The sequence below is a fragment of the Kitasatospora sp. CB01950 genome, from assembly GCF_001905465.1.
Classification (GTDB): domain Bacteria; phylum Actinomycetota; class Actinomycetes; order Streptomycetales; family Streptomycetaceae; genus Kitasatospora.
In genome coordinates, this window is the sequence record NZ_LISX01000007.1 from 72891 (window position 1) to 183289 (window position 110399).

Below are 110399 nucleotides of genomic sequence, written 5' to 3' on the forward strand. Positions count from 1 at the left end.
GTCGTGTCGGGTGACGGACGCGGGCCGACCGCCGAGCCATCCCGCCCGGAGGGCAACGCCACCCCTGCGCGGAGCGACAAGCGGCCGGAGGCTGGCCCCGCGAACCTGCGGCTGCCCGGCGCAGCCCGTGTCGTGTCGGGTGACGGACGCGTGCCGACCGAGCCATCCCGCCCGGAGGAGGTGCCGGGGGGTCATGGGGTGATCTCTTCGATGGTGGAGGTGCCGGTGGTGGGGTGGGGGCCGTAGCGGTGCCAGGTCTCCTGGAGGCGGATGCGGCCGTCGGGGGTGAGGGAGGGGGTGTTGCGGGTGTGGCCGCAGACGACTTCACCGGTGGTGAGGACGAAGGTGTAGCCCATGGCGAGGGTGCCGTCGGGCTGGCGGGTGCCGGCGGTCCAGCCGCGGCGGATGGCGCCGCCGGTGATCTCGCCCCAGACGAGGTCGTCCTGCTGGTGGTAGACGGCGACGGTGCGGCGGTCGCCGTCGGGGGCGTGGAAGCGACGGCCGTCGTAGTCGAGGTGGCGGGGGTTCATGCCTGCCACCAGATGGCGTAGTAGGCGAAGTCGGTGGAGTGCGGGTTGGCGACGGCGTGGTCGGTGTCGGCGGGGAGGAGGACGAGGTCGCCGGCGGCGACGGGGTGGCGGCCGCCGTCGGGGGTGTGGATCTCGCCGCGGCCGCTGATGCAGATGAAGAGTTCGCGTTCGGTGTGCTGGTGGGTGTCGGTGAGGTCGCCGGGGCGCAGCACGCACCAGGCGCCGTGGAAGGGGGTGGTGAGGTCGTTCCAGGGGTGGAGGAGTTTGAGGTCGAGGCCGTGGGCGCGTTCGAGGTGGGCGGGTTCCTGGCGGCGGACGACCAGGCCGGGCGGCGGGGCGGTTTCGGGCATGCGGGGGCTCCGATGCGGGAGTGGATGCGGGAGAGGGAGGGGTCAGCGGGCGGCGGCGGTCTGGCCGAGGCCGGAGTCGCGGGCGAGGACCAGGGCCTGGGCGCGGTCGGCGACGCCGAGTTTGCCGAGGATGCCGGAGATCCGGTTGCTGACGGTTTTGGAGGCGAGGGCGAGTTCGCGGGCGATCGCGGTGTTGGAGCGGCCGGCGGCGAGGTGTTCGAGCACTTCCCGTTCGCGGTCGCTGAGTTGGGGGAACGGGTAGCTGCGGGCGCGCTGGCCGGCGCCGATGAGGGTGCCGAGGCGGGCGGCGATGCTGCGGTCGAGGATCGCTTCGCCGGCGCCGACGGCGAGGATGCCGCGGATGATCTGTTCGGCGGTGGCGCGTTTGACGAGGTAGCCGCGGGCGCCGGCATGGAAGGCGGCGGCGACGGCCTTGTCGTCGTCGAGGGTGCTGAACACCAGGACGCCGGTGTCGGGGGTGAGGCGCACGATCTGGCTGATCATTCGCATGCCGGCGGTGTCGTCCATCTGCGGGTCGAGGACGAGGACGTCGGGCCGGTGCCGGGAGGTGGCGGCGAGGACTTCGCCGGTGGTGCCGGCCTCGCCGACCACCGCCGCTCCGCCGGAGGCCTCGACCATCGAGCGGACGCCCTGCCGGAGGGCGGGCTGCACGTCGGCGAGCAGCACGGTCGGTAAAAAGGTGTTCCCGTGCTGGTTCATCGTTCCCTCGCGGCGTGTGGGGTGCGGCGGCGGTGCGGCGCTGCCGTCGATGATCACCGGCAGTGATGATGTCGCCGCTTCAGCATGGTCTGATCATTTCGCCAGCTCAAGTGCGATATGTCATACAGGAGTTGGAAGATGTGAGGATTCCCCGGCGGTTTCCCGCGCGGCCCGCATGATCTCCTCGCGGCCGCGCCAGTGCGACCAGAACGCACCGGTGTAGCCGAGGCCGCCGAGGCTGGTGAGGAACGGGTTGTCGGCGTAGTTGTTGTCGTGCTCGCTCATGCCCTCGACGGTGGGCAGCATCACCCGGTGGTGGTCGGCCGGGTCGATCAGCGCCCACAGGTCGTGGACGGCGCCGTGCCAGCGTTCGGCGGGGTCGGCGGCGCGGGCGGGGTCGGGCAGCAGGTCGGGCGAGAAGTAGCAGACGAGGCGGAAGTTGCCGTTCTCGTCGAACATGAACTGCCGTTCGTACTCGGCCGGGGAGGCGCACATCCGCAGCGGTTTGAGGACGATCGGGCCGTCGGCGGTGTTGGACTGGAGGCCGGGGGCGGTGCGCACGCCGGCGCACTGTTCGGCCAGGTCGATGCCCATCGGGGTGTAGGGGAACAGGCGCAGGCCGAGCGAGAAGCCGGTGACGGTGGCGTCGAGGGCCATGAAGGCGTCCACGCAGGCGCGTACGGTCTCGGGGGTCTCCCCCGGCATGCCGAACAGGGCTTCGACCATGGTGAGGATGCCGCGTTCGTGGCAGAGCCGCACCAGCCGTTCGGTGTCGGCGAAGGTGTAGTAGGTGCCGCCCTTCTCGGTGACCTTCCAGCCGCTGAGCACCTCGGGCCGGATGTGGTCGCTGCCGACGTTGACGCCGCGGCAGCCGGCGGCGGCCAGCAGGTCGGCGAACTCCTCGTCGAACGGGCTGGGTTGGCAGTAGACCCACAGGCGCAGCAGGTTCAGCGGGTTGTCGGGGTCGGCGTGCCGGCGGCGGACGATCTCCCGCAGCAGGTTCTTGGCGTGCGCGATCGACAGGTTGAACTCGCTGTCGGTGGTGTGCTGGTCGAGGATGCCCTGCGCGGCGAGCGACTCCATCTCGTCGACCACGGAGGCGAGTTCGCGCTGCCCGTAGCGGGTGCCCTTGGCGTCGGGTTCGACGCAGTGCGCGCAGCGGTAGGCGCAGCCGTTCTTGGTGAGGATGGAGCCGAGGCCGCCGCGCCGGTAGTACTCGAGGTTGTCGACCCGGTGCGGGACGCCGGAGCGTCGCCGGTACACCGAGAGCTGGTCGACCTGCCACACCCGGGGTTCGAACTGGCCGGTGGGGTCGGCCTGTTGGGTCTCGCCGTGGCGGACCGTCAGGAATGCGGGCGGGGTCCGGACGGCGCCGTGCTCGGTGTTGCGGATCAGGCCGGGGATGGCGGAGGTGTCGCGTCCCTCGGCGATGGCGGCGGCGAGTTCGCAGAGGATCTTCTCGCCGGGGCCCTTCACGCCGTAGTCGATGCCGAAGTACTCGACCAGGGCGAACGGCATGGTGGAGAAGCCGATGCCGCCGCCGACAACGGGCGCGTCGGTGAGCCGGCGGATCTCGGTGATGATCTCCCGGTGTTCGCCGACGAACGGGCGCTGCTCGAAGGCGTAGACGGTGTCGGTGTTGCGGACGGTGACGCCGACCAGCAGCGGGGTGTGCTGCGCGAAGTACTCGTGCAGGCAGGTCTTCCATTCGTCGCGGCGGAAGGTCAGGTCGAGTACCTCGACCTCGAAGCCGGCGTCCTCCAGTGCGGTGGTGAGCACGTCGAGGGCGTACGGGGCGATCGGTGGGTGCACTTTGTTCGGGTTGACCAGGAGGACGGGTCTGCTCATCGGTTTCTCCGCTGCGTCGTTGGGGCCGGTCAGACCAGGCCGAGGCTGATGCCGAACTCGGGGGTGCCGCCCAGCAGGTACGCGCCGGCGGACTGCAGGATGCGGTCCTGGGCGACCAGGTGCTGGGCCATCACGGTGGTGTCGCGCAGCCAGCGGTCCATCGGCGAGCTGCGGTTGATCGCCCAGGTCTGCAGCAGGTCGTAGGTGCGGGCGACGATGGTCCGGGAGTTGCGGAAGGCGTGCAGCCAGGACAGCGGGGACGCGGCTCGCTCGGTGGGCGTCAGGTCGTCGAGCGTGCCGCCGGCCGCGAGCACCTCCCACTGGCGCCGCATCGCGCCGTACACACCTTCCCGGGTGGCGTTGAACTCGGCTTCCAGCCGGGCGAGTTCGGTCTGCACCCGCCAGCTCTCGGCCCAACTGCGGCCCGCCATCCGGTCGTACCGGGTGGCGGCGATCTCCCGGGCGTGGTCGAGCGCGGCCCGGGCCACACCGAGCGGGACCCCGCACATGGCGCGGGTGAAGGAGTCCGGCTGGGCGAGCGGGCCGGGGCGGCCCTGCGGGGTGGCGAAGGTGTAGGTGTGCTCCTCGGGGACGAACACCCCGTCCATCGTGTAGTCGCAACTGCCGCTGCCGCACAGGCCGGTGGTGTCCCAGTTGTCGATCACCTCGACCTGGTCGCGGGGCACCAGGAACTGCCGGGAGTCGTGGGCGTGCTTGCTGCCGGGCGCGGCCCAGGGCTCGCCGCCGTCGTAGAGGAACGCGCCGGAGGTCACCCAGTCGGCGTGCTTGACGCCGGAGCCGAACGACCAGCGGCCGCTGAGCCGGAAGCCGCCGGGGACGCGTTCGGCGCGGCCGGAGGGCTGGAGCAGGCCGGCCACCACCAGGTCGAGGCGCGGGAAGACCTCCTTGGCGACCTGCTGGTCGAGGAAGTTGGCGTAGATGCCGGTGTTGGCGCCGATCACGGCGCACCAGGCGGCGGAGGCGTCGCCGTGCGCCAGCGCCTCGACCACCTCGGTCTGCTCCATCGAGGTGAGGCCGGGGCCGCCCCACTCGGGGCCGAAGCACATGCCGAACACGCCGGTGCCGCGCAGCAGTTCGACCACCTCGGCGGGCAGTGTGCGGTTGGCCTCGATCTCCGGGGCGCGCTCCCGCAGCACCGGCGCCAACTCGCGGGCGCGGTGCAGGATTTCCGATGTCATCGGGTCACTTCTCCTTACCGGGGGTGGTCAGCGGTCGAGGCCGAGGCTGATTCGGAACATCGGCGGCCGGCCGAGCAGGTAGGCGCCGACGGACTCCAGCACGGCGTCCTGCGCGGTGAGGTTCTGGCACATCACGGCGGTGTCGCGCAGCCAGCGGTCCATCGGCGAGGAGCGGTTGATCGACCAGGTCTGCAGCAGGTCGTAGAGCCGGTTGACGACGGCCCGCGAGGCGCGGAAGGCGTGCAGCCAGGACAGCGGGGACGCGGCTCGCTCGGTGGGCGTCAGGTCGTCGAGCGTGCCGCCGGCGGCCAGCACCTCCCACTGGCGGCGCATCGCGCCGTACACGCCCTCCCGGGCGGCGTTGAACTCGGCTTCCAGCCGGGCGAGTTCGGTCTGCACCCGCCAGCTCTCGGCCCAACTGCGGCCCGCCATCCGGTCGTACCGGGTGGCGGCGATCTCCCGGGCGTGGTCGAGCGCGGCCCGGGCCACACCGAGCGGGACCCCGCAGAGGGCGCGCATGAAGGAGTCCGGCTGGGCGAGCGGGCTCGGGGTGCCGCGGACCTCCCAGAACGTGAAGGTGTGCTCCTCGGGGACGAACACGTCGGTCATCGTGTAGTCGCAACTGCCCGTCCCGCACAGGCCGGTGGTGTCCCAGTTCTCGACCACCTCGACGGCGGAGCGGGGCACCAGGAACTGCCGGGAGTCGTGCGCGTGCGGGCTGCCCGGCTCGGCCCAGGGCTCGCCGTTCTCGAACAGGAACGCGCCGGAGGTCACCCAGTCGCTGTGCTTGATGCCGGAGCCGAACGACCAGCGGCCGCTGAGCCGGAAGCCTCCGGGGACGCGCTCGGCCCGGCCGGCGGGGGCGAGCACCCCCGCGGTGACCAGGTCCAGGCTCGGGTAGACATCCTTCACCACGGACCGGTGCAGGAAGTTGCCGAGCAGCCCGCTGTTGGCGCCGATGACGCCGCACCAGGCGGCGGAGGCGTCGCCGTACGCCAACGCCTCGACGACGGCCAGCTGTTCGGGCGAGGTCAGTTCGGGGCCGCCCCACTCGCGGGCGAAGCACATCCGGAACACGCCGGTGCCGCGCAGCAGTTCGACCACGTCGGCGGGCAGCGTGCGGTTGGCCTCGATCTCCGGGGCCTTCGCGCGCAGCACGGGGGCGACCTGCCGGGCGCGCCGCAGGATCTCGGCCGCGTCCTGGGGCGGACCCGCCCACTCCACGGCGCTCACCGGTCCACGTCCAGCAGGCCCGCGGGCATCGCGAACGGGGCCTCGGGGTCGGCCGGTTCGACCGGGGAGACGGCCAGGTCGACCAGGGCGGCGGCGTCGATCAGGCGCTGCTCGCAGACTGCGACGGTGTCGGCCTCGCAGATCACGAAGGAGTGCCGGGCCAGGTAGCCGCCGGGCGGCAGCCGCAGCACGGTGCCGGGCGGGGCCATCGGGGCGGCGTGCACCAGGCCGGGGCTGTCGGCGGGCTTCGGGAGCGTCAACTCCTCCAGGCGGCAGTCCTGTTCGGGGTAGCCGAAGCGGATGCCGGCGACTGCGGAGCGGGTCGGGGCGATGTCGGGGCGACGGCCGACGGCGACGTCGAACAGCACCTCGCCGGGTTCGATGCCGGTGGCGATCCGGCCGAGCAGCGGGATCAGGTCGCCGCCGAGCCGACCGTTGACCTCGACGATCAGCGGGCCGCGGTCGGTGAGCCGCAGCTCGGTGTGGGTGATGCCGTCCTCCACGCCGAGCGCCCGGTGCGCGTCGGCGAGCACGGCCAGCAACCGCGGGTCGGAGAGCAGCGGGTCGGCGGCGTCGACGATGTGGCCGACCTCCTCGAAGTACGGCTCGTCACTGCTGTACTTGCGGGCCAGGAACAGCGGCAGGTACTCGCCCTTGTGGACGGCGCCGTCGACGCTGATCTCCGGGCCGCCCGCGTACTCCTCGACGATCACACTGGCCCGGTACGGCCCGGGGTCGACCTGGCTGGCGGCGAGCGCGGTGGCGAAGGCCGCGTCGAGTTCGGCGGCGTCCCCGGCGAACACCACGCCGATGCTGGCGCCCATCGCACGCGGCTTGAGCACCACGGGGTAGCCGATCCGCTCGGCGGCGGCCCGGGCCTCCGCCAGGTCCGCGGTGAGCGCGAAGCCGGGCTGGCGCTGGCCGGCGGCGGTGAGCACGCTGCGGGTGCGCTCCTTGTCGCGGACGCCGCGCACGCCGCGCTCGGACAGGCCGGGGACGCCGAGTTCGGCGGCCAGCAGTCCGGCGTCCAGCACCAGCGGCTCGTCCCAGCAGAGCAGGCCGACGATGTGCTTGCGGGCGGCGATCCCCCGCACGGTGGCGTTCATGGTGGCGGTGTCGAAGACGTCGGCGACCACGATCTCGTCGAAGTACTCACGCTGCCAGGTCGGCCGCAGGTTGTTGACCAGCAGCAGTTCCAGTCCGGCGGCGCGGGCACGGCGGCTCATCGGGCCGACCAGATACTCGCGGTACTCCTTCAGTCCGCTGCCGATCACCAGCAGCGTGCCGGGTTCGGCCGCGTTTTCCTGATGTTCCGTCATGAGTCCTCCTCTGCATGGGAGTCGATGTCGAACCGGACCAGCGCGGCCGCCTCGTCGGCGAGCCGGCGGGCCTCGGCGGGGGTGTCGGCGAGGGTGGTGACGATGCCGACCCGGTCCCAGGAGCTGCGCAGTCCGGCGGTGCGGTGGCCGGGAGAGATGCCGACCACGGCGAGTTGCACGCCCTCGGCGGCGGCGGCCTCGTCCAGGCCGTGCACGGCAGTGACGGTGCCGGGCCGGTCGGGGGCCAGGAAGCGGGCGGCGGTGGCCCGTTCGGCCTTCGCGGGCAGCGGGCCGGGGTCCTCGCCGCTCATCAGCGCGAAGTAGGCGCGGGTGAGGTCGACGGGGTAGGCGGCCTCGATCAGGTCGGTGATCGAGTCGCCGGGGAGCCGTCCGGCGCACTCCACCAGCACCGGGACGCCGCCCTCGACGATCCACTCGCAGTGCAGCACCCCGTCGCCGAACCCGACCGCGGCGGCCAGTCGTTCGGTCTCGAAGGCCAGCAACTCGTGTCCTTCCAACGGGAGTTCGGCAGGGACGGTGTGCCCGGACTCGATCGGGTGCGGGCCGGGGTAGAGCACCTTGCCGGTGGTGTTGGCGAACACCGGCCGGCCGCCGGAGACCAACATCTCCACGCTGAACTCCGGCCCGGCGACGAAGCGTTCGGCCAGCATGGACGGCACGATCGGCCGGTCCGGGACGAACGGGCCCTCGTCCTGCACCAGGCACTGCGCCCAGGCCTGCTCGACCTCCTCGGGGCGGTGGATCACCCGGGTGCCGACCGAGGCCTGCCGGTTGGCGGGCTTGAGCACCGCCGGGCCGGGGTGCCGGACCAGGAAGTCGGCCAGCTCGGCGGCGCTGCCGACCGGCTCACTGGGCGGGTTGGCGATCCCGGCAGCGGCCGCGACGGTACGCAACTGGTGCTTGTCTCGCAGCAGTTGGGCCGCCCCCAGACCGGCGCCGGGCAGTCCGTAGCGCTCCGCGAGCCGGGCCGCGAACGGCACCGCGTACTCGACGGCGGGGATCACCGCGACCGGGTCGAGCCCCGGACGGGCGGCGAAGAAGGCGTCCGCCCGGCCCGGCAGGTGGTACTCCCACTCGATCAACTCGCGGGCGAACGGCACCTGTTGCAGTGCCTCGGCGAGGTGCCGCTTGCGGGCGACGTCCGGTTCCTCGACGTAGATCACCGAGTCGGCGCCCTGGAAGGCCGCGATGCCGGGCACCGCGAACGCCACGTAGCCGACGATCAACACCGGCCGCTCGACGGCGGGTTGGCTGCTCATGCCGTCTCCTCCGCGAGCTCCTGCGGGGCGGCGGTCCGCTGGGCGCGGTGCCGGATGCCGAGCACCGCGAGGACGCCCGCCAGGCCGTTGACCACGGCCATCAGCACCCAGAACCCGGCGTGCAGATGGGTCCAGGCCCAGACGCCGAACAGCGGGCCGACGGCCGAAGCCAGACCGGCAGCGGCCTGCATGGTGGCCAGGTAGCGGGCCTTCGACTCGCCCGGGAAGGTGGCCGGGTGGGCGAACATGCTGGGCCCGGCGATCATCAGGCCGCTGACCGCGAGCACCGCGCCGAACAGCACGAACGCCCCGGAGTGCACGGCCAGCCCGTACGCGGCGAGGCCGATCGAGTTGACCAGGTGGCCGACGCCGACGGCCAGGTAGGTGGGGATCCGGGTGATGTACGCGGTGATCTTCAGCTCGCAGGTGATCAGCACCAGCGAGGAGGCGGTGAGCACCGCGCTGTACAGCCAGGTCGGGTAGTGGTCGTGGACGATCTCCAGCGGCAGCGAGATCGAGGACTGCACGTAGGCGACCGTCCCGAGCATCACCGCGGCCAGGTACGCCAGGTAGGCCCGGTCCCGCAGCATCGCCGCGTACGCCGCCCGGCCGGTGGCGCGCCGCTCGGCGGGCTCCTGCGGGGCGGACTCCGGGACGGCGTGCCGGGGCAGCAGCCAGTAGGCGAGCAGCGCGTAGACCAGGGTGGTCGCGCCGTCCAGCCAGAACAGCAGGTCCCAGTCGAACAGGATCACGGCGGCCGCGATCAGCGGGGCGAGCGCCGCCCCGGTGTTCAGCGCGATCCGCATCATGGAGAACGCCATCACCTGGTGGCGCTCCGGCATCAAGTCGCTGAGCAGCACCGAGGCGGCGGGCCGGTACGCCTGGGCGAACAGGCCGGCCAGGGCGACGGCGATCAGCAGCGGCGCCAGCAGCCCGGGCCGGGCCAGCAGCGGCAACACGGCGACCAGCGGCGCGGAGCCGACCATGGCGACGAGGATCGCGGTGCGCGACCCGAGCCGGTGGGTGATCTCCCCGCCGAGCACGGTGCCGAACACGGTGCCCAGGCTGTACGCGCCGAGGGCGAAACCGGCGGTGCCGTCGGACATTCCGCGGTGCGTCAGGTACAGCACCAGAAAGGTCTGGACGAACGCGCCGAGCTGGTTGACCAGCACGCCGCCGAGCAGGTACCGGACGGTGGTCGGGGTGGCTCTGAGCGTGTCGAGGACGCCGATCGGTGGTTGTTCGTCGGTCATGTCGCCTCCTTCACTTCCGTGGCGATGGTCATGCCGCCTCCCGGACAGCGGCGGCGATGCGTTCGGCGACCAGCGGTGCGGTGGAGAACCCGCTGCCGCCGCAGGCGGCGCGGGTCCACAGGCCCGGGGAGACCCGGGTGAGCAGCGGGCCGCCGGTGGCGGTGTCCGCGGTGTAGTGGCAGACCCGGACTCCGGCCACGGGGTGGCGTTCCAGGTCGGGCAGGATGCCTTCGGCGGCCAGCCGGTCCAGGTGGGGCCGCTGGTCCTCGCCGCTGCTGTCGGTGTCCGCGACGGGGCGGCACACCGTGTCGGAGCTGAGTTTGAGCAGGGTGCCGGCGCCGGGCGGCAGCACCCAGCCGCGGCCTTCGCGGCCGAGGCCGCCGGCGGCGGGCGCGTCGTCCCAGCGGTCGTCCCCGGCGGGGCGGCGCAGGTAGAGCATGGTCTGCCGGTACAGGGTGACGGGGCTGTCGGCGAGCCGGCGCGTCCAGGGGCCGCCGGCCAGCAGGGCGAGGTCGCCGCGGAGCACCTCGCCGGTGTCCAGCACGATCCGGCCGGAGCCGGTGAACACCGAGCGGACGGTGCTGTGCGGGCGCAGCGCCACGCCGGGCCGGGCGGCGAGCCAGCGGGCGGCGGCGTGCAGCACCCGGTCGGCGAGCAGGACGCCGCCGGTGCGTTCGCGGACCCCGACGGTGCCGGGCGGCAGACCCAGCGGCGGGAGTTCGGGGCCGTCCGGCAGGTCGACGGGGACGCCGGCCTTGTCGGCCTCGACGAACAGCTCGTCGAGGCGGTCGGCGGGGTGCGCGGTGAGGACGCCGACCCGGCGGTAGAGCGGGGTGCCGAGCAGGGTCTCCAGGTCCTCCCAGTGGCGGTGCGCGGCGAGTCGGCGGGCGGTGCCGTCGGGGTCGCCGGGCAGCAGGGTGCGGATGGCGCGGTGCTGGTCGTGCGAGGTGGCGTCGGGGTTGGGCAGCGGGCCGCGTTCCAGGACGGTGACCCGGTGCCCGGCGCGGGCGCAGGCGACGGCGGTGAGCAGCCCGGTGACGCCTGCGCCGACCACCACCACGTGGGCGGCGGAGCTCACCGTCCGCCGCCGCGCAGGTGGGCGCCGAGCCGGGGCAGCGGGCGGGGCAGGACGGTGGTGGCGGCCGGTTCGGCGGGGATGGCGGTGTCGGGCAGGGCCTCGGCGGCGAGGTCGACGAGGAGCGGGGCGGCGCAGCGCAGGAACAGGTCGAGTTCGTGCCAGAAGTCGCCGGCGTCGGCGTCGGTGACCTCCCAGCGGTCGAGTCGGCCGAGCTGTTCGGTGAGGGTGAAGGCGGCGGCGCTGAGGCTGAAGCGGCGCGGGCGCAGGGCGGCGGCGAAGCGTTCGGCGATCAGCGCGGCGGCGTGCCGGGAGCGGGCGCTGACGGGCAGCGGGCCGCGGTCGAGGTGGGCCTCGGCCTTGGCGGCGACGCGGTTCCACGGTTCGACGAGGCGCTGTCCGCAGACCCGGTCCATGGCGGCGCGGGTGAAGTTGGTGCGCTGGAAGTCGGGTCCGGTGGCGGCCAGGTAGTAGCGGACCAGGTCGCGGGGGACTTCGGCGGTGAGCTGGCGGCCGGTGACGACGTGGCCGCGGCTGGTGGAGAACTTGTCGCTGTCGAGTTCGTAGAACTCGTTGGTGACGAAGTGCGCGGGCAGCGCGAGTCCGCCGAGGGCGAGCAGCATGGCGGTGCCGGCCAGGGCGAACGCGAAGCTGGCGTCGGAGCCGAAGAAGTACACGATCTCCGGTCCGGCCTCGACGGCCCAGTGCCGTTCCTCGTCGCCGGGGACCTCTCCTCTGGCCTCGGCGGCCAGCGCGATGGCGTGCAGGCTCCACGCGACGGTCTCGGTGTCGGAGTACAGCACCTGCCCGGGGGTCTCCGGGAAGGGCGCGGGGATGCCCCAGTCGATGGGCAGGGTGATCGGGTAGTCGGGGAGCCTGCGGGCCATCAACTCCTCGACGAGCTGGGCGAGTCGGGGTCGCATGGTGGGGGCGAGCCGGGCGAAGTAGGAGGCCAGCGCGGCCCGGTGCTCCTCCAGGGGCAGCACCAGGACATCCTTCTCGCGCAGTTCGACGGCGAGTTCGGGGTGCCGGGTGGAGCGCGGGTCGAGCAGGTCGCCGGAGGCGATCCAGTGGCCGCAGTTCTCGCAGAGTCCGGCGCAGCCCTCGGCCAGGCAGACCGGGCAGCCGCCGCGCACGTAGGCGTCGGTGAGGTACTCGCCGGTGTCCGGCAGGTACGGGAACTTCACCTTGCGGAGCCTCAAGTGGCCTTCGCCGTGCAGCCGTTCGAAGAAGGTGCGGACGGTCTTCAGGTACCGCTCGTCGAAGCGGACGAAGCCGTCGGGGACGATGCCGGCGGCGGCGAGGGTGGCCTCGACCTGTTCGGCGGCGCGCAGCCGGAGTTCCTCGGGCTGTTCGCCGAGGCGGCGGGCGGTGGTGACGATGTAGTTCTGGGTGAAGTGCACGCCGGTGCCGAACAGGGTGTCGCGGGCGGTGGCGCGGGCGTAGCGGGCGCACACGTCGGCGGAGAGGAACGGTCCGGCGAGGTGGCCCAGGTGCAGGTCGCCGTTGGCGGTGGGGCCGGGGGCGATCACCAGCAGGGCGGCCATCAGCGGGCTCCCGCCGGGGCGAGGCCGTGGCGGGTCAGCAGGTCGCCGGTGATGTCGCGGGCGCGGTGCGCGAGCACGCTGATCAGCGAGTCGGCGATGCCGTGGGTGGCCTCGTTGACGCCCTGGAGGTACAGCGCGGCTTCGGCGCCGGCGCCCAGGTCGACCCGGTAGTCGCGGCTGACGGCGACCTCGGACAGTCCGGCCTTCTCGGTCAACTCCCGCACCAGGGTGGGCATCCGGCCGTCGTAGCCGGTGCCGAGCAGCACCAGGTCGCAGCGGTGCTCGACGGTCTTGCCGGTGCGCCGGTCGCACAGGTCGAGGACCACCTCGCCGTCCTCCTCGCGGGCGGCGACGACCTCGGTCATCGGCCGGACCTCGGCGCGGCCGGTGCCGATCATCTTCTCCCGGTACAGCACCATGTACAGCTCGTCGAGGAACGGCGGGGCGAGGCCCGCGTAGTTGGTGAGCCGCATCTCGTCGAGCACCTGGGCACGCATCTCGGCCGGGGCGTCGTAGAACTCGTCGACGAAGGACGGGTAGAACAGCTCGTTGACGAACTTGCTGGTCTGGTAGTTCTGCAGGCCGATGGAGCGGACCAGCATGGTGACGGTGGAGTTCGGCAGGTTCTCGTACAGCGCCATGAACATCTCGGCGGCGCTCTGCGCCCCGCCGATCACCACGGTGCGCAGCGGCGTGTCCTTGTCGACGGCGTTGATCCGGCTGCGGAACCGGGCGCTGTGGATGACCCGCTCGGCGGGCAGGTCGGCGAAGACCTCCGGGATGTGCATGTCGCGGCCGGCGCCGACCACCAGGTCACGGCAGCGGATGGTGTCGCCGTCGGCGAGGGTGACCTGCCAGCCGATCAGGCGGCCGTCGGCGTCGTAGCGCGGTTCGGTGGCGGTGGCCTTCGCGTCGTAGCGGATCCGCACCTTCTCCAGCGAGGCTGCCACCCACTGCAGGTAGTCGGAGAACTCCCAGCGGTGCGGGTGGAAGGTCCCGAGGTTGATGAACTGGTCCAAACGGTCGTGCTGGTGCAGGAAGTTGAGGAACGAGAACCGGCTGCGCGGGTCGCGCAGCGTCACCAGGTCCTTCAGGAAGGACACCTGGCTGCGGGCCCACGGCATCAGCAGGTCGCGCTGCCACTTGATGTCCGGGGCCTGCTCCAACAGCAGTGTGCCTTCGGCCAGTTCGGCCGATCCGCTCTCCTCGATCGCGGCCGCGAGGGCCAGGTTCGCCGGGCCGGCGCCGATCGCCAGTACGCCCACTTCAAGGTCAGCCATGCTCTCCCCCAACTAGGGTCTCTCCGGGGCCTGTTGTCGCGCCGAGAAACCTAGGGAGTCCGCGTTCCCGCCAGGTAGGGACGAGTTCCCGGCGGCGGGGGAATTTCCGGACACGGAGTGCTCCGGCAGGCCGGGCGCGCCCCGATCGTCAGAGCATCCGCTGCGCCGTAGCCGCGCGGGCCAGCAGGTCGGCGGCGTCGGCGTGCCGGCCGCGGGCGGCGAGGATGCGGGCGCGGTACTCCATGGCGTAGGCCCTCTCCTCCGGATCTTGCCGGATCAGCGCGCGTCTCCCCCAGTCCTTGCGGGCCGGGAGGTGCCCCCATTTCGCGCCCGGCTGGGAGTGCCGGCGAACCGTCCTCGTACTGGGTGTACTTGGATGGTTTGCCGGTGCTTCCAGCCGGGATGATCCGGCGGCGCGCGCCCGGCAAGATCCGGAGGAGAGGGCCGAGGCGTCGCCGAGCTGCTCGGCCCGCAGGAAGGCCTGCACGGCGCGGTCGAGGTCGCCGCCGTCGCGGAATGCCACGCCGAGCGCGGTGATCGGGAACGCCTCGTCCTGGGCCAGGATCACCGGTGCCCAGCGCTCCACCCCGGCGGCGTCGCCGCGCTCCAGGGCCTGCTTGACCAGGCCCAGCATGGCGTCCGGGTCGCCCAGTTCGGCGACCTGCTCCCAGATCACCTGCGCCCGGTTCGCATCCCCGGCGATCGCGTGCTGCATGCCCAGGTTGAAGCCGGACACCGGGTTCCCGGCCGCCCAGGACCGCTCCCACCAGTGCAGCGCCCCGGCCCGGTCGCCGCGCATGCTCAACGTCGCGGCCAGGTTCCCCATCGCGATGTCGTCGCCGCGCTCCGCCTCGGCCCGCAGCTCGGCGACCTCCTCCTCGGACGGCACGCCGGGCGTTCCGGCCGGCACCCGCACCGACACCACGTCCTCCCCCGGCTGCTGCCCCTTCCTGCGGAACCAACGACCCATCAGTGACCAACCCCAGCCTGACGTGCACACGAACGATACGAACGCGGCGATGATGCCAGCCGCCTCCCCGCCACTCGCGCGCGGGTCTGCCGGTTCCGTTCGGGGTCGGGGCGGGCATGGCTGAGGGCGACGCCGGTGTGGTGTTCGGGACGAGTGGTGTTCGGGACGAGAGGGGACGGGTGTGGGGACCGACTGGGTGCGGAGTGCGGTGCTGTACCAGATCTACCCGCAGAGCTTCGCGGACGGGAACGGGGACGGGACCGGGGACTTTGCGGGGCTGACGGAGCGGCTGGAGTACCTGCAGTGGCTGGGGGTGGACGCGGTGTGGCTGAACCCGTGTTTCGTCTCGCCGTTCGGGGACGCGGGCTACGACGTGGCGGACTACCTGGCCGTCGCGCCTCGCTACGGCGCGCCGGAGGACCTGGCGAAGTTCACGGACGCGGCCCGCCGCGCCGGCATCCGGGTGCTGCTCGACCTGGTGGCCGGCCACACCTCCGACCGGCATCCGTGGTTCGTCCGCTCGGCGTCCGACCCGGGCGACCACCGGTACGTGTGGGCGGACCGCCCCGCGCCCGGGTTCGTGGCCTCGCCGGGCAGCCGGCCGGGTTGGTACAAGCCGAACTTCTTCGACTTCCAGCCCGCCCTCAACTTCGGCTACGCGCAGCAGAGTTCGGCCGAGCCGTGGCGCCAGCCGGTGGACGCCGAGGGCCCGCGGGCCAACCGCGCGGCGCTGCGGGAGATCATGGCGCACTGGTTCGGCCTGGGTGTCGCCGGCTTCCGGGTGGACATGGCGTCCTCGCTGGTCAAGGACGACCCGGGCTTCGTCGAGACCGGCCGGCTGTGGCGGGAGACCCGCGCCTGGATGGACGCCCACCACCCCGACAACGTCATCCTCGCCGAGTGGGGCGACCCGGCGCGCTCGGTGCCGATGGGCTTCCACGGCGACTTCTTTCTCCAGTTCGGCGGCCCCGACGACGGCGCCCCGCTGCGCTCGCTGTGGGACAACGGCGCGGGCACGGTGCACGAGCACTGGCCGCAGCAGCCCTGCTACTTCGACGCGGACGGTCTCGGCTCGATGGACCCGTTCGTCACCGAGTGGCAGCGCGCCGCGCAGGCCATGGACGGCCGGGGAATCGCCTCGCTGCCGACCGCCAACCACGACTACTCCCGGCTGGCGACCGGCCCGCGCACCCGTGAGCAGCTGGCGGCGGCGTTCACCTTCCAGCTGACCTGGCCGACCGTCCCGGCGATCTACTACGGCGACGAGATCGGGATGCGCTTCGTCCCGGGTCTGCCGGACACCGAGGGCAGCGTGCTGGGCCCGCACTACAACCGGGCCGGCTGCCGCACCCCGATGCAGTGGGACGCGACGCCGGACGCCGGGTTCTCCTCCGCGCCCGCCGAACGCTTCTACCTGCCGCTCGACCCCGCGCCCGACCGTCCGGACGTCGCCTCCCAGCGCGCCGACCGGGCCTCCCTGCTGCACCAGGTACGGCAGTTGATCGCACTGCGCCGCGCCCACCCGGCGCTCGGGCCCGACTCCTCGGTCGAACTCCTGCACACCGGCTACCCGTTGGCGTACCTGCGCGACGGCCGGTACCTGGTGGTGGTCAACCCGCGCCGCACACCCGCCCACCTGCCGGTGGAGCGCGAGCTGCCGGGGCGGCCGCTGTTCGGGCGGGGCGTGTCGCTGACCCACTCGGCGCTGCACGCGGACGGCTTCTCGTACGCGGTCTACGGAATCTGACCTATCGACATTTCACTTGCGTCGCAGAGCAACTCGGCCGCCGCCGTGCGCAGGTGGAGCACGGCGCGGCCGGTGCGGCGGCGGGCGCCGAGGCCGGCGTCGTGAGGGCATGCAGGGCGTGCAGGGTGCGAGACGGTGGGCGCGGACAGGCCGGTGCGGGCGGCGAGTTCGGTGGCGGTGGCGGGGGCGTCGAGTTCGGCGAGCAGCCGGGCTGTTCCGGTCTCCGGGTCTCGCGCCTGCTGGAGAACGTCCGGCCGTCCCGTGCGGTGGCCGCAGGATCCGCCCCGAACGCGCTCGCCTTCGCCGGGTTCGCGGTGCTGCCCGGCGCGCCCGGCTGGGCGGTCGGCGCCGGACCGGTCGCCGCCATGCCGGTGTACAACCTCGCCGAGACCGTCGCCGTGCCCGGCCGCGAGGAGTTGAGCGTCGCCCTCGCCCACCCGGCGCGCCGTGGACGGTACCTGGCCGTCGATCAACTCTCCTGGAGCATCGGCCACGCCGTCGCCCCCGGCCTGCTGACCGCGCTGCTCGACCACGGCCCGGCCTGGCCCTGGCTGTTCCTGTTCGCCGTCTCGCTCGCTGCCGTACCCGCGCCGCTCCGCCTGGAGCGCCCCGCCGGCCGGTTTTCCGACATTCCGTCGGAAAACGGGACGCTCTCCAGGGGCTAGCATGCCATCAGGGTGACGCACGACAGCGGGAGTTGACGATGGTCGAACTGGTGGTGGGGTCGCGGGCGAGCCAGCTGGCGCGGGCCCAGGTCCGGGAGTTCCTCGCGCCGGTCCGGGAGCGCTTCCCCGACCTGGTGATCCGCCACCGGGCGATCCTGGAGGACGGCGACCTCGACCGGAAGGCCGCCCTGCGCGAGGTCTCCGAACGCGGCGGCGGCTCGGCGTTCTCCACCAACCAGGTCGCGGCGCTGCTGGGCCGCGAGGTGGACGTCGTCGTGCACTCGCTCAAGGACCTGCCCACCGAGAACCCCGACGGCCTGGTCCTGCTCCCGCCGCCGCCCCGAGAGGACGTCCGCGACGCCCTCTGCGGCTCGACCCTGGCCGCACTGCCGACCGGCGCCCGGGTCGGCACCTCCGCCGCCCGCCGGATCGCCCAACTGCTGCACGTCCGCCCCGACCTGCGCCCCGAACGCATCCGCGGCAACGTCCCCACCAGGCTCGCCCGCCTGAAGGCCCTGGATGCGGTCGTGGTGGCCGCCGCCGGACTGCGCCGCCTCGGCCGCACCGAGGAGATCGCCGAACTCCTCCCCGTCGCCCTGTTCCCGCCCAGCCCCGGTCAGGGCGCGCTCGGCATCCAGATCCGCGAGGACAACGCCCTGGCCCGTGAACTCCTCTACGGGACCGGAGACTTGACCACCGACGCCGAGGTGCGCGCGGAACGCGCCATGCTCGCCGAACTCCACGGGGGCTGCTCCGTCCCCGTCGGCGCGCACGCCACCACCGCCTGCGGCGTCCTCACCCTCCACGCCCAGGTCACCTCCACCGACGGCACCCGCCAGATCGAGGCCCGGCTGTCCGGCACCCCCGCCGAACCCGAGAAGCTCGGCGTCGCGGTGGCCGGCCTGCTCCTCGACCGGGACGCCGAATCCCTCCTGGCGGAGGCCCGCGGCTACGCCCACGCCTGACGGCTCTCCGACCCACGCCTGACGACTCTCCGACCCGCGCTCGACGGCTGTCCAACCCCCGCCGGACGGTCGAAACGCCGGGTCGGAATCCCGCCAGCGGCACTCCTCCGCGTCGACAAGTATCCATCGCATGAACCGACTTGAAGGAAACGTCGCCCTGGTGACCGGCGGCAGCCGCGGTATCGGTGCGGCCGTCGCGCTCCGCCTGGCCGAGGAGGGCGCGGACGTCGCCCTGACCTACCGCGAGGGCGAGGCGCCCGCACAGAAGATCGTCGAGCAGATCGAGGGCATGGGCCGCCGGGCCCTCGCCGTCCGGGCCGACAGCGCGGACTCCGCCGCGCTGAACGCCGCCGTGGAACGGACCGTCGAGACGTTCGGCCGGCTCGACGTCCTGGTGAACAACGCCGGCGTGTTCCTGGTCGGCCCGCTGGAGCAGATCGGCCGCACCGAGATCGACACCACGCTGGCCGTCAACATCCGCGCCCCGTACGAGCTCGCGCAGGCCGCGGCCCGGCACATGACCGGCGGCGGCCGGATCATCAGCATCGGCAGCAACATCGCCGAGCGGGCCCCGTTCCCGGGCCTCGCGCTGTACTCGATGAGCAAGACCGCGCTGGTCGGCCTCACCAAGGGCCTGGCCCGCGAACTCGGTCCGCGCGACATCACCGTCAACCTCGTCCACCCCGGCCCCACCGACACCGACGCCAACCCCGCCGACGGCCCGAACGCCGCCGCCATCGCCGGACTGACTGCGCTCGGCCGGTACGCCGAACCGGCCGAAATCGCCGCCACCGTCGCCCACTTGGCGAGCCCCGAGGCCCGGTACGTGACCGGCTCGGTGATCTCCGTCGACGGCGGCTTCTCCGCCTGACGGCGTGCGCCGCCCCCGACCGGCCATCGGGGGCGGCGCACCCCGCCGGGCCCGTGCGGTGACGACCGGACGACCTCGTCGCCCGCGCCCCGCGTGTCGCCCGTGTCACCCGTGTCACCCGATGAGCGCCTCGGTGATCTGCCGGGTGGTCTGGGCGGCGACCCGCGGGTTGACGGCCGCGTAGTGGGTGTACGCGTTCAGGCCGGTGGTCAGGGCCCAGCCGCGACCGCGTGTCCAGGTGGCGTCGTCCACCCCGAGCGCGGCCCGGAACGCGGCCCGGCTCCCGGCCGACATCAGCGTGAAGGCGATGGTCAGGTCACAGGCCGGGTCGCCGACGCCGAGCCCGCCGAAGTCGATGACGGCGCCGATCCGGCCGCCGAGCGTCAACAGGTTCCCGGTGTGAAAGTCCCCGTGGAACCACACCGGCGGCCGCCCCCACCCCGGTGCGCCCAGCGCCGCGTCCCACAACTCCGTCATGGCGACGCCGTCGAACACCTCGTCCAGCGCCGAGATGGCACTGCGCGTCTCCGCGTCCCGCTCCGCCAGCGTCTCGCCCCCGGCGCCCGCAGCACCCTCGTGCCCCGTGTACGAGCACCCCTGGAGCGCCCCGAGGAACTCCGCCAGCCGCACCGCCTCCCCGGTCGACGCCCCCACCCCCTCGACGGTGGCCACCTCCCCGGCCAGCCACCGGCTCACCCCCCACTCCCACGGATACCCGAACCCCGGCTCCCCCACAGCCACCGGCACCGGCACCGCCAACGGCAACTCCGGCGCGAGCCGAGGCAGCCACTCCCACTCCTTCGCCACCTGCCCGACCGCATCCACATGCCGGGGCAGCCGCACACTCAACTCCCCACCAAGCCTGAAGATCACATGATCCGACCCAGCCTCCGCCACCCCCCGCAACGGCAACCCCGCCCACTCCGGAAACTGCGCATCCACCAACCGCCTGACCAACCCACCATCAATCACCACACCCCCATCCGAGCCCCTCACCCCCGCCCCTGTCGACCGGATTCCCGCCCGACCGCCGATCCTTGACGTCTGTTCCGTGGCCGACCAGTACGGCTGACCGGAGCTGTCGTCAGGAGGTTCCGGTCAACTGCCCGTTGGCCAACAGCAAGGCCACCGCAACCGCCGAGGCGGCGATGACCGCGAGGAACGGGAGGCGGCTGCGGGGGGCGGCGAGGGCGGCGAGGGTGGGTGGGGCGGTGACGGCGAGGACGGGCCAGCCGGGGGCGAGGACGAGTGCGGCGGCGGTCGCGGCGAGGACGGCGGTCAGGGCGGAGACGCGGGCGCCCGCACGCTGGGGCAGGCCGCGGATGCCGGCGGCGCGGTCGGCGGCCAAGTCCGGCAGGACGTTGGCGAAGTGGGCGGCGACGCCGAGCAGTGCGCCTGCGGCGAGGACGGCGGGGGCGGGCCACGGCCGGCCGGGCAGCGCGAGAGTGACGAAGGCGGGGAGGAGGGCGAAGGCGAGCGCGTACGGCAGCCAGGACCACCGGGTCGCCTTCAGACGGAGGTTGTAGACCCAGCCGGCGGCCACCGCCAGCAGGTGCACGGTCGCCGCCGCGACCCCGCACGCCGCCGACAGCACCACGCAGCACGCGACCGCCCAGCCGATGGCCGACGCAACCTGCCGTTCCGTCACTTCGGCCCGCGCGAGCGGCTTGTCGGCGCGCCGGGCGGCCGCGTCCCGCTGCCGGTCGATCAGGTCGTTGCTCCAGCCGATCGACAACTGCCCGGCCGCGACCGCGCCGCCGGTGAGCAGCGTCCCGACCGTCCCGCGCCCGGCGCCGACGGCCATCGCCCCGGCCAGTGCGGTCACCGCCCCGGCGGGCACCGGATGGCAGGCCCGCGCCAGGCCCCCGATCAGCCCCCGGGACACCGCCGCCGCATCGCTCACGCCGGTCACGCTAGCCGTCCGCACGGCGGCGACGCGGGATCACCACACCTGAGCGCATGTCAGGACTTCGGCCAGGTAATGGAGTTGTCGATGCACACGTCGACACGGGTGGGCACGGCCGCCGACATCTGGGCGTGGGCGTGCTGCGTGGTGTGCGCCGCCCACGGGGCCAGCCCGTTCGCGGCCACCGGCACCGGCGCGGTGATCCACCGCATCGTCGACACCGGACCGGACCTGCCCGCCCTGGCCGCCGTCCAGGCCGTGGAGCACCCTCCGCCTCTGAACGCCGGACGCGCCTGAACGCCGGACGCGCGTCGGGCGTCGCACGCGCCGCTGAACACCGGACGCGCCGGGGCGGGTGGATTGCCCGGTTCGGGTGGGTTCGGTCCCTATCCTGGGTCGGTGACGCGGATCGCGGCAGTGTGCGGAGTCCTTCCACCCCATCGGTACCGGCAGGGCGAACTCGCCGCCGGGCTGGCGGCGTTGCGTGGCGGGGCGGGTGGTGAGCAGGCCCTGGCGGAGCGGTTCTTCGCGGGGGCGGGGGTGGACTCCCGCTGTCTGGCGCTCCCGTGGGAACGGTACGGCGAGCTCGACGGGTTCGGGCAGGCGAACGACGCCTGGCTGGAGGCCGCGGCCGAACTCGCCCACCGGGCAGCCGAGTCGGTGCTCCGCACGGCGGGGATGGCCGCCGAGGAGGTCGACGTGGTGGTCTCCACCACGGTCACCGGAATCGCCGTGCCCTCGCTGGAGGCGCGGATCGCGTCCCGGCTCGGTCTGCGCGAGGACGTGCGCCGGGTACCGCTGTTCGGCCTCGGGTGCGCGGGCGGGGCGGGCGGTCTGGCGGTGGTGCACGACCTGCTGGACGGCCGCCGGGGCGTGGCCCTGCTGCTGGCCACCGAACTGTGCTCGCTGACCTTGCAGTGCGCGGACACCTCACCGGCGAACCTGCTGGCGACCGCGCTGTTCGGGGACGGCGCGGGCGCGCTGCTCGCAGTCGGCGACGGCCGTCCACCCACTGGTGACGGCGGCGGGCCGGTCGTAGTGGCTACCCGGAGCCGACTGTACCCGGGGACGGAGCGGCTGCTCGGCTGGCAGGTCGGCGACACCGGGTTCGGCCTTCTGCTGGGGCCCGAACTGCCGGAGCTGGTAAGGCTGCACGTCGGCGAGGAGGTGGCGTCGTTCCTCGCCGCGCACGATCTGAAGCCGGCGGACGTGGGCAGCTGGGTGTGCCATCCGGGCGGGCCCCGGGTGTTGGAGGTGCTGGGTGAGGAACTCGGCCTGTCGGACGAGGCGTTGGCGCCGAGCCGGGAGTCGTTGGCGCGGTGCGGCAACCTGTCCTCGGCGTCCGTGCTGCACATCCTGCGCGATGTGATCGACCAGGGCCCGCCCCCGCCGGGCTCGTTCGGGCTGATGATCGCGCTCGGGCCCGGATTCTCCTCCGAACTCGTCCTGCTCCGCTGGTAGTCGGGGATGATCGCCTTCACTGTGCTGGTCGCGCTGGTCGCCGTGGAGCGGCTGGCGGAGCTGTTGGTCGCCCGCCGGAACGCCGCTTGGAGCCTGGCCCGGGGCGGGGTGGAGTACGGGCGGCGGCACTATCCGCCGATGGTGGCCCTGCACACCGGGCTGCTGGCGGGCTGCCTGCTCGAAGTCTGGTGGGCGGGACGGCCGTTCGTGCCGATGCTGGGCTGGCCGGTGCTGGTCCTGGCGCTGGCCGCGCAGGGCTTGCGCTGGTGGTGCATCGGGACGCTCGGGCCGCGCTGGAACACCCGGGTGATCGTGGTGCCGGGCCTGCCGCTGGTCGCGGGCGGGCCGTACGGGTGGCTGCGGCACCCCAACTACCTGGCGGTGGTGGTGGAGGGCTTCGCGCTGCCGCTGGTGCACACGGCCTGGGTGACGGCGCTCGGGTTCACTCTCCTCAACTCCCTTCTGCTGGCGACGCGTCTGCGCTGCGAGGACGCCGCACTGACGCTCTGCCGGGCCGCCGCATGATCGACCTGCTGGTGATCGGCGGCGGCCCCGCGGGGCTGGCCGCCGCGATCCACGCCGCCCGCGCGGGCCTGTCCACCACCGTGCTGGAGCCGCGTCCGACGCCGGTGGACAAGGCCTGCGGCGAGGGCCTGATGCCGGGCGCGGTAAGGGAGTTGGCGCGCCTCGGGGTGACCGTCGACGGTCGCCCGTTCCACGGCATCCGGTACCTGGAGGCGGACGGTCCGCGCACCGCCGAGGCCCGGTTCCGCTCCGGCCACGGCCTGGGCGTGCGCCGCACCGTCCTGCACGCCGCGCTCGCGGACCGCGCCGAACAGCTGGGCGTCCGCCGCGCGACCGGCCGCGCGGCCGGCCTCGCAGTCACCGAACAATCGGTAGCGGTAGGGGAATTGACCGCACGCCACGTGATCGCCGCCGACGGCCTGCACTCCCCCGTCCGCCGCGCACTCGGGCTGCACCGGCCGCCCGGCACCCGCCGCCCGGCACGGTACGGGCAGCGGCGGCACTTCGCGGTGCGGCCGTGGAGCGACCTGGTGGAGGTGTACTGGTCGCAGCACGCGGAGGCGTACGTCACGCCGGTGTCGGACGGAACGGTCGGGGTGGCGGTCCTCGGTTCGCAGCGACTGCCGTTCGACCGCCAACTCGCATCATTCCCAGCCCTGTTGGAACGCATCGCGGGCGCCGACGCCGGCCCGGTGCGGGGAGCCGGGCCGCTGCGGCAGGACGCGGCGGCGCGGGTGTGCGGGCGGGTACTGCTGGTCGGGGACGCCGCAGGCTACCTGGACGCCCTCACCGGCGAGGGGATCGCGATCGCCCTGGCCTCCGCCGAGGCCGCCGTCCGCTGCCTGACCGCCGCCCGCCCCGCCGCCTACGAACGCGCCTGGCGCCGCGCCACCCGCCCCTACCGCCTGCTCACCACCGCCCTCCTGGCCGCCCGCCACCACCCCGCGCTCGGCCCCCGGATCGTCCCGTTGGCCGCTGCCGCCCCGGCCCTGTTCCGCGCCGGCGTCAACCTGCTCGCCCGCTGACCCGTTCCGCCAGCCGCATCGGCTGCGGCCCCGGCGACAGCACCAGCCGGGGCACCGGCCGCACCGCCCCTGCCACCGCCGGTCGCAGCCGCCAGCGACCGGCCACCGTGGCGAGCGCCAAGGTGGCCTCGACGGTGCCGAAGCGGTCACCGGGGCAGCGGGTCGCGCCGAGGCCGAAGGGGAGGTAGGCGTCATGGGGAAGGGCGCGGTCGGGGTCGAAGCGGGTGGGGTCGGGGAAGAGGTCGGGGCGGCGCTGGAGGAGGTAGAGGCAGCAGACCACCTGCGCGCCGGCGGGCAGCCGGGCGCCGCCGAGTTCGAGGGGGCGGGTGGTGGTGCGGCTGATCGCCCAGGCGGGCGGGTAGAGCCGCAGGGCCTCGTTCACCACCCGCGCGGCGTACGGGAGTTGGCCGAGATCGTCGAAGCGGGCCGGGGCTCCGGCCGGGCCGGCGTCCACCTCGGCGTGCAACTTCCGTTCGACCGACGGGTGTTCGGCGACCAGCCGGAGCGACCAGGCCAGCGCGGAGGAGGTGGTCTCGGCACCGGCCAGCACCAAGGTGGCGACCTGGTCGGCGAGTTCGCGTTCGCTCAGCGGCCGGCCGCGCTCGTCGCGGGCGGCGAGCAGCAGCGACAGCACGTCGCCGTGGTCGACGCCGTTCGCCCGGTAGTCGGCGATGATGGCGGCCACCTGGGCGTGCCAACCGCGCAGCGCCCGGCGGTACTCGCGGCGGGCGGGGGTGGGCAGCAGGTCGGCGGCGGGCAGCACGACGCGCAGGTAGAGGCCGCGCAGCAGGACGTCCAGGGTGCGGCGCAGGCGTTCGGCGACCTCGGCGCCCAGGCCCGCCGAGAACAGGGTGCGGACGGCGACGGCGGTGGTGAGGGTGAAGGCCTCGCGGGTGACGTCGACGGTCTGCCCGGGCCGCCAGCGCGCGGTGAGCGCGGCCGCCTCGGCGGTCATCGCCTCGGCGTATCCCGGCAACAGGGCGCGCTGGAAGGCGGGTTGGACGATCCGGCGGAGCCGCTGGTGGTCGGCGTGCGGGCAAGTGGCGAGGCCGTTGCCGAGGAAGGTGCGGATCTTCGCGTAGAGCGGGCCGGTGCGGTCGAAGTCGGCCCGGTCGGTGAGCACCCGCCGGACCAACTCCGGTGCGGAGACCATGTACAGCTCGCGCGGGCCGATCCGGACGCGGACCGGGTCGCCGTGTCCGGGGAGGGTGTCGAGGAAGGCGAGCGGGCGGGCGATCATGGCCGGCAGGTGGCCCAGCAGCGGGAGGCCGCCCGGGGCGGTGGCGGGAGGCACGAGCCCTCGATTCGATGGCGGGACACGGGTGGCGCGACAGCTGGCGCACACGATACGTCACTTGTCGACCACTGTGTGCAACAATCGTGTTGCATCCGGGTGGTGGTGATGCGTCAGGCGCGGCTCCCGCCTCCGGCCCGGAGCCGCTCGGGCTCCGGTCCTGCGACAGACGGGATGCCTGTGCCCTCCACTCCCGCACCGAAGGATGCCCAACTCGGCCCCATCGCCGCCGTCCGGCGCCGCCTCACCGTCACGGTGCACGTCGACCCGGCGGGCCGGGTGCTGCTGTACCGGCGCGCCGCCGAGGCCTCCCGCCACCCGGGCCACTACGACCTGCTGACGCAACGGACCCCGTCGGAGGGGCAGTTGGCGGCTTCCGGCGGCCTCCTGGTGGTGCGCCGCGTGGTGACGTCCCGCCCGCCGGCGCCCGGCCCGCGCGAGGCCGACTGGTGCGGTTTCGTCCCGCCCGCCGAGCTGCTGGCCGGCCGCTGCCTGCCGCTGGTCCCGGGCCGGGCGGGCATCCTGCGCCGGCTGCTCGCCGACCTGGCGTGACGCGCCGCACGAAGCACCCCACGGAGCACCCTCGAAGCACCGTGCGAAGGGCCGTGCGAAGGGCCGTGCGAAGGGCCGGGGAAGCACCCGCCGCGACCGCCCGGACACGCTCCGCCGACCGCCTCCGACCTGCACCGATGCCGCTCCGTCCGGGGCGCGCGACACTGGGGGTATGAGCGAGTCCGGAGACATATTCCATCCGCCGGTCGTGGTCCGCCCCCCGACCCGCGGGGCCCGGCCGTACCGGCGGGTGGAGATCTACGGGCGGACGGTGGGGCGGGCCACCTCGGAGGCCGACGTCGCGGAGTTCGTCCGCCGCGCGGGCGTGGACGAGCCTGACCTGGACGACCCGGAACTGGTCGTCTGGCGCGGCGGCGACCGCACCGTCTGGTCCCAGCCGCCACCCGAGCAGGACCCGGCCGAACAGGACCCGGCCGAACAGGAACCACCCGAGCAGGACCCGGCCGCACCGGAGCCGGCCGCGCCGGAATCCCCCGAAGAGACGCCGTGAGCCCCGCTCACACCGCCTTGCGGTAGAGCCAGACCCCGAGCGGCGCGAACGCGGCAACGATGCCGACGTCCCAGGCGAGGGCCTGCCAGACCTGCGAGCCGACGGGTGTGCCGAGCATCAGCGCGCGGACCGCGCCGGCGGTGATGGTCACGGGCTGGTGGTTGGCGAACACCTGGAGCCAGCCGGGCATGGTCGAGGTCGGGACGAACGCGGAGGACGCGAACACCAGCGGTGCGAGCACCGGGAAGGCCGCGGCGGTCGCGGTCTCCGGGTCGCCGACGGCGAGGCCGACCACGGCGAACACCCAGGACATCGCGAACCCGAACGCCAGCACCAGCAGCGCCCCGGCCAGGAACCCCCAGACGTCGCTGTGCACCCGGAAGCCGACCATGAAGCCGACGCCGCTGATCAGCGCCACCACGAACACGTTCCGGGCGAGGTCGGCGATGGTCCGCCCGGAGAGCACCGCGGAGCGGGCCATCGGCAGTGAGCGGAACCGTTCCATCAGGCCGGTCTGCAGGTCCGTGGCCAGGCCGATCGCGGTGTTGACCGCGCCGAACGTGACCACCTGCACGAACACGCCGGGCATCAGGTAGTCGATGTAGCTGGTGCCGTGCAGGACGGCGCCGACGACCCCGCCGAACACGTAGCGGAACAGCAGCACGAACACGATCGGCTGCACGGTGGAGAAGATCAGCAGCCTCGGCACCCGGCGCAGCGCGATCAGGTTGCGCCCGCAGACGGCCAGGCCGTCCCGGACGGGGGCGAGCAGGCGGTCGGAGAGGCCGGGCGCGGGGGCGAGGTCGGTGACGGTGACGGCGGTCATTTCGGGCCTCCGGAGGAGGTGCGGCGGCCGGTGAGGGCGAGGTAGACGTCGTCCAGGCTGGATTCCCGGACGGCGATGGTGCGCGGGGTGAGCTGTTCGGCCTCCAGCGCGTGCAGGACGTCCATCAGCAGCAGCGACCCGTCCGGGCTGGGCAGCCGGAGCAGCGCGCCTTCACGCTCCGGAGCGCGGTCGAGGCGTTCGGCGAGCAGGGTGGCGGCGCGGACGGCGCGCGGGTCCTCGCCCATGCCGAGTTCCAGCACGGTGGTGCCGAGGCGGGCCTTGAGGGCGTGCGGGCTGTCGTCGGCGACCACCCGGCCCTCGGCGAGGACGGCGACGCGCTGGGCGAGCCGGTCGGCCTCCTCCAGGTACTGGGTGGTGAGCAGGACGGTGGTGCCGTCGGCGACGAGTTCGCGGATCAGTTCCCAGAGGGCGGTGCGGCTCTGCGGGTCGAGTCCGGTGGTGGGTTCGTCGAGGAACAGCACGGGCGGTTCGGGGACGAGCGCGGCGGCCACGTCGAGTCGGCGGCGCATGCCGCCGGAGAAGGTGCGCACGGGCCGGTCGGCGGCGTTGGTGAGGTCGAACCGGTCGAGCAGTTCGGCGGCGCGCGGGGATCTTCGGCTGCGCGGGACCTGGGTGAGGCGGCCGATCAGGCGGAGGTTCTCACGGGCCGTCAGGTTCGGGTCGACGGCGGCATACTGCCCGGCCAGTCCGATCATCCGACGTACCGCGCCCGGGTGGGCGACCACGTCGGTGCCGAGCACTTCGGCCCGGCCGCTGGTGGGCGGGATGATGGTGGTGAGGATCCGGATGGCGGTGGTCTTGCCCGCCCCGTTGGGCCCGAGCAGTCCGAACACGGTGCCGGGCGGGACCTCGAAGTCGACGTCGTCGAGGGCGACGAGGTCCTTGAAGCGCTTGCCGAGCCCGTGGACCCGGATCGCGGGTGCGGTGCTGTGCTGGGTGGTCATGGGCGCCCCCTCGGGCGAGTCGTACCTCTCCAGTGTCCGCCCGTCCGGGTGGGGCGCGCAGGACGGCCGTCGGGCGGTCGGCGTGACGGGCTGCCAGTCGCGGCCGGTGGGCCGTCCAGGGCAACGGGGTACCCCCTGGTGCGGACCGGGCCCGTTCTGGAGTGGCCGGGCGGCGGGCGGCGGGGGTGGATGGTGGGGCCGGGCCCCCGTCCCGCGCCCCCGCCGCTCCGTCGCCCAGGAGTCGTGATGCCCCGTACCCGCCGTGTCGCCGCCCTCGCCGTGCTGTCCCTGTCCGCGCTCGCGGCCGCCGGTTGCGGCGCGGGTTCCGCCCCGAGCGCCCCGCCGGCCGCCGGGTCCGCGCCGGTGTCGGCGCCGGCCGCGGAGGCGAGTCCGTCGGGCGGGTCGGCGTTCGCGACCTCGGCGGGCACCATGGTGGCGCTGGCGAGCGTGGGCAGTCTCGGCCCGATCCTGGTGGACGCGCAGGGCCGGACGCTGTACCTGGACCGCGCGGACACCTCGGTGCACGGCACGTGCCTGGACGAGTGCGCGAAGTCGTGGCCGCCGGTGACCACGCCGGGCTTCCCGCTGGCCGGGCCCGGTGTGGACGACGGCCTGCTGGGCGCGGCGGCGCTCCCGGACGGGACGGCGCAGGTGCTCTACAAGGGCCACCCGCTGTACCGGTACACGGGCGACCGCGGGCCGGGCGAGGCCGCCGGGCACACGGTGGCGGACGCGCAGCACGGCACGTTCTACGCGGTGACCTCGCTGGGCGACCCGGTGGGCGTGGACATCTCGACGCTGCACGGCGCCGGGAGCGCGCCCTCGGGGGCAGCGGCGGGCGAGGGGGCGACCGCGACCGCCACGCCCACCTCGACCGCCGCGCCGACGACCGCGCTCCCGTCCGCCCCGCCGGCCGACTCCGCCCCGCCGGCCGACTCCGCCGCACCGGCCGACTCCGACCCGGCATTGTCCGCCAACCCGGCATCGCCCGCCGATCCGGCAGCGCCCGACACCCCCGTGGCGCCCGCCACGCCGCGGACGCCCTCGACGCCGCTGGTCCCGTACGTCCCGCCGGCGCCGTCCGCGCCCGCCGTGGTGCAGTCGCCCGACACCTCGGGGGCGGGCACCGGCGACCAGGGCGGCGCCGACGACGGCACGCAGGACGGCTGAGGTGCGGCGTCCGGGCGTGTCGGCGCCGACGGTGCTGGCGGTGCTGGCGCCGTTCGCGGTCGTGGCGGGGCTGCTGTGGTTCGGCCGGGTGCACACGCCCGACCCGGGCCGCAGCCTGTTCGGGGCGTCCGGGGTGGATGCGCTGCGGTTGAAGTCGCAGCTCGGGTCGGCGCTGTTCGGTCTGGCGCTGGTGCAGGTGCTGCTGGCGCTGTGGATGTACCGGGCGGGCCACCTGGTGCGCCGGGTACGGCTGTCGCACCGGCTGGGCGGGGCGGCGGCGTTCGTGCTGTCGCTGCCGGTCGCCCAGCACTGCCTGCTGGCGTACGGGGTGCGGTTCACCGACGCGCGGGTCGCGGTGCACGCGGTGGCGGGGTGTTTCCTGTACGGGGCGTTCGCGGCGAAGGTGCTGCTGGTGCGGCACGGCCGGCTGCCGGGCTGGGCGCTGCCGGTGGCGGGCGGCGCGCTGTTCTGCGCGATCGGGCTGCTGTGGTGGACGGCGGCGCTGTGGTTCCTGAACGACTACTCCACTCCCGGGTTCTGACGGTGCGACGGTCGGCGGCCTGCGGTTGTGGCCGTCCCGGGCCGGTGTTCGAGTGGGAGGCAGTCGCGGCGGACGCCCCTCGCCCCCGCGCGGCACAGCGTCCGAGGAGGAGTTCCCCGATGTCCCAGCACGTCCCGTTCACCACGAACAACGCGGGTGTCCCCGTCGAGAGCGACGAGCACTCGCTGACGGCGGGCCCGGTCGGCCCGGTCCTGCTGCACGATCACTACCTGGTCGAGAAGATGGCCCAGTTCAACCGCGAGCGGGTGCCGGAACGGGTGGTGCACGCGAAGGGCAGCGGCGCGTACGGCACCTTCGAGGTGACCGCGGACATCAGCCGGTTCACCCGGGCGGACCTCTTCCAGCCGGGCAAGCAGTGCGACATGCTGGCCCGGTTCTCCACCGTGGCGGGCGAGCTGGGCTCGCCGGACACCTGGCGCGACCCGCGCGGTTTTGCGCTCAAGTTCTATACGGAGAACGGCAATTACGACCTGGTCGGGAACAACACGCCGGTCTTCTTCGTCCGCGACCCGATGAAGTTCCAGGACTTCATCCGCTCGCAGAAGCGCCGCCCCGACAACGGCCTGCGCGACCACGACATGCAGTGGGACTTCTGGACGCTCTCCCCGGAGTCGGCGCACCAGGTGACCTGGCTGATGGGCGACCGGGGCATCCCGAAGAGCTGGCGACACATGGACGGCTTCTCCTCGCACACCTACAGCTGGGTGAACGCGGCCGGCGACCGGTTCTGGGTGAAGTACCACTTCAAGACCGACCAGGGCATCGACTTCCTGACCCAGGCGGAGGCGGACCGGCTGGCCGGCACGGACGGCGACGTGCACCGGCGCGACCTGTTCGAGGCGATCGACGGCGGCGCGTTCCCGTCGTGGACGCTGCACGTGCAGGTGATGCCGTTCGACGAGGCGTGGGACTACCGGTTCAACCCGTTCGACCTGACCAAGGTGTGGCCGCACGGCGACTACCCGCTGATCGAGGTCGGCCGGTTCACCCTGAACCGCAACCCGGAGGACCACTTCGTCCACATCGAGCAGGCCGCGTTCGAACCGTCCAACCTGGTGCCGGGCATCGGCGTCTCGCCGGACAAGATGCTGCTCGGCCGGATCTTCTCCTACCCGGACACCCACCGGTACCGGATCGGCCCGAACTACGCGCAGCTGCCGCCGAACCGCTCGCACGTGCCGGTGCACTCGTACGCCAAGGACGGCCCGATGCGCTTCGACGCGGCGCGCACCGCCCGCCCGTACGCGCCGAACTCGTACGGCGGGCCGGCCGCCGACCCGCAGCTGTGGGGCGCGCCGCTGGGCTGGGACGTGGCCGGGAAGATGGTCCGCGAGGCGTACCCGCTGCACCGCGAGGACGACGACTGGGGGCAGGCCGGGACGCTGGTGCGCCGCGTCCTGGACGACGCGGCCCGGGACCGGCTGGTCGCCAACATCGCCGGGCACCTGAAGGACGGCGTCTCCGCGCCGGTGCTGGAGCGCGCCTTCGCGTACTGGCGCAACGTGGACACGACGCTGGGCAACCGGGTCGCCGCCGCCGTCGCCCGCTGACCCGCACCTCCCGCCGACCACCCCGCCCGCCGATCCGCTCCTCCCGTCGCCCGCCCGGGCCAGGTTCCCGGGCGGGCGGCGCTCGTTGACAACTCGGGCCCCCGGGGCAATCCTAAGCAAGCGCTTAGTCAGCCCACGTTCCTCTGCGAGGTGCCCCCCGATGACCACCGCCGCTCCGCCCGGACTCGACCTGGAGAGGCTGCGCGCCCACCTGGACGCCGCCCTGCCCGCACCCACCGCCGGACCGCTGGCGGCCCGCCGGTTCGAGGGCGGCCGGTCGAACCTGACCTACCTGGTCGAGGACGGCGCCTCCCGCTGGGTGCTGCGCCGGCCGCCGCTCGGGCACGTGCTGGCCACCGCGCACGACATGTCCCGCGAGTACCGGGTGCTGGGCGCGCTCGCCCCGACCGCGGTGCCGGTCCCGCAGCCGGTGCTGCTGGTCGAGGACGACGCGGTGATCGGCGCGCCGTTCTACCTGATGGAGTACGTCGAGGGCACCGCGCACCGCGACGCCAAAACGCTGGCCGCGCTCGGCGAGCAGCGCGTGCACGGCCTCGGCGTGCGCCTGGTGGACACCCTGGCCGCCCTGCACGCCCTGGACCCCGCCGCCGTCGGCCTGTCCGGCTTCGGTCGCCCCGAAGGCTTCCTGGAGCGCCAACTACGCCGCTGGGGAAAGCAGTTGGACGCCTCCCGGAGCCGCGAACTGCCGGGCGTCGACGAGCTGCACGCACGACTCGCGGACACCCTGCCCGACTCCCCCGCGCCCACGCTGGTGCACGGCGACTACCGCCTGGACAACGTGCTGGTCGGCCCGGACGACCGGATCACCGCGGTGCTGGACTGGGAGATGTCCACGATCGGCGACCCGCTCACCGACCTCGGCCTGCTGGTGATGTACACCGAACTGGCCCGCCGCTTCGACGGCGTGCTGCCCGGCGCGGCACTCGCACCCGGCTTCCCCGACACCGACGAACTGGTGCGTCGCTACGCCGAGTTGTCCGGCCGGGACGTCTCCGGCCTGGGCTGGTACGTGGGTTTCGCCTCGTTCAAGCTGGCGGTGGTGCTGGAGGGCATCCACTTCCGCTGGACGCAGGGCGGCACGGTCGGCGCCGGCTTCGACCGGGTCGGCGAACTGGTGCCGCTGTTCGTGGAGTTCGGACGCACGTCGATGGAGGGCTGAGCAATGGATTTCGCGTACGACGCCAGGACGACCCATCTGCTGGGTGAACTCGGCGCGTTCATGGACGAGTTCGTGTACCCGGCGGAGGCGGTGCTGGCCGAGCAGCTGGCCGACCCGAAGCGCGAGCCGTGGCACATCCCGCCGGTGATCGGCGAGTTGCGGGCGGCGGCGAAGGCGCGCGGCCTGTGGAACCTCTTCTTTGTGGACAGACACGGCCTGCCGGGCGAGCACGGCGCCGGACTGACCAACCTCCAGTACGCGCCGCTGGCCGAACTCACCGGCCGCTCCGTCCTGTTGGCCCCGGCGGCGGTCAACTGCGCGGCCCCCGACACCGGCAACATGGAACTGCTCGCCCAGTTCGGCTCCCCCGAGCAGCGCGAGCAGTGGCTGCGCCCGCTGCTGGACGGCACCGTCCGCTCGGCGTTCGCGATGACCGAGCCGGACGTGGCCTCCTCGGACGCCACCAACATCACCACCCGGGTCGAGCGGGACGGCGACGAGTACGTGGTCAACGGCCGCAAGTGGTACATCACCGGGGCGATGAACCCGGACTGCCGGCTGCTGATCGTGATGGGCAAGACCGACCCGGACGCCGAGGTGCACCGGCAGCAGTCGATGATCCTGGTGCCGCGCGACACCCCGGGCGTCCAAGTGCTGCGCGGCATGCGGGTGTTCGGCTACGAGGACGCCGACCACGGCGGGCACGCCGAGATCCTGTTCGAGGACGTCCGGGTGCCGGTCGCGAACCTGCTCGGCGAGGAGGGCTCCGGTTTCGCGATCGCCCAGGCCCGGTTGGGGCCGGGCCGGATCCACCACTGCATGCGGGCCATCGGTATCGCCGAACGGGCCCTCGAACTGACCTGCCGTCGGGTCAACTCCCGTGTCGCGTTCGGCCGTCCGCTCGCGGACCAGGGCGTGGTGCAGGACTGGGTCGCCGAGGCCCGGGTCCGGATCGAGCAGGCCCGGCTGCTGGTGCTGAAGACCGCGTGGCTGATGGACACCGTCGGCAACCGGGGTGCGCACACCGAGATCCAGGCCATCAAGATCGCCGTCCCGTCCACCGTCGAGTGGATCCTCGACAAGGCCGTCCAGGCGCACGGCGCGGCCGGCGTCAGCCAGGACACCGCCCTCGCCCAACTCTGGTCCGGCAACCGCACCTTGCGACTGGCCGACGGCCCGGACGAGGTCCACAAGCGCTCGCTGGCACGGCGGGAGCTGAAGAAGTACCGCTGACCGGACGGGGAAGGGGCCGCCCGAACGGGCCGCCCCTTCCCCGTACTTGGCCTAGGGAAGAACGGCGATCCGGCCGGTGGTGGCGCCGGTGGCGACCCGGTGGACGGCCTCGGCTGCGGCGGCGAGCGGGACGCGGTCGGAGATCAGCGGGCGGACCACGCCGGCGGCGGCGAGGGCGGTCAGCGCGTCGTGGCAGTCCCGTACCGCCTGCGGGTCCTTGGCCACGTACAGGCCCCAATGCAGGCCCAGCACCGAGTAGTTCTTCACCAGGGCGTGGCCGAGCGCCGGCGCGGGGATGTCGCCGGAGGCGAAGCCGACCACCACGATGCGGCCCTCGAAGGCGATGCACTTGGTGGAGCCGGTGAAGGCACTGCCGCCGACCGGGTCGAAGACCACGTCGGCGCCGCGGCCCCCGGTGGCCGCCTTCACGGCGGCGACGAAGTCCTCGGCCTTCCGGTCGACCACCAGGTCGGCCCCCAACTCCCTTGCCGCAGCGGTCTTTTCCGGCCCGCCGACGACGGCGACGACGAACGCCCCGGCGGCCTTGCCGAGTTGCACGGCGGCGCTGCCGACGCCGCCGGCCGCGGCATGCACCAGCAGCGTCTCGCCGGCCGCCAGGCGGGCCCGGCGGTGCAGCGCGAACCAGGCGGTCTGGTAGGCGATGAGCAGCGCGGACGCCTCGGCGTCGTCCAGGCTCTCGGGGGCGGGCAGCGCGGTGGCGGCGTCCATCAGCGCGTACTCGGCGAACGCGCCGGACGGCAACGCGGCCGTGCCGACCAGGCGTTCACCGGCACGCGGGCCCTCGGCGACCTCGCCGCAGAGTTCCACGCCGGGGGTGTACGGCAGCGGCGGGCGCACCTGGTAGAGCCCGGCGGCCATCAGCGCGTCCGGGAAGTTGACGGCGGCGGCCCGGACCCGGACGAGCAGCTGCCCGTCGCCGGGGACGGGCCGGTCGGCGTCCTCCACCTGCTTCATCACGTCCAGCGGGGCGCCGAGTTCGGCGATCTGCCAGGCTCTCATCGGGTCTCCTCCCGGGCCTCGATGTGCTGCTGGAGCCGGTTCATGCCGTGCAGCCAGCGGTCGGGGGTGGTGGCGCGGGCCGCGTAGTAGTCGGCGACCTCGGGGTGCGGCAGGATCAGGAACTCGCCCGCCGCCATCCCCCGCAGGGCGGCCTCGGCGACCTCGGCGGGCTCGATGGCGGTGGGCGCGAGCAGCACCTGCCCGTGCTCGCCGGTGTCGTCCAGCATCCTGGTCCGCACGCCCTGCGGGCACAGCGCGTGCACCTGGATACCGCGGTGCCGGTAGCTCGCGGACAACCACTCGGCGTAGGCCAGCGCGGCGTGCTTGGTGGCGGCGTACGGCGCGGAGCCGAGCATGGTGAGCAGCCCGGCGGCGGAGACGGTGGCGAGGAAGCGGCCGCGGCCGCGCTCCAGCCAGTCGGGCAGCAGCAGCCGGCTCGCCCGGACGTGCGCGAGCACGTTGACCTGCCAGGACTGTTCCCAGGCTTCGGGCGGGGCGTCGGGGCCGCCGGTGGTGGCGACGCCCGCATTGGCGCAGTACAGGTCGACGGCGCCGAGGTGCGCGCGGGCGGCGTCGATCAGCGCGGCGACGCCCTCGTCGCTCGCAGCGTCGCCGGGGACGGCGTGGGCACCGAGCTCGGCGGCGACGGCGTGGGCGGCGTCCGGGTCGAGGTCGTTGACCACGACCCGGGCGCCGGCGGCGGTCAGCGCCCGGGCGAGGGCAGCCCCGATGCCGCGGCCGGCGCCGGTGACGACGGCGCCGATGCCCGCGAACTCGCCTGCGGCCGTGGCCGGTCGGCTGCTCACAGCCCGCCGCCGAGGGTGACGCCGCCGTCCACCACCAGGGTCTGGCCGGTGATCCAGCCGGCGTCCTCGGAGAGCAGGAAGGCGACCGCGCCGGCCACGTCCTCGGGCAGGCCGAGGCGGCCGAGCGGGTAGGCGCGGGCGACCTTCTCCTCACGGCCCTCGAACAGGGCTTCGGCGAAGCGGGTCTTGACCACGCCGGGGGCGACCGCGTTGACCCGGATGTCGGGGCCGAGTTCGGAGGCGAGTTCCATGGTGAGCCGCATCAGCGCGGCCTTGGAGACGCCGTACATGCCGATGCCGTTGGAGGCGCGGATGCCGGCGATGGAGGCGACGTTGACCACCGCGCCGCCGTGCTCGGCCATCCAGGCGGCGTGCGCGCGGCGGGTCCAGGCCAGCGGGGCGAGCACGTTGACAGCGAGGATCTTCGCGGCGGCGACCGGGTCGGTGTCCAGGATCGGGCCGTAGATCGGGTTGATGCCGGTGTTGTTGACCAGCAGGTCGAGACGGCCGAAGGTCTCCATCACTCGAGTGACGGTCTCCTCCTGGTGCGCGGCGTCGTCGGCCTTGCCGGCCACGGCCATCGCGTGGTCGGGGCCGCCGAGTTCGCGCACGGCCTCGTCCAGGGTCTGCCGGGTGCGGGCGGTGAGGCAGACCTTCGCGCCGCGCTGCACCAGTTCACGTGCGATGCCGAGGCCGATGCCGCGGCTCGCTCCGGTGACCACCGCCACCTTGCCCTTGAACGACACTGTCATCGCCGTACCTCTCGGATCTGCTGCCAGGGATGGTTCCGCTCGCCCCGCGCCGTCGCCGGTTGCCGCGCGACGCCTTGACTAAGCGCTTGCTTAGCATCTTGGCGACGGGCGACACTGTCAACAGTCCGCCCGCCCGGCACCGCCCCCGACCGGCCCGAACCATCTGCGAGGATTGCCCCCATGAACGACCCAGCGACCGCCGCACTGTGGCCCGGGGAGCGCACCGAGGCAGCCCGGCGACTGCTGCTGGCCGCCGTGGACTCCTTCGCCCGCCGCGGCTACCACGCCACCACCACCCGGGACATCGCCACCGCCGCCGGCATGAGCCCCGCCGCGCTGTACATCCACTACCCGTCGAAGGCCGCGCTGCTCGCCGAGATCTCCCGCACCGGCCACCGGGCGACGCTGGACCTGGTGGAGCGGGCCGAGGCCTCCGCCACCGACCCGGTCGCCCAGATGCGTGCCCTGGCCGAGGCGTTCACCACCTGGCACGCCCGCGGCCACACGGTCGGGCGGATCGTCAACCACGAGCTGCACGCGCTGCCCGAGGAGGACTTCGCGGCCGTCGCCGAACTGCGCATCCGGATCGAGGAGACGGTGCTGCGGATCATCGCGCGCGGGGTGTCGGAAAACGCTTTCCAGGTGCCCGACCAGCGCACCGCGGCCCGCGCCGTCACCTCGCTCGGCATCGACGTCTCACGCTGGTACACCGAGCGCAGCAGCGAGTCGCCGGAGGAACTGGGCCGGCGCTACGGCCAGTTGGTGCTGCGCATGCTGGGCGCACCGGCCGCCGCGACCGAGGACTGACCGGGGGCGCCGGCTCGGTTGCGCAGAACCGGCCTCAGCGAGGGGCCGTGAGGATCGAGAACCGGCCGCCCTCGGGGTCGGCGAGGCGCGCGACCCGCCCGTACGGGGAGTCGGCGGGCCCGTCGAGGACGCGTCCGCCGAGGGCGGTGGCGCGGCGAGCGATCGCGTCGGTGTCGGCGGCCGAGAAGAACACCTCCCAGTGCGGGGCGAGGTCGTGCGCCATCCGCAGCGCGGCCACGCTGCGGCCCTCGGAGCGCAGCACCACCCGCTCGTGCTCGTAGCGGACCTCGAACTCGGCCGGGTCGCGGCCGTCCCAGCGGAACACCTCGCCGTAGAACAGCGCGGCGGCGAACGGGTCGGCGGTGCGCAGCTCGATCCAGGCGGGCGCGCCGGGGGCGGTCATCCAGGTGTCCTCGCCGGGTTCGCCCTCCCAGATGCCGAACGTCGCCCCGAACGGGTCGGCGGCCAGCGCCACCCGGCCCGCGTCGAACGCCAGCGGGCCGACCGCCAGCGTGCCGCCGCGCTCGCGGACGCCGTCGGCGGCCCGGTCGGCGCTCTCGATGCCGAAGTAGGTGGTCCAGGCGACCGGGCGTTCCCAGGAGCTGTCCAACTGGCTCAGCCCGGCGACCTCCACACCGTCGACGGTGGCGCGCACGTACGGGCCCCAGCGGTCCGGGCCCGGGACGAACTCCCAACCCAGCAGCGGCCCGTAGAACCGCTGCGCGGCGTCCATGTCGCGGACCGTGAGGCCCGCCCAGCACGGCACCGCGGGCACACAGCGCACCGTGGCCGTTCGCTCCGCCACCATCCCTCGGGCTCCCTTCGCCGCTGCCCGGACCGCTTCCGGCCGGGCCCGCCCCAGCCTAGGCCGACGCCCTCGCAGGATCCGGCTCCGCCTCGCGGGCGGACGGCCGCCCCGTCACCCGGCCGCCGGACCACGCCCTCGAACGGTGCGGATCCCCCGAACGGCAGCGCGGCAGTGCCATGGTCGAAGGAGCCGGAAGACCGTAAGGAGATGGGGCATGGACACCGGAATCGTGATCATCGGGGCGAGCCTGGCCGGGGCGAAGGCCGCCGAGGCGTTGCGCGCGGAGGGCTACCCGGGGCCGATCACCCTGGTCGGCGACGAGAGCGAGCGGCCGTACGAACGGCCGCCGCTCTCCAAGGGGTACCTGCTCGGCGACGAGGAGCGGGAGAAGATCTACGTCCACCCCGCCGACTGGTACGAGAAGCACGACGTCACCCTCCGCCTGGGCGTCGCCGCCACCGCGATCGACCCGGCCGCGCACACCGTGACCCTCGCGGACGGCGGACGGCTGCCGTACTCCAAGCTGCTGCTGGCCACCGGTTCCTCGCCGCGCAGCCTGCCCGTGCCGGGCGGCGACGGGGACTTCGTGCAGACCCTGCGCCGGATCGGCGACAGCGAGCGGCTGAAGGCGGCGTTCCGGCCGGGCGCCCGGGTGGTGATCGTCGGCGCGGGCTGGATCGGCCTGGAGGCGGCGGCCGCGGCCCGCACCGCCGGGGCGGAGGTCACCGTGCTGGAGGCGGCCGAACTGCCGCTGCTGCGCGTCCTCGGCCGTGAGGTCGCCCAGGTCTTCGCCGACCTGCACCGCGCCCACGGCGTCGACCTGCGCTTCAACGCCAAGGTGGAGGAGCTGCGCGCGGACGGCGTCCGCCTCGCCGACGGCAGTACGGTGCCCGCCGACGTCCTGCTGGTGGGCGTCGGCGTCAGCCCCAACACGGCGCTCGCCGAGCAGGCCGGGCTGACCGTCGACAACGGCGTCCGCACCGACCAGCACCTGGCGACCTCGCACCCGGACGTCTTCGCGGCGGGCGACGTGGCAAACGCTTTCCACCCACTGTTCGGGAAGCCGATCCGGGTCGAGCACTGGGCGAACGCGCTCAACCAGCCGGCCGTCGCCGCGGCCGCGATGCTCGGCAAGGACGCCGGCTACGACCGGGTGCCGTACTTCTTCACGGACCAGTACGACCTGGGCATGGAGTACACCGGCTACGCGGAGCCCGGCGGCTACGACCGGGTGGTGTTCCGCGGCGACGTCGCCAAGCGGGAGTTCATCGCGTTCTGGCTGTCCGGCGGCAAGGTGCTGGCCGGGATGAACGTCAACGTCTGGGACGTGACCGACCCGATCCGCGCGCTGGTCCGCTCCGGGCGCGCGGTGGACCCGGAGCGGTTGGCCGACCCTGCGGTGCCGTTGACCGAAGTCTGACGGCCCGCCGGGGTCAGTTGGGACGCTTGACCTCCTCGTGGGCCTTGGTGAGCAGCTGCATGGCGAGGTCGTTCAGGGCGCGGGCTCCGGCGACCTCCTCGCCGACGCGCAGCTGCGGGCTGTCGGAGTGGTGGCGGGTGGAGTAGCCGTGCGCGCGCAACTCCGTTCCGTCGCCGAGACGGACCATGGCCGCAGCTCTGGTGCGGTTGCCGTCCTCTTCGAACTCCATCTCGATGTGCCATCCGACCAGCGTCTTCATGGCCACCACCTCCCGGGTGGGTACTGGGTGTTCAGCTGTCCTGCCGGCTAGTCGTGGAGGACTGGTCGCCGGCGGACTGGTCGCCGGGGGCCGGTTCGCAGCTCTCGCGGCCGGTCTCCGTGTGCACCACCCGGATCGGGTTGTGCGGGTCGTCGATGTGGACGACCTGCTGCGGCTCGCCGCAGCGCGGGCAGAGCAGGGGTATCGGGTGCATCTCGGCCGTCCACGCGCCCCGCGGCGGACAGCTCCCGGGCCCGCGTGGCCTCCTCATCCCCAGTGTGCCGCGCCCGGGTGTTCACCGCCGGGCGGGCTGGGCGGGCACCGTGACCAGCACGGACGAGCCGGAGTGCACCTCGAAGCGGGCGATCGCGGACGGGGCCAGTCCGGTGCCGCCGCCGGTGCGCAGTGCGGTGTGCCCGCCGTAGCCGGTGGCGGGGACGGTCCAGCTGGTGACGGTCTGCTGCGTGCCGTCGGTGCCGACGGCGACCAGGGTGCAGCTCTGCGGTCCGGACAGGTGGCCGAGGTCGAGGGTGATCCGGCTGCCCCAGGCGGCGGGGTCGACGCCGACCGTGGCGGACACCCCGGTGGTCGGGTCGGTGGCGCTGAACTGCTGTGCCGCGGCGGTCACTTGGGTGCTCTCGGTGATCGCCCAGGTGACCGCCGGGCCGCCCAGCGCGAGGATCGCCGCGACGGCGGCCAGCACCAGCCGCCGCACCCGGGCGCGCCGCCGGTCGGCGACCACCTGCCCGGCCAGCCGGTCCAGCAGCTCGGGCGGCTCGGGCAGCTCGGCGGGCGCCGGTGCGACCTCCGGCCTTGCGGCGGGTGCCGGTGCGACCTCCGGGCTTGCGGCGGGCGCCGGTGCGGGCTCCGGGCTTGCGGCGGGCGCGAGTTCGGCCAGCAGGTCGGTGACGGGGGCGAGCTCGGCGGCCTCGGCGGTGCAGCGCGGGCAGTGCGCGAGGTGGGCGGCGAACCGGGCCTCCTGCTCGGGTTCGAGCACGCCGAGCAGGTGGGCGGCGAGGTCGGCGTGCGGGCCGGGGTCGCGGGGGGCGGTGGTCATGGGGTCACTCCCCGTTCCTCAAGGGCGAGCCGCAGGGCTCGCAGGGCGTAGTAGAGCCGGGAGCGGACGGTGCCGGGCGGGACGCCGAGGACGGCGGCGGCCTCGGTGGCGGTGCGTCCGCGCAGGTAGGTCTCGGTGATCGCGCCGCGGTGCGCCTCGGACAGCGAGTCGAGCGCGTCGGTGAGGGTCATCAGCCGCAGCACGCGGTCGAGTTCGTCCTCGGCGGGGAGCCGTTCCAGTTCGCCGTCGGGGACTTCGCGGGGCCGGGCCCGCCGGCCGCGCCGCTCGTCGATGACGATCCGCCGGGCGACGGTGGCCAGCCAGGGCCGCAGGCTGCGGTGGTCGGTGTCGAGCCGGTCGAGGTGCCGCCAGGCGCGGACCAGGGTCTCCTGGACGACGTCCTCGGCGCTCTGCCGGTCGCCGCCGACCAGGTGCAGCACCATGCCGTACAGCGGGCGGGCGTGTTCGCGGTACAGGGCGCGCATCAGCCGGTCCTCGGCGGCGGGACCGCCGGGGCGTCCGGCGCCGCCGTGGCCGGTGGAGCGCGGGTGCTCGGCCACGGCGCCATCCTCGCGCGGGCGCCGGAGCGGGTCGATCGGGGACGGCGGGCCGGCCGGGGACAGCCGGCGTGGGTCGGTCGCGCGGGGCGGGTACGGGTCGGCCACGGACGGCGGATCGACCGGCGACAGCCGGCCCGGATCGGTGGTCGCGGGCGACACGTGCGGGGCGCGCGGCTGCCGGTGCGGGGCGCGCGGCGGGCCGGGGTTCTCAAGTCCGGCCCGGCCGGTGTCGATAACCGTGCCAGGGGTGCGGCGCGGGCGCCCGCGCCGCACTCCCTCGGCCGTCATGGCGCCGCTCCGCGCCCGCTCGGCCGCCCGCCTCAGTACCCGCCGCCGGACGGCATGCTGGGCGCGGCGCCGGCCATCGCCTTGTCGCCGGTCGGGGTGGACGCGAACCAGCTGCCGTCGATGCCCTGGCCGTTGGTCTGGCCGGGCTTGGTGTCGGGCGCGTAGCGGTACAGCGGCCAGCCGTTCAGGGTGACTTGATGGGTGCCGTCGGGTCGGGTGACGGTGGAGACCAGCTTGCTGTCGATGCCCTTGAGGGCGGGTGCGCCGCTGCCGGTGGTGAGTTCGGGCGGCCAGAGGGTGGCGCAGGAGCCGGTGCAGTGCGTGGTCGACGGGTTGTTGGTGTCCATGTCGAAGCGGTACAGGGTGAATCCCTGCCCGTCGGTGACCAGGGTGCCGAGGGTGCCGTTCTGCGTGGTCATCAGGGTGGCCTGGGTCTGGCTGCCGGTGTGCATCGTCGAGGAGGAGGAGCCGCCGCTGCTTCCGCAGCCGGCGATCAGTGCGGCGGAGGCCAGCGCGCCGGCGGCGAGCAGGGTGATGCGGCGTCCGGCGGGGCGGGTTCGGCCGGTGGTGGTCATGAGGGTTGCTCCCGTCCGGGAGGGTGCGTCCGGCCGGGCCGCCGGGCTGCCGGGCCCGGGGTTCGACCGCTTCGTCCGGGGGTACGTAGGGCGGGTCCGGAACGTTCAGCGAACGCCGGGCGGCCGGAATACTTCCGCAGGTGGCGGGGTTGAGACGGCCGTGGGTCCGACGCCGGGCCCGCTTCGAAGAGACCCGGCTGTGGAAGGCAGGTGGCAGCGATGAGCACGGTGGAACTGACCAAGGACAACTTCGACGAGGTGGTCCAGGGTGAGGACGGCAAGGGGTTCGTCCTGATCGATTTCTGGGCGGCCTGGTGCGGTCCCTGCCGCCAGTTCGCGCCGGTCTTCGAGCGGGCCGCCGAGAAGCACTCGGACATCACCTTCGCGAAGGTCGACACCGAGGCGCAGCAGGAGCTCGCGGCGGCGTTCGAGATCCGGTCGATCCCGACGCTGGCGATCATCCGCGAGGGCGTCCTGGTCTTCGCCCAGCCGGGCGCGCTCCCCGAGGCGGCCCTGGAAGACCTGATCGGCCAGGCCCGCAAGCTCGACATGGCCGAGGTGCACAAGGGCGTGGCGGCGCAGAAGCCCTCGCAGAACTGACGTACACCGCAGGCTGGTTGACAGCTCGAAAGGGGTGCCGGGAGTCTCCCGGCACCCCTTCGTCATGCCCTCTCCCACTCCCCCGCGCTTCCCCACTTCCCCGCGTTCCGCACATGCGTCAAGGCCCGCCGGACGGCTCGGTAGCCGCTCGGCGGGCCTTGACGTGCGACTCGGGTCGGTTGCCCCGGGTCAGTTGAGGGTGGCGTTCATCTCCCACTGGAGCAGTTCGGCTCCCTCGGGTCCGGCGGTGACCCGCTGGCCCTCGGCGCCGGTGATGCGCAGCGCGTCGCCCTCGTGCAGCAGGCCGGCGCCTTCGACGGCGGCCTCGCCGCGCGCCACGAAGAGGTGGACGAACGGCGCGGTGGCGAGTTCCAGGGTCTCGTTCGGGCGGATCCGGGCGACGTGCAGCGCGGCGCGCTTCTGCCGGATGCCGATCGCCCGCTGGTTGGAGTGCTTGCTCATGCCGGACGCGAGGGTGGTCCAACCGCCCTGGGAGAGCTGGTCGTTGATGTCGAGCTGCTCGTACCCGGGGACGATGCCGGCGGTGTCGGGGATGGTCCACATCTGGATGAAGCGGACCGGGTCCTGGTGCTCCGGCTCGCCGGTGAGCGTCCAGGAGTCGTTCTTCTCGCTGTGCAGGATGCCGGTGCCGGCGCTCATCCGCTGGGCGAGGCCCGGGTAGATGACGCCGTTGTGGCCCTCGGAGTCCTGGTGGACCAGGCCGCCGTCGAGCACCCAGGTGATGATCTCCATGTCCCGGTGCGGGTGGGTGTCGAAGCCGGTGCCGGGGGCGACGATGTCGTCGTTGGAGACCAGCAGCAGGCCGAAGTGGGTGTTGGCCGGGTCCCAGTGGCGCGAGAACGAGAAGGAGTGCTTGGAGTCCAGCCAGCCGGCGCGGGTGTGGAAGCGCTCGTCGGCGCGGCGCAGGTCGATCGTGGATGCCATCGGATCCTCCTCCATCGGGGTCTTGTTGAATCATAAACCATCTCGGGTCGTCCGGCATTCCACCGTGCCGCACCGGCCGTCGCGGCGCGCTGCCGTGCGACCGCCGGAGCCCCGGAGGAGACTGCTGCGGGACCGCGCACAACCGATTCCGGGTGGTTCACGATGAGTGACGTACGGGGTGCCCTGCTGGCCGTCGGCACGCAGAAGGGCCTGTTCCTGGGCCGCAGTCCGGACCGGCGGACGTGGGAGTTCAGCGGCCCGCACTTCCAGATGAACGCGATCTACTCGGTGGGCATCGACCGGCGCGGCGGCCGCACCCGGTTGCTGGTCGGGGCGGACAGCAGCCACTGGGGCCCGTCGGTGTGGTGGTCCGACGACCTGGGCGCGAGCTGGCAGGAGCCGTCGAAGCCCGCGGTGCGCTTCCCCGAGCGGACGGGCGCCTCGCTGGAACGGGTGTGGCAACTCCAGCCGGCCGGCGCGGAGGCCCCGGGCGTGGTCTACGCGGGCACCGAGCCGGCCGCGCTGTTCCGCTCCACCGACGGCGGCGAGTCCTTCAGCCTGGTCGACGCGCTGTGGGACCACCCGCAGCGCGAGCACTGGGGCGCGGGCTTCGGCGGCCAGGGCATGCACACCGTCGTCACCGACCCGCGCGACCCGGACGTGCTGGCGGTCGCGGTCTCCTCCGGCGGCGTCTACCGCACCACCGACGGCGGACACGCCTGGGAACCGTCCAACACCGGCCTCAAGGCGGACTTCCTGCCGGACCGGTTCCCCGAGTACGGGCAGTGCGTGCACAAGATGGCCCGGGACGCGACCGACCCCGACCGGCTGTACCTGCAGAACCACGGCGGCGTCTACCGCAGCGACGACGCCGGCCGGAACTGGACGTCGATCTCCGGCAACCTGCCCGCCGACTTCGGCTTCGGCGTGGCCGCCCACCCGCACACCTCGGGCACCGCGTACCTGTTCCCGCTGGACGCCGACTACGCCCGCCTGCCGGTGGACCGCCGCTGCCGGATCTTCCGCACCACCGACGCGGGCGAGACCTGGCAGCCCCTGGAGACCGGCCTGCCGCACGAGAACCACTACGGCGTCGTCCTGCGCGACGCCCTGTGCACCGACGACGCCGACCCGGCAGGCGTCTACTTCGGCAACCGCAACGGCGAGGTGTACGGCTCCCCCGACGGCGGCGAGCACTGGTCACTGCTCACCTCCCACCTGCCGGACGTACTCTGCGTCCGCGCCTCGTCCCTCTGACCTGCTTCAGGCGTCGGTGGCGCGGAGGCGGTCGGCGACGGTGTTGAGGCTGTCGGCGAGGGCGGCCAGTTGCTGTGGGGTGAGGACGTCGATCAGTGTGTCGCGGACGGCGGCGACGTGACCCGGGGCGGCGGCTCGCAGGGTGTGCCAGCCCTGTTCGGTGAGTTCGGCGATGACACCGCGCACGTCGCCGGGGCAGGAGCGGCGGCCGACCAGGCCGGCCTTCTCCAGCTGCGTGACCTGGTAGGTCAGGCCGCTCTTGGAGGTGACCAGCCGGTCGGCCAGGTCGGTCATCCGCAGCGAGCCCTCGGGGGCGGCGGACAGTTGCACCAGGATCTCGTACTGGGTGTGCGACAGCCCCGCGTCATCCTTGAGCTGGCGTTCGAGTCGGCGGGCGACCAGGTTGGTGGCCTCGACGAATCCGCGCCAGGCGGCCATCTCGGTCTCGTCGAGCCAGCGGGGTTCGTCCATGCCCCGCATCCTACTCCGGTTGTTCAAATTTGAACTCAGGTGTACCGTCGACAGCGTTCGGTTCAAATTTGAACCAGATTCGTCGGGCCAGGAGGACGGACCCATGAGCAACGCCACCACCGAGCGCATGCCCGCTCTCTACCTCTCGCACGGCGCGCCCCCGCTCGCCGACGACCCGATCTGGCCCGGCCAGCTCGCCGCCTGGTCCGCCGACCTGCCCCGCCCCAAGGCGATCCTGATGGTCTCCGCGCACTGGGAGGAGGCCCCGCTGGCGATCGGCTCGGTGCGGACCATTCCCCTGGTGTACGACTTCTGGGGCTTCCCCGAGCACTACTACCAGGTGCGGTACGCCGCCCCGGGCGCACCCGAACTCGCCGACTCCGTCCGCAAGTTGCTGCGCACCGCCGGCACCCCCGTGCAGGACGTGCCGGACCGCGGGCTGGACCACGGCGCGTACGTCCCGCTGGTCGAGATGTACCCGGACTCGGACATCCCCGTCCTGCAGATCTCGCTGCCCACCCTCGACCCGCAGGAGCTGCTCGCCATCGGCCGCAAGCTCGCCCCACTGCGCGACGAGGGCGTGCTGATCGTCGGCTCCGGCTTCTTCACCCACAACCTGCGCGCCCTCTCCCCCGACGGCCGGATCACCTCCGTGATGGCCGAGTTCGACGACTGGGGCCGCCGCGCCCTCGAAGCCCGCGACCTCGACGCCCTCCTCGACTTCGAACACAAGGCCCCCGCCGGCCGCCTCGCGCACCCCCGCACCGAACACTTCGCCCCGCTCTTCGTCACCCTCGGCGCGGGCGAGTCCGACCTCGGCGACCAGCGCAGCGTCATCGACGGCTTCTGGATGGGCCTGGCGAAGCGCTCGATCCAACTCGGCTGACCGCCGCCCGTCACCCCCTCCGCCCCGGTGCTTCCTCAGTAGCCGCAGGTGAAGCGCTCGCCGTGGTGGCGGGGCGTCTCCAGTTCGTCGACCAGGGCGGTGGCGAAGTCCGGCAGCGAGATGGTGGACAGGCCGTCCGGGGTCGCGACCAGCTCGTCGGTGGCGGTGCGGTAGTCGCCGGTGCGCTCGCCCGGCAGCAGGCTCTGCGGCGGGCTGAGCACCGTCCAGTCCAGGTCGCTGACGGTGCGCAGGTACTCCAGCGCGCGGCCGTGCGCCCGCATCACCTCCAGCTGGCGCGCGGTCACCGACGGCTCGTCCCACAGCCGCGAGCCCGCCGGGGTGGTGAGGCTGCCCGCGCTGCCGACCACCAGCAACCTCGGTGCCTGGTCGGTGAGTTGACGCATCCCCGCGACCAGCGCGTGCGCGGCCGGCTCGATCAGCCGGCCCCGGCCCGGGCCGTCCCCGCCGCCGACCGCGCTCACCAACGCCGCTGCCCCCGACCCGACCCGCGCCATGTCCGCCGGATCCAGCACGTCCCCGCGCTCCACGCTGATCGCCAACCCCTGGTACTCCTCCGGCCGCCGCACCACCGCCGTCACCCGGTGCCCCCGCGCCAGCGCCTCGGTCACCACGCACCGACCGATCTCCCCGTTGGCCCCGACCACCACCACCCGCATACCCGCCACCGTCCTCCCGCTCCACCCGCCTGACGTTTCATCAGACCACGCCGCCTGCCACCCGCCCCGCAGCGAAACCCGCTGCACGGGGCAGCCCACGGCGAAGACCGCGGTGCGGGCCGGGGCGGGCGGGGGTAGGAGTGGGTGGTCGGAGTGGGTGGTCGGAGTGAGCGCGAGAGGGGTGACGGGTGGACGGTCTGGTGGCGGATCTGGTGGCCGAGGGGGAGGAACTGGACTCCCTGGTGGCCGAGTTGGGCGCGGAAGGGTACGCGGTGGGGACGCCGGCGGTCGGGTGGACGGTGGCGCATCAGATCTCGCACCTGGCGTGGACGGACCGGTGGACGCTGCTCGCGGCGCGCGACCCGGAGGGCTTCGTCGGCGCGCTGGGGCGGGAGTTCACGGACGGGCTCGCGGCCGTGGACCGGGGTGCGGCGGAGGGCGTCGGCGAGGACCCGGCCGCGCTGCTGACGCGCTGGCGGGCGGGCCGCGCGGAGGTGGCGCAGGTGTTGGCGGCGGCGCCGGCGGACGTGCGGCTGCCGTGGTTCGGGCCGCCGATGAAGGCCCGTTCGATGCTGACGGCCCGCCTGATGGAGACCTGGGCGCACGGCCAGGACGTCGCGGACGCCCTCGGCGCGGACCGCACCCCCACCGACCGCCTGCGCCACATCGCCCACCTGGGCGTCCGCACCGTCGGCTTCGCCTTCGCCGCGCACGGCCTGCCCACACCCACCGCCCCGATCCGTTTCGAACTCCGCTCCCCGGCAGGCGAGTTGTGGACGTGGGGCGAGGAGGACGCCGCCGACCGGGTGTCCGGCCCGGCGCTGGACTTCTGCCTGCTGGTCACCCAGCGCCGCCACCCCGACGACCTCGCCCTGACGGTCGTGGGCGACACCGCCCACGCCTGGCTACCGTACGCCCAGACTTTCGCGGGCCCGCCCGGCGAGGGGCGGAAGCCGCTGCGGTGAGCCCGGCGTCAGGCCCGACGGGCGGACAGGGCGGGGATCGGCGTGCGGCCGGCGGCGCCGCAGATGCCAGTCGCCCGACGGACAACGAGAGCTGGGAGGTCACCGGACTTTGGTGCAGGGGGTGTTGCCGGGCATCGACCCGTACTGGCCGGTCTTCGCCTCGAGGCCGACCACGAGCGTGGCTACCTGGTGCGGACCGTCGAGGCCGTAACCGAGTTCGGTGATGCGCAGGCACAGGGCCAGGGTCTGCTCAGGGACGGTTTCGGGCGTGACGTAGACCACCATGGAGTTCTCGCCGCCCTCGGTGACGTCCGGCGCGGGCGGGAAGTGGACGTAGCCGCCACCTGCCACATGCGGCAGGCAGCGGACGTCGTCCGGCAGCGGGCCGCCCCAGCCGCCCATCCAGCTGGCGGTGGGGCTGGGCGCGGCACTGCACGCCGGTCCGGGCCCGGCGGAGGCAGAAGCGGGCGCGCCGGCCTGCGGCTCGGTGGCGGTGCAGCCCGTGACGGCGAAGGCGGCAGCGGCAAGGACAAGAGCAGGGGCGGGGCGCCTGAACATGATCGTCTCCTGGGGTCGGGCATCACCGTACCGAGCTTGGCAAGCGCTTTCCGTAGCCGTCCGCGAGCCGCTACGGCGCGGCCGGCGAGCGCGGCCGGCTCCCATCGGCGCAGGCGGGCAGGCCGGGCTCCGACTGGTAGTGGCCGGCACCGCTGACCAGGAGCAGGGTGATGTCGTGCGAGCCGCCGTAGCCCCAGCCGAGTTCGGTGATGCGGTGGCACAGGGCCCGGGTCTGTTCCGGGTCGGTGTCGGGGGTGACGTGGACCTCCAGGGCCTTCCAGCCGCCGGGGGTCGGGCCGCTCGCCAGGTAGGAGAGGGAGCCGTCGGCGATGTGCGGCAGGCAGCGGATCTCGTCAGGGAGCGGCCCCTTCCAGTTGCCCTCGTAGGTCTCGGTGGGGCTCGGCGCGACGCTGCACGCGGGCCCGGGAGCGCCGGTGACGGCGGCGGGGCCGGTGGGCTTCGAACCGACGGTGGCGGCGGTGGTGCTCGCGCAGCCGGTGGCGGCGGCGAGGGCGGTCACGGCGAGGGCCGTGGCGAAGCGTCTGGACAATCGCCCCCCTTGATCGAAGCCACACCGTATCGGCCCTCGCAAGTGAATAATTCGGGGCATCAGATCCCCAGCCGCAGCGGCGTGATGCGGGTGGCGATCAGGTTGGTCGCGCCGTGGGTGCGTTCGACGGTGCCGTGGACGAGCAGGCCGGCGCGTTCCAGGACGGTGCGGCGGTGGGCCTCCCAGACGGGGCGGTTGCAGATGACGTTGATCAGGCCGGTCTCGTCCTCCAGGCTGAGGAAGAGGACGCCGCCGGCGGTGGGCGGGCGTTGGCGGTGGGTGACCAGGGCGCCGACGACGACAGGGGTGCCGGGCGGGACGTGCTGGAGTGCGGCGGCGGTGACGGCGCCGGAGCGGTGCAGGGCCTCGCGCAGGTGTTGGACGGGGTGGCTGGTGGCGGAGCTGCCGGTGGCCCACAGGTCGGCGATGGTCTCCTCGATCGGCGTCATCGCGGGCAGCGGCGGGGCGTCCGCGCCGGGGAGGGTGCCGGGCAGCGAGTCGGGGTCGGTGGCGGCGTACAGGCCGGCCGTCCAGAGGGCCTGGCGGCGGCTCAGTCCGAAGCAGGAGAACGCGCCGGCGGTGGCGAGGGCCTCCATGATCGGCCGGGGCAGTGCGGTGCGGCGGGCGAAGTCCTCCAGGTCGGTGTAGGGGCGCCCGGCGGCGATGGTCTCGGCCTGGGCCCGGCCGAGGCCGCGGACCGAGGTGAGGCCGAGCCGGATCGCGGCCTGCGGGGTTCCGGCGGTGAGGGGGTGCGGGTAGGAGGGGTGCCGCCCGGGTTCCAGGGTGGGGCCGGGGGCGCTGACTGCGACGTCCACGCCGCGGACCCGCACGCCGTGCCGGCGGACGTCGGTGATCAGGCTGAGCGGGGAGTAGAAGCCCATCGGCTGGTTGGCGAGCAGCGCGCAGGTGAACGCCGCCGGGTGGTGGTACTTGAGCCAGGCGCTGGCCCACACCAGGTAGGCGAAGCTGATCGCGTGCGACTCGGGGAAGCCGTAGCTGGAGAAGGCTTCGATCTTGGTGTAGACGTCCTCGGCGGTCTCCGGCGGGATGCCGCGTTCGGCCATGCCTTCCAGCAGGCGGGTGCGCAGCACCGCGACGCGTTCCAGGGAGCGTTTGGCGCCCATCGCCTGGCGCAGCCGGTCGGCCTCGTCGGGGCTGAATCCGGCGCAGTCGATGGCGAGTTGCATCATCTGTTCCTGGAACAGCGGGACGCCGAGGGTCTTGGCGAGGGCGCGTTCCATGCTGGGGTGCGGGATGTCGGCGGGTTCGACGCCGTCGCGGCGGCGCAGGTAGGGGTGGACGGATCCGCCCTGGATCGGGCCGGGGCGGATCAGTGCGACCTCGACCACCAGGTCGTAGAAGTGCTTGGGCTTGAGCCGGGGCAGGGTGGCCATCTGGGCGCGCGATTCGACCTGGAAGACGCCGACGGTGTCGGCGCGGCAGAGCATCTCGTAGACCTTGGGGTCGTGTTGGGGGATGGTGGCGAGGTCGAGCCGGTCGCCGTAGTGCTGTTCGATCAGGTCGCAGGCGTCGTGCAGGGCGGCGAGCATGCCGAGGCCGAGCAGGTCGATCTTGACGAGTCCGGCGCCGGCGGTGGAGTCCTTGTCCCACTGCAGGACGGAGCGGCCGGGCATCCGGGCCCATTCGGTGGGGCAGATCTCCCCGACGGGTTCCCGGGTGAGCACCATGCCGCCCGAGTGGATGCCCAAGTGGCGTGGAAGGCCGTGGAGTTGGCCGCCGAGGTCGAGGACGTCGGCGGGGATGACGGCGTCGTTCTGGACGGTGCCGTGGAACTCGACCTGCCGGGTGAAGGCGTCCACCTGTTCGGACGGGTAGCCGAGCGCCCGGGCGGCGTCGCGCAGCGCGAGCCGGGGCCGGTAGGTGATGACGTTGGCGACCTGGGCGGCGTGGGCGCGGCCGTAGCGCCCGTACACGTACTGGATGACCTCCTCGCGGCGGCGGTTCTCGATGTCGAGGTCGATGTCGGGCGGCCCGTCACGGGCCACGCTGAGGAAGCGTTCGAACAGCAGGCCGTAGGCGACGGGGTCGACGGCGGTGATGCCCAGGGCGTAGCAGACGGCGGAGTTGGCGGCGGAGCCGCGGCCCTGGCACCAGATGTTCTCGCGGCGGCAGAAGTCGACGATGTCGTGCACGATCAGGAAGTACCCGGCGAGGTCGCGGGTCTCGATCACGTCGAGTTCGCGGGCGAGTTGGCGGCGGGCCCGGTCGTTGTCGGGGCCGAAGCGCGCCGGTCCGGCCTCGGCGACCAGGGCGCGCAGGTGGCTGCTCTCGGTGTGGCCGTCGGGGACGGGGTAGCCGGGCAGTTGCGGGTCGAGGGTGGCGAAGTCGAAGGCGCAGGCCCGGGCGAGGTCGACGGTGGCCTGCTGGACGCCGGGGAACCTGCGCAGCCGCCTCGCCATCTCGCGGCCGGAGCGCAGGTGGGCGGTGCCGGCGGCCATGGTGTGGGGCGCGGCCTGTGCCAGGGTGCGGCGGTCGTGCAGGGCGGCCAGGGTCTGGGCGAGCCGGCCCTGCGCGGGCGCGGCGTGGTGGACGTTGTTGGTGGCGACCAGTGGCAGCGCGGCGCGGGCGGCGAGCGCGGCGAGCCGGTCGTTGCGCAGGTCGTCGCCGGGCAGCCGGTGGTCGGTGAGTTCGACGTACACGTTCTCCGCCCCGAACGCCTCGGCCAGGGAACGGAGTTGGCGTTCGGCTTCGTCCTCGCCGGCGGTCTCCAGGGCGTGCCGGACCCGGCCGCGGCGGCAGCCGGAGAGCACCGCCCAGTGGCCGTGGTGGGCGTCGGCGAGTTCCTCGAAGGCGTAGCGCGGGTTGTTCTTGGCGCCGCCGCGCAGCTGGGCGGCGCTGATCGCGGCGGACAGCCGCCGGTAGCCCTCCGGGTCGCGGGCCAGCACCAGCAGGTGGTCGTCCGGGCCGACGGTGAGTTCGGCGCCGAACACGGTGCGGATGCCGGTGCCCTTGGCGGCCTCGGCCAGCCGGACCGCGCCGTAGAACCCGTCGTGGTCGGTGATCGCCACCGTCTCGATGCCCAACGCGGCTGCCTCGTCGAGGAGTTGCTCGGGGTCGCTGGCGCCGTCGAGGAAGCTGAACGCCGAGTGGACGTGTAGTTCGGCCCACGGGAGGGCGTCCTTCGGCGGCGCGGGCCGGGGGCGTTCGGGCTCCTCGGGGGCGGGGGGAACCGCCGGGCGGGCGCCGGACATCCGGCGTTGCAGCTCCGTCCAGGGGAGCGAGGGGTGGCTGGTGAATCCCATCGCGGGTGGTGCTCCGGTCTCGGGGTGGTCGGTGCGGGCGCTCCCCCCGAGCGCTTGTCTGACGATTCGTCAATTCTGTTCAGTCATAGGCCCCTTCGACGTACCAGCGGCCGCCCTCCACGGTGAGCAGCAGGGCACGTCCGCCCTCCACCGCGACCTGGAATCTGGCCCGGCGGCGGGCGGTGCGCGGGTCCCACCAGCGTTCGACGGCCGGCCACGGGCCGGTCCAGCCGAGCACGTCGAGGGTGCGGCCGTGCAGTTCGACCCGGTCCGGCGGGGCGGACACCTCGGCCCGGCCGTCCACCGCGACGGGCTGCCCCTCGCGGTCGAGCACCAGCACCGGCACCGGGTCCGGCGGCACCACGGACGGCGACGGGTCGGCGAGCCGACCCGGCCAGGGACCGTCCGCCTCCCGGCCGTCCCGGAGCGCGGCCTCGTCCCACGGCAGCCGTGCCTGCTGCTCGCCGGGGGCCCGGCCGCCCTCGGGTGCGCCGCGCCGCAGCCCCGCATAGCCGAGCAGCGACTGCACCCGGGCCACCGCCCGCTCCACCCGGTCCTCCGCGACGGCCTCGCCCCACAGCGCCAACTGCCGTCCCCGGTCCGGGAACAGGCCGTCCGGGACGAGGCGCAGCGCGATGAACGCGCCGTCCGCGTCGGTGAACGTGCCGGTGGACTGCCAGGCGCTCAACTGCCAGCGGATCCGCTCGGCGAGCGCGGCCGCCGACAGCCGCCCCTCGTGCTGCCACAACCGGGCGACGGTGCGGCCGCCCTCGCAGGACACCTCCACCGCGACCCGCTGGCAGGCGAGTCCGACCTCGGCGAGCCGGGCGTGCAGGCGCTCCGCGAGGGTGCGGCCGACGAACACCAGCGGCTCCGCCAACTCCTCGGGCGGGTCGAAGAGTTGCTCGACGGAGAGGTCCAGCCCCTGGTCCTTCGGGGCCAGCGGGCGCGGGTCCAGGCCGCGGGCCTGCCGGTGCGCGGCGCTCCCGGTCGGACCGAAGCGGTTCGCCACCACGTCCGCCGCGAGCTCCGCGAACGCCCCCACCGTCTCCACCCCCAGCCGGTGCAGCAGCTCCGCCAACTCCGGCTCCCCCAACGTCGACACCGGGTACGGCGCGAGGAACTCCGGCGTCCGCCCCGACGGCACCAGCAGCTCGGCGCGGGCCGCGAGCACGGCGGCGAACAGGCCGTCGGCGACCCCGAGAAGGCCGCGCGGGGGCGACGCAAGGGGTTCCGGCGTCGGCTCCGGCCCTTCGGGGACGGCCACGGCGCGCGGGGCGGGAGCAGGCGGGGTGGAGGCCTGCGAAGCGGAGGCGTGCGAGGTGGGGGCGAGCGGGGTGGAGGCGAGCGAAGCAGGAACGAGCGGGGTGGAGGCGAGCGAAGCAGGAACGAGCGGGGTGGAGGCGAGCGAAGCAGGAACGAGCGGGGTGGAGGCGAGCGAAGCAGGAACGAGCGGGGTGGAGGCGAGCGAAGCAGGAACGAGCGGGGTGGAGGCGAGCGAAGCAGGAACGTGCGGGGTGGGGACGTGTGGCGGGGCGGGCTCGGCGGGGCCGCCGTCGATGACGGCGAGCGGGGGGCGGGGGGCGGTGTCCGCCTGGGTGAACATCTCGTCCACCCAGGCGGCCGGTTCGGACTCGTCGGCGGGCTCCTGCTCCGGTGCGACGGGCGGGGCGACCGGGCGGGTCAGTGCGAGGGCGGTGGCGACCGCGTCCCGGATGCCGGCCGTGAGCGCCTCCTCACCGCCGAAGTACCGGGCCGGGCCCTTCACCGGAATCGCGCACAGCCCCGGCCGGAGCACCTCCACTCGCGGGGTGAACGCCTCCACCGCAGCCACCACCGGCTCGAACCGGCGCGCCTCCGCCTCCTCGTCGCGGTCGCGCAGCCGCAACTCCGGGCAGAACCGCTGCGCCAACCGCAACGGCTGCCCGCGACGGACCCCGGCAGCCCGCGCCGCCTCCGAGGACGCCAGCACCCGACCGCCCTCCACCACCGCCACCGCCCCCGCTTCCCCGCCCACCGGCGCGGTCGCCACCAGCGGCCAGTCCGGACACCACACCACCAGCACCCGCTGCCCCGCCGGCCCCCACCCCGCCTCCCCCGCCTTCGAGGTACCCCACAACGGCCCGTCACCGACACGGCTCACGGACTGCTTACGGACGGGATTGGGATGCTTCATGCCTGGTCACTCGGGAGAACTCGACGGAACGGAAGAACGGGGTCAACAGACGCTCGGGCACACCCCCACCACCGGCCGCGACGACGAAGGGGGCTGAAACGGCGCACGCTGCCGGACCCGGACAGCCCCCGCAGCGCCGCAGGTACAGGACCGCCACCGCCGAGGAGCCGGGCGAAGCCGAAACGCACGAGCAACGACGGCCCGAAGCGGCGAACGCCGCCGACCCGGCCGAACAGCACCGCAGACACAGCGCCCCGCCGAAACCGAACAACCGCACGGCCACCGGCGAAACCCTGCCCCGCCCGGGGCGCCGAAAGCACGCGCGACCGCAGAGCGAAACGGCGCGCGCCGCCGCCGACCCGTTCGAACAGCGCCGCAGCCACCCGGCCCACCCACCCTCGACACCGGCAAGCCCAAACCGCCGAAACCGAACAGCCGCCGCGCCGCAGGCGAAGGACCTCCGCAGCCAAGAAGCCGGGCGGAGCCAGAACGCGCGGCCGAAGCAACGACCGCCCCCGCCGACCCGGCCGAACAGCACCGCAGCCACCCGGCCCACCCGCGCCCGACACCAGCAGGCCCGGACCGCCGAAACCGAACAGCCACCACACCGCAGGCCTCCCCGACACCGGCAGGCCCGAACCGCGCCGAGGGACCCCGAACGAAACCGCGAGCACACAAGCAACAGCGACCCGAATCCACGACCGCTCCCGCCGACCCGCTCGAACAGCACTGCAACCCGGCCCACCCGCGCCCGACACCAGCAAGCCCGGACCGCCGAAACCGAACAGCCACCACACCGCAGGCCCCCTCGACACCGGCAGGCCCGGACCCCGTCGACGAGCCCCGAACGAAGCCGAGAACACACAAGCAACGACAGCCCGAATCCGTGACCGCCCCCACCGACCCGCTCGAACAGCACCGCAGGCGGAAGCCCGCCGTCGCCGAGGGAGGACGTCGCATCTCAGACCGCCTCCAGGGCCGGCCGCGTGAGCGGGGTCTCGGTGGGGGTGAGGGGGCGGGCGGTGCCCTTGGCGTCGGGGAGCCAGAGGTGGGCGGTGCGGGGGCGGGTCGCGGTGCCGCGGCCTTCGGCGACGGCCTCGACCTGGCGGCCGGTGAGTTGGCCGTGGCCGTCGCCGAGGCCGAACCAGCGGCCGGTGCGGATGCTGAGGCGCTGGACGGCCCCGGGCCAGGGGCCGGCGACCAGCAGGGCGCAGCGGCTGCGGCGCAGGACGGCGGTGAGGCGGGCGGCGAGCGCGGGTGCGACCGGGCCGGTGGGGCGGAGCAGGATCAGGCCGACGGCGCCGGCGAGGGCGGCGACCACGTCGGGCCAGTGCGGTCCGGGGTGGTCGGCGAGCAGTAGGCGTCGCAGGTCGTAGCCGTAGCCGGCGGCGGCGGCCAGTCCGATTTCGGGGAGTCCGACGGCGGCGGCCCAGGCGGTGTCCCCGGTCTGTTCGGTGAAGGTTCCGGCGCCGAGGGCGAGCAGCAGCCCGGTGTCGCCGGTGACGGAGACGGCGGTGCCGGGTCGCAGTCCGCCGCCGGGGAGCAGTGGGGCGAGTGCGGGCAGGACGGGCAGCAGCTCGGGTTCGGCGATGATCGGCAGCGACGGGGTGGGGGCGGTGCCGGGCCGCAGCGGCACAACGACCGTTCGATCCCGTTCGAGCGTTCGAACGTCGCCGCCCGCCCGAGCGGCGGCAAATCGGGCGGAAGCGCCCATCTCGGACGGGTCGATCGAGTCTTGTTCGAACATGTGCACGACTCCAGCATCGAACACTCGTTCGTAAATATTCAAGTCCGAGAATCTGACTGAGCTGCAGAAACGCCCCGCGTCGTACCTGTCAGTGGGTGCGGTCAGGATCTGTTCGTCTCCCGCTCTGTCGAAGGACGGTCTCCATGGCCCGCACCACCCCGCCGCGCCGCGCGGACATCGCCGCGGTCTTCCCGGAACTCGCGCCGCTCGCCCGGCGGGCGGTCCGCCTGCACCCGCGTCTCGGCGCGCCGACCGTTCGGGACAGCTCGGTCGGCGGCCCGCTGCTGTGGCCGGCCGACGAGCCGTGGCCGGTCTGCGAGGGCCCGCACCCGAAGGACGACCTGCCGGTGTCGCCGGCCGCTGTCAGGCTGCGCCGCGGCCTTCAGGAGGCCGCCCGGTCGGGTGAGGGCCTCACCGCACCGGAGCGGGCGGCACTCGAAGCGACGCACACGGGGCATCCGTGGAGCCCGGGGCCGAACGCCCTGCTGCCGGTGGCCCAGCTCTACGCGCGCGACATCCCCGGGCTTCCGCACCCCGAGGGCACGGACCTGCTGCAGGTGCTGTGGTGCCCGCTGAACCACGACCCGCAGTGGATGCCCGCCGCCAAGGTGGTGTGGCGTTCCTCCGCCGAGGTGGGCGAGCTGCTGGTCGAGCCGCCGCTGCCCGCGGACGTGACGCAGTACGGCGAGTACCTGCCCGAGCCGTGCGTGCTGCATCCCGAGGTCGTGGACGAGTACCCGGCGCCGCTCGAACTGGAGCGGGACCTGGCGGAGCGGATCGCCGACTGGACCGAGCGGGAGTTCGCCGGCACCGATCCCCGCTACCTCCACCCCGAGGAGCTCCGGGCCTACTACCAGTCCGAGCTGTCGGTCGCCCCGGGCTGGAAGGTCGGCGGCTGGGGGCCGTGGAGCTTCTCCGATCCGTCGGTCATGCGGTGCGCGACCTGCGAGTGCGTCATGAGTCCGCTGCTGACGATCGGCTCGGACGCCCTGGACGGCAGCGGCTGGGACCCCGTCGAGGACCGGGGCCTCGCCGAGGACATCGGCATCCTGATCGGGCGGAGCTACCACATGCAGCTCTACTACTGCTCCGCGTCCTTCGACCACCCGCACCTGGAGAACATGCAGTAGGCAGGTGTCGGAACGCGGCCGCCCGCACCCGGGCATGCGAACACATGAACGACAGAGTTCACTCCTTCGAGCGAACGTCGGCATGGCGGTTCACCACCCCCGGGTAGAGCGCCCGGCATGACCGCCACTCAGCACGAGCCCGCCGTCATGCCCTTCGACTTCTTCGCCCCGCCCGCCGCGCCCGACCTCCCCGAGGCGCCCGACCTCCCCGAGGCGCCCGCGCCGGACCGGACGTGGCGACTGATAGGCGGCACCGCCTGGGTCTACCTCGCCGACCCCGAGGGGCCCGGCCTGACGCGTCCGGTCATCATGTCGGACGGGTTCGGCAACGGCCCCAGCGATCTCGACATCCTCCACCACGCCCTGGAGCGCGGGAAGTTCGCCCTCCTCACCGCCCTGCGCCGGCGCGGCCACGACGTCGTCCTGCTCGGCTACCGCGAGCGCAGCGCGTCCGTCCTGAACAACGCCACCACCGCCATCGAGTGCATCCAGCGCGCCCTCGTCGAGCGGCCGGGCCGCCACCCGCTGACGGTCGGCGGCTTCGGCGCGGGCGGGCTGGTCACCCGGTACGCGCTCGCCAGGTTGGAGGCGGACGGGGTCGACCACCGGACCGCCACGTACTTCTCGTACGACAGTCCGCACAACGGCGCCTGGATCCCGATCGGCCTCCAGGCCCTCGCGCACGCCCTCAAGGCCACTCCGGCCCTGTCCCGGCAGGTCAACAGCCCGGCCGCCCGTCAACTCCTCTGGCGCCACCTGGAGACGGTCGACGGCACGCCCCGCCAGGACCCGCTGCGCACCGAGTTCCTGGAGGCGCTCCGGCGGGTCGGCGACTGGCCGCGGCTCCCCCGTCTGCTGGCGGTCGCCAACGGCGCCGGCGACGGCGGCGGGAACGGCGTCAAGCCCGGCATCGACGCCGTCAGGGCGACCAGCGGCCGGTTCGACGGCACCACGCTGCGCACCCAGGCCAAGGGCGACGAGCAGGTCGTCGCCCGGCTCAAGGGCCTGCCGTCCGGGCACACCGTCCGCACCGACGGCTTCCCCGAGTTGGACGGCGCGCCCGGCGGCACGCTCGGCACCTTCGGCGTCGCGGGCGACAGCCTCGGGGCCACCGGCGCCGTCGGGATCGAGCCCGCCGCCGCGTCCGTCTGCTTCGTGCCCACGATCAGCGCGGTGGCGGCGACCGGTCTGGACCTCGGCACGGACCGGGACCTCTACGCCCCCGTCGACCGGCTCGCCCCCGACGCCGTGGCGGTGGACGACTTCGTGTACTCCTCGCAGAACACCGGCCACGCCGAGATCACCGAGGAACTCGCCACCTGGCTCCTGGACCGCCTCCCGTAGCAGGCCCGCCGCCGGGGGCCCCGGAACCCGCCTCCACGGCCCGGTCCGGGACCCTCGCGCGGCTACGAGTCGGTGTCCCAGTTGCACCCGGAGGCGAGCATCTTCTTGAGGATCGCGTCGTTGCTGCCGGTGAGTTGGGGACGCCAGGTCTCCAGGTCCCAGGTCGGGCCGCCGAGGTGGCCGCCCTTGGGGTTGGGGTAGGAGAAGTCCGCATGGCAGAGCAGCTGCTGGTAGGTCGAGTTCTGCTCGGTCGGGGTGGCGCCGGGGAACATCCGGGTGTTGGACCACACCTGTCGCCAGTCCTCGTCCACGTTGCCGGCGGCGTCGTCGCCTCCCAGCGGGGACTTGAACGCGGCGTCCGTGGGGGTGACGTGGACGGACGTGAAGCGGCTGTCGTTCCAGTTGATGTAGACCTCGGTCTTGACCACCCACTTGCTGTTGGTGATGCCGCCGTAGCCGATGCACGCGCTCTGGCAGGACTCGAAGGCGTCCTGCTGCCCGCCGCTCCACAGCAGGTACTTGCCGTTCTGGAAGTCCTGGCGCACGCCGTTGTTGTCGTCGACGTTCCCGCCGACGTGTCCGGCGTCGTACTCGTCGCTCGTGGGGTAGCCGTACGTCCCCCTCTCGTAGCCGTACTGGCCCCACCACCAGCCGATGTTGCCGTGCACGGCGTGCGCCCCGGTGCCGGGCGACCAGTAGACCGTGGCGTTCTGGAACTGCTGGCGGACGCCGATCCCGTCGGGGTTCTTCAGTTCGTCGGTGAGCGGGTACCCCATGTAGCCGCCCTCCCAGCCGTGTTGGGCCCACTCCTGGCCGATGAGGCCCCACACGGCGTGCGCCCCGGTGTTCGGGCTCCAGTAGATCGATCCGTGGTCGAAGACCTGCCGGCGGCCGACTCCGTCGGGGAGGCCGAGTTCGTCGCTGGTGGGGCAGCCGAGGGCGTCCCGCACGCCGGGAGCCTGGGTGTACTCGGTCCAGATCGCACCGTCGACGGAGTGGGTGCCGCAGAAGACCTCCGCGGACGCGGGGGCGGCCTGGACGCCCACCATCAGGGAGGCGCCGGCCGTGCAGGCGGCGAGCGTGGCGAGGAGCCTGGTAACTGCCGGTCGTCCGTTCATGACCGGCAGTATCCACGACGGCAACTGCCGCGGGCTGCGCGATAAAGAGCCAAAGTTCGGACCCGATCGGCCGACGGCTCAGCGGACGCCGCGCGGCCGGAACTGGACGCTGATCCGCGGGCCGACCGCACCGGCGCTCTTCGGAATCGCGTGCTCCCACGTGCGCTGGCACGAGCCCCCCATCACCAGCAGGTCGCCGTGCCCGAGCGAGCGCCGCACCGTCGGCCCGCCGCCGCCCCGGGGGCGCAGCAGCAGCGGCCGGGCCTGGCCGACCGAGAGGATCGCGACCATGGTGTCCTCCCGGTCGCCGCGCCCGATCCGGTCGCCGTGCCAGGCGACGCTGTCCCGGCCGTCGCGGTACAGGCAGAGCCCGGCGGTGGCGAACGGCTCCCCCAGCTCCGTCCGGTAGTGGGCGCCGAGTGCGTCCCGGGCCTCGGCCAGCACGGGGTCGGGCAGCTCGGCGTCCTCGCGGTAGTACGCCAACAGCCGCGGCACGGCCACCACCCGCTCGTACATCTCCCGCCGCTCGGCCTGCCACGGCACCCCGCCCGCCAGCCGTTCGAACAGCGCGTCCGCCCCGCTCAGCCACCCGGGCAGCACGTCGATCCACGCCCCGCCGCCGAGCACCGTGCGTTCGATCCCGTCCAGCGGCCCGAGTGCGGGTTCCGCCTCCGGGCCGTCGGCGTCGAACAGCGATCCCTGCAGCTGGTACGTCATGCCGCCCAGCGTACGCCCCGTTCGAACACTCGTACGATTACCGGCAGGACCTCGCCACCGGAACTGGCGCCGCGGGACCGCGGTGCAGGAGGGTGGGCCGACCGCGCGGACCGCGTGCGGCGGCCGGCCGGCGAGAAGAGGGGCGCATCCATGAAGAGGCTCACTGTGAAGCTCTGGCGCGCGATCCGGGGCCCGTTGCAGTGGCGCGTCCTGTGGCTGTGGCACTCGACGTTCATGGTCGGGGTCACCGGCATCGTCCGCGACGACCGGGGCCGGGTGCTGCTGCTGAAGCACCGGATGTGGCCGGAGGGCCGGCAGTGGGGCCTGCCGAGCGGGTACGCGAACAAGGGCGAGCGCTTCGAGGACACGGTGGTGCGCGAGGTCCGCGAGGAGACCGGGCTCACCGTGAAGACGGGCGAACTGGCCTTCCTGAAGAGCGGGTTCAAGCTGCGCATCGAGGTCGCCTACGAGGCGCTGTACGTCGACGGGCGGATCGAGGTCGCGCCGTTCGAAATCCTGGAGGCCGGGTGGTTCGCGCCGGACGACCTCCCCGAGGGCCTGCAGGAGTCGCACCGGCAGCTGATCCACCGCCGACGGGCCTGACCTCCGGCGGAAAGAGCGCCTGGGCGAACGGTGCGCCGCCGAGGCGGTTTTGTCCGTTTGGTCTAGATTGCCCGGTCATGGGAGAGAGTGGTCGGATCAGTCGCCGCCTGGTCCTCAAAGGCATTGCCGGTCTCGCGGTGGCCTCCGACGGGATGCCGGCCGGGCGGCGCGCAGCGGCGGCGACGGCGACGGCGACGGCGACGGCGACGGCGACGGCACGGTTTCCGCAGCCTGCGGTCTCGGGGGTGCGGACGGCCGCCGCCGAGACGGGGCCGTGCGTCGAACAGACCCTGGACGTACGGTTCGCGGACGTCGACGTGCCGGGATACGGGCAGGTCACCACGCGCGCCTACAACGGGGCGATCCCGGGGCCGACGCTGCGGGTGCGCGCCGGAGACACCCTGCGATTGACGCACGTCAACGGGCTGCCGCCGAACGAACCCTTCCACGGCGACCACAACACGCCGCACCACGCCAACAGCTTCAACGTGCACACCCACGGGATGCACGTCCCGCCGTCCGGGTACGCCGACAACGTCCAGCGCGAGTTCGCGCCGCGCAGCGCGGAGGACGTGGCCGCCGGCGTCGCGGAGCCCTGCTACCGGACGGCCATCCCGATCCCGGCCGACCACCCGGCGGGGACGTACTGGTACCACCCGCACCTGCACGGGTCCACCGCCGAGCAGATCGTCGGCGGAATGGCCGGGGTGATCATCGTCGAGGGCGACGTCGACGAGGTGCCGGAGATCAAGGCCGCCGCCGATGTCGTGGTCTGCATCAACGAGTTGAAGATCGAGGACGGCAGGATCCCCGCCTTCACCTCGGGCGCCTGGGTGACCGACGTCCTGTCCGTCTTCACCGTCAACGGCGCCGTCAACCCCACGATCGGACTGCGCCGGGGCGAGGTCCAGCGCTGGCGACTGGTCGCCGCAACCGCCTTCACCGCGCTGCGCCTGCAAGTGGCTTCCGAAGACGCCAAATTGACGATGCATCAGATCGCCCAGGACGGCATCGGTTTCGCCGCGCCGGTCGCCGTGACGACGGTGCAGCTGGCCATGGGCAACCGCGCCGACCTGCTGGTGCGGGGCGAGACGCCGGGCCGGTACGAGCTGCGGGCGGAGGGGGTGAGCGGTCCGCTGATGACGGTGGAGGTCTCGGAGGAGTCCGTCGACCCGCCGATGCGACTGCCGTCCGCGCTGCCGCCGGGCCGGCCGCTCCTCGACGAGCGGGACATCGCCAACCCCGACGCGGACCGCGAGGTGGTCCTCCACGTCGACCCGCAGGCCTTCGACGGGGCGTTCCCCAACGCCTTCCGAATGCTGGGCAGCCACGCCACGCCCGCAGCCGACCCCGGCGGCGACCTCGTCCACGACCCCGCCTACGGCCGCTTCGACCCCGAGTACGTCAACCACCGGCTGCGCCTGGGCACGGTCGAGCGGTGGACGGTGCGCACGGACGAGACCGTGCCCTCGCACGGCCACCCCTTCCACCTGCACACCAACCAGTTCCTCGTCACCCACCGCAACGGCCAACGGCTGGACCCGCCGGTCTGGCACGACACCGTCGGCCTGGCCGGCGGCACGCCCGGCGGGTCCGTCACCTTCCTGGTCAAGTACCAGGACTTCACCGGCCGCGCCCTCGCACACTGCCACCAACTGCACCACGAGGAGCTCGGCATGATGCAGCTCGTCGAGTTCGTCGAGGATTGAACTCCCTTGTGCGCTACCGCTGTTCGAAGTAGAAGCTGCGGATGAAGCAGTCCCGGGGCTGACCGATCGCGAACAGCACGCAGTCGGTGACGGACTGGGCGGTGAGCACGTCGTCTGCGGTGCGGGAGGCGGCGTCCCACTCGGGGGCGAGCGGGTCGCCGTCGTCGAAGTCCGGCGGGTAGAGCGCGATCACCCGGATGCCCTCGGGGCGCAGCCGGGCGGAGAGCACGTCGGAGAAGCCGGACTGGGCGGCCTTCGCCGCGTAGTAGGCGGGGTGCGAGGCGGAGCGGTGGTTGCGCAGTTCGCCGACCGAGGAGACCAGGTTGACCACGTCGGCGGCGACCGAGGCGCGCAGCAGCGGCAGCAGGTGACGGGTGACCAGGACGGTGCCGGTGCCGCCGGAGGCGATGGTGTCGGCGATCGCCTCGTCGTCGGCGTCCAGCAGGTCGGCGCCGTGCAGGTAGCGGGCGCCGTTGTTGACGAGCACGTCGACCCGGTCGGTGCGGGCGGCGACCTCGGCGGCGAACGCCCGGACGGACGCGGGGTCGGAGATGTTGCAGGCCAGGCCCTCCGCCGCGGCCCCGCTGTCGGCGGTGATCTCCTCGGCCGTCCGCCGGGCCGCGTCCAGCCCGCGCGCCGACACCAGTACCCGCGCCCCCAGCCGCCCGGCCCGGATCGCGAGCGCGCGGCCGGTGCCGCGGCCCGCGCCGGTGATGACCATGGTGCGTCCGGTGAGATCCATGGACCTACCCTTCGTTCACTGTCCTTTGTCGTGAGGACAATATGACCATCGACCGGAAGGGGTGGGCGAAGTGGCCGCGTGGGGCGTGACGTTCACGGTGGTGTGCGACGACTGCGGCGCCGAGGCGAGGCAGGACGTCGGGCAGAAGCTGCGGGACGGACGGCTCCACTGGGACTCGGAGTTCCACTGCCCGGCCTGCGGGGCGTCGGCGTGCCTGGGGTTCGGCGTCGACGAGACGCCCGACTGGGTGCGCGACCGACTGATCGCCCGGCACGGGACGGCCCGGCTGCGGCTGGCCGATCCGGCGGCAGGACGGGTCGCGGTGCTGAAGACCGTACGCGGGGCGTGGGACGTGACGCTGTCCCGAGCCTGCGTGCTGGCCGGGCAGTTGGCCGGCGAGGGCCTGGCCGGGACGCTGCCCGAGGTCACCTGGCTGCGCGAGCGGCTGGCGGCGGGCGGGGTGCAGGCCGACGTGGTGGCCGGGGTGCAGGCCGACGTGGTGGCTGAGGTGCCGGCCGAGGCCTGTGCGGCGGTCAGTCCGTGGGATCGGCCGATCGGTGGCGGGCGCGGCTGAACTGGCCGGTGCCGACCCGGGCGGCGAGGGTGTCGTCGGGGCCGGACAGCAGCGAGCCGTAGCCGGTGGCGGCCCACAGGCTGCGCTCGGCGGGGACTTCGAAGTACGGGACGGTGCGGCCCTGTTCGCGGACGGCGAGGGCCTCGGGGGCGCGGCGGGCGCGCAGCGCCCGGAGGCAGTCCGGGCAGGCGGCGACGTCGACGCGGTCGCGGCGGCCGAGCGGCCGCCAGCTGGTGCGGGCGCCGGCGGTGCCGTGGCGGGGGTCGAAGAAGCAGAGCGGCAGCGCCGGTCCGGTGGCGAGCGCGGCGCGGCCTTCGGCGGCGAGCGCGAGCACGCCCGCCAGGTCGGCGAGGTCGGTCGCGCCGTCCAGCACCCGGCCGGCCGCGTCGTAGGCGTCCAGGGCGCGGGCCAGGCCGGGGGTGGTGGTGCCGTCGGCGCCGTTCACGGCCTCGCCGAGGGCGAGCACCTCGGCGGCGGCCCGGCGGCGCAGCCCGGCCTCGTCGGCGGCCCGGTCGGCGGCGAACACCACGGCCGGGAGGGCGAACGCGGCGTCCCGGCGGGACGAGCGGCGGCGGCGCACCAGGAGGAGGCCGCCGGCGAGGACGACCACCACCACCGCCACCGCAACGACCGTCGGGGTGTGGGAACTACCGCCGAAGGAAGGCGAGTTGGGCTCGGGGGTGTGCGGGCGGGCCGCATACTCGCGGTCCAGTCGCTCGCTCTCGGCCTGGTAGACCTCGGTGCCCTTTCCGGTGCCGATCAGCTCGACGGCCCGGCCGACCCGGGCGGCCAGGCCGGCGTCCTTCAGTTCCTTGACCATGGCGACGGCGTTGGCGGAGTCGCGGACCTGGTGGGTGTCGGTCGGCCATTCGGTGCCGATCAGCCAGGTGCCGTAGGTGTCGTTGGTGAGCAGGATCAGCTGCGGCAGGCCGAGGCGTTCGTTGACCACGGCGGCCAGCGACTTGGGGTCGCCGTCGAACGCGTCGCCCTTGGTCAGCGGCACCAGCACCACCTTGATCGGCAGGCCGGTCGCGGCGATCCGGTCGGCGATCTCCTTCTGCTGGGCGGCGGTGACGGCGGCGGCGAACGCCGGATCGACGTAGATCGGGCCGGTGCGCAGCGCGTCCACGACAGTGGTGACCGACCCGCCGGCCGGGGTGCTGTCGGCGCGGGCCGGGCCGCCGGTGCCGAGCAGCAGCACCATGCCGAGCAGCAGGGCGGCCGACAGGGCGGCGGCGTACGGGCGTCGGACGGTCTGGCGTCGGACGGTCGGGCGGTCACTGGACACTGGCGGACTCCCTGGCCCTGAGGACGAGCTGATCGAGGCCTTCGCGGGCGGCGGGCAGGATCGGCCCGGCCTGGTCCCAGACGGTGTGCCCGGTATGCCCGGTGCGGCCGTTCGGCGCGGGCAGGCGCAGCGTCCGGTCGTCGACGACGCGCCGGCGGACGGCGGGATCGGCGTCGCGGCGGTGGGCGCCGGCGTCTCGGACGGCGTCCCGGCAGCCGGGGCAGAGCTGCGCGGAGTTCGGGCCGATGCCGAGGCGGGCGAACCAGGTCGGCACCCGGCCGCCGGTGGCCTCGCCGTGCAGCGGGTTGAGTCGGCAGACGGTCAGCGGGAGGTTGCCGCGCAGCGCGGCCAGCCCGCCCTGGGCGAGCACCACGACGGCGGCCGTCCGGCCGACCCCGTCCGCGCCGTCCGTGGCACCGGTGGCGCCGGTGGCGCTGGTGGTGTCACCGGTGTCGTCGGCGAGCAGTTGCGCGGCGTCCAGGCAGTCCCAGGCGCGGGCCCGGCCGGGTGCGTCCGGTGCGGCGGCGGCGAGCTGGGCGGCGAGGGCGCGGACGTCCTCCTCGGCCCAGCTGCGCAGCTGTCGCAGGGTCGGCCTGGGGCTGCTGTGCCGGGCCCTGAGCGGGGGCGCCGAGGACGCGGCGGCGGTCGGGTCGGCGGCCCGGGCCCGGCGGCGGAGCAGGGCGCGGACGACCGCGACGGCGGCCCGGGCGAGCAGCAGCACCGCGCCGAGCAGCAGGGCGCCGAGCACCAGGCCGCCCCCGAAGTCGCCGCTGAACAGCGGTGGCAGCCGGTTGTCGCGCAGCGGCGGCAGGGTGATCTCGGTGGGGACGGGGTCGTCACCGGGGCGCGGCTCGGCGGCGGCGACGGCGTCCAGCACCTGGTGGAGGCGCGGCACCGTCCTCAGGTCCGCGGACGACCCGTACGGGTAGCGGATGTTCGGGTCCAGTCGGGCGAAGCGGCTTTCGGTGTCGCGGTCGGTGCCGAAGCTGCGCAGTTCGAAGCCGCCGAGCGTCGGGTCGACCAGGATGTAGACGCCGTTCCGCCCGGTGCGGGCGCGGATCAGCGAGAGCAGCAGCCGGTCGTCGTGGGCGGTCTCGTCGGCGCTGGTGGACGCGGTGACCACCACGTGGACGGGGCCCTTGGGGGCGAGTTCGGCGATCCGCTGCCGGAGGGCGGGCAGGTCGGCGGCGGGCAGCGCGTCGGGCGTGGACGGGTCCTGGTAGATCGGCCCGGCGGCGAGCCCGGCGACGACCTCGTCCACCCGGGCGTCCAGGTCGGCCTGGGTGACGGTCAGGTTCGGGCTGTCCTGGGTCTGCGGGTAGACGGCGGGCGCGGCGAGCACCACGCCGGCCACGACGGCGGCCGCCGCCAGCAGGGCGCCCGTCAGCACGCCGCGGTGGCGGCGGGCCCGGACGGCAGCTGCGTCCTTCGCGGCCGCGGGTTTTGCAGCCGCAGGTTTTGCGCGGTCGGCCTTCCCGGGCTTGGCGAGGTCGGTCTTCCGCGGCCCGGCGCCCTTCGGCTCCGGGGTGGTGTACGGCGTGTCGTAGCGGCGGGAGAGGCGGAAGCCGAGGGCGAGCACCAGGCCGGGGAGCAGCACCACGGCGATGCCGAGGACCAGGTTCTGGTTCTGCCGGTCGGTGGCCCCGATGTACTGGGTGGGCCGGTCCATGTCGCGGTAGCGGGCGGCCAGTTCCTCGGCCTTGGCGGCGGCCTTCTCGTTGCCGAGGGCCACGGCGTCGACGAACTTCTCGAACCCGGCGAGCGGGCCGGCCCCGTACGGGGTGTCGTACAACGCGACCCGGGCGGCGTCCGCCGTGGGGAGGTCGAAGCCGAACGCGGAGGCGTTGACGAAGCCGTACTCGTTGATCAGTACGTACAGGCCGTTCTCGCCGAGCCGGTCGTGGACCAGGGCGAGCAGTTCGGGCTCCTTGGTCTCGGGCACCGCCAGCACGTAGGTGGGGACGCCGGTGCGCCGGGCGAGTTCGGCGATCCGCGGGGTGAGCGAGCGCGGCAGTTCGCGCGGCCGGGCGGCGGAGACGTACACCGGGTTCTTGCGCAGTTCGTCGGCCAGCCGGTCGATCCGCGTCCGGCTGTCGGCGGCGGCGCCCGGTGCGGCACTCGGTACGGGGGCCGGGTCGGCGGCGGCGAGGGTGGCTCCGGTGACGGTGACGGTGACGGTGCCGAGCAGGAGCAGCAGCAGGGCGGCGAGTGCGGCACCGGCTGTCCGGGCCGCCCACGGCATCCGTATTCGCGTCCGTGCCCGTACCCGCATCGGTGCCCTCCCGTGGTTCCGGCCCGTCACTTTACCTGCGCTTGAAAGGGGCGAGCCGTAGCACCCTGCCGGTTTCGGGTCTGGCGGGGTGGTTGGATCGGGGCGGCGGTGTCGCCACGGGCGCCGCCGGACGGAGGGACGAGGAGCGATGAGCGGCGCCGAGCGGACGAGTGGGCGGGCGAGTGGGCGGACGAGCGGGCAGGCGAGCGGGCAGGCGGACGGGAAGCACCTGGCGGACAGTCACGACCTGATCCGGGTGCACGGGGCGCGGGTGAACAACCTGAAGGACGTCAGCGTCGAACTGCCCAAGCGCAGGCTGACGGTGTTCACCGGAGTGTCCGGCTCGGGGAAGAGTTCGCTGGTGTTCGGCACGGTCGCGGCGGAGTCGCAGCGGCTGATCAACGAGACGTACAGCGCCTTCGTCCAGGGGTTCATGCCGACGCTGTCCCGCCCCGAGGTGGACGTGCTGGACGGCCTGACCACGGCGATCATCGTGGACCAGCAGCGGATGGGCGCCGACCCGCGTTCCACCGTCGGCACCGCGACGGACGCCAACGCGATGCTGCGGATCCTGTTCAGCCGGCTCGGCGACCCGTTCATCGGCCCGCCGCCCGCGTTCTCCTTCAACGTGCCGACGGTGCACGGCGCGGGGGCGATCACGGTGGAGCGCGGCGAGGGTTCGAAGACCGAGAAGCGGACGTACTCGCGGGCCGGCGGGATGTGTCCGCGCTGCGAGGGGCGGGGCAGCGTCACCGACATCGATCTCGGGCAGCTGTACGACGACGCCAAGTCGCTGAACGAGGGCGCGCTGACCGTCCCCGGGTACAAGCCGGGCGGCTGGAACTACCGGCTGTACACCGAGTCGGGCCTGATCGACCCGGACAAGCCGATCCGCGAGTACACCGAGAAGGAGCGGCACGCCTTCCTGCACCTGGAGCCGACCAGGATGAAGATCGCGGGCATCAACATGACCTACGAGGGCCTGGTGCTGCGGCTCCAGAAGTCGATGCTCTCCAAGGACCGGGCCGCCCTCCAGCCGCACATCCGGGCCTTCGTGGACCGGGCCGTCACCTTCACTGCCTGCCCGGAGTGCGAGGGCACCCGGCTGAGCACCGCCGCCCGCTCCTCGAAGATCAAGGGCCGCTCGATCGCCGACGTCTGCGCCCTGCAGATCAGTGATCTCGCCGACTGGGTAAGGGAGTTGGACGAGCCTTCGGTCGGCCCGCTGATGGCCTCGCTGCGGCAGGTGCTGGACTCGTTCTCCGAGATCGGCCTCGGCTACCTCTCCCTGGACCGCCCGGCCGGCACCCTCTCGGGCGGCGAGGCGCAGCGGGTGAAGATGATCCGGCAGCTGGGGTCCTCGCTGACCGACGTCACGTACGTCTTCGACGAGCCGACCACCGGCCTGCACCCGCACGACATCCGGCGGATGAACGACCTGCTGCTGCGGCTGCGCGACAAGGGCAACACGGTGCTGGTGGTGGAGCACAAGCCGGAGACCATCGCGATCGCCGACCATGTGGTCGACCTCGGCCCGGGCGCGGGTTCGGCGGGCGGCACGGTCTGCTTCGAGGGCAGCGTGGACGCGCTGCGCGCCAGCGGCACCATCACCGGCCGGCACTTCGACGACCGGGCCGCGCTGAAGCCGGAAGTCCGCACGCCCACCGGGGTGTTGGAGATCCGCGGGGCGAGTGCGCACAACCTGCGCGAGGTGGACGTGGACGTGCCGCTGGGCGTGCTGACGGTGGTCACCGGCGTCGCGGGCTCGGGGAAGAGTTCGCTGGTGCACGGCTCGCTGGTCAGCGGCGCGGCGCTGAAGGGCGGCGCGCCGGAGGGCGTGGTGGCGATCGACCAGAGCCCGATCCGGGGTTCGCGGCGGTCGAACCCGGCGACGTACTCGGGGCTGCTGGAGCCGATCCGCAAGGCCTTCGCCAAGGCGAACGGGGTGAAGCCGGCCCTGTTCAGCGCCAACTCCGAAGGCGCGTGCCCGACCTGCAACGGCGCCGGGGTGGTGTACACCGACCTGGCGATGATGGCCGGGGTGGCGACGGTCTGCGAGGAGTGCGAGGGCAGGCGCTTCCAGGCCGCGGTGCTGGAGTACCGCCTCGGCGGCCGGAACATCGCCGAGGTGCTCGCCATGTCGGCCGACGAGGCCGAGTCCTTCTTCTCCACCGGCGAGGCCCGCACCCCCGCCGCGCACACCGTCCTGACCCGCCTGACCGACGTCGGCCTCGGCTACCTCACCCTCGGCCAGCCGCTCACCACCCTCTCCGGCGGCGAACGCCAACGCCTGAAGCTGGCCGCGCAGATGGCCGAGAAGGGCGGCATCTACGTCCTCGACGAACCCACCGCCGGCCTGCACCTCGCCGACGTCGAGCAACTCCTCGGCCTGCTCGACCGGTTGGTCGACTCCGGCAAGTCCGTCATCGTGGTCGAACACCACCAGGCCGTCATGGCCCACGCCGACTGGATCATCGACCTCGGCCCCGGCGCCGGCCACGACGGCGGCCGCATCGTCTTCGAGGGCACCCCCACCGCCCTGATCACCGACCCCGCCACCCTCACCGGCCGCCACCTCGCCGAATACGTCGGCGCGTAACAGCGCGATATCCCCACGACACGGCCCCCGGCACACCGGCACAATGACGGCCGACCCGAACGGAAGGACGAGGATGGGGCTGTCGCCGGACGCACTGGACGCCGTGGCGTGGGGAGAATTGACCACCGGGGATGCACCCGCCGAAACCGTGGCGGACACCCTGCGCCGCCTGGCACTGGCGGGGGCAGCCGCGACGGACGAGGACTGCAGGCCGCTGTACTGCCTGTTTCCCCGGGAGTCGCAGCAACCTCCTTCCGCCACTCCGGTCGCCGTGCCGTTCCTGCTCGCCCTGGCGTCCGACCCGGCGATGGGCGCCCGCCTCACCTTGATCGGCATCCTGGTCGACCTGCTGGAGTTGCCCGGTCTCCTGGCGCAGAACCGGCCGGCCGTGCTGTCGCTGCTCACCGACCCGGACCCGGCGGTCCGGCGCGCGGCGGCCCCGCTGGCGCACACGGCCGGGGCACTGCTGGAGCGCTGGCGGGACGAGACCGACCGGTCGGTGCGGTTCGAGTTGCTGAACCAGTGGCACGAGGACGAGGACGTCGAGGCCGCCGCTGTCGTGGCGGATGCCCTGGCCGGCGACGACCCGGCGCTGTACGTCGCGGCTGTGCTCGCCTCCACCGACCGCGATCTGCCGGCCCGGCACTTCGAACGCCTGATCACCGTCCTGACCGATCCGGCACTGCGCCCGCGCTTCGCCGACATCTGGTACCTCCCGGGCATCGACGAGGCGTGCGGGCGCGAGCACCTGATCGAGCGGGTGTTCTGGGTGTTCTGGAGGTCGATGCAGCGCCCCGACCTGGAAATCGCTTTCCCGCTACGCCTGTTGACCGCTGCCGAGCAGAGCGGCGACACCCCCCTGTGCCGAACGGCGTTGGACCTCGCCTGGTCCACGCTCACCCGGCGGCACGCCACAGACCCCGCACTGCTGCCGGCCGTCGGCCCGCTGCTCGACCACCCTTCCCCCGCCGTCCGTCAGCGCGCCGCCAATCTCCTCGCCGGCCTCGGCCCCGCCGCCGCCCCCTACGCCGACCGCCTGGCCGCGCTGCTGGACGACGACGGCGCGGACCCGTATCTGAACGGAACGGTCGGCGAGCTCGCCCGCTGGGCGCTGCTTCGGATCGGCGACCCGCGCGGGCTCCCGGGACTGGCCGAGCGGTTGCGCCGGCAGAAGGAGGAGGACTGGGCGCAGACGAACGACCTCTCCGGGCCACGCCGCCCGGAGATCGTCCACGTGCTCGCCCCGCTCCGGGCACACGCGGAGGTCCTGCTGCCCGAACTGCGCGAAGCGCTCCGCCGGTCGGACCCGCGCGGCGCAGCCCGCGGTCTCCTCGATGCCCTGGCGGCCTGGGGCCCGGACGCCGCGCCGGCCGCACCGGACGTGCTGCCGCTGCTCCACGACTCCTTCACGGCACACCACGCGATGAACGTCCTGGAGGCGATCGGCCCGGCCGCCGCACCACTCGTCCGCGGCCTCCGCCTGCCGGACGACGAGCACCGACGCCGGCTCGAATGGATCGCCGAACCCGGCCCGACGATCCACCGATCCGCCGACCAGCTCCGCCGTCTCGTGGCCACCACCGACTACAGCCTCCGCATCGACGCCGCAGCCGCCCTCTGGGAACTCACCGGCCGGCCCGGACCGAGTGTGGCCGCCGTGACGGAGTACATCCTCCCGATCACCGGCGCCGAACCCAACTACTACCTGTTCGACCTGGCCCTCCGCACGGTGATCCGCATCGGCGCCATGAACCCGGCGATCCGTTCCGCCCTGCTGGCGGCCCGCCGCTCCGGCCTCCGCCTGTCCGGCAAACCCGGCTACGAGGCGATCCTCGAGGACGAAGCCCGCCGCGCCCTGATCGACCAGGCCCTCGCCTGCCCGGATGTCGACGCCTCGGCCGAAGGGGAACCGATGGACGTACGGGTGCGCACCGGTCGGGGCGGGGACGCCGGCGCGTTGGTGCGGTTGGCCGGGCAGGTGGAGCAGTGGTTCGGGGCGATGGTGGACGATCCCGGGTTCCACGAGGCGGTGGCGCGTCAACTGGCGCGCGGGACGGCCCTGGTGGCCGTGGCCGGGGAGCGGGTGGTGGGCGGGCTGCTGGTCGGGCGGCGGCCGCCGGTGTGCCACCTGCACTGGCTGGTGGTGGACGAGGACGTCCGGGGGCTGGGGGTCGGGCGGGCGCTGGTGGCGGAGGCGTTGGCGCGCTGCGCGGACGGGGTGGAGACCGTCGAGGTGGTGACATTCGGCGCGGACCACCCGGGGGCGGTGGTCAGTGGCGCGCGGGTGTTCTACGAGCGGCTCGGGTTCCTCCCCGCCGAGGCCGCCGAGCCGGGGCCGGAGGGCGGCTCGCGCCAGGTGTACCGGCGACTGCCCTGACGTCCCGTCAATTCGCCTGGTGCTCGCGGGCCCAGGCGCAGGCGGTGTCCAGGACGCCGATCAGCGAACGGCCGGTCCCGGTCAGGGCGTACTCGACGTGCGGCGGGTTGCCGCCGTGGTCGGTGCGGGTCAGCCAGCGGTCGCGTTCCATCGCGCGCAGGGTCTCGGTGAGCACCTTCGCGTTGACGCCGCGCAGCCGGGCCTTGAGTGCGGTGAACCGGTGCGGCCCGTCCTCCAGGCAGCGCAGCACCGCGCCGGACCACTTGTCGCCGACCCTCAGCGGTGGACGGTCCGCGCACTCCCGGAGGTCGAACACGCCGGCTTCGTCAAAGGTGGCCATGCGTACGACGATAACCGCACCTCGTCCCCGGTTCCGTTGCAGTAACCGGGGGTGCCCGCCCTACCGTCGGCGACGACACGGAAAGCAGCGGGGCACCGAGGAGGAGCCATGAGCAGGATCGTGATTTTCGGCGCGGGCGGACGGGTCGGCCGGGCGGCGGTCGCGGAGGCGGTCGGCCGCGGGCACCGCGTCACGGCGGTGGTCCGGGACCCAGCCAAGTACCCGGAGCTGGACGGGATTTCGGGCGTGACGGTGGTGTCCGGCGACGCCACCGACGCGGACGCCGTCGCCCGGGTCGCGGCCGGCCACGACGCCGCGATCAACGCCTCGGTGCGCCTGGACGTCCCGTCCGAGACGTACTTCACCGCCGCCGCGCGGGCCCTGGTCACCGGCCTGAACGCCGCCGGGGTCGGCCGCCTGCTGGTGCTGGGCATCGCCACCACGCTGGAGACCGCGCCCGGCGTCCGCCTCATGGACGACCCCGAATTCCCCGAGCAGTACCGGACGTTCGCCCAGGGCCACGTCGCCGAGTTCGACCTGCTCACCGCCGAGGCCGCCCCCCTCGACTGGCTGATGGTGGTCCCGCCCATGGACCTCACCGCCGACGCCCCGACCACCGGCCGCTACGTCACCGCCGTCGGCGCCGTCACCGGCACCGGCCGCATCTCCCACCCCGACCTCGCCGCCGCCCTTCTCGACGAGATCGACGCCCCCAAGCACCACGCCGCCCAACTGGCCGTCTCGCACTGACGGTTCAGACGCCGCCCGCAACGGCAACCGGAAACGGCCGGCCGGTGGCGAAGGCCGACGTCATCGTGCGGCGTCCTGGACCGGCTCTCCGTCGGCGTCGCTGAGCCCGAGCCGCAGGTGCTCGGTGTGGTAGACGGCCTGGTCGAGCAGTTCGGCGACGTGGTTGTCGTACAGCGCGTAGACCACCGAGCGGCCCTTACGGGTACCGACGACCAGGCCGAGGTTGCGCAGCAGCCGCAGCTGGTGGGAGCAGGCGGACTGTTCCATACCGACGGCGTGGGCGAGTTCGGTGGCCGCGCAGGGCCCTTCGCGCAGGCGGGCGAGGATCAGCAGGCGCGACGGCGTGGCCAGGGCCTGGAGGGTGGTGGCCACGCGGGCGGCGTTGTCGGCGTCCAGGCGTGCACGCGGGACGGCGTTCTCGGCGGGGGCGGCTCCATGACCCATGGGGCAATACTACAGATCACGCATGAAGGAGTGTTCATGCGTTCCTGTATTGTCGGAAGCATCGTCGTACCGCCCCACGGCCTGCGTGAAGGGGTCCCGTCCGCCATGCCTTCCTCCACCCTGATCGAGCGCCCTGTCCGGGCGCCCGCGACTGCCGACGCGGCGCCCCGGCGGCGCACCCGGGTCTTCGCGTTGCCGGAGGTCCGGTGGGCCGCGGCGTCGCTGGTGCTGTTCCTGGCGGCGCTGCCGTTGCAGCCGGCCGGCGCCCCGGCCTGGACCTGGGGCCCGTTGTTCGCGCTCGCCTACGCCACCGGCGGGTGGGAGCCCGGGTGGGCGGGGCTGCAGGCGCTGCGCGAGAAGACGCTCGACGTCGACCTGCTGATGATCGTGGCGGCGCTGGGTGCGGCGGCGGTCGGGCAGGTGATGGACGGCGCGCTGCTGATCGTCATCTTCGCCACCTCCGGCGCACTGGAGGCGATCGCCACCGCGCGCACCGCCGACTCGGTGCGCGGCCTGCTCGACCTCGCCCCGGCCACGGCGACACGGCTGCTGGACGACGGCGGCGAGGAGAGCGTCCCGCTGGAGGAGCTGGCCGTCGGCGACACCGTGCTGGTGCGCCCGGGCGAGCGGATCGGCGCGGACGGGCGGGTCCTGGACGGCGCGAGCGACGTCGACCAGGCGACCATCACCGGCGAGCCGCTGCCGGTGGCCAAGCACGTGGGCGACGAGGTGTTCGCCGGCACGCTGAACGGCACCGGCGCGCTGCGGGTGAAGGTCGAGCGGGACGCCTCGGACTCGGTGATCGCCCGGATCGTGAAGATGGTCGAGGAGGCCTCCGGGACCAAGGCCCCCACCCAGCTGTTCATCGAGAAGGTCGAACAGCGGTACTCGCTGGGCATGGTCGCCGCCACCCTGCTGGTGTTCGCGGTCCCGCTGCTGATCGGGGCCGCCTTCACCGACTCGCTGCTGCGCGCGATGACCTTCATGATCGTCGCCTCGCCGTGCGCGGTGGTCCTGGCCACCATGCCGCCGCTGCTGTCCGCGATCGCCAACTCCGGTCGGCACGGCGTGCTGGTGAAGTCCGCCGTCGTCATGGAGCGCCTCGGGCAGGTCGACGCCGTCGCCCTCGACAAGACCGGCACCCTCACCGAGGGCACCCCGCGCGTCACCGACGTCCGCCCGCTGGCCGGCGCCGGGGTGACGGAGGAACGGTTGCTGGTGCTGGCCGCCTCGGCCGAGCACCCCAGTGAGCACCCGCTCGCCCGCGCCGTCGTGGACGCCGCCCGCATCCGCCGCCTCCCCCTCGCCGTCCCGGAGGAGTTCGCCTCCACCCCCGGCGTCGGCGTCCGCGCCACCGTCGACGGCCGCACGGTGGCCGTCGGCGCTCCCGCCCGCCTCCTCGGCTCCGCCGACCCGGCCGCAGACCCCGCCGCAGACCCCGCCGCCGCCGCCCGCGCCGCCGCCGTGGCCGTGGCCGTGGCCGTGGCCGCCGAGCTGGAGGAGGCTGGCCGCACCGCCGTCGTCGTCGAGGCCGACGGCGTCCCGGTGGGCGTCCTGGGCATCGCCGACCGCCTGCGCCCCGACGCCGCCGCCACCGTCGGCGCGCTGGCCTCGCTCACCGGCACCGCCCCGGTCCTGCTGACCGGCGACAACCCGCGCGCCGCGAAGCGCCTGGCCGAGGAGGCCGGCATCGCCGACGTCCGCGCCGGGCTGCTCCCGCAGGACAAGGTCGCCGCCGTCAAGGAACTGGAGGCCGCCGGACGCAAGGTCCTGGTGGTCGGCGACGGCGTCAACGACGCCCCCGCCCTGGCCGCCGCCCACACCGGCATCGCCATGGGCCGGGCCGGCTCCGACCTCGCCCTGGAGACCGCCGACGCCGTGATCGTGCGCGACGAGCTCGCCACCGTCCCCGCCGTCGTCGCCCTCTCCCGCCGCGCCCGCTCCCTGGTCGTGCAGAACCTCGTGATCGCGTCGGTGTTCATCACCGTCCTGGTGGTCTGGGACCTGGTCGCCACCCTGCCCCTGCCGCTGGGCGTGCTCGGCCACGAGGGCTCCACCGTCGTCGTCGGCCTCAACGGCCTGCGCCTGCTGCGCGACGCGGCCTGGAAGCGCGCCGCCGCCGAGGGCCGGCGATGAGCCGCCGCTCCCGCGAGAAGGCAGCCGCCCCCGCCGCCGGGGCGGCGGCCCGCTGCACCGTCACCGTCTGCCGCGGCTGCTGCTGCGGCACCCCGAAGATCCCCCGCATCGACCACGCCGCCCAGCTCACCGGCCTGCGCGCCGCGCTCGCCACGACGGCGACCGTGCGGCCCGTGGGCTGCCTGGACGCGTGCGAGCACGGCAACGTCATCGTCGTCCAGCCCTCCGCGCAGGGCCGCAAGGCCGGTGGGCGGCCGGTGTGGCTCGGCCTGGTCAACGACCTGGACGCCTCCGCCGACATCACCGCCTGGATCGAGGCCGGCGGCCCCGGCCTCGCCGACATGCCCGCGATCCTCGACCTCTACGTCTTCAGCCCCTCCCGCCGCATCCGCGACCAGCTCGACGGCCGACCCGCCACCGCCACCTGACGGTCCGTCAGCTCTTCGGCGCGGCGAGGCCTTCTGACCTGCGGTGGCGTCCTAGGGTGGGGGCCGCCGTCGCAGCCGGATCGTGGAGGAGGTCGGAGATGACCGGGGCCGCTGGCGTTACCCCGCCGCCGCAGGTGTGGCCGACGTTGCGGGCGCGGGACGCCCGGGCGTTGATCGCGTTCCTGGTCGAGGCGTTCGGGTTCGAGGCGACGTCCGTGTACACGGACGGGGACCGGGTGCTGCACGCGGAGTTGGCGTGGCCGCCCGGCGGGGGGATCATGCTCGGCTCGGCGAAGGAGCCCTCGTCGGAGGCCGGGGGCGACTCGTGGCCGCTCAAGCCCGGCACGTTCGGCGCGTACGTGGTGACGGACGACCCGGACGGGCTGTTCCGGCGGGCGGTCGCCGCGGGGGCGCAGGTGACGGCGGAGCTGCACGACACCGACTACGGTTCGCGGGACTTCACGGTGCGCGACCCGGAGGGCAACCGCTGGTCGTTCGGCACCTACCGGGGCGAGCCCCGCAAGCACTGATCGCACTGTCGGAGGGGTCTGACAGGCTGTCGGCCATGACGACCGAACCGACGCCCCCGCCGCAGCACCTCTCCCCCGCCTGGACGGATGCGGAGAGCCGCACCACCCCGCCGCTGGTCGGCGACGAGCGTGAACTCCTCACCGCCTTCCTGGACTTCCACCGCGAGACCTTCGCGCTGAAGTGCGCGGGCGTCCCGGCGGAGCGGCTGTCCGACCTCGCGGTGCCGCCCTCGGGGCTGAGCCTGCACGGGCTGGTGCGGCACCTGGCGGGGGTCGAGCAGTGGTGGCTGGAGATCCAGTTCGCCGGCGACGAGAGCCGGCCGCTCCAGTTCTACTCCGACGACGACCCGGACCAGGACTTCGAACGCCTGGACGGCGACTTCGCCGAGGCCCTCGCCGTCTGGCGCGCCCAGGTCGAGACCTCCCGCCGGATCGTCGCCGAGGCCCCCTCCCTCGACGCCACCGGCATCCAGAAGTCCACCGGCCAACCGGTCTCCCTGCGCCGCATCCTCCTGGGCATGCTCGCCGAGTACGCCCGCCACAACGGCCACGCCGACCTGCTCCGCGAACGCATCGACGGCTCGACCGGCTACTGAGGCGGGCGCGCGCCGAGGAACCGAACGACCGGTTGACCGAATCCTGTCATTTTTCGGAATCCGTTCGGGCGGGGGTTGTAGCCTGGCAGGGTGCTTCTTCTTGTCAGCCGTCGCCACGTGGACCTGCTCCGCGTCACGAGCATGTCCTGTCGACGCTCCGGCTGATCGCCCTTCCACCCTCACCAGCCCCTCGCGGTCCACCCGACCGCCCGGGCACCCGCCACCCCGGCACGTCCGGCGCGACCCGCCGTGACGGCCGGGCCTTTCCCCGTGGACGCGCACCCATGACGATGCAGCACCCGACCGCTCTCCCCGTCATCGACCTCTCGCTCGCCGACGGCACCCCCGCCGAGCGCGCCCGGCTCCACCGCGAGCTGCGGGAGGCCGCCACCGGAGTCGGTTTCTTCCAGCTCGTCGGCCACGGCGCGACCGCCGCCGAGACCGCCGACCTCACCTCCGCGATGCGCGCCTTCTTCGCGCTCCCCGAGGCCGACCGACTGTCCGTCAGCAACCTCAACTCCCCGCATTTCCGCGGCTACACGCGCACCGGCGACGAACGCACCGGCGGCAGCCGGGACTGGCGCGACCAGCTCGACATCGGCCCCGAACTGCCGCCGCACGTGCCCGCGCCCGGCGAGCCCGCGTACTGGTGGCTGGAGGGGCCCAACCAGTGGCCCGCCGCGCTCCCGGAGCTGCGCACCGCGTCCCTGCACTGGATCGACCGCCTCGACGAGGTCGCCCGCCGGCTGCTGCACGAACTCCTCGCCTCGATCGGCGCCCGCCCGGACTTCTACGACGACGCCTTCGCCCCGCACCCCCACCTGCACCTGAAGCTGGTCCGCTACCCGGGCACCGCCCCCGACGGCGCCGAACAGGGCGTCGGCACCCACAAGGACTACGGCTTCATCACCCTGCTCCTGCAGGACACCGTCGGCGGCCTCCAGGTCGAACGCCCCGACGGCACCTTCCTCGACGTCCCCCCGCTGGACGGCGCCTTCGTCGTCAACCTCGGCGAACTCCTCGAAGTCGCCACCGACGGCTACCTCAAGGCCACCAGCCACCGCGTCCTCTCCCCCTCGGGCGCCCGCGAACGCTACTCCGTCCCGTTCTTCTACAACCCCCGCCTCGACGCCCACATCACCCCCGTCGACTTCCCGCACGCCCACCACGCACCCGGCATCACCCAGGACCCTTCGAATCCTCTGTATGCAGACTTTGGCGAGAACGAATTGAAGGGATTCAGCCGAGCCCACCCGGAAGTCACCCGCCGCCACCACGCCGAGCTGCTCCCCCAGGGCTGATCGGGGCACCGGCCCGCCCGCCCGGCGGGGCCATGGACCGCCGGGCGAGACCGGTGTCACACTGCTGGTGTCACAGTGGTGCTGGTGTGAGGGCTGGGGTTCGATGGGTGGCGCGGAGCTGCGGTTCACGGTGGACGAGCTGGCTGCGCGGGCCGGGGTGACGGTCAGGACGTTGCGGTTCTACGGGGCGAAGGGGCTGCTGCCGCCGCCGGAGCTGGGGCCGCGGCGGGTGGGGCTGTACGGGGCCGAGCACCTGGGGCGGCTGGAGTTGATCGAGGAGTTGCAGCGGCAGGGGCTGACGCTGGCCGCGATCGATCGGTATCTGGCGCAACTTCCGTCGGACATCGGCGAGTTGGACTTGGCGATCCACCGGGCGCTGGTCGCCTCGTGGACGCCGGAGTCGGCGGAGGAGGCCACCCGGGCGCAGCTGGAGCGGCGGACCGGGCGGGCGCTGTCGGACGCGGACCTGGACGGCCTGGCGGCGATGGGGGCGCTGCACCGCACCGAGGATCCGGACGTGTTCAAGGTGGAGCCGGGGCTGCTGCCGCTGGGCGTGCGGGTGTTGGACGTGCCGATCCCGTTGGAGACGCTGGTGGCGGCGCGGGCGGTGGTGCGGCTGCACAGCCAGGCGACGGCGCACGATCTGCACCGGCTGTTCCGGGACACCGTGTGGCGTCCGTACCGGGAGAGCGACCCGGGGCCGGAGGAGTTGGAGCGGATGCGGGAGTTGACCGACCGGATCCAGCCGATGGTGGTGCAGGCGCTGGTGACGGCGTTCCAGCGTTCGCTGGCGGAGGAGCTGGCCCGCCCGGCGGAGCGGGCGGGCCAGTAGGGGTCAGTCGCGGTAGCGGCCGCCGCTCTCGGCGAGGGCGACCAGCGACGCCGGCGGGGTGAAGCGCTCGCCGTACGCGGCGGCGAGTTCCCGGGCGCGGGCGACGAAGCCGGCCGGCCCGCCCGGGTAGCCGTTGACGTACTGCAGGACGCCGCCGGTCCAGGCGGGGAAGCCGATGCCGAGGATGGAGCCGATGTTGGCGTCGGCGACCGAGGTCAGCACGTTCTCGTCCAGGCAGCGGATCGAGTCGAGGGTCTCGGAGAAGAGCATCCGCTCCTTCATGTCCTCGAACGGGATCTCCGCGCCGGGCCGGACGCTGTGCTTGTCTTTACCGAAATGCTCGCGCAGGCCGGGCCACAGGCGGGTGCGGCGGCCGTCGACGTAGTCGTAGAAGCCCGCGCCGCCGCTGCGGCCGGGGCGCTGGAACTCGTCGAGCATCCGGTCCATGACGATCTCGCCGGGGTGCTCGGTCCAGGTGCCGCCGGCCTCCTCGACGGCGCGGCGCGACTCGTTGCGGATCTTGCGCGGCAGGGTGAGGGTGAGCTCGTCCAGCAGCGACAGCACCTTCGCGGGGTAGCCGGCCTGCGCGGCGGCCTGTTCGACGGAGGACGGGTCGAGGCCCTCGCCGATCATCGCGACGCCCTCGTTGAGGAACTGGCCGATGACGCGGGAGGTGAAGAAGCCGCGGGAGTCGTTGACCACGATCGGGGTCTTGCGGATCTGCCGGACCAGGTCGAAGGCGTGCGCGAGCGCCTGGTCGCCGGTCTCCGGGCCGCGGATGATCTCGACCAGCGGCATCTTGTCGACCGGCGAGAAGAAGTGCAGGCCGATGAAGTCGGCGGGCCGCTCGACGCCCTCGGCGAGCAGGCCGATGGGCAGGGTGGAGGTGTTGGAGCAGAGCAGCGCGTCGGGGGCGACCACGTGCTGGATCTCCTGGAACACCTTGTGCTTGAGCTCGGGGTTCTCGAAGACCGCCTCGATGACGGTGTCGCAGCCGGCCAGCGCGGTCGGGTCCGCGGTGGGGGTGATCCGGGCGAGGAACTCGTCACGTTCCTCGGCGGACAGCCGCCCGCGGCTCACCTGCTTGTCCAACAGGCCCGCCGAGTAGGCCTTTCCGCGTTCGGCGGCCTCCAGTGTGACGTCCTTCAGCAGCACGTCCAGGCCGGCCTGCGCGCACGAGTACGCGATGCCCGCGCCCATCATGCCGGCGCCCAGCACGGCGACCTTCGACGCCTTCCGGGCGGGCACCGCATCCGGGCGGGAGACACCGGAGTTGACGGCCTGCATGTCGAAGAAGAAGGCCTGGATCATGTTCTTGGAGGTCGCGCCGCAGGCCAGCTCGGTGAAGTACCGGGCCTCGATGACGAACGCGGTGTCCACGTCGACCTGCGAGCTCTCCACGGCCGCCGCCAGGATGTTGCGCGGCGCCGGGTAGGGCGCGCCGTTCAGCTGCTTGCGCAGGTTGGCGGGGAAGGCGGGCAGGTTGGCGGCGAGCGCGGGGGTGGCGGGGGTGCCGCCGGGGATCTTGTAGCCCTTGGCGTCCCAGGGCTGCACGCTGACCGGGTTGGCGGCGATGAACGCGCGGGCCTGCGCGAGCATCTCCTCGGTGGTGGAGGCGAGTTCGTGCACCAGGCCGTTCTGCAGGGCCTGCGCGGGACGGTACTGGCGGCCCTGCAGCAGGACCTTCAGCAGGGCGTCGGTGATGCCGAGCATCCGCACGGTGCGGACCACGCCGCCGCCGCCGGGCAGCAGGCCGAGGGTGACCTCGGGCAGGCCGATCTTGCTGCCGGGGGCGTCCAGCGCGATCCGGTGGTGGCAGGCGAGGGCGATCTCCAGGCCGCCGCCGAGCGCGGCGCCGTTGATCGCGGCGACCACCGGCTTGCCGAGGGTCTCCAGCCTGCGCAGCGCGCGCTTGATCCGCATCGAGTTGGCGAACACCTGCTCGGCGTCGTCCGGCCCGACCGAGGACAGCAGCTTGAGGTCGCCGCCGGCGAAGAAGGTCTTCTTCGCGGAGGTGACGATGACGCCGGTCAACTCCGCGGTGGCGGCGAGCCGTTCGACGGTGGCGTCGAGGGCGTCGGTGAACGCGGCGTTCATGGTGTTGGCGGACTGCGCGGGGTCGTCGAGGACGAGGGTGACCACGCCGTCCTGGTCCTGCTCCCAGCGGATGGGGCTCACGTCGGTCATTGTGTCGAGTCCTTGTTCGGATACGTGAGTGGACGGGTGGTCAGATGCGCTCGATGACGGTGGCGATGCCCATGCCGCCGCCCACGCACAGGGTGGCCAGGCCGTAGCGCAGGTCGCGGCGCTCCAGCTCGTCGATCAGGGTGCCGATCAGCATCGCGCCGGTCGCGCCGAGCGGGTGGCCGAGCGCGATCGCGCCGCCGTTGACGTTCACCTGGTCGTGCCGGAAGCCGAGTTCACGCATGAAGCGGAGCGCGACGGCCGCGAACGCCTCGTTGATCTCGACCAGGTCGATGTCGGCGGCGGTCAGGCCGGCCTTGGCGAGGGCCTTGCGGGTGGCGGGGGCGGGGCCGGTGAGCATGATGGTCGGCTCGGAGCCGGAGACCGCGGCGGAGACGATCCGGGCGCGCGGGGTGAGGCCGTAGCGCTCGCCGACCTCCTTCGAGCCGATCGCGACCAGCGCCGCGCCGTCCACGATGCCGGAGGAGTTGCCGGCGTGGTGGACGTGGTCGATGGACTCCACCCAGTGGTACTTCTGCAGCGCGACGGCGTCGAAGCCGCCGAGGTCGCCGATGTCCGCGAACGAGGGCTTCAGCGAGGCCAGCGTGTCCACGGTGGTGCCGGGGCGGATGAACTCGTCGCGGCCGAGCACCACCAGGCCGTTGCGGTCGCGCACCGGCACGACCGAGCGGTCGAACAGGCCGTCGGCCTGCGCCTTCGCGGCGCGGGCCTGCGACTCGACGGCGAACGCGTCCACGTCGGTGCGGGACAGGCCCTCGATGGTGGCGATCAGGTCGGCGCCGATGCCCTGCGGGATGAAGCTCGTCTCGTAGGCGGTCATCGGGTCGGCGAACCAGGCGCCGCCGTCGGAGCCCATCCGGACCCGGGACATCGACTCCACGCCGCCGGCCAGGATCAGGTCCTCCCAGCCCGAACGGACCTTCGCCGCAGCCAGGTTGACGGCTTCCAGGCCGGACGCGCAGAAGCGGTTCTCCTGCACGCCGGCGACGGTGTCGGGCAGCCCGGCGGCGATCGCCGCGACCCGGGCGATGTCGGAGCCCTGGTCGCCGATCGGGCTGACCACGCCGAGCACGATGTCGTCGATCGCGGCCGGGTCCAGGGTCGGGAACCGCCGCCGCAGTTCGTGGATCAGGCCGACCACCAGGTCGATCGGCTTGGTGCCGTGCAGGGAGCCGGTCTGCTTGCCGCGGCCGCGCGGGGTGCGGATCGCGTCGTAGACGTACGCTTCGGTCGTCACGGTGTCAGTGCCTTTCAGACGTGTCGGTCAGCCGAGCAGGGAGCGGCCGACGATCTCTTTCATGATCTCGGTGGTGCCGCCGTAGATGGTCTGGACGCGCCCGTCGGTGAACGCCCGGGCGACCGCGCTGTCGCTCATGTAGCCGGAGCCGCCGTGCAGTTGCAGGCAGCGGTCGGCGGTCCGCTTCTGCAGCTCGGTGGCCCACCATTTGGCCATCGAGGCGTCCGCCGGCGTCAGGTTGTACCGGTTGTGCTCCAGCACGCACCGGTCCACGAAGGCCCGGGTGACGGCGCACTCGGTGGCCAGCTCGGCGATCTCGAACCGGACGTGCTGGAGCTTGGCCAGCGGGCGGCCGAACGCGGTGCGCTGCTTCACGTACCCGATGGTCTCCTCCACCAGGAACTCGGCGCCGGCGATCGCCGCGACCGCGATCGCCAGCCGCTCCTGCGCGAGGTTGCGCATCAGGTACAGGAAGCCCTGGTTCTCCTCGCCGAGCAGGTTGGCCTTCGGCACCCGCACGTCCTGGAAGAACAACTCGGCGGTGTCCTGCGCCTTCTGGCCGATCTTGTCGAGGTTGCGGCCGCGCTCGAAGCCCGGCATGCCGCGCTCCACCACCAGCAGGCTCAGGCCGTGCGCGCCGCCCTCGGGGGTGGTCTTCGCCACCACCACCACGAGGTCCGCCAGGATGCCGTTGGAGATGAACGTCTTCGCGCCGTTCAGCACGTAGTGGTCGCCCGCGTCGACCGCCGTGGTGCGGATCGCCTGCAGGTCGGAGCCGGTGTCGGGCTCGGTCATCGCGATCGCGCCGATCAGCTCGCCCGAGCAGAAGCCCGGCAGCCAGCGCCGCTTCTGCTCCTCGGTGCCCAGCCCGGTCAGGTACGGGCCGATGATGTCGTTGTGCAGGCCGATCGCCAGGCCGCTCGCGCCGACCCGGGTGAACTCCTCGGCCAGCACCGCGGCGAACCGGAAGTCCTGGCTGCCCCCGCCGCCGTACTGCTCGTCCACCGCGAGGCCCAGCAGCCCGGCCCTTCCGGCGGCCGTCCAGGCGTCACGGTCGACGATGCCCTGCTGCTCCCAGCGGGCGTGGTGCGGGATGACCTCCTTGGCGAGGAAGGCCCGGACACTCTCCCGGAAGTCCTCGTGTTCCTCGGTGTAGAGCTCGCGCTGCACGGGGTTCTCTCCTTCAGGAGGATGTCGGGTCGAGTGCGGGGACGGCCCAGTCGCGGGCGACCTCGGCGGTGTGCTCGCCCGGACGGGCGGGCGCGGTGCGCAGCGCGGCCGGGGTGGCGGAGAACCGCGGGGCGACGCCGGGCTGCACGGTGCCGTGCTGCTCGGTGTAGCTGCCGCGGGCGGCCAGGTGCGGGTGCGCGGCGGCCTGACGCATCGTCAGGACCGGTGCGACACAGGCGTCGTGGGCCTCGAACCGGTCGTTCCACTCGGCCTGGGTGCGGGTGGCGAAGCGCTGTGCGATCCGCTCGCGCAGCTCGGGCCAGCGGGGCAGGTCGTACTGGGCGGGGGCGTCGTCGCCGAGCTCCAGCAGGCGGGTGAACTCGGCGTAGAACTGCGGCTCCAGCGGGCCGACGGCCATCCACTGCCCGTCGGCGGTGGCGAAGGTTCCGTACCAGGGCGCGCCGCCGTCCAGCAGGTTGACGCCGCGCCGGTCCTGCCAGAGGCCCGCGTCGAGCAGGCCCCACAGCATGGTGGACAGGTGCGCGGCGCCGTCCACGATCGCGGCGTCGACGACCTGGCCGGCGCCGGTGGACCGGGCGTGGTGCAGGGCGGCCAGCAGGCCGACCACCAGGTACAGCGAGCCGCCCGCGTAGTCGCCCAGCAGGTTGGCGGGGATCGCCGGGGGGCCGCCGGCGTCGCCGATCAGGCCGAGGACGCCGGACGTGGCGAGGTAGGTGATGTCGTGGCCCGCGCGGTCGGCCAGCGGGCCGGACTGGCCCCAGCCGGTCATCCGGCCGTACACCAGCGCCGGGTTGCGGGCCAGGCACTGTTCCGGTCCGACGCCCAGCCGTTCGGCGACGCCCGGACGGTAGCCCTCGATCAACAGGTCGGCGCGGGCGGCGAGTTCGAGCACCAGGCCGGTGCCCTCCGGGGACTTCAGGTCCACGACCACCGAGCGCTTGTTGCGGTTGGTGAGGTCCCGCTCCGGGGCCGGCCCGAGCGCCTGCCCGCCCGGGCGGTCCACCCGCACCACGTCCGCCCCCAGGTCGGCGAGCAGCATCGCGGCGAACGGGCCGGGCCCGATGCCCGCCAGCTCCAGGACCCGGACGCCCGCGAGCGGCCCGGCGGCCTTGACGGGGGGTGTTGCGGGGGTCATCGGCGGCTGCCTCCCAGGTTTGACAGTAAAGCTGTCACAGTGGCGATGATAGGGATGCGACTCGCCGGTAACAAGAGTCCGCCGCGCAGTCTGTACGACCATGGAAGGGCGTCCGACCGACCGGAGGGAAACCCACCATGCCCGACCGCGACACCGCCGTCCTCGACGACCCCGTCGCCGCTGCCCTGTGCGGCCCGCACGCCCACCTCGCCCGCCGCCACGGCCGGGCCGCCAGCTACCACCCCGACATCGCGAGCATCTCCACCCTCACCGCCAACCGCGACGCCGGCGTCTGGGACGACCTGGCGGAACTCCTCGGCGCCGACGCCTTCGCCCTCCTCTTCCACTGCCCCGCCCTGCCGCCCTCCCACTGGGTGTCCGAATTCGCCATGGGCGGCTACCAGTTGATCCACACCGGCCCGCGCCCCCCGCGTCCCCGGCGCGCGGCGGACCTCGTCGAACTCGGCCCTGCGGACGTCCCCGAGATGCTCGCCCTCGTCGAACGCACCCGCCCCGGCCCCTTCCACACCCGCACCATCGAACTCGGCACCTACCTCGGCGTCCGCGAGAACGGCGCCCTCGTGGCCATGGCCGGCGAGAGGCTCAAGCCGCCGGGCTGGACCGAGATCAGCGCCGTCTGCACCGCCCCCGAGGCCCGCGGCCGCGGCCACGCCGCGACGCTCATCACCACCCTCGTCCACCTCATCACCGCCCGCGGCGAGCACCCCTTCCTCCACGTCGCCGCCGACAACCCCGCCCTCGGGCTGTACCAGCGCCTCGGCTTCGAGATCCGCACCGAAGTCACCTTCCGGGGGTTCCGGACACCGTAGAGGGCAGGCGGGCGCGGGGAACTGCGCGACAAGCGCACGCCACATCCGCAAGGTCGCAATCACGTGCAGGTCAATGTCCTGCGTCGCGACCTTGCCGTTGGGAGCCTTCCGCTTCGCGCAGTTCTCCCCCAGCCCTGGCGGGCCGGGAGGTACCCCCACGCGCCCCTGGTTGTGCTCCTACCGCTGCCAGTGGCGGATTTCGAGTGCTGCCGCCACTTCGAGCGGGTTCTCGGCGAGGGGGCGCGGGAGCAGCGTCTCCGCGTGGGCGAGGCGGCGCAGGAGCGTGTTGCGGTGGGTGAAGAGGCGCGCCGCCGCTCGCGTCGCGTTGCACTGTTCGGCGAGGTAGGCGCGGACCGCTTCGGCCGGCGGGCCGTCGAGCGGGCCGAGGACGCGGCGGACGAAGCGGTCGGCGACGTCGAGGTCCTGGGTGAGGAGGGCGACGAGTTCGACGTCCTCGTGCGAGGCGAGGCGTTGGACGGAGGCCAGGCGGGCGAGCATGCGCTGGGTGGTGAGGGCGTCGAGGTGGCTGCGGCGGAAGCCGTTGACGCCGGTGGCGGTGGGGCCGAGGGCGATGCGGACGGCGGGGAGCCGGTCGAGGCCCGCGCGCAGGGCGGAGGTCGAGGGGCGGGCGGCGGTCCAGACCCAGCGCGAGGCCGCGCTCGCGGTGACGTCGAGGACCGGTGGGCGACCCGCGGAGGACGCCAACAGGTCGGCGGCGCGGTCGAGTTGGGCGAAGTCCTGGTCGAGGTCGTCCACCCACAGGACCGCGGCGGTGTGCGTCCCGGTGAGCGGGTAGCCGAGCCGGGCCTCCGCCCGGGCGCGGGTGATCGGGGCGCCGTCGAGCAGGAGTGTGACGGCGTGCAGCCGGTCCGCGTGGTGGGAGCCGGTGAGTGCGGCGCGTTCGGCGCGCAGCAGGGCGGACATCTCGCCGACGCAGACGTCGACGAAGGCGGAGATGGAGCGCAGGGAGACGTCCAGGAGCTCGCGGAGGTCGTCCGGGTCGGTGGTGAGCGAGCAGGCGATCCGGGTCCAGAGGCGGACGGCGACGCTCTCGCCGGCCCGGTAGGAGTCGAGGGCGGGTTCGTCCAGGCCGCGGCGGACGATGTCGCGGGCGATGAGGCGCTGTTCCTCGCCGTCGGGTGCGGCGGGGACGGGCGCGCCGGGGGCGGTGACGTTGGCGGCGGCCCAGCGCAGCAGGTTGGCCCGGTTGACGCGGCGCAGTCCGGCCGAGAGGACGGGGTCGTCGGCGATCGGCCGCCGGGTCTCGCCGGCGAGGGTCGCGGCGTCGAGTTCGGCCAGCCACTCGGCGGGCGGGTTGAGTGCGGTCTCGGCGCCCTGGCGGATCAGCCGGAGGATCCGGGGCGGGGGCAGCGGCGGCATGTCCGTCACGGTAGTGGTGCACTGTGCACCGGGGAAGGGGCAGTACGGTGCAGGTTGAACCTGGGCAACCGGCGCGCCCGGTGGGGACGATGACTGGGTTCCGCCCACCAGTCCTGCCACTCCCGGGAGCCGCCCGTGTCCACCGCCACCGCCGCGCAGCACGAGCGGACCGCCGCGCCCGTCGAGCACCTGGACGTGCTGATCGTCGGCGCCGGGATCTCCGGGATCGGCGCGGGCCGGTACCTGACCACGGAGTTGCCGGGCAGGTCGTTCGCGATCCTGGAGGCCCGGGGCGAGCTCGGCGGCACCTGGGACCTGTTCCGCTACCCGGGCATCCGGTCCGACTCGGACCTGCACACCTTCGGGTACGCGTTCAAGCCGTGGCGGGAGAAGGAGTCGATCGCCGACGCCCCGCAGATCCTGTCCTACCTGCGCGAAACCGTCCGGGAGAACGGTTTGCAGAACCGGATCCGCTACCACCACCGGATACGGGAGGCGTCCTGGTCCACGGCGGACGCCCGCTGGACGGTCCGGGTGGAGCGCGCCGACACCGGCGAGCAGCTGACGCTGACCTGCGGCTGGCTGTTCTCCGCGACGGGCTACTACCGCTACGACCAGGGCTTCACCCCGGAGTTCCCGGGCCTGGAGCAGTACACCGGCACGGTCGTCCATCCGCAGCACTGGCCGGAGGACCTCGACTGGGCGGACAGGCGCGTGCTGGTGATCGGCAGCGGCGCGACCGCCGTCACGCTGGTGCCCGCGATGGCGAAGCGGGCCCGGCGGGTGACGATGCTCCAGCGGACGCCGACGTACATCATGCCGGTGCCGCGCCGCGACCACGTCGCCAACCTGCTGCGGCGGGTGCTCGGCGAAGAGCGCGGCTACGCGCTGGCCCGGCGCAAGAACATCGCCCAGCAGTATGCGATCTGGTCGTTCTGCCAGCGCCGCCCGAAGGCCGCGCGGCGGATCATCCGCTGGGTCAACGCCCGCCAACTGCCCAAGGGCTACCCGGTGGACGAGCACTTCTCCCCGCCGTACGACCCGTGGGACCAGCGGCTGTGCGCCGTCCCCGACGGCGACCTGTTCAAGGCGATCAAGGCCGGCCGGGCCGACGTGGTGACCGACCGGATCCGCACCTTCACCGAGAACGGCGTGCTGCTGGAGTCCGGGCGGGAGCTGGAGGCCGACCTCGTGGTCACCGCGACCGGGCTGAACGTGCAGGCGTTCGGCGGCATCCCGATGAGCGTGGACGGCGAACCCGTGCGGCTCGCCGAGACCGTCGCGTTCAAGGGCATGATGCTCTCCGGCGTGCCCAACTTCGCGTACGCGATCGGCTACACCAACTCGTCCTGGACGCTGAAGATCGGCCTGCTGTGCGAGCACTTCTGCCGCCTGCTGGCCCACATGGAGCGGCAGGGGCACCAGATCTGCCGGCCCGAGGTCGCCGACCCGGCGATGGCCACCCGGCCGTTCCTGGACTTCGCGGCCGGCTACATCCGGCGCGCCGTGGACGGGCTGCCCCGGCAAGGCGACCGGGGGCCGTGGCGGACGTCCAGCAGCTACCGCGACGACGAGCGGACGCTCGGTGCGGGCCGCGTCGCCGACCCCGAGCTGCACTTCTCCTGACCCCGCCCGTCCCGTCCCGCCCGCGTCGCCGCCCCTTGCCCCGTGGCGGGAGCGGGCGGAGGCTGGGAGGAAGGCGCACCGGCCGCCCGTCGCCGGTGCGCACGGGAAGGTGACACGTCATGCAGAACCACTGGGTCGTCGACCTGAGCTTCGACGAGGACGAGTCCCGCACCAGCTGCACCGCCTCGCTCAGCGGCTTCAGCGCCCCCGGGGCCCAAGGCACCGGCGAGGCCCGCCGCAATCCGACCGACGACGGCGACAGCGTCATCGGCGAGGAACTGGCGGCGGCACGCGCCTGCCACGACCTCGCGCACCAACTGGTCGGCCGCGCCGCCGCCGGCATCGAGGGCCACACGCACGTCCCCGCGCACCCGGCGCTCTGAACTCCCGCCCGGGCCGGGCCAGTCCACGGTCGGTGATCTTTTCGGACCGCCGAACCGGCAGGTAGAGTGCGGCGATCAGTCGTGCCCACGGGGGGCACCAGCGAGACGAACACCGGTGACCGCATGACCGTCTGGACCCGGCCCGCCCTGTGGTGGCGCTGCGCCATAGCCCTGTCCGCGTTCCTGGGGATCTACCTCAGCAACAGCTCGCTGGTGTACTTCACGCTGCAGAGCAACGTGCTCGTGGTCGGGTACTTCCTCGGCGCGGCGTACTGGATGGTCAAGCGCGGCACCGCCGACGCCCCCGCGCCCCGGCTGCGCGGTGCCGTCGTCCTGTACATCACCATCACCGGCATCGTCGCGCACGTGCTGCTCAACCACGGCGAGAACCCGCTGCCCGGCCTGGTCTCCGGCCCCGACCGCCTCCAGCACTGGTCGAGTTTCTTCCTGCACTACACCACCCCGCTGATGGTCCTCGCGGACTGGCTGGTACTCTCCCCCCGCAACGCCTCCCGCTGGCGCGACCTCCCGCTCTGGCTCTCCTACCCCCTCGGCTACGCCTTCCTCACCGAGGCCCGCGCCATCGCCTTCCCGGACTTCCCTCTCCGCTACCCCTACTTCTTCCTCGACCCCACCGAGAAGGGCTACGGCTGGGTCGGCCTCCAAATGATCCAGCTCACCCTCGAATTCGTCGTCCTCGCCGCCCTCGTCATCGCCCTCGACCGCCTCGGCACCAGACTCCGCCGCACCCCCGCAACCCCCGTCGAGGCCTGACGCGTCAGCGGGTGGAGCCCATGGTCTTCGACACTCTCGCGGCGGTGGCGGCGACGACCGGGCCGAGTTCGCGGGCGCGGGCGGCGGTGATGCGGGAGGTGAGGGCGGAGGTGGAGATGGCGCCGATGACGGTGTTGTTGTGGTCGAACACGGGGGCGGCGATGCAGCGGACCTCGGGTTCGTTCTCGCGGTCGTCGACGGCGTAGCCGCGGGTGCGGATGCGGGTGAGTTCGGTGCGCAGGGCGGCGGCCGAGGTCAGGGTGCGGGGGGTGATCGCGGGGAGGCCGTGGGCGATCACGGTGGCGATGGCCTCCTCGGGCATCCAGGCGAGCATGGCTTTGCCGACCGCGGTGCAGTACATGGGGGCGCGGCTGCCGATCCGTGAGGCCATCCGGACGGCGGTCTCGTTCTCGACCTTGTCGACGTAGACCACGTACGGCGCGTCGGGGACGCACAGGTGGACGGTGCCGCCGACCTCGCGCATCAGCTGGTGGGCCTCCTCGGAGGCGGCGGTGCGCAGGTCGAGGGTGGCCAGGTAGGCCTGGCCGAGCTGGAGGGCGCCGGGGCCGAGCCGGAAGTGCCCGGTGTCGCGGTCGCGGGCCAGCAGTTGGGCGTCGACCAGCGGCGCGGCGAGCCGCAGCACGGTGGACTTCGACATACCGAGCCCGTCGGCGAGCGCGGTCAGGCTGAGGTCGCGGCCGGCCGCGGCGTGGTCGCGGACGTGTTCGAGCACCGCCAGGGCGCGGCGCAGCGACGCGGACTGGTTGCGTTCCGGCCGGTCGGCGGGCCGGCTGTCGGCGGCGGTGCTGGTCATGGGGTGTGACGCTACGGCGCGCCGGGGTCCGGTGCCAGATCCGCAGCACATCGTTTTGCAGTGCAGAACTTTCGCGCTCTGCTCTTGTCGGCGTGCCCGGCGGCTTTCTAATGTCCCGCTCACACCGATCCCCCACCGCATGTCCGAGTTTTCTCCGGATCGTGCAGGTACATCCCGCTTTCGGCGAGGAGATGACGTTGAGCATGAAGAAGCTGGCCCGTGGTGCTGCCCTTGCCGTGCTGGCGGGCACCGTGGCCACGGCCTGCGCGCCGGGCACCGCCAAGACCGCCTCGTCGGAGGACAAGCAGACCGGCACCGTGAAGGTCTGGCTGTACGACGAGGCGAACCGGGCGCCGAAGGAGCAGGTGGTGGCGCAGGCCGTCGCCGACTTCAAGGCGAAGCACGCGGGCGTCGAGGTGCAGGTGTCGTACATTCCGACCGATGCCGGTCCGCGCGCGGAGAAGATGAAGGGCGCGTTCAACGACCCGTCCTCCGCGCCGGACGTGGTGGAGTTCGGCAACACCGACCTGTTCGGCTACACCGCCTCGGGCGGCCTCGCCGACATCACCTCCGACCTGGCGAGCTGGGAGGAGGGCAAGGACCTGCCGCAGGACCTGAAGGACACCGCGGTGGTGGACGGCAAGACGTACGGCCTGCCGTGGTGGCTGGGCGTGCGCGCGCTGTACTACCGCACCGACGTCTTCACCGAGCTGGGCCTGTCCGCGCCGACCACCTACGCGGAGCTGAAGTCGGCGGCGGAGAAGGTCCGTTCGGCGCACGGCGACATGCTGGGCATCGCGGTGGGCGGCAAGTACACCTTCGGCGCGCTGCCGTTCGTCTGGGCGAACGGCGGTGACCTGGCGACGGCGAACGGTTCGGCGTACACCTCGGCGATCGACTCGGAGAAGTCGCAGGCCGGCGTGAAGGCGTACACCGACCTGTTCACGGACGGGATCTGTCCGGCGCAGCAGTGCGCCGATCTGACCGGCGGCAAGACGGTGGAGTCGTTCGCGGCGGGCAAGGCCGGCATGGCGATCCTGCCGAACTCCTCGCGCAGCGCGGTGGAGGCGGGCGCCGCGAAGGGCAAGTACGCGATCGTTCCGCTGCCGGGCACGGCGGCCGGCCAGGTCGCGCCGGCGTTCTCCGGCGGCAACGACCTGGGCGTCATGAAGTCCACCCAGCACCGCAGCCTGGCGGTCGACTTCATCAAGGAACTCGCTTCGAAGAAGAACCAGTTGGCGCTGTTCGACGCGATGGGCAACCTGCCGACGCTCACCTCGGCGCGCGCCGAGGTGTCGCAGAAGCAGCCGTGGCTGAAGCCGTTCACCGACACCATCGAGGCGGGCACCAAGTTCGTCCCGAAGGACGCCGCCTGGGCGAAGATCGACGCCCAGAACGTGGTGCCGACGATGCTCCAGAAGGTCATCACCGGCAAGGCCGACGTGGCTGCCGCGACCAAGGAGGCGGCGGCCTCGATGAACTCCTCCTTCAGCGGCAAGTAGCCGTCGACCCGGCGTCAATCTGTAGGAACGAAACGGAAGTTGTCGATGCCTGCCACGACCGTCACCGCCCGGGCGGACCACGGGGACTCCCCGGTCCGCCCGGCGGGCGGCGCCCCCGCGAAGGGCCGCCGCCGATCCGGGCCGCTCGCCCGAATCCCCGTCCCGCTGTGGCTGCTGCTGCCGGCCGCGCTGGTGCTGATCCCGCTGTTCGGCTATCCGCTGTACCAGTTGGGCCTGCTGTCGGTGCTCAAGTTCGGCCAGCCGCAGGCGTCCGGCGGGGTGCCGACCGAGTTCGTCGGACTGTCCAACTACACGGACGTGCTGGGCGATGCGCAGTTCTGGTCGGTGCTCGGCCAGACCCTGGCGTTCGCCGCGTTCTGCGTCGTCGCCACCCTGGCCGTGGGCGCGGTGTGCGCGGTGCTGCTGACCCGGGTCGGCAAGTGGCCGCGGCTGCTGCTGATGTTCGGCGCGCTCGGCGCGTGGGCCGCGCCCGCGATGACCGGCTCCACGGTGTGGATGTTCCTGCTGGACACCAACTCCGGCCTGGTCAACGAGATCCTGGGCACCCAGGGCCACAACTGGATGTACGACAAGTGGTCGGCGTTCGCGATGGTCGCCGTGGTCGTGGTCTGGCACAGCTTCCCGTTCGTGATGATCACCCTCTACGCGGGCATCCAGGCCATCCCGGACTCCGTCCTGGAGGCCGCCCGCCTGGACGGCGCCGGCACCGCCACGATCTTCCGCAGGATCATGCTGCCGATGCTGCGGCCGCTGCTGGTGATCGTGGTCATCCAGTCGATCATCTGGGACTTCAAGGTCTTCACCCAGATCTATGTGATGACCGGGGGCGGCGGCATCGCCGGTCAGAACCTCGTCCTCAACGTGTACGCCTACCAGAAGGCGTTCGTCGCGGAGAACTACAGCCTCGGCGCGGCGATCGGCGTCCTGATGACGCTGATCCTGCTGGCCGTCACCGCCGTGTACATCCGCAGCCTGCGTCGCTCCGGGGAGGAACTGTGAAGCGTGACAACCGCGTCCTGAGGCAGGGCGCGAACGTACTGGCGATCGTGCTCGCCCTGCTGACGGTCTTCCCGCTGTACTGGATGGTGCTCTCCGCGCTCAAGCCGAAGGGCGAGATCACCTCCGCGCATCCGCGGCCCTGGACGTTCGCCCCGACGCTCGACAACTTCCGCAACGCGCTGGGGGTTTCGGGCTTCGGGCGGTACTTCCTGAACAGCATGGCGGTCGCCGTGGTCGTGGTGGTGGTCTCGGCCGCGATCGCGTTCCTCGCGGCCGTCGCGCTGTCCCGGTTCAAGTTCCGGTTCAGGACCACCATTCTGATCATGTTCCTGGTCGCGCAGATGGTCCCGGTCGAGGCGCTCACCATCCCGCTGTTCTTCCTGGTGCGCGACATCGGCACGGTCGCACCCGGCTTCGGCCTCTCCTCGCTGGGCGCGCTGATGCTGGTCAACCTGGCCTTCTCGCTGCCGTTCGCGGTCTGGATGCTGCGCGGCTTCGTCGCCGCCGTCCCCGAGTCGCTGGAGGAGGCCGCCCGGATCGACGGCGCGAGCCGCTTCACCATCCTGTGGCGCATCCTCTTCCCGCTGGTCGCGCCCGGCCTCGCGGCGACCAGCGTGTTCTCCTTCATCACCGCCTGGAACGACTTCGTGTTCGCCAAGACGCTGATCCTGGACACCGACCACCAGACCCTGCCGGCGGCCCTGATGGTGTTCTTCAAGCCGGACGAGAACGACTGGGGCGGCATCATGGCGGCCTCCACCCTGATGACCGTTCCGGTGCTGATCTTCTTCGTCCTCGTCCAGCGGCACATGGTGTCCGGCCTCGGCGGCGCGGTGAAGGACTGACCTGCCGGCCGCCGCCCGCCGCCGGCTACCCGGCCCAGGCGGCGAACGCCTCGTGGAAGCCGGGGAAGGTCTTGCGCACGCACCCGGGGTCGTCGAACGTGATCCCGGGCGTGCGCAGCCCCGTGACCGCGAACGACATGACGATCCGGTGGTCGCCGTGGGTGGCGATCTCCGCCGCCTTCGGCGTCCCGGGCCGGATCTCGATCCAGTCCCGCCCGGTCCGCACGTCGATGCCGAGCCGCCGCAGGTTCTCCGCGCAGGCGTCCAGGCGGTCGCACTCCTTGACGCGGGTGTTGTACACGTCCTCGATCCGCACCGGGCCCGAGGCGAACGGCGCGATCGCGGCGAGGGTCGGCATGGTGTCGGAGATGTCCCGCATGTTGACGGTGCCGCCGGTCAGCGCGCCGCCGGCCACCGTGGTCGCCTCCGCCCCGACCTCCACCTTCGCGCCCAGCTTCTCCAGCACCTCGACGAACCGCAGGTCGCCCTGCAACGCGTTCCGCCCCAGCCCGCGCACCGTCACCTCACGGCCCGTCACCGCGGCCGCCGCGAAGAAGTACGACGCCGTCGACGCGTCCGGCTCGATCGCGTACCGCGTCGCCGCGTAGCCGCCCGGCGGCACGTGGAAGGTGTTCCCCTCCCGCTCCACCTCGACGCCGAAGCTGCGCATCATCGCGAGCGTGATCTCGACGTACGGCGCGGAGACCAGATCCGTCACCCGGATCCGCAGCCCGTTCTCCGTCAGCGGCCCGAGCAGCAGCAACGCCGTCAGGTACTGCGAGGACAGCCCGGCGTCCAGCGTCACCTCCCCGCCCTTCACCCCGTCCGTCCGCACACTCAACGGGTGGTGGCCGTCCTCCCCGTGACACTCCACCTCAACGCCCAACTCCCGCAACGCCGTTGTCAACGGCCCCAGCGGCCGCCGCCGCATCTGCGCCGACGCGTCGAAGTGGAACGTCCCCCGCCCCGCGGCGACCAGCGCCGGCAGGAACCGCGCCGTCGTCGCCCCGTCCCGACAGAACACCCGCGCCCCGTCCACCCCCGGCCCCGCCGGCCGCCCCCCGACCCGCCACTCCCCCGCCCCGCGCGCCACCTCGTACCCCAGCGCGAGCAGCCCCTCCGCGAACCCCTCCGTATCGTCCGACACCAACGGCCGCACCAGCTCCGTCACCCCGCCCGCGGCCGCCGCCAGGAACAACGCCCGCGCGGTGACCGACTTCGAACCGGGTATCTCGACGAACGTCATGGAGGCACTCCAACAACAACGACAACAGAACCGCCCCCGATCCTGCCCTGCCACGCTTTTGCGAGACAGACCGTCTTACACCTCGGACGTCTCCCCTCACCGGACGCTTCCCCTGGATGGCCTTGAAGACGACACTGTGATGATCCATCAGGTAGTCACGGTCGCGGACGGTGGGGATCGGGCTACCGGTGCTCAGCGGTGAACCGTTCCAGAGTGGGGAAGGCGCCGGTGTCGGGCGTGCCGGACGACTCATACTGATCGAGTCCCCTCGTGAAAAGGGCGCGGCGGTACTGCCACTTGATGTGCTTGTCGTGCCGCGCGGGGTCGGTGGGCCGCATGAGGGCGAGGAAGAAGAAGCACTTGACGAGCAGGAAGTCGCCCAGGTGCTCGCTCGCCCGCTGCCCGATCAGGGGCGCGGTGGTCTCGTCGAGGGCGGCGGTGTAGGCGGCGCGCTGTTCCGGGGTGATCGTGTAGCCCTTGCCGCCGCCCTTGAACGCCACGATGTACCCCAGGACTTCGCGGCCGTCCTGCGCGATGCCGTCGAGCGTGGAGAACTCCTCGACGCCCGTTGACCGCACACGGCAGTGGGCCCCGCTGCCCCTCTTCCCGGGGCGGCGGGGCCTGCTTCCATTCGCGCTACGGAGGACTGTCGCGCTAGGCCGTGCGGGCGATCTCCTCGTGGGTGACCGGGTGGGCGAAGGGCAATCCGTCGACGTAGCGGGCGAGTTCGTCGGCGGCGGCGGCGGCCATGCGGTGGAGTTCGCCGCCGAGGGAGCCGGCGATGTGGGGGGTGAGGAGGACGTTGGGGAGGTCGTAGAGGGGGGAGTCGGCGGGGAGGGTCTCGGGGACGGTGACGTCGAGGATGGCGTCGATGCGGCCGGTGATCAGTTCGGCGGTGAGGGCGTCCTGGTCGATCAGGGAGCCGCGGGAGGTGTTGATCAGGGTCGCGCCGTCGGGCATCAGGGCGATCCGGCGGGCGTCCACCAGGTGCCTGGTCTCGGGGAGTTCGGGGGCGTGCACGCTCAACACGTCGGATCGGGCGCACAGTTCGTCCATGGAGACCAACTCGGCTCCCAGTGAGGATGCTTGAGTGGGCGTCACATACGGGTCGTGCAGCAGGAGTTCGAAGTCGTAGGGCGCGAGCAGTTCCAACACCCGCCGCCCGATCCGGGAGGCGCCGACGATGCCGACGGTGCGGCGGTAGTTGCCGGTGGCGGCGTACGCGGCCTGCCAGTCGTGGGGGGCCCGCCGGGAGCGGTAGTCGGCGGCCAGGCGCAGCACCGGCTTGTTGCTGAACAGGACGGCGGCGACGGTGAATTCGGCGACCGGCAGGGCGTTGGCCCAGGCGGCGGAGGTGATGCCGAGGCCGCGGTCCCAGCAGGCGTCGGTGATGTGGTGCTTGACGGAGCCGGCGGCGTGCAGGACGGCGCGCAGGTGGGGTGCGGCGGCCAGGACGGAGTCCGTGAGCGGGGGGCAGCCCCAGCTGCTGATGAGGACCTCGGCGGAGGCGAGGGCGGCCGCACCCTCCGGGGAGGTGAAGTCGTCGATGACCAACTCGGGGTCGAGGTCGGCGAGTTCGACCAGCCGGGCCATGGTGTCGGGGGAGATCAGCCGGGCGGCGAGGTCGCGGTGCATGGCGAGCAGGGCGCGCGGGCGGGTCCGGACAGTGGCGTCGGAGGGCGGTGCCTCGGCGGGCGCGGAGTTGGGCATGGCGGGGCTCCCCAGAAGGCGCAGTGGAAAGGAGGAGGGGTTTACTTGACGCTGCCGGCGGTCATTCCGGCCTTCCAGTGGCGCTGGAGCACCACGAAGGCGATGACCAGCGGCAGGACGGCGAGCAGCGAACCGGTGACCACCAGCGGGTAGTACTCGGGGAAGGCGTGGGTCTGGGCGTTCCAGGTGTACAGGCCGAGGCTGACCGGGAAGAGCCGGTTGTCGGAGAGCATGACCAGCGGCAGGAAGAAGTTGTTCCAGATCGCGGTGAACTGGAACAGGAAGATGGTGACGAAGCCGGGCATGACCATCTTCAGGCCGATCGACCAGAAGATCCGCAGTTCGCTCGCGCCGTCCATCCGGGCGGCCTCCAGGGTCTCGCCGGGCAGGTAGCCGGCGCAGAACACCCGGGCCAGGTACACCCCGAACGGGTTGACCAGGGAGGGCAGCAGCACCGCCCAGTAGGTGTTGACGATGTGCAGCTGGGAGGCCAGCAGGTACATCGGCAGGGCGAGCGCGGTGGTCGGCACCAGCACGCCGAGCAGCACGACGCCGAACAGCTTCTCCTTGCCGCGGAAGCTGTAGACGTGGAACGCGTAGCCGGCGCCGACGCAGATCAGCGCGCACAGCAGGGCCCCGATCCCGGCGTACAGCAGGGAGTTGAGGTACCAGCGGAAGTAGATGCCGTCGCCGGTGGTGGCCAGGTCCTGCAGGTTCTGGCCGAGGTGGAAGTTGTCGGCGCCCAGCGAGCGGCCGCCGATCAGGTCGGCGGTGTTCTTGGCGGAGGCGGTGATCAGCCAGCCGAGCGGCAGCAGGGTGTACAGGGTGGCCAGCGCCAGTGCCCCGTTGACGGCGGTCTTGGACAGCGTCCAGGGGCGGCGAGGCTTTCCGGGCTTCGCGGTGTCGGCGGCGGGGCGCACGGGGGTGAGGGTGCTCATCGGGCGGTCTCCGTCCGCTTCTCGGCCCGCTGCCGGGCCGGCTTCGAGGTCCGCTTCTCGCCGCGGTCGCGGGTGAAGCGGGTGACGACGACGGACAGCGCGGCGGCGGCCAGGGCGAGGAGCACCGAGGACGCGGCGGCCAGGCCGTAGTCGTTGCGTTCGAACGCGGCGGCGTAGGAGTACATGTTGGGGGTCCAGGTGGAGACCACGCCGGGGGCGACGTCGTGCAGGATCATCGGTTCGGTGAACAGCTGGAGCGAGCCGATCACGGTGAACAGTCCGACCATCACCACGGACGCGCGGATCAGCGGGATCTTCACGCTGAACGCGGTGCGCAGCGGCCCGGCGCCGTCGACCACGGCGGCTTCCAGCACCTCGCGCGGGATGGCCTGCAGCGCGGCGTAGAAGATCACCATGTTGTAGCCGGTCCACTCCCAGACCGCGATGTTGACGATCGCGGGCAGCGGGTGCCCGAACACGTCGACCTGGGCGCCGGCCGAGTTGAGCGCGTCGACCACGGGGCTGATGCCGGGGGTGTAGAGGTACGTCCACACCAGGGCGGCGATGATGCCGGGGACGGCGTGCGGCAGGAACAGCGCGAGCTGGAAGAACCGCTTGGCGCGGGCCAGCGCGGAGTCCAGCAGCAGGGCGACGGCCAGCGACAGGCCGAGCATCAGCGGGATGTACAGCAGGCAGTACTGGGCGGTGTTCCAGAAGCCGTCGCGGAACGCGGCGTCGCCGAGCGCCCGGGTGTAGTTGCCGATGCCGGTGAACACCTGGGTGGTGGTGCCGCCGAAGCCGAGGCCGGAGCGGCGCTCGCTGAACAGGCTGAGGTAGACGGCGTAGCCGATCGGGATCAGCGTGCACGCGGTGAACAGCACCAGGAACGGGGCGAGCAGGACGGCCGGGGCGCCGAACGGGGCCCGGCGCCTGCGGGCGCCCGCCGCAGCGGCGGAACCGCCCCGGGCGGCGGCGGAGGTGCCGCCGCCCGGGACGGGAGTGGTGCCGGACATCAGCCGGCCACCTTCAGTCCGCGGTTCTTCAGCTCGGCGAGGGTGGCCTGCTGGGCGGTGTCGACGGCGGACGGCACGGTGGTGCCCTGGCCGATCTTGCCGAAGGCGTCCTTCATCGAGCTGTTGGTGGCGCCCATGGTCGGGCCCCAGGCCCAGTTCGGCTTGATGGCCTTCGCGGCGTCCTGGTAGACCGCGTAGATGTCCTGGCCGCCGTAGAACTCGGTCTTGAACGCGGCCTTGGCGACCGGGACCAGCTCGGGGTCGGCCGGGTACGCGGAGGAGGAGCCGGAGGCGATGCGGGCCTGGATGCCCTCGGGGGTGGTGGTCGCCCAGGTGGCGAACTCGACCGCGGCCTTGGCCTTCTTGCTGTCCTTGGAGACGGCGAAGGTGGTGCCGCCGAGCATGCCGGAGGCGGGCTGTCCGTCCCAGCTCGGCATCGGGGCGACCGCCCACTTGCCGTTCTCCGACGGGTCGGTGCCGAGGGTGGACTTCAGCACGCCGCCGCCCCACGCGGCGCCGAGGTACGCGGCGGTCTCGCCCTTCTGCAGCGAGGCGGTCCACTGCTGGCTGAACGAGGGCTGGACGCGGATCAGGTCGTCGGTGATCAGGCCCTGCCAGTAGTCGGCGACCTTCTTGGTCTCGGCGCCGGCCATGTCGACCTTCCAGCTGTCGCCGCTGGTGCCGAACCACTTGGCGCCGGCCTGCCAGACCATCGCCTCGAAGGTGCTCGGGTCGTCCGGGAAGAACGTGGCGATGCGGGTGTTGGCGTCGGCGGCCTTCAGCTTGGCCGCGGCGCCCTTGAACTCGTCCCAGGTCTTCGGGACGGCGACCCCGGCCTTCTCGAAGAGGTCCTTGCGGTAGTACAGGGCCTGCGGGGAGGCGTCCAGCGGCAGCGCCCAGGTGGAGCCGCCGAGCGTGGTCAGCTCCATCGACTGCGGCAGGTACTTGCCCTTGAGGTCGGCGGAGACCAGCTTGCTGATGTCCTGCACCGCGCCCTGGCTGACGAAGTCCGGCAGCTGCGGGTACTCGACGTTGAAGATGTCGGGGGCGTTGCCGGCCTTCACCGCGTTGGAGATCTTGGCGTAGCCGCCGGCGTTGCCGGACGGGATCTCCTCGAAGGTGACCTGGATGTTCGGGTGGGAGGCGTTGAACGCCTGCACCACGTCCTTGGTGCCCTTGGCCCAGCCCCAGAACGTGATCGAGACCGGCTTGCCGTCGCTGCCCGCGTCGGAGGCCGAGGCCGACTTGTCGCCGTCGCTGCCGCACGCGGCGAGCAGGGTCACGCCCAGGACGGTGGCGGTGGCGGCGGCGGCGAGACGGAGGGCTCTGCGGCGGTGGAGAGCGGGAGAGGACATGGCACGGCTCCTGTGGGGGTCCTTGAAACGCCGGGTAGGTACCCGATCACCCGATTTGAGCAGGTCGGGCCGGGTTGATCGCTATCTTGGGACGGCCCCCGATCAGACGTCAAGGGATTGGGATCAAATGATCTGCAGTGATCAATCGCATCTGCCCTGTTGAGCGCCGTTCACCTTGAGTTTTCGGCGTTTTCCGGGAGGTCACAATCGGATCAAGGAGATCATTCGATCAGTGATCCTTGACGGCGCGATCGGGTCTTCCTAGGGTCGGCCGGTGTAGCCCCGCGCACACAGGAACGCCCACAGGAACCGAGGCCGCCATGCCGCACCCGCTCCCCCTCCCGCCGGAAGACCGCGCGCTCAGCCCGTACACCGGCTGGACCCGGGCCCACTGGGAGACCGCCGCGGACCGCCTGCTGGCCGCCGTCCGCCCGTACGCCGGGCCGGCCAACGCCCTGATCAACCTGCCCGGCACCCGGCCCAGTTGGTCCGGCCCCCGCTCCGACGGCCTGGAGGGGTACGCCCGCACCTTCCTGCTCGCCGCGATCCGGGTCGCCGGCGCGAACGGCGACGACCCCACCGGTCTGCTGGAGCGCTACGCCGAAGGCCTCGCCGCCGGCACCCGCACCCCCACCGGCGAACGCGAACTCGGCGACGGCGACCTCACCTCCTGGCTCGCCGTCACCGACCGCGGCCAGGCCATGGTGGAGGCCGCCTCCGTCGCCATCGGCCTGCGCCTGACCCGCCGCTGGCTCTGGGACCGCCTCGACCCCGCCGTCCAGGAACGCGCCGGCGCCTGGCTCGCCCAGGCCCTGCACCGGCAGCCCGTCGACAACAACTGGTGGCTGTTCCCGTTCACCGTCGGCGGCTTCCTCGCCGAGGTCGGCATCGACTCCGACGCCGCGAACGCCGCGATCGACCGCGGCCTCGAGCGCATCGACCGCTGGTATCTCGGCGACGGCTGGTACACCGACGGCCGCCCCCGCGCCATCGACCACTACAACGGCTGGGCCCTGCACCTCTACCCCGCCCTGCACGCCCACCTCGCCGCCGACCCGGCCCTCACCGACCGCTACGGGGCCCGCCTGCACGCCTACCTCGCCGACTACGCGCGGCTGTTCGACCGCACCGGCGCACCCGTCCACCAGGGCCGCTCGCTCAGCTACCGGTTCGCCGCCGCCGGCCCCGTCTGGGCCGGCGCCCTGCTCGGCACCACCCCGCTCGACCCCGGCACCACCCGGCGGATCGCCTCCGGCGCGCTGCGCTACTTCCTCGACCGCGACGCCCTCGACGAGAACGGCCTGCTCACCCTCGGCTGGCACGGCCCCTACCCGCCGATCGTCCAGCCCTACTCCGGACCCGCCTCCCCCTACTGGGCCTCCGGCGGCTTCCTCGGCCTGCTCCTGCCCCCCGACCACCCCGTCTGGACCGCCCCCGAAACCCCCTCCCCCGCCGAGAGCGCCGACGCCGTCACCCCGCTGCCCGCCCCCGGCTGGCTCGTCCAGTCCACCGCCGCCGACGGCCTGGTCCGCCTGCACAACCACGGCAGCGACGACCAGCCCGCGGACGCACCGGTGGCCGACGACCCGCTCTACTCCCGGCTCGCCCACTCCACCCGCACCGGCCCCGACACCGCCGCCGGCGACAACCACTTCGCCCTCGTGCTCGACGGCTCGCCCACCGAACGCGGCCCCATCACCCCGCTCGGCGCGGGCCGTCTCGGCGCCGCCGGCTGGGCCGCGTCCGCGCACCGCCCCCGGCACGACGGGGACGCCCTCCCCGGCGTCACCGTCACCTCCCTGACGCTCGCCCACGGACCCGACGAAGTCCGCGTCCACCGCGTCTGCGGCGCGACGCCCGGCACCGCCGTCCGCGAGGGCGGCTGGGCCGTCACCGGCGCCGCACCCGACGCCCGGGTGACCGGAGCACACGCCCTCGTCACCGGCGACGACCGCCTCCGCACCGAACTCCTCGCCCTCCACGGCTGGACCGCCGCCGCCACCGTCCCCGCCGGCACCGCCTTCGGCCCCACCGCCACCGTCCCCCACCTGCACGGCACGCTCCGCACCACCCCCACCGCGACCTTCGCCGCCGCCGCCCGCCTCACCGCCGACCCCGCTGCGCTGCCGCCGCTCACGGCCCTCGCGTTCACCCTCACCGACGACACGGTCACCGTCACCTGGCCGGACGGGACGAGCACGAGCCGCGCGCTGCCCTCGGCCGGCTGACGCCCCGCCCACTGCCCACCCGCGCCGCTCGCCCGCCCCCTCGCGGGCGGGCGGGTGGGCGCACGAACAAGGACCCCGCCGTGCCCCTCGCCTTCTCGACCCTCGGTCTCCCCGGCCACCCCCTCGACGCCGTCCTCGCCCTCGCCGCCGACCACGGCTGGCAGGGCCTGGAACTCCGCGCCGCCCCCGGCGAGCCCGTCCACACCGGCCTGACCTCCGCCGAACGCCGCGCCGCCGCACGGCAGTTCACCGCCGCGTCCGTCACCCCGCTCACCGTCGCCTCGTACGTCGGCATCGCCGAGCCCGGCCCGGACGCCCCCGTCCTCGCCGAGCTGCTCGCCCACCTCCACCTCGCCGCCGACCTGGGCGCCGCGTACGTCCGCGTCTTCCCCCGCGGCGGCGACAACCCCGCCGAGGGCACCCGCACAGCCGCCCACCGCCTGCTCCGACTCGCCGACACATCGGCCGACTTGGGCGTCACGATGCTGGTCGAGACGCACGACTCCCACCGCTCCGGGGCCGCCCTCGCCGAACTCCTCGCCGCCGCCCCGCACCCGTCCGTCGGCGCGCTCTGGGACGTCATGCACACCTGGCTGGCCGGCGAGCCCCCGGCCGACTCCTTCCGCTTCCTCGCCCCCCGCCTCGGCTACGTCCAGGTGAAGGACGTCGCCTCCCCCGCCGACCTCACCCCGCTCCCCCTCGGCGCCGGCGTCCTCCCCCTCCCGGCCTGCCTCGCCCAACTCCCCGCCGACAGCTGGATCTCCTGGGAGTACGAGGCCCCCTGGCACCCCGCCGCCGCCCCCCTCGCCCCCCGACTCGCCGCCGGCCGCGCCCACCTGACCGCCCTGCTCCCCGCCTGACCTCGCACAGCGGTACCGGGACGGTGCTGCCGACCAACCCCTGGTGCTGAACCCCGCCGGCCCGCCCTCGGAGTGGGAGACCAGCACCGCCCGTCAGGCGGACGCGGGCCGGTCGTCCAGGTGCGCGCCGAACTCGTCCACCCGGACCTCGGCGATGCGCTCGTGGCGGGCCGTCCGGTCGGTCCAGGAGGCGTCGATGCCGAAGGCCGTGTTCGCGAACCCGAGCCTGCCGATCGCCTGCGGCACGGCCGGGTCGCCGGGGGCGAGGAGCTGCACCGGGTCGCCGATGGCGAGCATGTACGGGGGGACGAAGTACTCGTCCGGCAGCACCGTCCGGGCATGGACCAGCGCGGCGACGGCCACCACCGAACCGGCCCCGACCCGGGCCTCCTGCAGCACGCTGACCGACGTGGCCAGGTACGAGGCACGCCGGACGGTGCACCCCAGCAACGTGGCATGCGGACCGACGAACACATGGTCGGCCACTCTGACCGGCTGATCGGCGGCGACGGCGGAGGCCCGCAGGACGGCGTTCTCGCACACCACCGTCGCCTCCCCGACCTCGACGTACGAGCCCTCCGCGTCCAGCACGGCCCCGTACATCACCCGCGCGCGGGGACCGATCCGGACGTCGCCGACGAGCGTGGCGGTCGGTGCGACGTAGGCGGTGGGGTGGACCTGCGGGACAGCGCCGCGGTGCTCGATCCGGATTCCCTGCGAGTGCGTGGTCATGGGCCCCGATTCTGGACGCCCGCGAGCCGGTCCGCTGGCGGGTATCGGACATCGCACGCTCCTACGGGCGACCGATCTCCGCCAGGTCCTCCGCGAGGTCCGCAAGGGTGAGTTCGGGGTTGAGGGCGGCGACCAGTTCGTCCGTCAGCGGTTCGCCGGCGAAGACCGCCCGGACGGCGGCCAGGTCGATCTCGTCCTCCAGGTACTCCTCGGCGTGGGCGTGGTACGCCTCGGGCCGGCGGTCCGTCAGCAGGGCGAACAGCTGGTCCGCGCCGTCCGGGTCGTCCCCGGCGGGGAACTCGATGGCGCCGTGCCGCCATGCGTCGTCGGCGGTCTCGCGCCACAGGCAGGCCGTCACCGCCGGAACGTCGTCCTCGTCGCTGAACGCCGGTTCGGCGACCTGCGCGGCGAACACCGCCGGGACGTCGTCGAGCACCCCGGGCCACACCGCGCGGTCCTCGCCGCCGTACGGGCTCATCTCCGTCTCGTGGGCGAACCCGCGCACGTATGCCCCGGCCGCGGTGAACACGATCGAGTACTCGTCGCCCGAGCCGTCCCGCATCGAGGCCATCTCCTCGCCCGCCTCGACGTTCCACCGCGCGTCGTAGCCGAAGTACCGGTCTCCCCACTCGGGCAGCAGGATCGCTTCCAGCACGGCCAAGGTCCGGCAGTGGTCCCGGAGTTCGGCTGGGGAAGGCAGCGCCGACGCCACCCGTTCAACAGTCATACGAGACATCCAAGCAGGTCAGACCCACAATCCCCGACCCCGGGGCCGTCGGCGTCAGGCCCCGCCGTCGCCGCCGCAGGAGGTGCGGACCTTAAGGGCGGGGAGGAGTTCGACATGGTAGGCGGGGAGGCCGGCGCCGCCGTCGAGGCGGCGGAGGAGGAGTTCGAGGGCGGCGGCGCCGACGGACTTCTTGGGCGGGGCGACGGCGGTGAGCGGGGGCGCGGCGAGGGCGGCGAAGACGTCGTCGTAGGAGATCAGGGCGACGTCCTCGGGGACGCGCAGGCCGCGGATGCGCAGCAGGGGCGGGAGTTGGATGGCGTCCTGGTCGTTGTGGACCAGGACGGCGCGGACGCCGTCGGCGGTGGCCTCGGCGATCTGCTGCGCGACCCATTCGGGGTCGGGGATGTTGGTGGGCGCGCCGGGGCGGTGCATGTCGATGACGGGGCGGGTGCGCAGGCCGAGCAGCGGGACGGCTTCGGCGTAACCGGTGCGGACCTGGTGGGCCGTCCAGGTGTCGGCGCGGGCGGCGAGCAGCACGGTGTCGTGGCCGAGGCCGGCGAGGTGCCGCAGGGCGAGCAGGACGCCGTGGCGGTGGTCGGAGCCGACGGCGTCGAGTTCGGCGGCGGCGCTGCCAGGGTCGGCCTTGCGTTCCACCAGGACGGCGGGGACGGGGAGTTCGGCCAGCCAGTGCTGGTCGCCGGGGTGGTGGGGCGGGTCGCCGGGCTGCCAGTTGGGGGTGAGCAGCAGGCCGTCGACGCCGGATTCGAGGAGTCGTTCGACCTGGGCGCGGTCGTCGCGGGCCTCGTAGGCGGCGATGCCGAGGACCAGTCGGGCGCCGGCGGCGGTGGCGGCGGCGCGGGCGCCGGCGATCACTTCGTCGAAGTAGGAGCCGACGGTGGGGACGAGCATGCCGATGACCCGGTCGTGGCGGCCGGGGCGGGCGTTCGCGCCGCTGTCGGGGAGGGCCACGGAGCCGTGCGAGCGGGCGAGTTCGCCGGCGTCGGCGAGGGCGGCGACGTCCCGGCGGACGGTGACCGCGGGGATGCCGAGGCGGGTGGCCAGGTCGACCACCCGGACGGTGCCGAGGTCGCGCACGACCTGCAGAATCCGTGCCCGGCGTTCGTCTGCCGTGACGGTCATGGCGTCCTCTCCTGGTGCGGGCCGCGGCCCCGATCGGGTCGCGGTGGCAGTCGCGGCGCCGGTCGGCACCACTCCTGTTCGATCAATTTTTATCATTCGATCGGCATTCGATCGAAAGGTCTGAAGTTATTGACTCGATCACATGGTCAACCTACGGTGCGGACTCGGGCGCCCCATCCGACCCTCCATTCTCGGGAGTCCCCACGATGCTCCTGCACCGTTCCCTCCGGCGTGCCCTGCCACTGGCATGGGCCGCCGCCGCCCTCCTGACCCCCGCGCTTCCGGCGGGCACGGCGAGCGCCGCCTCCGGCACGGCGTGGTACCTGGACTGTTCGGCCCCGACCGACGGCTCGGGCAGCCAGGCCGGTCCGTGGAACAGCCTCGCCTCCGCCAATGCGCACCTCTTCCGGCCCGGTGACCAGTTGCTGCTCAAGCGCGGCGCGACCTGCACCGGCACCCTGCAGCCGCAGGGATCCGGTACGGCAGGCGCGCCGATCATCCTGGCGGGCTACGGTACCGGCACCGCCCGCCCGGTGGTGGCCGGTGACCCGGCGAGCAGCCGGAACGCGGCCGTCCACCTCTTCAACGTGGAGCAGTGGGAGATCCGCGACCTGGAGATCACCTTCCGGGACACCGCCGCGACCAAGCGGGAGCGCAACGGCCTGCTGGTGGAGATCGCCGACCTGCCGAGCGGCGTCGGCACCCACTACCTGGTGGACGACGTGTACGTGCACGACGGCTTCGAGGCCGGGACGCTCGCCCCGTGGACGTACTACGGCGGCGTGCAGCTGGACACCGCCGGCTCCAGCAACCGCGCGGCCTTCACCACGACCGACTGGAGCCAGGGCACGGCCGTCTTCACCACCGGCCCGACCGCTGCCACCGCGCGCATCTACTGCTATGCGCGCAGCGGCAGCGGCTACGGCTGGTGCGACGACGTGACCGTCACCAAGGCCTGACGCCCCGCGCAGCGGCTCAGCGCGGATCCACCGCGTGGAGCTCACCCCCGTCCCACTCCAGCCAGCGGGTGATGCCGATCTCCCGCAGGAACGGGTAGTCGTGGCTGGCGACGATCAGCGTGCCCCGGTAGCCCGCGAGGGCCTGCGTGAGCTGGCGGACGCTGGCCAGATCCAGGTTGTTGGTCGGCTCGTCGAGCAGCAGCAGCTGCGGCGGCGGGTCGGCCAGCAGCAGAGCGGCCAGCGTGGCCCGGAAGCGCTCGCCGCCGGAGAGCGTGCCGGCGGGCTGGTCGGCCCGCGCGCCGCGGAACAGGAACCGGGCCAGCCGGGCCCGGACGTCGTTGTCCGTGGCGGCCGGGGCGTACGCCTTGACGTTCCGGAAGACGGTGGCGTCGTCGTCCAGCACGTCGAGGCGCTGCGGCAGGTACCGCAGCGGCACCGGCGTGGTGATCATGCCCTCGGCGGGGGCGAGTTCGCCCGCGACGGTGCGCAGCAGCGTGGTCTTGCCGGAGCCGTTGCGGCCGATCAGGGCGACCCGTTCGGGGCCGCGCAGCTCCAGGTCGACCACCCCGCCGTGGGCGAGGCGGACGCGTTCGAGCTGCAGGACGCTGCGCCCGGCGGGGACGGCGGTACGGGGCAGGTCGATGCGGATCTCCGCGTCGTCCCGCACCGCCTCCTCGGCGGCGGCGAGCCGTTCCTTGGCCTCGTTGAGGCGTTCGGTGTGCATGCCGCGCAGCCGGCCGGCGGTCTCCTCGCCCTTGCCCTGGAGCTTGTCGGCGAGGGCCTTGGGGTCGTTGCGCCGCACCGAGCGGGCCTTGCCGTAGGCCGCGGACCTGGCGAGCCGCTGGGTGGCCTCGACCAGATCCCGCTTCTGGCGTTTCACGTCGGCCCCGGCGTTGCGGACCGTCCGTTCGGCGTTCTCCTGCTCGGCCGCCAGGGCCTCCTGGTAGGCGCTGAAGTTGCCGCCGTACCAGGTGACTTCGCCGTCCCGCAGGTCGGCGATCTGGTCGACCCGGTCGAGCAGCTCCCGGTCGTGGCTGACCAGCAGCAGCACGCCCGGGAAGGCGGCCACCGCGTCGTACAGCCGGGCCCGGGCCTGGGCGTCCAGGTTGTTGGTCGGCTCGTCGAGCAGCAGGACGTCCGGTCGGCGCAGCAGCAGGGCGGCGAGGTGCAGCAGGACGGCCTGGCCGCCGGAGAGTTCGCCGGTGGTGCGGTCGAGGTGCAGCTCCGCCAGGCCGAGGCGGTCGAGGGTGGCGCGGGCGCGCTCCTCGACGTCCCAGTCGTCGCCGATGGCGGCGAAGTGCCGTTCGTCGACGTCTCCCGACTCGATGGCGTGCAGGGCTTCGCGCTGGGCGCGGATGCCGAGCGTCTCGTCCACCCGCCGGCCGGAGGCGACCGTCAGGTCCTGTGGCAGGTAGCCGAGTTCGCCGGCGATCCGGACGGTGCCGGAGGCCGGGGCGAGCTCGCCGGCGATCAGCCGCAGCAGGGTGGACTTGCCGGAGCCGTTCAGGCCGACCAGCCCCGTCCGGCCGGGGCCGACCGCGAGGTGGAAACCGCTCAGCACGGGGCGGCCGTCGGGCCATTCGAAGCCGAGGTCGGTGCAGAGGATCGAGGTGGTGGGTTGCGCCATGGAGGGCCTCCGGTGGTTGCCGTGGAAAAGGGGACAACACGGGGAGACACCGAGGACGCGGCTGCGAGAAGGGCCGTCACGGGAAAGCAGAAACCCGCACGGGAGCCATGGATCGCTGCCCTGCCGAGGTCGCACTCGCGCCCGCACGCCGAGAAACCCGGGAACAACACGGGTGTGGCGTGGCGCGGTGTCTCATGACCTCAGACAAGCAACGGCCTTCTCCAGACATGCGGGAATGTGACGCCTCCGAGCCTACGCAGCGCCCACCCGGCGGTGCAACGGAATTAAGTCCCGAGCCGGCCGGCCGGTGCTGTCGGCGGCTCCCGCCATGCCGGCGGGCATGCACGAGGACGAGTTCCGGCAGCTGATCGAGGAGTGCCGGGGCGTACCGGCGGCCGACCGGCGAGGAGTGGGACCGCGGCACCACCCACAGTGACGAGTCGTACTCCAAGGCCGAGGGGTGGGCCGGCCCGGCCGGGAGCACTTCGGCCGCCGTCTAAAATCGACTCATCATGACTGCCACTCTCGTCGTCAAGGACCTCGCCGCCGGCCACGGTGAGCGCACGCTGTTTGCCGGGCTGGACCTGGTCGTCGCCCCCGGGGACGTGATCGGACTGGTCGGGGTGAACGGCGCGGGCAAGTCCACCCTGCTGCGGCTGCTGGCCGGGCTGGACGCGCCGGAGGGCGGCAGCCTGAAGCTGAGCCCGCCGACCGCGAACGTCGGCCACCTGCCGCAGGAGCCGGAGCGCCGCGAGGGCGAGTCGGTGCGCGACTTCCTGGCCCGCCGGACGGGCGTCGCGGCGGCGCAGGCGGCGCTGGACGAGGCGACCGAGGGCCTGGTGGAGGGCCGGTCGGGCGCGGACGACGAGTACGCGGCGAGCCTGGACCGCTGGCTGGACCTGGGCGGCGCCGACCTGGAGGAGCGGGCCGAGGAGGTCGCCGGCCAGCTGGGCCTGAAGGTCTCGCTGGACCTGCCGATGACGGCGCTTTCCGGCGGCCAGGCGGCCCGCGCGGGCCTGGCCTCGCTGCTGCT

General features: G+C 73.4%; 105 protein-coding genes (1 of these 105 only partly in view). 47 read left to right on the forward strand and 58 right to left on the reverse strand.

Features of this window, described 5'->3' with window-relative positions; translation table 11 throughout:
- Positions 1–191 precede the first annotated feature (191 nt).
- From AMK19_RS18975 to AMK19_RS19035, 13 genes are all read right to left on the reverse strand, one after another.
- On the reverse strand, positions 192–530 hold the full coding sequence (locus AMK19_RS18975) for a hypothetical protein (protein ID WP_073813203.1): 339 nt from the start codon (positions 528–530) through the stop codon (positions 192–194).
- Positions 527–880, reverse strand: coding sequence for a cupin domain-containing protein (locus tag AMK19_RS18980; protein ID WP_083647049.1), 354 nt, complete (start codon positions 878–880; stop codon positions 527–529). The genes AMK19_RS18975 and AMK19_RS18980 overlap by 4 nt, the downstream gene beginning before the upstream one ends.
- Before the next feature lie 42 nt (positions 881–922).
- On the reverse strand, positions 923–1600 hold the full coding sequence (locus AMK19_RS18985) for a response regulator (RefSeq protein WP_073813205.1): 678 nt from the start codon (positions 1598–1600) through the stop codon (positions 923–925).
- A 120-nt stretch (positions 1601–1720) separates the two neighbouring features.
- The gene (gene tsrT / locus AMK19_RS18990) at positions 1721–3448 is read right to left on the reverse strand and encodes a tryptophan 2-C-methyltransferase (RefSeq protein WP_073813206.1); all 1728 of its coding nucleotides are present in this window, start codon (positions 3446–3448) and stop codon (positions 1721–1723) included.
- Between the two features lie 29 nt (positions 3449–3477).
- Entirely contained in the window at positions 3478–4647 is a 1170-nt protein-coding gene (locus AMK19_RS18995) for an acyl-CoA dehydrogenase family protein (RefSeq protein ID WP_073813208.1), read from the reverse strand.
- Positions 4648–4674: 27 nt separating this feature from the next.
- Positions 4675–5880 carry an acyl-CoA dehydrogenase family protein gene (locus tag AMK19_RS19000; protein WP_241844483.1) on the reverse strand — a complete coding sequence of 402 codons (1206 nt, stop codon included), beginning with the start codon at positions 5878–5880 and terminating at the stop codon, positions 4675–4677.
- Positions 5877–7199, reverse strand: coding sequence for an ATP-grasp domain-containing protein (locus AMK19_RS19005; RefSeq protein ID WP_073813209.1), 1323 nt, complete (start codon positions 7197–7199; stop codon positions 5877–5879). Before AMK19_RS19005 ends, AMK19_RS19000 begins: the two co-directional genes overlap by 4 nt.
- Positions 7196–8479 carry an ATP-grasp domain-containing protein gene (locus AMK19_RS19010; RefSeq protein WP_073813211.1) on the reverse strand — a complete coding sequence of 428 codons (1284 nt, stop codon included), beginning with the start codon at positions 8477–8479 and terminating at the stop codon, positions 7196–7198. Before AMK19_RS19010 ends, AMK19_RS19005 begins: the two co-directional genes overlap by 4 nt.
- Complete coding sequence (locus AMK19_RS19015; protein WP_073813212.1) at positions 8476–9732, reverse strand: MFS transporter; 1257 nt, start codon at positions 9730–9732, stop codon at positions 8476–8478. The genes AMK19_RS19010 and AMK19_RS19015 overlap by 4 nt, the downstream gene beginning before the upstream one ends.
- Positions 9733–9760: 28 nt before the next feature.
- On the reverse strand, positions 9761–10810 hold the full coding sequence (locus AMK19_RS19020; RefSeq protein WP_083647051.1) for an NAD(P)/FAD-dependent oxidoreductase: 1050 nt from the start codon (positions 10808–10810) through the stop codon (positions 9761–9763).
- Positions 10807–12354, reverse strand: a complete 1548-nt coding sequence (locus AMK19_RS19025) for a class I tRNA ligase family protein (protein ID WP_073813214.1) — start codon at positions 12352–12354, stop codon at positions 10807–10809. Before AMK19_RS19025 ends, AMK19_RS19020 begins: the two co-directional genes overlap by 4 nt.
- A complete protein-coding gene (locus AMK19_RS19030; RefSeq protein WP_073813216.1) occupies positions 12354–13634 on the reverse strand; it encodes a SidA/IucD/PvdA family monooxygenase in 1281 nt (426 codons plus the stop codon). The genes AMK19_RS19025 and AMK19_RS19030 overlap by 1 nt, the downstream gene beginning before the upstream one ends.
- A 148-nt stretch (positions 13635–13782) precedes the next feature.
- Positions 13783–14604: a hypothetical protein gene (locus AMK19_RS19035; RefSeq protein ID WP_143200289.1), complete on the reverse strand. Its 822-nt coding sequence runs from the start codon at positions 14602–14604 to the stop codon at positions 13783–13785.
- 181 nt (positions 14605–14785) lie between these two features.
- Here AMK19_RS19035 and AMK19_RS19040 point away from each other — a divergent pair, with 181 nt between their 5' ends.
- From AMK19_RS19040 to AMK19_RS19055, 4 genes are all read left to right on the forward strand, one after another.
- Positions 14786–16351, forward strand: a complete 1566-nt coding sequence (locus tag AMK19_RS19040) for an alpha-amylase family glycosyl hydrolase (protein ID WP_073813219.1) — start codon at positions 14786–14788, stop codon at positions 16349–16351.
- Between the two features lie 125 nt (positions 16352–16476).
- Positions 16477–17016, forward strand: a complete 540-nt coding sequence (locus AMK19_RS19045; protein ID WP_073813220.1) for a hypothetical protein — start codon at positions 16477–16479, stop codon at positions 17014–17016.
- Between the two features lie 38 nt (positions 17017–17054).
- The gene (hemC, locus tag AMK19_RS19050) at positions 17055–17981 is read left to right on the forward strand and encodes a hydroxymethylbilane synthase (protein ID WP_073813222.1); all 927 of its coding nucleotides are present in this window, start codon (positions 17055–17057) and stop codon (positions 17979–17981) included.
- A gap of 130 nt (positions 17982–18111) precedes the next feature.
- Positions 18112–18852, forward strand: coding sequence for an SDR family NAD(P)-dependent oxidoreductase (locus AMK19_RS19055; RefSeq protein ID WP_073813223.1), 741 nt, complete (start codon positions 18112–18114; stop codon positions 18850–18852).
- A gap of 114 nt (positions 18853–18966) precedes the next feature.
- Here AMK19_RS19055 and AMK19_RS19060 read toward each other — a convergent pair whose 3' ends face one another.
- Together AMK19_RS19060 and AMK19_RS19065 are read right to left on the reverse strand one after the other, a co-directional pair.
- Entirely contained in the window at positions 18967–19848 is an 882-nt protein-coding gene (locus AMK19_RS19060; protein ID WP_073813225.1) for an aminoglycoside phosphotransferase family protein, read from the reverse strand.
- Between the two features lie 88 nt (positions 19849–19936).
- On the reverse strand, positions 19937–20755 hold the full coding sequence (locus tag AMK19_RS19065; RefSeq protein WP_241844484.1) for a UbiA family prenyltransferase: 819 nt from the start codon (positions 20753–20755) through the stop codon (positions 19937–19939).
- 90 nt (positions 20756–20845) lie between these two features.
- Here AMK19_RS19065 and AMK19_RS19070 point away from each other — a divergent pair, with 90 nt between their 5' ends.
- From AMK19_RS19070 to AMK19_RS19085, 4 genes are all read left to right on the forward strand, one after another.
- Positions 20846–21055: a hypothetical protein gene (locus AMK19_RS19070; protein ID WP_143200290.1), complete on the forward strand. Its 210-nt coding sequence runs from the start codon at positions 20846–20848 to the stop codon at positions 21053–21055.
- Between the two features lie 102 nt (positions 21056–21157).
- Positions 21158–22219 (forward strand): type III polyketide synthase, encoded by a 1062-nt coding sequence (locus AMK19_RS19075; protein ID WP_073813229.1) that lies wholly within the window; start codon positions 21158–21160, stop codon positions 22217–22219.
- A gap of 6 nt (positions 22220–22225) precedes the next feature.
- Positions 22226–22744 (forward strand): isoprenylcysteine carboxyl methyltransferase family protein, encoded by a 519-nt coding sequence (locus AMK19_RS19080; RefSeq protein WP_073813231.1) that lies wholly within the window; start codon positions 22226–22228, stop codon positions 22742–22744.
- Positions 22741–23769, forward strand: coding sequence for an NAD(P)/FAD-dependent oxidoreductase (locus tag AMK19_RS19085; RefSeq protein WP_073813232.1), 1029 nt, complete (start codon positions 22741–22743; stop codon positions 23767–23769). Before AMK19_RS19080 ends, AMK19_RS19085 begins: the two co-directional genes overlap by 4 nt.
- Here the strand turns inward: AMK19_RS19085 and AMK19_RS19090 are convergent.
- Positions 23750–25063, reverse strand: a complete 1314-nt coding sequence (locus AMK19_RS19090) for a cytochrome P450 (RefSeq protein ID WP_073813234.1) — start codon at positions 25061–25063, stop codon at positions 23750–23752. The genes AMK19_RS19085 and AMK19_RS19090 overlap by 20 nt on opposite strands.
- Positions 25064–25237: 174 nt before the next feature.
- On the opposite strand from AMK19_RS19090, the gene AMK19_RS19095 reads away from it, so the two are divergent.
- Positions 25238–25615: a hypothetical protein gene (locus tag AMK19_RS19095; protein WP_143200291.1), complete on the forward strand. Its 378-nt coding sequence runs from the start codon at positions 25238–25240 to the stop codon at positions 25613–25615.
- 172 nt (positions 25616–25787) lie between these two features.
- Positions 25788–26126, forward strand: coding sequence for a hypothetical protein (locus AMK19_RS38450; RefSeq protein ID WP_338015802.1), 339 nt, complete (start codon positions 25788–25790; stop codon positions 26124–26126).
- Positions 26127–26133: 7 nt separating this feature from the next.
- Here the strand turns inward: AMK19_RS38450 and AMK19_RS19105 are convergent, their stop codons facing one another.
- Both AMK19_RS19105 and AMK19_RS19110 read right to left on the reverse strand, forming a co-directional pair.
- Positions 26134–26952 (reverse strand): ABC transporter permease, encoded by an 819-nt coding sequence (locus AMK19_RS19105; protein ID WP_073813239.1) that lies wholly within the window; start codon positions 26950–26952, stop codon positions 26134–26136.
- Positions 26949–27917 (reverse strand): ATP-binding cassette domain-containing protein, encoded by a 969-nt coding sequence (locus AMK19_RS19110; protein WP_073813241.1) that lies wholly within the window; start codon positions 27915–27917, stop codon positions 26949–26951. Before AMK19_RS19110 ends, AMK19_RS19105 begins: the two co-directional genes overlap by 4 nt.
- Positions 27918–28163: 246 nt before the next feature.
- Here AMK19_RS19110 and AMK19_RS19115 point away from each other — a divergent pair, with 246 nt between their 5' ends.
- From AMK19_RS19115 to AMK19_RS19135, 5 genes are all read left to right on the forward strand, one after another.
- Entirely contained in the window at positions 28164–29087 is a 924-nt protein-coding gene (locus tag AMK19_RS19115; protein WP_073813242.1) for a COG4315 family predicted lipoprotein, read from the forward strand.
- Between the two features lie 16 nt (positions 29088–29103).
- Positions 29104–29628 carry a DUF6529 family protein gene (locus AMK19_RS19120; RefSeq protein ID WP_241844485.1) on the forward strand — a complete coding sequence of 175 codons (525 nt, stop codon included), beginning with the start codon at positions 29104–29106 and terminating at the stop codon, positions 29626–29628.
- A 119-nt stretch (positions 29629–29747) separates the two neighbouring features.
- Entirely contained in the window at positions 29748–31199 is a 1452-nt protein-coding gene (locus AMK19_RS19125) for a catalase (protein WP_073813244.1), read from the forward strand.
- Positions 31200–31359: 160 nt separating this feature from the next.
- The gene (locus AMK19_RS19130) at positions 31360–32379 is read left to right on the forward strand and encodes a phosphotransferase family protein (protein ID WP_073813246.1); all 1020 of its coding nucleotides are present in this window, start codon (positions 31360–31362) and stop codon (positions 32377–32379) included.
- Between the two features lie 3 nt (positions 32380–32382).
- Positions 32383–33612 (forward strand): acyl-CoA dehydrogenase family protein, encoded by a 1230-nt coding sequence (locus AMK19_RS19135; protein WP_073813247.1) that lies wholly within the window; start codon positions 32383–32385, stop codon positions 33610–33612.
- Positions 33613–33663: 51 nt separating this feature from the next.
- On the opposite strand, the gene AMK19_RS19140 is transcribed toward AMK19_RS19135, so the two are convergent.
- From AMK19_RS19140 to AMK19_RS19150, 3 genes are read right to left on the reverse strand one after another with little or no spacing between them, the layout of a single operon-like run.
- On the reverse strand, positions 33664–34632 hold the full coding sequence (locus AMK19_RS19140; protein WP_073813248.1) for an NADPH:quinone oxidoreductase family protein: 969 nt from the start codon (positions 34630–34632) through the stop codon (positions 33664–33666).
- A complete protein-coding gene (locus AMK19_RS19145; RefSeq protein WP_073813250.1) occupies positions 34629–35438 on the reverse strand; it encodes an SDR family NAD(P)-dependent oxidoreductase in 810 nt (269 codons plus the stop codon). Before AMK19_RS19145 ends, AMK19_RS19140 begins: the two co-directional genes overlap by 4 nt.
- Complete coding sequence (locus AMK19_RS19150; protein ID WP_073813251.1) at positions 35435–36190, reverse strand: SDR family oxidoreductase; 756 nt, start codon at positions 36188–36190, stop codon at positions 35435–35437. Before AMK19_RS19150 ends, AMK19_RS19145 begins: the two co-directional genes overlap by 4 nt.
- Positions 36191–36370: 180 nt before the next feature.
- Here AMK19_RS19150 and AMK19_RS19155 point away from each other — a divergent pair, with 180 nt between their 5' ends.
- Complete coding sequence (locus AMK19_RS19155; protein ID WP_073813253.1) at positions 36371–36997, forward strand: TetR/AcrR family transcriptional regulator; 627 nt, start codon at positions 36371–36373, stop codon at positions 36995–36997.
- Positions 36998–37031: 34 nt separating this feature from the next.
- On the opposite strand, the gene AMK19_RS19160 is transcribed toward AMK19_RS19155, so the two are convergent.
- Positions 37032–37805: a VOC family protein gene (locus tag AMK19_RS19160; RefSeq protein ID WP_073813254.1), complete on the reverse strand. Its 774-nt coding sequence runs from the start codon at positions 37803–37805 to the stop codon at positions 37032–37034.
- A 214-nt stretch (positions 37806–38019) separates the two neighbouring features.
- Here AMK19_RS19160 and AMK19_RS19165 point away from each other — a divergent pair, with 214 nt between their 5' ends.
- Positions 38020–39225: an NAD(P)/FAD-dependent oxidoreductase gene (locus AMK19_RS19165; RefSeq protein ID WP_073813256.1), complete on the forward strand. Its 1206-nt coding sequence runs from the start codon at positions 38020–38022 to the stop codon at positions 39223–39225.
- A gap of 13 nt (positions 39226–39238) precedes the next feature.
- On the opposite strand, the gene AMK19_RS19170 is transcribed toward AMK19_RS19165, so the two are convergent.
- The 5 genes from AMK19_RS19170 to AMK19_RS19190 all read right to left on the reverse strand — a co-directional run bounded on the left by AMK19_RS19170 (position 39239) and on the right by AMK19_RS19190 (position 41964).
- Entirely contained in the window at positions 39239–39484 is a 246-nt protein-coding gene (locus AMK19_RS19170) for a DUF1876 domain-containing protein (protein ID WP_073813257.1), read from the reverse strand.
- Between the two features lie 31 nt (positions 39485–39515).
- The gene (locus tag AMK19_RS19175; RefSeq protein ID WP_073813259.1) at positions 39516–39698 is read right to left on the reverse strand and encodes a hypothetical protein; all 183 of its coding nucleotides are present in this window, start codon (positions 39696–39698) and stop codon (positions 39516–39518) included.
- A gap of 81 nt (positions 39699–39779) precedes the next feature.
- Complete coding sequence (locus AMK19_RS19180) at positions 39780–40541, reverse strand: anti-sigma factor family protein (RefSeq protein ID WP_073813261.1); 762 nt, start codon at positions 40539–40541, stop codon at positions 39780–39782.
- Positions 40538–41101, reverse strand: coding sequence for a sigma-70 family RNA polymerase sigma factor (locus AMK19_RS19185; protein WP_274536988.1), 564 nt, complete (start codon positions 41099–41101; stop codon positions 40538–40540). Before AMK19_RS19185 ends, AMK19_RS19180 begins: the two co-directional genes overlap by 4 nt.
- Positions 41102–41421: 320 nt before the next feature.
- Entirely contained in the window at positions 41422–41964 is a 543-nt protein-coding gene (locus tag AMK19_RS19190; RefSeq protein WP_073813263.1) for a hypothetical protein, read from the reverse strand.
- A 219-nt stretch (positions 41965–42183) separates the two neighbouring features.
- On the opposite strand from AMK19_RS19190, the gene trxA reads away from it, so the two are divergent.
- A complete protein-coding gene (gene trxA, locus AMK19_RS19195) occupies positions 42184–42564 on the forward strand; it encodes a thioredoxin (RefSeq protein WP_073813265.1) in 381 nt (126 codons plus the stop codon).
- 189 nt (positions 42565–42753) lie between these two features.
- On the opposite strand, the gene AMK19_RS19200 is transcribed toward trxA, so the two are convergent.
- The gene (locus tag AMK19_RS19200) at positions 42754–43509 is read right to left on the reverse strand and encodes a pirin family protein (protein ID WP_073813267.1); all 756 of its coding nucleotides are present in this window, start codon (positions 43507–43509) and stop codon (positions 42754–42756) included.
- 162 nt (positions 43510–43671) lie between these two features.
- On the opposite strand from AMK19_RS19200, the gene AMK19_RS19205 reads away from it, so the two are divergent.
- The gene (locus AMK19_RS19205; protein ID WP_073813268.1) at positions 43672–44766 is read left to right on the forward strand and encodes a WD40/YVTN/BNR-like repeat-containing protein; all 1095 of its coding nucleotides are present in this window, start codon (positions 43672–43674) and stop codon (positions 44764–44766) included.
- Positions 44767–44772: 6 nt separating this feature from the next.
- Here AMK19_RS19205 and AMK19_RS19210 read toward each other — a convergent pair whose 3' ends face one another.
- Entirely contained in the window at positions 44773–45237 is a 465-nt protein-coding gene (locus tag AMK19_RS19210) for a MarR family winged helix-turn-helix transcriptional regulator (RefSeq protein ID WP_073813270.1), read from the reverse strand.
- A gap of 103 nt (positions 45238–45340) precedes the next feature.
- Between AMK19_RS19210 and AMK19_RS19215 the strand changes: the two genes are divergently transcribed.
- Complete coding sequence (locus AMK19_RS19215; RefSeq protein WP_073813271.1) at positions 45341–46123, forward strand: dioxygenase family protein; 783 nt, start codon at positions 45341–45343, stop codon at positions 46121–46123.
- A gap of 35 nt (positions 46124–46158) precedes the next feature.
- On the opposite strand, the gene AMK19_RS19220 is transcribed toward AMK19_RS19215, so the two are convergent.
- Positions 46159–46800, reverse strand: coding sequence for an NAD(P)-dependent oxidoreductase (locus tag AMK19_RS19220; RefSeq protein WP_073813273.1), 642 nt, complete (start codon positions 46798–46800; stop codon positions 46159–46161).
- A 188-nt stretch (positions 46801–46988) separates the two neighbouring features.
- On the opposite strand from AMK19_RS19220, the gene AMK19_RS19225 reads away from it, so the two are divergent.
- Positions 46989–47765, forward strand: coding sequence for a TIGR03084 family metal-binding protein (locus AMK19_RS19225; RefSeq protein ID WP_073813274.1), 777 nt, complete (start codon positions 46989–46991; stop codon positions 47763–47765).
- A 99-nt stretch (positions 47766–47864) separates the two neighbouring features.
- Here AMK19_RS19225 and AMK19_RS19230 read toward each other — a convergent pair whose 3' ends face one another.
- The 5 genes from AMK19_RS19230 to AMK19_RS19250 all read right to left on the reverse strand — a co-directional run bounded on the left by AMK19_RS19230 (position 47865) and on the right by AMK19_RS19250 (position 56059).
- Positions 47865–48323 carry a hypothetical protein gene (locus tag AMK19_RS19230; protein WP_143200292.1) on the reverse strand — a complete coding sequence of 153 codons (459 nt, stop codon included), beginning with the start codon at positions 48321–48323 and terminating at the stop codon, positions 47865–47867.
- A gap of 70 nt (positions 48324–48393) precedes the next feature.
- Positions 48394–48873, reverse strand: coding sequence for a hypothetical protein (locus AMK19_RS19235; RefSeq protein ID WP_073813278.1), 480 nt, complete (start codon positions 48871–48873; stop codon positions 48394–48396).
- Between the two features lie 59 nt (positions 48874–48932).
- Complete coding sequence (locus AMK19_RS19240; RefSeq protein ID WP_073813279.1) at positions 48933–52136, reverse strand: error-prone DNA polymerase; 3204 nt, start codon at positions 52134–52136, stop codon at positions 48933–48935.
- A gap of 79 nt (positions 52137–52215) precedes the next feature.
- On the reverse strand, positions 52216–54279 hold the full coding sequence (locus AMK19_RS36565; protein ID WP_198953370.1) for a Y-family DNA polymerase: 2064 nt from the start codon (positions 54277–54279) through the stop codon (positions 52216–52218).
- A gap of 994 nt (positions 54280–55273) precedes the next feature.
- Positions 55274–56059 carry a hypothetical protein gene (locus AMK19_RS19250; protein ID WP_143200293.1) on the reverse strand — a complete coding sequence of 262 codons (786 nt, stop codon included), beginning with the start codon at positions 56057–56059 and terminating at the stop codon, positions 55274–55276.
- Positions 56060–56202: 143 nt separating this feature from the next.
- Here AMK19_RS19250 and AMK19_RS19255 point away from each other — a divergent pair, with 143 nt between their 5' ends.
- The gene (locus AMK19_RS19255) at positions 56203–57189 is read left to right on the forward strand and encodes a hypothetical protein (protein ID WP_073813282.1); all 987 of its coding nucleotides are present in this window, start codon (positions 56203–56205) and stop codon (positions 57187–57189) included.
- Between the two features lie 117 nt (positions 57190–57306).
- Positions 57307–58533: a hypothetical protein gene (locus AMK19_RS19260; RefSeq protein ID WP_143200294.1), complete on the forward strand. Its 1227-nt coding sequence runs from the start codon at positions 57307–57309 to the stop codon at positions 58531–58533.
- A gap of 62 nt (positions 58534–58595) precedes the next feature.
- On the opposite strand, the gene AMK19_RS19265 is transcribed toward AMK19_RS19260, so the two are convergent.
- Together AMK19_RS19265 and AMK19_RS19270 are read right to left on the reverse strand one after the other, a co-directional pair.
- Positions 58596–59651, reverse strand: coding sequence for a DUF2599 domain-containing protein (locus tag AMK19_RS19265; protein ID WP_073813284.1), 1056 nt, complete (start codon positions 59649–59651; stop codon positions 58596–58598).
- A 78-nt stretch (positions 59652–59729) separates the two neighbouring features.
- A complete protein-coding gene (locus tag AMK19_RS19270) occupies positions 59730–60368 on the reverse strand; it encodes an alpha-ketoglutarate-dependent dioxygenase AlkB (RefSeq protein ID WP_073813286.1) in 639 nt (212 codons plus the stop codon).
- A 150-nt stretch (positions 60369–60518) separates the two neighbouring features.
- Between AMK19_RS19270 and AMK19_RS19275 the strand changes: the two genes are divergently transcribed.
- Complete coding sequence (locus AMK19_RS19275) at positions 60519–60971, forward strand: NUDIX domain-containing protein (protein ID WP_073813288.1); 453 nt, start codon at positions 60519–60521, stop codon at positions 60969–60971.
- A 77-nt stretch (positions 60972–61048) separates the two neighbouring features.
- On the forward strand, positions 61049–62680 hold the full coding sequence (locus AMK19_RS19280; RefSeq protein ID WP_083647064.1) for a multicopper oxidase family protein: 1632 nt from the start codon (positions 61049–61051) through the stop codon (positions 62678–62680).
- A 13-nt stretch (positions 62681–62693) separates the two neighbouring features.
- Here AMK19_RS19280 and AMK19_RS19285 read toward each other — a convergent pair whose 3' ends face one another.
- Positions 62694–63422 (reverse strand): SDR family oxidoreductase, encoded by a 729-nt coding sequence (locus AMK19_RS19285; RefSeq protein ID WP_073813292.1) that lies wholly within the window; start codon positions 63420–63422, stop codon positions 62694–62696.
- Between the two features lie 70 nt (positions 63423–63492).
- Here AMK19_RS19285 and AMK19_RS36050 point away from each other — a divergent pair, with 70 nt between their 5' ends.
- Positions 63493–63996 (forward strand): hypothetical protein, encoded by a 504-nt coding sequence (locus AMK19_RS36050; protein ID WP_158071928.1) that lies wholly within the window; start codon positions 63493–63495, stop codon positions 63994–63996.
- On the opposite strand, the gene AMK19_RS19295 is transcribed toward AMK19_RS36050, so the two are convergent.
- Positions 63956–65284 (reverse strand): hypothetical protein, encoded by a 1329-nt coding sequence (locus tag AMK19_RS19295; RefSeq protein WP_073813296.1) that lies wholly within the window; start codon positions 65282–65284, stop codon positions 63956–63958. The two genes, AMK19_RS36050 and AMK19_RS19295, sit on opposite strands and share 41 nt — an antisense overlap.
- Positions 65274–67526: a hypothetical protein gene (locus AMK19_RS19300; protein ID WP_073813297.1), complete on the reverse strand. Its 2253-nt coding sequence runs from the start codon at positions 67524–67526 to the stop codon at positions 65274–65276. Before AMK19_RS19300 ends, AMK19_RS19295 begins: the two co-directional genes overlap by 11 nt.
- A gap of 178 nt (positions 67527–67704) precedes the next feature.
- On the opposite strand from AMK19_RS19300, the gene AMK19_RS19305 reads away from it, so the two are divergent.
- Positions 67705–70155, forward strand: coding sequence for an ATP-binding cassette domain-containing protein (locus AMK19_RS19305; protein ID WP_073813299.1), 2451 nt, complete (start codon positions 67705–67707; stop codon positions 70153–70155).
- A gap of 1912 nt (positions 70156–72067) precedes the next feature.
- Entirely contained in the window at positions 72068–72532 is a 465-nt protein-coding gene (locus tag AMK19_RS19310) for a GNAT family N-acetyltransferase (RefSeq protein WP_073813802.1), read from the forward strand.
- 7 nt (positions 72533–72539) lie between these two features.
- On the opposite strand, the gene AMK19_RS19315 is transcribed toward AMK19_RS19310, so the two are convergent.
- Positions 72540–72872, reverse strand: coding sequence for a winged helix-turn-helix transcriptional regulator (locus AMK19_RS19315; RefSeq protein ID WP_073813300.1), 333 nt, complete (start codon positions 72870–72872; stop codon positions 72540–72542).
- 108 nt (positions 72873–72980) lie between these two features.
- Between AMK19_RS19315 and AMK19_RS19320 the strand changes: the two genes are divergently transcribed.
- A complete protein-coding gene (locus AMK19_RS19320; RefSeq protein ID WP_198953371.1) occupies positions 72981–73622 on the forward strand; it encodes an NAD(P)-dependent oxidoreductase in 642 nt (213 codons plus the stop codon).
- 60 nt (positions 73623–73682) lie between these two features.
- Here the strand turns inward: AMK19_RS19320 and AMK19_RS19325 are convergent, their stop codons facing one another.
- The gene (locus tag AMK19_RS19325; protein ID WP_073813302.1) at positions 73683–74066 is read right to left on the reverse strand and encodes an ArsR/SmtB family transcription factor; all 384 of its coding nucleotides are present in this window, start codon (positions 74064–74066) and stop codon (positions 73683–73685) included.
- Between the two features lie 105 nt (positions 74067–74171).
- On the opposite strand from AMK19_RS19325, the gene AMK19_RS19330 reads away from it, so the two are divergent.
- The 7 genes from AMK19_RS19330 (at position 74172) to AMK19_RS19355 (ending at position 79889) form a co-directional block, all read left to right on the forward strand.
- Positions 74172–76202 (forward strand): heavy metal translocating P-type ATPase, encoded by a 2031-nt coding sequence (locus AMK19_RS19330; RefSeq protein WP_073813303.1) that lies wholly within the window; start codon positions 74172–74174, stop codon positions 76200–76202.
- Positions 76199–76630, forward strand: coding sequence for a hypothetical protein (locus tag AMK19_RS19335; RefSeq protein WP_073813305.1), 432 nt, complete (start codon positions 76199–76201; stop codon positions 76628–76630). Before AMK19_RS19330 ends, AMK19_RS19335 begins: the two co-directional genes overlap by 4 nt.
- Before the next feature lie 98 nt (positions 76631–76728).
- Positions 76729–77160, forward strand: coding sequence for a VOC family protein (locus tag AMK19_RS19340; protein WP_073813307.1), 432 nt, complete (start codon positions 76729–76731; stop codon positions 77158–77160).
- A gap of 35 nt (positions 77161–77195) precedes the next feature.
- Entirely contained in the window at positions 77196–77756 is a 561-nt protein-coding gene (locus tag AMK19_RS19345) for a DinB family protein (protein ID WP_073813309.1), read from the forward strand.
- Between the two features lie 90 nt (positions 77757–77846).
- Entirely contained in the window at positions 77847–77921 is a 75-nt protein-coding gene (locus AMK19_RS38640; protein WP_354644872.1) for a putative leader peptide, read from the forward strand.
- 119 nt (positions 77922–78040) lie between these two features.
- Positions 78041–79057: an isopenicillin N synthase family dioxygenase gene (locus tag AMK19_RS19350; RefSeq protein WP_073813310.1), complete on the forward strand. Its 1017-nt coding sequence runs from the start codon at positions 78041–78043 to the stop codon at positions 79055–79057.
- Between the two features lie 103 nt (positions 79058–79160).
- Positions 79161–79889 (forward strand): MerR family transcriptional regulator, encoded by a 729-nt coding sequence (locus AMK19_RS19355; RefSeq protein ID WP_073813312.1) that lies wholly within the window; start codon positions 79161–79163, stop codon positions 79887–79889.
- Positions 79890–79892: 3 nt separating this feature from the next.
- Here AMK19_RS19355 and AMK19_RS19360 read toward each other — a convergent pair whose 3' ends face one another.
- The 4 genes from AMK19_RS19360 to AMK19_RS19375 are packed head-to-tail and all read right to left on the reverse strand — an operon-like array spanning position 79893 to position 85657.
- Entirely contained in the window at positions 79893–82076 is a 2184-nt protein-coding gene (locus AMK19_RS19360) for a 3-hydroxyacyl-CoA dehydrogenase NAD-binding domain-containing protein (RefSeq protein ID WP_073813314.1), read from the reverse strand.
- Between the two features lie 40 nt (positions 82077–82116).
- Positions 82117–83331 (reverse strand): acetyl-CoA C-acetyltransferase, encoded by a 1215-nt coding sequence (locus AMK19_RS19365; RefSeq protein ID WP_073813317.1) that lies wholly within the window; start codon positions 83329–83331, stop codon positions 82117–82119.
- A 27-nt stretch (positions 83332–83358) separates the two neighbouring features.
- The gene (locus AMK19_RS19370) at positions 83359–84501 is read right to left on the reverse strand and encodes an acyl-CoA dehydrogenase family protein (protein WP_073813319.1); all 1143 of its coding nucleotides are present in this window, start codon (positions 84499–84501) and stop codon (positions 83359–83361) included.
- Between the two features lie 13 nt (positions 84502–84514).
- Positions 84515–85657, reverse strand: a complete 1143-nt coding sequence (locus AMK19_RS19375) for a CaiB/BaiF CoA transferase family protein (protein ID WP_073813321.1) — start codon at positions 85655–85657, stop codon at positions 84515–84517.
- A gap of 137 nt (positions 85658–85794) precedes the next feature.
- On the opposite strand from AMK19_RS19375, the gene AMK19_RS19380 reads away from it, so the two are divergent.
- Entirely contained in the window at positions 85795–86487 is a 693-nt protein-coding gene (locus AMK19_RS19380) for a GNAT family N-acetyltransferase (RefSeq protein WP_073813323.1), read from the forward strand.
- A 177-nt stretch (positions 86488–86664) separates the two neighbouring features.
- Here AMK19_RS19380 and AMK19_RS19385 read toward each other — a convergent pair whose 3' ends face one another.
- Positions 86665–87867, reverse strand: coding sequence for a PucR family transcriptional regulator (locus AMK19_RS19385; protein WP_073813325.1), 1203 nt, complete (start codon positions 87865–87867; stop codon positions 86665–86667).
- A gap of 135 nt (positions 87868–88002) precedes the next feature.
- Here AMK19_RS19385 and AMK19_RS19390 point away from each other — a divergent pair, with 135 nt between their 5' ends.
- The 3 genes from AMK19_RS19390 (at position 88003) to AMK19_RS19400 (ending at position 90650) form a co-directional block, all read left to right on the forward strand.
- The gene (locus AMK19_RS19390) at positions 88003–89493 is read left to right on the forward strand and encodes a flavin-containing monooxygenase (RefSeq protein WP_073813327.1); all 1491 of its coding nucleotides are present in this window, start codon (positions 88003–88005) and stop codon (positions 89491–89493) included.
- A 119-nt stretch (positions 89494–89612) separates the two neighbouring features.
- Positions 89613–89876, forward strand: a complete 264-nt coding sequence (locus AMK19_RS19395; protein ID WP_073813329.1) for a DUF1876 domain-containing protein — start codon at positions 89613–89615, stop codon at positions 89874–89876.
- A 123-nt stretch (positions 89877–89999) separates the two neighbouring features.
- Positions 90000–90650 (forward strand): Pr6Pr family membrane protein, encoded by a 651-nt coding sequence (locus AMK19_RS19400; RefSeq protein ID WP_073813331.1) that lies wholly within the window; start codon positions 90000–90002, stop codon positions 90648–90650.
- A gap of 4 nt (positions 90651–90654) precedes the next feature.
- Here the strand turns inward: AMK19_RS19400 and AMK19_RS19405 are convergent, their stop codons facing one another.
- Complete coding sequence (locus AMK19_RS19405) at positions 90655–91464, reverse strand: IclR family transcriptional regulator (protein WP_073813333.1); 810 nt, start codon at positions 91462–91464, stop codon at positions 90655–90657.
- 203 nt (positions 91465–91667) lie between these two features.
- Between AMK19_RS19405 and AMK19_RS19410 the strand changes: the two genes are divergently transcribed.
- From AMK19_RS19410 to AMK19_RS19420, 3 genes are read left to right on the forward strand one after another with little or no spacing between them, the layout of a single operon-like run.
- The gene (locus AMK19_RS19410) at positions 91668–92966 is read left to right on the forward strand and encodes a sugar ABC transporter substrate-binding protein (protein ID WP_073813335.1); all 1299 of its coding nucleotides are present in this window, start codon (positions 91668–91670) and stop codon (positions 92964–92966) included.
- Positions 92967–93011: 45 nt separating this feature from the next.
- Positions 93012–93986, forward strand: coding sequence for a carbohydrate ABC transporter permease (locus AMK19_RS19415; protein ID WP_073813337.1), 975 nt, complete (start codon positions 93012–93014; stop codon positions 93984–93986).
- A complete protein-coding gene (locus AMK19_RS19420) occupies positions 93983–94831 on the forward strand; it encodes a carbohydrate ABC transporter permease (RefSeq protein WP_073813339.1) in 849 nt (282 codons plus the stop codon). The genes AMK19_RS19415 and AMK19_RS19420 overlap by 4 nt, the downstream gene beginning before the upstream one ends.
- Positions 94832–94856: 25 nt before the next feature.
- Here AMK19_RS19420 and aroA read toward each other — a convergent pair whose 3' ends face one another.
- From aroA to AMK19_RS19450, 6 genes are all read right to left on the reverse strand, one after another.
- Positions 94857–96077, reverse strand: coding sequence for a 3-phosphoshikimate 1-carboxyvinyltransferase (aroA, locus tag AMK19_RS19425; RefSeq protein ID WP_073813341.1), 1221 nt, complete (start codon positions 96075–96077; stop codon positions 94857–94859).
- Positions 96078–96259: 182 nt separating this feature from the next.
- On the reverse strand, positions 96260–96655 hold the full coding sequence (locus AMK19_RS19430; RefSeq protein ID WP_198953372.1) for a hypothetical protein: 396 nt from the start codon (positions 96653–96655) through the stop codon (positions 96260–96262).
- Between the two features lie 76 nt (positions 96656–96731).
- Positions 96732–97787, reverse strand: a complete 1056-nt coding sequence (locus AMK19_RS19435; protein WP_198953373.1) for a hydroxyacid dehydrogenase — start codon at positions 97785–97787, stop codon at positions 96732–96734.
- Positions 97788–97828: 41 nt separating this feature from the next.
- Positions 97829–98725: a carbohydrate ABC transporter permease gene (locus AMK19_RS19440; protein WP_073813343.1), complete on the reverse strand. Its 897-nt coding sequence runs from the start codon at positions 98723–98725 to the stop codon at positions 97829–97831.
- The gene (locus tag AMK19_RS19445; protein ID WP_083647066.1) at positions 98722–99738 is read right to left on the reverse strand and encodes a carbohydrate ABC transporter permease; all 1017 of its coding nucleotides are present in this window, start codon (positions 99736–99738) and stop codon (positions 98722–98724) included. The genes AMK19_RS19440 and AMK19_RS19445 overlap by 4 nt, the downstream gene beginning before the upstream one ends.
- Positions 99738–101093: an ABC transporter substrate-binding protein gene (locus AMK19_RS19450; protein ID WP_073813345.1), complete on the reverse strand. Its 1356-nt coding sequence runs from the start codon at positions 101091–101093 to the stop codon at positions 99738–99740. Before AMK19_RS19450 ends, AMK19_RS19445 begins: the two co-directional genes overlap by 1 nt.
- Before the next feature lie 320 nt (positions 101094–101413).
- Between AMK19_RS19450 and AMK19_RS19455 the strand changes: the two genes are divergently transcribed.
- Both AMK19_RS19455 and AMK19_RS19460 read left to right on the forward strand, forming a co-directional pair.
- A complete protein-coding gene (locus AMK19_RS19455; RefSeq protein WP_073813347.1) occupies positions 101414–103321 on the forward strand; it encodes a DUF2264 domain-containing protein in 1908 nt (635 codons plus the stop codon).
- Positions 103322–103401: 80 nt separating this feature from the next.
- Positions 103402–104181, forward strand: a complete 780-nt coding sequence (locus AMK19_RS19460; protein WP_073813349.1) for a sugar phosphate isomerase/epimerase family protein — start codon at positions 103402–103404, stop codon at positions 104179–104181.
- Positions 104182–104274: 93 nt separating this feature from the next.
- Here the strand turns inward: AMK19_RS19460 and AMK19_RS19465 are convergent, their stop codons facing one another.
- From AMK19_RS19465 to AMK19_RS19475, 3 genes are all read right to left on the reverse strand, one after another.
- Positions 104275–104913, reverse strand: coding sequence for a gamma carbonic anhydrase family protein (locus AMK19_RS19465; RefSeq protein WP_073813351.1), 639 nt, complete (start codon positions 104911–104913; stop codon positions 104275–104277).
- 61 nt (positions 104914–104974) lie between these two features.
- Entirely contained in the window at positions 104975–105640 is a 666-nt protein-coding gene (locus AMK19_RS19470) for a hypothetical protein (RefSeq protein WP_073813353.1), read from the reverse strand.
- Positions 105641–105694: 54 nt separating this feature from the next.
- Positions 105695–106780 (reverse strand): substrate-binding domain-containing protein, encoded by a 1086-nt coding sequence (locus AMK19_RS19475; protein WP_073813367.1) that lies wholly within the window; start codon positions 106778–106780, stop codon positions 105695–105697.
- Between the two features lie 206 nt (positions 106781–106986).
- On the opposite strand from AMK19_RS19475, the gene AMK19_RS19480 reads away from it, so the two are divergent.
- A complete protein-coding gene (locus tag AMK19_RS19480; protein ID WP_073813369.1) occupies positions 106987–107739 on the forward strand; it encodes a hypothetical protein in 753 nt (250 codons plus the stop codon).
- Positions 107740–107755: 16 nt separating this feature from the next.
- Here AMK19_RS19480 and AMK19_RS19485 read toward each other — a convergent pair whose 3' ends face one another.
- Positions 107756–109366, reverse strand: a complete 1611-nt coding sequence (locus tag AMK19_RS19485) for an ABC-F family ATP-binding cassette domain-containing protein (RefSeq protein ID WP_073813371.1) — start codon at positions 109364–109366, stop codon at positions 107756–107758.
- 512 nt (positions 109367–109878) lie between these two features.
- On the opposite strand from AMK19_RS19485, the gene AMK19_RS19490 reads away from it, so the two are divergent.
- Positions 109879–110399: the beginning of an ABC-F family ATP-binding cassette domain-containing protein gene (locus tag AMK19_RS19490; RefSeq protein WP_073813373.1), read on the forward strand. The gene runs 1126 nt beyond the window's last position; 521 of the gene's 1647 nt are visible here — the first part of the coding sequence; its start codon is at positions 109879–109881; its stop codon lies off the right edge, out of view.

What these genes read in the sequence shown, in the direction of transcription:
- AMK19_RS18975 (WP_073813203.1), bottom strand. Translation starts at nt 530, where the DNA reads ATGAACCCCCGCCACCTCGACTACGACGGCCGTCGCTTCCACGCCCCC.
- AMK19_RS18980 (WP_083647049.1), bottom strand. Translation starts at nt 880, where the DNA reads ATGCCCGAAACCGCCCCGCCGCCCGGCCTGGTCGTCCGCCGCCAGGAA.
- AMK19_RS18985 (WP_073813205.1), bottom strand. Translation starts at nt 1,600, where the DNA reads ATGAACCAGCACGGGAACACCTTTTTACCGACCGTGCTGCTCGCCGAC.
- tsrT (WP_073813206.1), bottom strand. Translation starts at nt 3,448, where the DNA reads ATGAGCAGACCCGTCCTCCTGGTCAACCCGAACAAAGTGCACCCACCG.
- AMK19_RS18995 (WP_073813208.1), bottom strand. Translation starts at nt 4,647, where the DNA reads ATGACATCGGAAATCCTGCACCGCGCCCGCGAGTTGGCGCCGGTGCTG.
- AMK19_RS19005 (WP_073813209.1), bottom strand. Translation starts at nt 7,199, where the DNA reads ATGACGGAACATCAGGAAAACGCGGCCGAACCCGGCACGCTGCTGGTG.
- AMK19_RS19010 (WP_073813211.1), bottom strand. Translation starts at nt 8,479, where the DNA reads ATGAGCAGCCAACCCGCCGTCGAGCGGCCGGTGTTGATCGTCGGCTAC.
- AMK19_RS19015 (WP_073813212.1), bottom strand. Translation starts at nt 9,732, where the DNA reads ATGACCGACGAACAACCACCGATCGGCGTCCTCGACACGCTCAGAGCC.
- AMK19_RS19025 (WP_073813214.1), bottom strand. Translation starts at nt 12,354, where the DNA reads ATGGCCGCCCTGCTGGTGATCGCCCCCGGCCCCACCGCCAACGGCGAC.
- AMK19_RS19030 (WP_073813216.1), bottom strand. Translation starts at nt 13,634, where the DNA reads ATGGCTGACCTTGAAGTGGGCGTACTGGCGATCGGCGCCGGCCCGGCG.
- AMK19_RS19035 (WP_143200289.1), bottom strand. Translation starts at nt 14,604, where the DNA reads ATGGGTCGTTGGTTCCGCAGGAAGGGGCAGCAGCCGGGGGAGGACGTG.
- hemC (WP_073813222.1), top strand. Translation starts at nt 17,055, where the DNA reads ATGGTCGAACTGGTGGTGGGGTCGCGGGCGAGCCAGCTGGCGCGGGCC.
- AMK19_RS19055 (WP_073813223.1), top strand. Translation starts at nt 18,112, where the DNA reads ATGAACCGACTTGAAGGAAACGTCGCCCTGGTGACCGGCGGCAGCCGC.
- AMK19_RS19070 (WP_143200290.1), top strand. Translation starts at nt 20,846, where the DNA reads ATGCACACGTCGACACGGGTGGGCACGGCCGCCGACATCTGGGCGTGG.
- AMK19_RS19080 (WP_073813231.1), top strand. Translation starts at nt 22,226, where the DNA reads ATGATCGCCTTCACTGTGCTGGTCGCGCTGGTCGCCGTGGAGCGGCTG.
- AMK19_RS19085 (WP_073813232.1), top strand. Translation starts at nt 22,741, where the DNA reads ATGATCGACCTGCTGGTGATCGGCGGCGGCCCCGCGGGGCTGGCCGCC.
- AMK19_RS19095 (WP_143200291.1), top strand. Translation starts at nt 25,238, where the DNA reads ATGCCTGTGCCCTCCACTCCCGCACCGAAGGATGCCCAACTCGGCCCC.
- AMK19_RS38450 (WP_338015802.1), top strand. Translation starts at nt 25,788, where the DNA reads ATGAGCGAGTCCGGAGACATATTCCATCCGCCGGTCGTGGTCCGCCCC.
- AMK19_RS19105 (WP_073813239.1), bottom strand. Translation starts at nt 26,952, where the DNA reads ATGACCGCCGTCACCGTCACCGACCTCGCCCCCGCGCCCGGCCTCTCC.
- AMK19_RS19110 (WP_073813241.1), bottom strand. Translation starts at nt 27,917, where the DNA reads ATGACCACCCAGCACAGCACCGCACCCGCGATCCGGGTCCACGGGCTC.
- AMK19_RS19115 (WP_073813242.1), top strand. Translation starts at nt 28,164, where the DNA reads ATGCCCCGTACCCGCCGTGTCGCCGCCCTCGCCGTGCTGTCCCTGTCC.
- AMK19_RS19125 (WP_073813244.1), top strand. Translation starts at nt 29,748, where the DNA reads ATGTCCCAGCACGTCCCGTTCACCACGAACAACGCGGGTGTCCCCGTC.
- AMK19_RS19130 (WP_073813246.1), top strand. Translation starts at nt 31,360, where the DNA reads ATGACCACCGCCGCTCCGCCCGGACTCGACCTGGAGAGGCTGCGCGCC.
- AMK19_RS19135 (WP_073813247.1), top strand. Translation starts at nt 32,383, where the DNA reads ATGGATTTCGCGTACGACGCCAGGACGACCCATCTGCTGGGTGAACTC.
- AMK19_RS19140 (WP_073813248.1), bottom strand. Translation starts at nt 34,632, where the DNA reads ATGAGAGCCTGGCAGATCGCCGAACTCGGCGCCCCGCTGGACGTGATG.
- AMK19_RS19150 (WP_073813251.1), bottom strand. Translation starts at nt 36,190, where the DNA reads ATGACAGTGTCGTTCAAGGGCAAGGTGGCGGTGGTCACCGGAGCGAGC.
- AMK19_RS19155 (WP_073813253.1), top strand. Translation starts at nt 36,371, where the DNA reads ATGAACGACCCAGCGACCGCCGCACTGTGGCCCGGGGAGCGCACCGAG.
- AMK19_RS19160 (WP_073813254.1), bottom strand. Translation starts at nt 37,805, where the DNA reads ATGGTGGCGGAGCGAACGGCCACGGTGCGCTGTGTGCCCGCGGTGCCG.
- AMK19_RS19165 (WP_073813256.1), top strand. Translation starts at nt 38,020, where the DNA reads ATGGACACCGGAATCGTGATCATCGGGGCGAGCCTGGCCGGGGCGAAG.
- AMK19_RS19170 (WP_073813257.1), bottom strand. Translation starts at nt 39,484, where the DNA reads ATGAAGACGCTGGTCGGATGGCACATCGAGATGGAGTTCGAAGAGGAC.
- AMK19_RS19175 (WP_073813259.1), bottom strand. Translation starts at nt 39,698, where the DNA reads ATGCACCCGATACCCCTGCTCTGCCCGCGCTGCGGCGAGCCGCAGCAG.
- AMK19_RS19180 (WP_073813261.1), bottom strand. Translation starts at nt 40,541, where the DNA reads ATGACCACCGCCCCCCGCGACCCCGGCCCGCACGCCGACCTCGCCGCC.
- AMK19_RS19190 (WP_073813263.1), bottom strand. Translation starts at nt 41,964, where the DNA reads ATGACCACCACCGGCCGAACCCGCCCCGCCGGACGCCGCATCACCCTG.
- trxA (WP_073813265.1), top strand. Translation starts at nt 42,184, where the DNA reads ATGAGCACGGTGGAACTGACCAAGGACAACTTCGACGAGGTGGTCCAG.
- AMK19_RS19200 (WP_073813267.1), bottom strand. Translation starts at nt 43,509, where the DNA reads ATGGCATCCACGATCGACCTGCGCCGCGCCGACGAGCGCTTCCACACC.
- AMK19_RS19205 (WP_073813268.1), top strand. Translation starts at nt 43,672, where the DNA reads ATGAGTGACGTACGGGGTGCCCTGCTGGCCGTCGGCACGCAGAAGGGC.
- AMK19_RS19210 (WP_073813270.1), bottom strand. Translation starts at nt 45,237, where the DNA reads ATGGACGAACCCCGCTGGCTCGACGAGACCGAGATGGCCGCCTGGCGC.
- AMK19_RS19215 (WP_073813271.1), top strand. Translation starts at nt 45,341, where the DNA reads ATGAGCAACGCCACCACCGAGCGCATGCCCGCTCTCTACCTCTCGCAC.
- AMK19_RS19220 (WP_073813273.1), bottom strand. Translation starts at nt 46,800, where the DNA reads ATGCGGGTGGTGGTGGTCGGGGCCAACGGGGAGATCGGTCGGTGCGTG.
- AMK19_RS19230 (WP_143200292.1), bottom strand. Translation starts at nt 48,323, where the DNA reads ATGTTCAGGCGCCCCGCCCCTGCTCTTGTCCTTGCCGCTGCCGCCTTC.
- AMK19_RS19240 (WP_073813279.1), bottom strand. Translation starts at nt 52,136, where the DNA reads ATGGGATTCACCAGCCACCCCTCGCTCCCCTGGACGGAGCTGCAACGC.
- AMK19_RS19250 (WP_143200293.1), bottom strand. Translation starts at nt 56,059, where the DNA reads ATGTTCGAACAAGACTCGATCGACCCGTCCGAGATGGGCGCTTCCGCC.
- AMK19_RS19255 (WP_073813282.1), top strand. Translation starts at nt 56,203, where the DNA reads ATGGCCCGCACCACCCCGCCGCGCCGCGCGGACATCGCCGCGGTCTTC.
- AMK19_RS19260 (WP_143200294.1), top strand. Translation starts at nt 57,307, where the DNA reads ATGACCGCCACTCAGCACGAGCCCGCCGTCATGCCCTTCGACTTCTTC.
- AMK19_RS19265 (WP_073813284.1), bottom strand. Translation starts at nt 59,651, where the DNA reads ATGAACGGACGACCGGCAGTTACCAGGCTCCTCGCCACGCTCGCCGCC.
- AMK19_RS19270 (WP_073813286.1), bottom strand. Translation starts at nt 60,368, where the DNA reads ATGACGTACCAGCTGCAGGGATCGCTGTTCGACGCCGACGGCCCGGAG.
- AMK19_RS19275 (WP_073813288.1), top strand. Translation starts at nt 60,519, where the DNA reads ATGAAGAGGCTCACTGTGAAGCTCTGGCGCGCGATCCGGGGCCCGTTG.
- AMK19_RS19280 (WP_083647064.1), top strand. Translation starts at nt 61,049, where the DNA reads ATGGGAGAGAGTGGTCGGATCAGTCGCCGCCTGGTCCTCAAAGGCATT.
- AMK19_RS19285 (WP_073813292.1), bottom strand. Translation starts at nt 63,422, where the DNA reads ATGGATCTCACCGGACGCACCATGGTCATCACCGGCGCGGGCCGCGGC.
- AMK19_RS19300 (WP_073813297.1), bottom strand. Translation starts at nt 67,526, where the DNA reads ATGCCGTGGGCGGCCCGGACAGCCGGTGCCGCACTCGCCGCCCTGCTG.
- AMK19_RS19305 (WP_073813299.1), top strand. Translation starts at nt 67,705, where the DNA reads ATGAGCGGCGCCGAGCGGACGAGTGGGCGGGCGAGTGGGCGGACGAGC.
- AMK19_RS19310 (WP_073813802.1), top strand. Translation starts at nt 72,068, where the DNA reads ATGGACGTACGGGTGCGCACCGGTCGGGGCGGGGACGCCGGCGCGTTG.
- AMK19_RS19315 (WP_073813300.1), bottom strand. Translation starts at nt 72,872, where the DNA reads ATGGCCACCTTTGACGAAGCCGGCGTGTTCGACCTCCGGGAGTGCGCG.
- AMK19_RS19320 (WP_198953371.1), top strand. Translation starts at nt 72,981, where the DNA reads ATGAGCAGGATCGTGATTTTCGGCGCGGGCGGACGGGTCGGCCGGGCG.
- AMK19_RS19325 (WP_073813302.1), bottom strand. Translation starts at nt 74,066, where the DNA reads ATGGGTCATGGAGCCGCCCCCGCCGAGAACGCCGTCCCGCGTGCACGC.
- AMK19_RS19330 (WP_073813303.1), top strand. Translation starts at nt 74,172, where the DNA reads ATGCCTTCCTCCACCCTGATCGAGCGCCCTGTCCGGGCGCCCGCGACT.
- AMK19_RS19335 (WP_073813305.1), top strand. Translation starts at nt 76,199, where the DNA reads ATGAGCCGCCGCTCCCGCGAGAAGGCAGCCGCCCCCGCCGCCGGGGCG.
- AMK19_RS19340 (WP_073813307.1), top strand. Translation starts at nt 76,729, where the DNA reads ATGACCGGGGCCGCTGGCGTTACCCCGCCGCCGCAGGTGTGGCCGACG.
- AMK19_RS19345 (WP_073813309.1), top strand. Translation starts at nt 77,196, where the DNA reads ATGACGACCGAACCGACGCCCCCGCCGCAGCACCTCTCCCCCGCCTGG.
- AMK19_RS19350 (WP_073813310.1), top strand. Translation starts at nt 78,041, where the DNA reads ATGACGATGCAGCACCCGACCGCTCTCCCCGTCATCGACCTCTCGCTC.
- AMK19_RS19355 (WP_073813312.1), top strand. Translation starts at nt 79,161, where the DNA reads ATGGGTGGCGCGGAGCTGCGGTTCACGGTGGACGAGCTGGCTGCGCGG.
- AMK19_RS19360 (WP_073813314.1), bottom strand. Translation starts at nt 82,076, where the DNA reads ATGACCGACGTGAGCCCCATCCGCTGGGAGCAGGACCAGGACGGCGTG.
- AMK19_RS19375 (WP_073813321.1), bottom strand. Translation starts at nt 85,657, where the DNA reads ATGACCCCCGCAACACCCCCCGTCAAGGCCGCCGGGCCGCTCGCGGGC.
- AMK19_RS19380 (WP_073813323.1), top strand. Translation starts at nt 85,795, where the DNA reads ATGCCCGACCGCGACACCGCCGTCCTCGACGACCCCGTCGCCGCTGCC.
- AMK19_RS19385 (WP_073813325.1), bottom strand. Translation starts at nt 87,867, where the DNA reads ATGCCGCCGCTGCCCCCGCCCCGGATCCTCCGGCTGATCCGCCAGGGC.
- AMK19_RS19395 (WP_073813329.1), top strand. Translation starts at nt 89,613, where the DNA reads ATGCAGAACCACTGGGTCGTCGACCTGAGCTTCGACGAGGACGAGTCC.
- AMK19_RS19400 (WP_073813331.1), top strand. Translation starts at nt 90,000, where the DNA reads ATGACCGTCTGGACCCGGCCCGCCCTGTGGTGGCGCTGCGCCATAGCC.
- AMK19_RS19405 (WP_073813333.1), bottom strand. Translation starts at nt 91,464, where the DNA reads ATGACCAGCACCGCCGCCGACAGCCGGCCCGCCGACCGGCCGGAACGC.
- AMK19_RS19410 (WP_073813335.1), top strand. Translation starts at nt 91,668, where the DNA reads ATGAAGAAGCTGGCCCGTGGTGCTGCCCTTGCCGTGCTGGCGGGCACC.
- AMK19_RS19415 (WP_073813337.1), top strand. Translation starts at nt 93,012, where the DNA reads ATGCCTGCCACGACCGTCACCGCCCGGGCGGACCACGGGGACTCCCCG.
- aroA (WP_073813341.1), bottom strand. Translation starts at nt 96,077, where the DNA reads ATGACGTTCGTCGAGATACCCGGTTCGAAGTCGGTCACCGCGCGGGCG.
- AMK19_RS19435 (WP_198953373.1), bottom strand. Translation starts at nt 97,787, where the DNA reads ATGCCCAACTCCGCGCCCGCCGAGGCACCGCCCTCCGACGCCACTGTC.
- AMK19_RS19440 (WP_073813343.1), bottom strand. Translation starts at nt 98,725, where the DNA reads ATGAGCACCCTCACCCCCGTGCGCCCCGCCGCCGACACCGCGAAGCCC.
- AMK19_RS19445 (WP_083647066.1), bottom strand. Translation starts at nt 99,738, where the DNA reads ATGTCCGGCACCACTCCCGTCCCGGGCGGCGGCACCTCCGCCGCCGCC.
- AMK19_RS19450 (WP_073813345.1), bottom strand. Translation starts at nt 101,093, where the DNA reads ATGTCCTCTCCCGCTCTCCACCGCCGCAGAGCCCTCCGTCTCGCCGCC.
- AMK19_RS19455 (WP_073813347.1), top strand. Translation starts at nt 101,414, where the DNA reads ATGCCGCACCCGCTCCCCCTCCCGCCGGAAGACCGCGCGCTCAGCCCG.
- AMK19_RS19465 (WP_073813351.1), bottom strand. Translation starts at nt 104,913, where the DNA reads ATGACCACGCACTCGCAGGGAATCCGGATCGAGCACCGCGGCGCTGTC.
- AMK19_RS19470 (WP_073813353.1), bottom strand. Translation starts at nt 105,640, where the DNA reads ATGACTGTTGAACGGGTGGCGTCGGCGCTGCCTTCCCCAGCCGAACTC.
- AMK19_RS19475 (WP_073813367.1), bottom strand. Translation starts at nt 106,780, where the DNA reads ATGACCGTCACGGCAGACGAACGCCGGGCACGGATTCTGCAGGTCGTG.
- AMK19_RS19480 (WP_073813369.1), top strand. Translation starts at nt 106,987, where the DNA reads ATGCTCCTGCACCGTTCCCTCCGGCGTGCCCTGCCACTGGCATGGGCC.
- AMK19_RS19485 (WP_073813371.1), bottom strand. Translation starts at nt 109,366, where the DNA reads ATGGCGCAACCCACCACCTCGATCCTCTGCACCGACCTCGGCTTCGAA.